Below are 111595 nucleotides of genomic sequence, written 5' to 3' on the forward strand. Positions count from 1 at the left end.
AGGTGAAGACTGCAGTTGGTCAGCGACCGGGCGAGTTCGGGTGCGTGCGCGGCAGGATCGTGCCGCGCGATCTGCCGATCGGCTTGCACGAGGGCGGCGTTGAGCCGTACCGCGAGGCGGGCGGTGATGCGGGAGGGGTACGGCAGGGCAGCGGTAGCGGTCTGGACTGCCTGGTAGGCGAGGGGGACTCCGTCCAGGGCGGCGGAGAAAGCGCCCAGAAGGCGTTCGCTGCCAGCGACACGGCCGGCGTTGTAGTGGCCGATGGCGGCGCGGGCCAGGACGATGATGATCTGCGCCTGTTGTCCGGGTGCGGCCGCGGTCAGAAGAGCGGGCAGGCTGAGTCGGTCGTCGGCGAGCACGCGCGAGGCGTGGTACTCGGCGATACGGTCGGGCTGGAGGGAACCCCAGAAGCGGTCGAGATCGGCCGGGTACAGCTTGGACAGCCAATGGACGACGCCTGCCGCTCTGTCGGCGGGCAGGCCGGGGACCGTCTCGATGACGGAGGCAGCCTCTTCCTCGCTGGCGGCTCCGCACAGCGCGGCGGCGGCGACCGCCGCGGCGAGGGCCCGGGTGGGCAGCTTCAGCTTGTAGGCGGGAGCGTCGGCACTGGTCTCCCAGAAGCGTTCTTCGTGGGATAACAGGATTTCTTCCGCCGGAGTTCCAGGGGCGCTGACGATGGGGCCCGGGCCCTGCTGCAGCAGAGTGACCAGGGCGGTCATGTGCAGCGTCAGCGCGTTGTCGTAACGGGGATGGTTCAGGTCGTCGGGCGGCTGAAGGGCTTCGGCGAGGGCCGCCCAGTCGTGTGCGGGAACGCTGGGCACATGGGGCAGCAGGCGCGCGAAGTCCTTCGCAGCCTGCGAGCACACGATCAAACGCCCCTGGTCGGGCTCATTGCGGAGGGTCAGCGGGGCGAGCGGAGCGACGAGAGCCGCGGTGAGCCGGGTGCGCACGGCAGGGGCGGCGTTGAGCGCGTCCGTACGCCACTCCCCATCCGAGCGGGCCAGCAACAGGACGCGCACACGGTGGCGGGAGCGGTGCAGCTGGGCGATCAGGCGCCGGACCAGACGGGGGCGGGTCTCGGCGTAGTCGACGACGACGAGCAGGGGCAGCGCCGTGGCGAGCGCGGAGAAGTCGGGTGACGCGTCGTGGTCGGTGAGCTCCGAACGCAGGTGCCCGGCAGCCCACCCCCGGCGGCTGAGAAGGGTGGTGAGACGGCGGGCCAGGCGGGTCTTGCCCTGACCGCCGGGCCCAGTCGTCACCCACACCGAGAGAGCGGCCGGCCCGGTCTCGCACCAGGCGCACAGGGCGGCGAGTTCGTCGTCGCGGCCGTGGAACGCGACGGCTTCGGCGTCCGCGCGCAGCAGCGCGGCCGGCGAGTTCAGGTCCCGGTCGGATGCGGCCGGGGCGAGCAAGGCGGCCGCTTCGACCAGCTCCAGGTCCGGTTCCCAGTCGGTGTGCTTGGTGATCCGGGCGCGGAAGTCGTCGTCGGCCAAGAGCTCGGCGGCGGGGGTGGCGGTCAAGCGCGCGCCGCCGTCGGCCTGCCGGTCCCGGCGTACGACTCCGCACAGCAAGTCCCCGGTCAAAGGGTCGTCGCTGAGAACGGCGGCCCCCGACATCCCCGACCAGCGGCTGCCCGCCCCGCCGACCGACGGCACGGTAGGGGCGATACTGAAGATCTCGTAGTGGCCGGCGAGGAGACCGGTACCCGGCACGATGTGCCCGGTCAACTGCTCGTCCAAGCGGCGCCCGTCCCGGGGGTCCTTCTGCATACGGGGAAAACCCACCAGCGTTACCGGGTACGGGCGCGTGCCGATCAGGCGGCCGAACCGCTGGGGCGGCCGAGTAAGCAGATCGGCAAGCGAGTCCGGCGTAGACCAACCGTGACCGTCGTCGACTTCGATCAGCGCGGCATCCACCGCCTCGTCCTTGCGCCGCCAGCGCACGGTCGCGGGAAACTCCCCCCATCCCGTGTCCGGACGGGACACCGTTACCGCCCCCTGGCCTGCGTCGGCCATGCCGTCAAGCACGTGAGCGGCTGTCAGCGCCAGGCGCGGCGCCACCAGATACCCTGAACCGAGCACCCGCTGATTCGTGTCGGACTTACGAACCCGGATCTGCACCCGGCGGTCGAACTCCACACGCCCCCCCACGCTCATCACTGCACATGCACCGACCCCGACCCCGGCCCCTGGCCGGGGGCTACTCGACGTCGCTGATCTCGATGTCGCCGCCGTCCGGCGCATGCGCCTTCAGCTGCACCGTCACCGTGTGGGTCGCCCGGTCCCCCGACTCCTTCTTGGCGCCCAGACTGACGACGCTGAACCGCAGCCCACCATCCGCCCCCTGGGTACGCGACAGCTCCATGCCCAACTCAAGCGTGATCTCCCCCAGCGTGAACAACAGCCCCTTGTCACCGCCCCCCGTACCACCAGGACTGGCAATCCGCTGCTGCGCCTCAGCGACCTGATCCCTCAACAGCGTGATCGCGTCCGCCAGATCCATCCACTCCTGCTCCCCACCACGAGCAGTGCCCATCGCCATCCCCCGTCCCGCCGCACGCTCCTGCCCCACGGCAGGAACACACCTGCTTACTTCTCCCCCCGCCCCCGGCTGAAACCCGCCACGACCGCGCCGCCCCGGCGCCTCTCAGGGCGACGCTCCCCCGCACTGGTGCCAGCAGTGGTGCGGGGCGGGTGGTTCCGCATCGGAAACGTGACATGCGTCACGAGGCTTGAATCGGCATGCGCCCTCCGCTCACACGTCGAGTCCCGCCGACATTTCGATATTTGTCCGTTTGGAATCGACATTCCCCTCAACTGCGGGAACGGAATCGGCCGTACCGGTGGGCTCGCCCCCCATCCGCCTGGTCACGGCTGTTTCTGAGAACCCCTCAGCCGGTGGCGGAAGTGACCGGATCGTGACCAAGCACGTTCACCGGCCCGTTTCAAGCCCGGTGCCGAAGGGCCGGGCCGCACGGGAAACGGGAACTTGCCAGGCCGTTCGCGGGCTTTTAAGAATGGCGGCTCCTCCGGCGACGCGCAGTTCCGGCGCCGGAAGCTTCGCGATCACCGAATGAGGTCACGCATGCAGAGGCATCGGAAGAAGAAGCAGTACCGGAAGATAGCCATCGCCGTCAGCGCGCTGGCGATCGTGGGCGTTCCGACCACCGCCATGGCCTGCTTCGGCTCGGACGACGACGGCCGCGCCCCGGCCGCGAGCCGGTCAGAAAGCCGCCCCTCGCCGTCCGCGCCCCCGGCTGCCCCCACCGCCCAGCCGCCGGTCGAGGCCCCGCTTCCCAGCGCGCCGCCGAGCAGCCCGGCCGAAGCCGCTCCGAGCACCCCCGCCGCGCCCACGCCCGCGCAGCCGGTCGTACAGGCCCCCCAGGCCCCCCAGACGCCGCAGCAGCCCGCCAAGCCGCCGGTGCCCACCAAGAAGCCGCAGGAGCCCGCGCCCGCGCCCGCGAAGACCACCGCCGCCCCGGCCACCGGCGCCGCCGCCGAGGTCCTCGCCCTCGTCAACCAGGAGCGCGCCGCGGCCGGTTGCCCGGCCGTGTCCCTGAACGCCAAGCTCACGCGGGCCGCGCAGGACCACAGCCAGGACATGGCCGCTCACAGCAACATGTCCCACACGGGCTCCGACGGCTCGGACCCGGGCCAGCGCATCACCCGCGCCGGATACGCGTGGAGCACCTACGGCGAGAACGTCGCCTACGGCTACAGCACCGCGCAGAAGGTCATGGAGGGCTGGATGAACAGCCCCGGCCACCGGCAGAACATCCTGAACTGCTCCTTCAAGGAGATCGGCATCGGCCTGGCGCAGCCGAACCACTACTGGACCCAGGCCTTCGGCGCGGCGCGCTGACACCACCGAAGGGGCCGGGGGCCGGTTGGAGCCGAAGGTTCGCCCTACGCGGCCCCGTAGAACAGCTCCTCCATGACGGCCCGCGCCCGGCGCGTCGTACGGCGGTAGTCCTCCAGCATCTCGCCGACCGTGCCGGGGGCGTAGCCGAGGTAGCGGCCCACCGCCGCCAGTTCGCGCGCCTCGGACGGGAAGGTGTCGCCGGCGCGGCCGCGGACCAGCATCACGGCGTTGCGCACCCGGGTGGCCAGCACCCAGGCCTCGTCCAGGATCTGCGCCTCCTCGGTCGGGATCAGCCCGGCCGCGTGGGCGGCGGCGAGGGCGCGGCGGGTGCGGGTGGTGCGCAGGCCCGGTTCGACCCAGGCGTGCCGCATCTGGATGAGCTGGACGGTCCACTCGACGTCGCTGAGCCCGCCGCGGCCGAGTTTGGTGTGCAGGGTCGGGTCGGCGCCCCGCGGCAGCCGCTCGGACTCCATCCGCGCCTTGAGCCGGCGGATCTCCCGTACGGCGTGCTCGCTCAGGCCCTCCATGGGGTAGCGCAGCGGGTCGATCAGCTCGATGAAGCGGCGGCCGATCTCCTCGTCCCCGGCGACCGGTTCGGCGCGCAGCAGGGCCTGGCTCTCCCAGGTCAGGGCCCAGCGCCGGTAGTAGGCGGCGTAGGAGGACAGGGTGCGCACCAGCGGGCCGGAGCGTCCTTCGGGGCGCAGGTCGGCGTCGATGAGCAGCGGCGGGTCGGCGGAGGGCAGCTGGAGCAGGCGGCGCATCTCGGAGATGACCGTCTGGGCGGCCTTCGCGGCCTCCTGCTCGGGCACGCCCTCGCGGGGCTCGTGGACGAAGAGCACATCGGCGTCGGAGCCGTAGCCCAGCTCGTGTCCGCCGAAGCGGCCCACGCCGATGACGGCGAAGCGGGTGGGCAGGGTGTCGCCCCAGTGGTCGTGTACGGCGGCGCGCAGGGCCCCGGCGATGGTGGCGGCGGTGAGGTCGGAGACGGCTGCGCCGACCCGGTCGACGAGGGCCCCGTGGTCCTCCTCGGCCGGGTTCTCCTCCGTACCGTACGAGCCGATGATGTCCGCCGCCGTGGTGCGGAACAGCTCGCGGCGGCGCACCCCGCGGGCGGCGGCGACGCCCGCTTCGGCGTTCGGGGCGCGGCCCACGGCGGCGAGGACCTCCTGTTCGAGGGCCTCGTGCGTACGGGGAGCCAGGCCTTCGGGGTCACCGAGCAGGGCCACCGCTTCGGGGGCGCGCATCAGCAGGTCGGGGGCGAGGCGCCCGGCGGACAGCACCCGGGCGAGGTTCTCGGCGGCGGCGCCCTCGTCGCGGAGCAGCCGCAGGTACCAGGGCGTCTTGCCCAGGGCGTCGGAGACCTTGCGGAAGTTCAGCAGGCCGGCGTCCGGGTCGGCGGAGTCGGCGAACCAGCCGAGCATCACCGGCAGCAGGGTGCGCTGGATGGCGGCCTTGCGGGTGACGCCGGAGGCGAGTGCTTCGAGGTGGCGCAGGGCGGCGGCCGGGTCGGCGTACCCGAGGGCTTCGAGGCGCTGGCCGGCGGCGCGCGGCGAGAGCCGGGTCTCGCCGGGGGTGAGCTGGGCCACGGCGTCGAGGAGCGGCCGGTAGAAGAGCTTCTCGTGGAGGCGGCGGACCACGGAGGCGTGCCGCCGCCAGGCCTTGTGGAGCTCGGCGACCGGTTCGGTGCGCAGCCCCAGGGAACGGCCCAGGCGGCGCAGGTCCTTCTCGTCCTCCGGGACGAGGTGGGTGCGGCGCAGCCGGTAGAGCTGGATGCGGTGCTCCATGGCGCGCAGGAAGCGGTACGCGTCGTGCAGCTGGGCGGCGTCGGCGCGGCCCACGTATCCGCCGGCGGCGAGGGCGTGCAGGGCGTCGAGGGTGGTGCCGGAGTGCAGGGTGGCGTCGCTGCGGCCGTGCACGAGCTGGAGCAGCTGCACGGCGAACTCGACGTCGCGCAGTCCGCCGGGGCCGAGTTTGAGCTCGCGGTCGATCTGGGAGGCGGGGATGTTGTCGACGACGCGGCGGCGCATCTTCTGGACGTCCGGGACGAAGTTCTCGCGCTCGGCGGCCTGCCAGACCAAGGGCGTTATGGCGTGGATGTAGTCGGCGCCGAGTTCGGGGTCGCCCGCGACGGCGCGGGCCTTGAGCAGGGCCTGGAACTCCCAGGTCTTGGCCCAGCGCTGGTAGTAGGCCAGGTGGGAGGAGAGGCTCCGGACGAGGGGGCCGTTGCGGCCCTCGGGGCGGAGGTTGGCGTCGACGGGCCAGATGGTCCCCTCGACGGTGGTCTCGGAGCAGATCCGCATGAGGTGGGAGGCCAGCCGGGTGGCGGCCTGGAGGGCCTTGCCCTCGTCGGCGCCGGAGCCGCCGTTGGTGTGCGGCGTGTCCCCGACGAAGATGACGTCCACGTCGGAGACGTAGTTCAGCTCGTTGCCGCCGCACTTGCCCATCGCGATGACGGCGAGGCGGCACTGCGCCGCGTCCTCGGGGGCGGCGGCGCTCGCGATGCGCAGGGCCGCCCGGAGGGTGGCGGTGGCGAGGTCGGCGAGCTCGGCGGCGGTCTGGGCGACGTCGATGGTGCCGCAGACGTCACGGGCGGCGATGGAGAGCAGGCAGCGGCGGTAGGCGATGCGCAGCGCGACGGGGTCGTGCGCGTCGGCCAGCCCGCGTTCGAAGTAGGGCAGGCCGGGGTGCAGGTCGGCGGCCTCGTACGTGACGAGCGCCTGCCAGTCGTGGGGGTGGCGGGCCAGGTGGTCGCCGAGGGCCTCGGAGGCGCCGAGGACCCCGAGCAGCCGGTCGCGGAGCGGCTTGGCGCTGACGAGGGTGCCGAGGAGTCCCCGGAGTTCCTCGGGCGGCTGCGCCTCGGCGAGGCGGACCAGGCCGAGGAGGGCGAGATCGGGATCGGCGGTCGCGCCGAGCGCGTCGATGAGCACCGGATCGGCGCGTACGGCGGCCAGCACGTCGGCGTCGAGCAGCCGGGCGGCGGCGGAGGGGTCGGTGAACCCGCTGCGCAGCAGCTGGGTGACGGTGCTGCTCCTGCGTCCCGGGACTGTCATCCCGCCGCCTCCCGCGGTTGTCCGGCGTACCTGGGGCGAGCCTATCCGGAGCGGGCGCTCACCTCGCGGCACGTACGGTCGCCGGCACCAGCACCTCCTGGCTGACCTCCGACGCGGAGCACGGACTGTGGGCCTTCAAGGTGCTCGACGGCCAGGTCGCCGTCTGGCACCGCGCGGGCCCGGTCGGCCGCTGGAGCGGGCCGGCCCTGCTGGACGGCACGGGCATGGACCCGGACATGTCCACGGTCACCCTGCGGGACGGCCGCATAGCCGCCTTCGGCTCCCGCACCTCCTTCGGCGCGAAGCCCGCGGACTACCGCCGTGAGGTCGTTCACACCCTCCAGAAGGCCCCGGGGTCGGAGGAGTTCGGACCGTGGCAGTCGCTGGGCACCCCGGAGAGCGCGGACGCGGACTGGACCTCCGACATCAGCGCGCCCGCCGTGTCGGTCGACGGCACCGGGCAACTGGCGGCGTACGTCCGCGACGGCGCGTACACCCTGCGCGGGCGGGTGCAGCGGGCGGACGGGACCTGGGGCCCGTGGGAGCGGTACGGGGGCGCCGACCTGCACGGCACCCCGGCCACCGCGACGGACGGGGCCGGGCGGCGCATGGTGTTCGCCACCACATCCAAGACGGTGACGGGCTGGGTGCAGCCGGGGCCGGGGGCGCCGCTGGGGGCGGCCACCGCCACCGGGCTGCCGGACACCACGATCCCGCTCACGGCTGACGGGCGCGAGGGCGGCGTACGGCTGTGGTTCCGCAAGCCGGGCTCGGGCAATGTCCGTACCGCCCTCATGACGGGTGAGGGCGGACTGAAGGTGAACCACCTCACAGACCTCGGCGGACTCCAGGGCTTCGGCTCGGTGACGGCGAGCGGGCACGTACTGGCGGGCCGCGCGGCGGGCGGGCAGCTGGGCTCCGAGGTCGGCCGGGGCCGGCCGTGGGAGCGGTCGGCGCTGATGTTCGTCGGCGCGCCCTCCTTCACGAAGACCGGGCGCAACATGGTCAGCCTGGCGGTGGTGGGGACTGGACGCACGGCTGTACGTGACCTCGACGACGGACAATCCGGACGCGCACCTGGCGCCGTGGCGGCCGGTGGGCCCGCGCAACGTGACGCCGTGAACGCGTGAGTTGACGCAGTCCCCGCCGTCTGGCCGCGTGGCCCCAGCACTGCCGCCGCCGCGTCTCCGCGGTGGCGCGCGTCACAGCGGTGGCGGAGTTCACAGCAGTGGTGTCGGTCACGACAGGGGCGGGTTGGCAGCCGCGGCGCGGGTCACGGGAGTGGCCGGAGTCACAGCGGTGGCGGACCGGCGTTAGTGGCGGGAATCACCGGCGCGGTGTTCAACTCACCGCTCCTACCTCGGTCGACGCGGACCACAGCGGTCCCCGCGCCTGTCGCAACCACCGCAAATTCGTACATCTGAGACATAAGACATAAGTAGCGCACCACACCTCAAAAGCCCGGCTCTCTCCGCCGGTTGACCCGAGGGGCGGACGGACTCCGTCCACATTTCGATCACATATCCTGATCAAATCCCGCACAAGGAACAATCACGTCCGGTCATTTCGGAAAGCAGGAGTCATCGGCGCCATCGGTGAACCAAGTTCCCCGATGTGGCCTCTCTCTGACTGCCCAGCGGTTTTCCGCCCGGAACGAACCCCCCAAGGCGTAGCCGATGACCCTGTCCCGCCGCCGCTTCGCGGCCCTGCTCACCGTGCTGACCGCCGGCGCCACCGGCGTGCTGGGCGTGGCCACCGGCCAGCAGACCGCGGCCGAGGCCACCCAGGTGAAGAGTCCGGCCGCCGTCCCCCCGAGCACCACGGCGGGGTCGGTCGTCCAGGTCGTCGCCCACCCCGACGACGACCTGTTCTTCATGAACCCGGACCTCAGCCGGTCGCTCAGCGCCGGCACCCGGGTCACCACCGCGTACCTCACCTCCGGCGAAGCCGACGGCCGCAACCAGGCCCGCGGCGGCGCCGCCACGGACCCGGAGCAGCCCGCGGACCGCGCCCACTACGCCGAGGCCCGGCAGAACGGCATACGCGCCGCCTACGCCCAGATGGCCACCGGCGACCGCACCAGCGCCTGGAGCCGTACGGTCATACCCACCGCGGGCGGCGGCCAGGCCGAGCTCGACGTCCTCCTCGCCCAGCCCCAGGTCAACCTCGTCTGGCTCCAGTTGCGGGAGGCCCGCAGTCCGCTGGGGGACAGCCCGGACAGCCTGCGCGGCCTGTGGAACGGGCGAATACCCGCGCTCCACGCCCAGCTGGCCTCCGGCACGCCGGTCAAGCAGCCGTACGCCTACACCAAGGACCAGGCGATAGCGGCGATAGCGGGCATCTTGGAGCGGTACAAGCCGACGACGATACGGATGCAGGACCCGACGCCGGGCCGGTACGACCACACCGGCAAGTACACCGACCACCAGGACCACATGTACGGGGCCCGCTTCGCGCAAGCGGCCACCGCGGCCTACGCCGCCCAGGCCGGGGACCGCCCGCACTTCTCGGTGCAGACCTACCTCGGCTACCACAACGGCACCCTCCCCCACGCGCTGGACCCGCAGACGGCCGAGACGAAGACCGGTTTCCTGCGGACGTACGCCTGGCAGGACCGCGAGGACCACTGCGCCAGCCCCTCCGGTTGCGGCGACCGCAAGGTCGCGGGCAACCCGACCGGCAACAACTGGGCGCAGTCCCTGCGCTACGCCCGTGGTGACCACAGCTCCTGGCTGGTCCAGGGCACGCCGGGCCGGCTCTGGGCGTTCGCCGCGCTGGACGGCCAGATGGCGTACTGGACCCGTACGGGCCCCCGGGCCGGCGCGGCCGGCGCGCCCACCACCGTCGCCGCCGCCAGCGCGGCCGGCGCGGGCGAGTGGACCGGGCCCGTCCTCCTCCCGGGCACCGGCATCGACCCGGGCGCCACCGCCGCGCGCCTCCCCGACGGCCGCGTCACCGTCCTCGCCACCCGTACCGTCTTCGGCGAGCTGCCCGAGCAGTACCGGCGCGAGGTCGTGTACGCCGTCCAGTCCGCGCCAGACGGCCCCTTCGGCCCGTGGCAGTCCCTCGGCACCCCCGAGGAGGGCGACGAGCAGGGCACCTCGGCGATCAGCGCGCCCTCGGCGGCCGTCGACGGCGAAGGCCGCCTGACCGTCTACCTCCGCGACTCCCGCCGCACCCTGCGCGCCCGCACCCAGCTGCCGGACGGCGGTTTCTCCCCCTGGCAGCGCCTGGGCGGCGAGGACCTGCAGAGCGACCCGGTGACGGCGGTGGACTACGCCGGGCGGCTCCACGTGTACGCCACCACCACGGGATCGGTGCTCGCCTGGATCCAGCCGGAGCCGGGCGCGCCCCTGGCCGGGCCTGCGCCGACCGGCCTGCCCGCCACGACGGTCCCCCTCTCGGCGGTCGCGGAGGGCGCGGGAGTGCGCCTCTACTTCCGCCGGCCCGACTCGGGAGTGGTGCGCACCGCCCTGGTCACGGCGGGCGCCGGCAAGCCGCAGGTCTCCAGCGTCTCGGAGGCGGGCGGCCGGGCCGGCTACGGCGCGGTCGGCGCCGCGGGCCGGCTGATCTCGGGCCGCGCGAACACCGGCGCCATCAGCACCACGGGGCTCGGCGGCCCTCCGGCGTGGACGGAGTCCCAGATGCTGTACGCGGGCGCTCCGGCGGCCGTCCTCGAACCGGCCGGCACGGCCACGACGGCGGTCCTCGGCCTGGACGCGCAGCTCCACATCACCACGGCCCCCGCCACCCCTCACACCACCCGCACCACCACCACCTGGCGCCGCGCCGTCCTGCGCCCCTGACGCGCCCCTGGCAGATCGAGGTCAGGCCGAAGTCAGGAGGTCCACGATCTCCTCGGCGCTCCACCGGCCGCTCGCCCCGGGGCACCCGGCGAGGTACTCGGCGACGGACCGCTCGTCCCAGGGGCCGGTCTCCAGCATTCCCGCCGCCAGGTACCGGACGTACGGGGCGGACGGCTTGACCCAGTCCACTTCGTACATCGTCCAGGGCGCGGTGAAGGTCAGTACGGGGATGCCCTCCAGCAGGCCGGGGCAGACGAGCGTCTCGTACCGGCCGGGCCCCACCTCGTCGCGGCCCTCCCGCAGGACGGTGGTGAGGTCCAGATCGCGGCCGGGAGCCCGGTACATCTCCTGCGCGGCGATGTCGGAGAACTGCCGCGCCGTCACCAGGTGCGCGCGCGCCCGGGTGCGCCCGCCTGCCGCGGGGTCGTAGAAGGCCCTCCCCCCGCTCCACACCGCGGACTCGGTGGCGAAGTACAGCCGCCCCCGCAGCTCGACCGCCACCGACCGCTCCGGCGCCCGGTGATCGCGGCATCCCGGATACGTCCGCGCCGCCCCGGGAGGAGTCCCCCCGGCGAGGTAGAAGGCGAGCCGGTCCAGGTGCATGTTCGAGCCGTAGGCCGCGTACCAGACCCGCCCGGCCGCACCCCCTTCGCCCCGGGCCTCTTCCACGGCGTGTACGACGTTCACAGCGCTCATGGCATCCGTCTACCCCGCCGGGAAGCAGAAGTGGCGAAAGAAGCTCGGCGGGAAAACGGGAAAACGGAGTATGCCGGGTGGCTGTTTTCCGCTCCCGTGGTGCGCCCGCCTCGGCTCGGCCCGAGGAGGCTGCGCGTGCGCAGGTCGAAACGTTTTTCCCTGCCACGCGCACCTTGACAGGTCCCGCTGATCTCGGCGTCGCCATCTGGCCACGTTCGCACTTTGCATATGAACCGACTTACTTTGGCGGTCTTGCCATCGCATCGGATCATGCGGGTAGCTGGGAGTGCGCCCGCTTCCTGGTCCGGGTCCCCGATGGATCCCGGACAGGACGGCTGGGAACCGGTTTCCGGTTCGCGGTCGGACAGGGAGGCGGCGTGACACCGGTAGTGAGGAGTGGCCATGAAGAAGGCTTACGAAGCGCCGACCCTGGTCCGGCTCGGGACGTTCCGCAAGAAGACCGGGCTCCTGCAGAGCTCCGGCAACGACCGGCTCATCCTGAGCAAGAACTGACGGCGAGAGTTCTCGACCCGACGTCATGACTGAACTGCACGAGAGTGCGGGGACGGGCCCCGGCGACGCGCACTTCGCGGTCTTCACCGACCGTGCGGACGCGGCCGCCGTGGCCCGCTCCTTCTCCCGCCCCGGAACACGGACCCTCGAATACCCCTCGGGCCGGCCCTGGCTGGTCGGACAGTGGGACGACCAGGAGATGGTCACCGCGCGCGCCGGCCCCGCCGCCCTCGCCGTCATCGGGTGCTGCCCGGTCGAAGCCTCAGAGCTGGGGCGGCGCGCCGCCCGGCTGCGCGACCTCGCGGAGCTCGACGCGCTGGCCCGGTCCCTGCCCGGCAGCTTCCACCTGGTGGCCGTGCTCGACGGGCGGCTCAGGGTCCAGGGAACCGGGTCCGGGTTGCGGCTGGTCTTCCACGCGGATGTCGGCGGCGTGCGGGTGGCCGCCACCAGCGCCGATGTACTCGCCTCCGCGCTGGGCGCCGAGCCCGACCGCGAGCAGCTGGCGGTCCGGCTGCTGTGGCCGGTTCCCCACCCGTTGTCCGAGAGGCCGCTGTGGCGGGAGGTTACGGCCGTCTCCCCGCAGGACGCGCTGATCGTCGCGGCGGACGGGCGCACCGTACGGCATGCGCGCTGGTGGAGCCCGCCGGAACCGGTCCGGCCGCTCGCCGAGGCGGCTCCCGCCGTCCGGGAAGCCCTCATCGAGGCCGTCGACGCCCGCACCCGGCAGGGGGGCGTGGTCAGTTGCGACCTGTCCGGCGGGCTGGACTCCACCTCCATCTGCTTCCTGGCCGACCGCTCGCCGGCGCGGGTGGTGGCCAGCACCTGGCCGGGGCGCGATCCCGCCGACACCGATCTGCACTGGGCCGAACGGGCCGCCGGGCACCTGCCGGACATCGACCATGTGATCTGGGACGCCGACGCCTCACCACTCGTCTACACCGGTCTGCTCGGCATCGACGACCTGCTGGACGAGCCGACCATCGGCGTCATGGACCGCTCCCGGGTCCTCCACCACCTGCCGGGCTTGGCGGAGCGGGGCAGCCGGCTGCATCTGACCGGCATCGGCGGCGACCACGTGGCCTGGTGTTCCGAGGCCTACTACCACCGTCTGGCGCGTACCCGCCCGCTGTTCGCCCTTGGCCGGCTGCGCGGATTCAGGGCCCTGTGGCAGTGGCCGCTCGGGGACACGGCACGCGCGCTGGCGGACTCCCGGCCGTACGGGAAGTGGCTGGCCGACTCGGAAACCCGCCTGCGCGGACCGCTGCCCCCCTCCGTCAGCACCAGTCTCGGCTGGGGCATGGCGCCGCGCCTGTTCGACTGGGTGACCCCCGACGCCGAGCGCATGGCCCGGCGGGCACTGCGCGAGGCCGCCGCGAGCGCCGTCCCGCTGCACCCGGACCGCGGCCTGCACGCCGACCTGGAACAGATCCGCTCCTGCACCCGCATCATCCGCCAGTGGGACCGGATGGCCGCCCGGGCCGGCGTACCGATGGCATCACCGTTCCTCGACGACCGTGTGATCGAGGCCTGCCTCGCGGTCCGCCCGAGCGAACGCGTGACGCCCTGGCAGTACAAACCGCTCCTGACCGCGGCCATGGCGGGCATCGTGCCGGAGGAATGCCTGCGCCGCACCAACAAGGCCGCGGCTTCCATGGACGCCGCCAACGGGCTGCGTGAACACCGGGCGGACCTGCTGGCGCTGTGGGAGGACTCGCGGCTGGAACAGCTGGGGCTGGTCGACGGCGACGCGCTGCGCCGGCTCGCCCAGCGCCCGGCCACCCCCGAACTGCGCGACGCCGTCCTGTACTCGACCATCGCCGCCGAAGTGTGGTTGCGCGGCCTCGCCCGCCCTTCGGCGGCCCCGGCCTCCACCACGTCCTAGAGCGCGAAGCACCGCCCCGGGCCACTCGCCCCCCTGGGCGTACGACGGAAAGGGATCCCATGGCACTACGGTTCGGCGCCGACGTCTCGACGGCGAAGACCGACTACGGCACCGTCCTCCTGGACGAGCGCGCCGGGGAGTACTGGGAGTTGAATCCCACCGCCGGGCTGGTGGTGGACACGTTGATGGCCGGCGGTGACGAGGCCGACGCGGTGGCCGCGCTCACCGGCGCATTCGACATCGACGTCACCCAGGCGCAGCAGGACGTCGAGGCACTCGTCCGGGAACTCCGCGCGTCGGGGCTGGCGCAATGACCACACCCAGCGCCCTGGAGCGGCCCGTCGGCGTCCCCTTCCCCCGGCGGCTGGCCGCCCGCCTCGTCCTCGTCCCGGCCGTCGCGCTCTCGCTGCTGCCGCCCCGCCGGCTGCGCACCGTACTCGGCGCCGTGTGCCGCGGCGCCGTACCGGCCACCCCCGCGCAGGCCAGGAACGCCCGGGACGCGATGTGCGCGGTGAGCCTGCGCTGCGCCGGGCCGAAGGGCTGCCTGCCCCGATCACTGGGCGCCGCGTTGCTGTGCAGGCTGGGGGGAAGCTGGCCGACCTGGTGCACGGGGGTGCGGGTGGTGCCGCCGTTCACGGCGCACGCCTGGATCGAGACGGAGGGCCACCTCGTGGGTGAGGACGTGCCCGACGACTACTTCACGCGGCTGATGACGGTCGCCCCCGTGAGCCGATCCAGCCGATGACCGGCGCCGGCGCGGGTGAGGCACAGCCGGCGGCGGAGGAGGACCGTTCCACCCGGGCCGCGGTCGCCACCATGTACCGGCTGACCACGGGGCACCGGGCCTCCGTCGCCGTCGCCACCGTCCTCACGCTGGCCGGCGCCGGGCTCGGCCTGGCCCAACCGCTCGTCGCCAAGCACGTCGTGGACGCGAGCGGACGCGGACAGGTGCTCTGGCCGCTGTTGCTGATGCTGGCCGTCCTGTTCCTCACCGAAGCGGCGACGGGCGCGGTGGGCCGGTTCGTCCTGGAGCGGATGGGCGAAGGCGTCGTACGAGGGCTGCGCCACAGCCTGGTGGCGCGGCTGCTGCGACTGGAGATGAGGGAGTACGACCGGCACCGCAGCGGTGACCTGATCTCCCGGGTGACCGCCGACACCACCCTGCTCCGGGAAGTGGTGTCCCAGGCACTGGTCGACCTCGTGACCGGGGCGCTCATCGCGGCAGGGGCGCTCGTCCTCATGGTGTGGATCGACCCGCTGCTGCTGCTCATGGTCGCCCTGACCGTGGCCACCGCCACCGTGGTCGTCGCCTCACTCCTCAAGGGCATCAGGGCCGCTTCCGAACGCATGCAGGCATCCGTGGGCGCGATCGCCGCCGACCTCGAACGGGCGCTCGGCGCCCTGCCGATGGTGCGGGTGCACCGCGCGGAGGACCGGGAGGCGCGGCGTATCGGGGAACGTGTGGAGGCGGCGTACGGCGCGGGCGTGCGGACCGCGAAGCTCGCCTCCGTGATGAGTCCGGCGGTCGAACTCGCCGTCCAGGGCTCCTTCCTGCTCGTCCTGGTCGTCGGCGGCCTGCGGGTGAACGGGCAGGCCAACACCCTCGGCGACCTGGTCGCGTTCCTGCTGTACGCCTCTTACCTGGTCCTGCCGCTGTCATCGGTCTTCCGCGCCGTCGGGCTGATCCAGCGGGGCATGGGCGCCTACCAACGCATCGAGCAGGCCCTGAACCTTCCCGCCGAGCCGTCGGAGGGGGACCTGCCGGACCCCGGGCGGGGCGAGGCCGTCGTGGGTACGGCGGTCGCGGGTACGGCGGTCGCGGGTACGGCGGTCGCCGCGCGGAAGGTGCCGCCGGGCGACCGGGACGGGAGCGACGACGCGCCGGCACTCGCCCTGCGTGACGTCCGCTTCGGCTACGGCCCGGACCGGCCGGTGCTGTGCGGCGTCTCCTTCACGGTGCCCCACCGCCGGCAGGTCGCCCTGGTGGGCCGGTCGGGGGCCGGCAAGAGCACCGTCTTCGCCCTGGTGGCGCGGTTCTACGAACCGGACCGAGGGGCTGTGCTGTTCGACGGCCGGCCGGCGAGCGGGCTGAGCCGAGAGGAATGCCGGGCCCGCATCGCCGTGGTCGACCAGAACACCCATGTGGTGCACGGCTCGCTGTGGGACAACATCACCTACGCCGCGCCCGACGCCACCGAGGCGGAAGTCCGGCGCGTGGTCGAACTGGCCCAGCTGGACCGCGTGGTCCAACGACTGCCCGGGGGGCTGTCCGGTCTGCTCGGTGAGCGCGGCGGCACCCTGTCGGCCGGGGAACGTCAGCGGGTCGCCCTGGCCCGCGCCCTGCTCGCCCGCCCCTCCATCCTGCTGCTCGACGAGCCGACCTCCCACCTCGACGCCATCAACGAGGCGGCGCTCACCGCGGTGATGAAGGCCGTCGCCCAGGAGTGCTCCGTACTGGTGATCGCACACCGGCTCTCCACGGTGCAGCACGCGGACCGGATCGTGGTCCTGGACAACGGCCGTACGGTCGCCTCCGGACGCCACGACGAACTGCTCGCCGCCAGCCCCACCTACCGGGCGCTGGCCGCCGGCCAGATGCTCCGCCCGGCCGACACCAAGGCCGCCCCCGCCCGGGCCCAGTGAGACGACTCCGGGCCGGCGGTCGTCGACCACCGGCCCGGGGTGTCCCAGGTGCTCCGAAAGGGCTGTGACCTGCCCTTACAGCACCGGCATCATCTTGCGGAGCTCGAAGGCGGTGACCTCCGAGCGGTACTCCTCCCACTCCTGCTTCTTGTTGCGGAGGAAGAAGTCGAAGACGTGCTCGCCGAGGGTCTCCGCGACCAGTTCGCTGCGTTCCATCAGGGCGATGGCCTCGCCGAGGTTCTGCGGGAGGGGTTCGATGCCCATCGCGCGGCGTTCGGAGTCGGAGAGGGCCCAGACGTCGTCGTCCGCGCCGGCCGGGAGTTCGTAGCCCTCCTCGATGCCCTTGAGGCCCGCCGCGAGGAGGACGGCGTAGGTCAGGTACGGGTTGGCGCCCGAGTCGATGGAGCGGACCTCGACGCGCGAGGAGCCCGTCTTGCCCGGCTTGTACATCGGGACGCGGATCAGGGCGGAGCGGTTGTTGTGGCCCCAGCAGATGTACGAGGGGGCCTCGCCGCCCATGCCCGCGGTGCGGGAGGAGCCGCCCCAGATGCGCTTGTAGGAGTTGACCCACTGGTTGGTGACCGCCGCCGTCTCCGCGGCGTGCTTCAGCAGGCCCGCGATGAAGGAGCGGCCGACCTTGGAGAGCTGGTATTCGGCGCCGGACTCGTAGAAGGCGTTGCGGTCGCCCTCGAAGAGGGAGAGGTGGGTGTGCATGCCCGAGCCCGGGTACTCCGAGAAGGGCTTGGGCATGAAGGTGGCCTGCACGCCCTGTTCCAGCGCGACCTGCTTCATGACCAGGCGGAAGGTCATGATGTTGTCGGCCGTGGACAGCGCGTCGGCGTAGCGCAGGTCGATCTCCTGCTGGCCCGGGGCGCCCTCGTGGTGGCTGAACTCGACCGAGATGCCCATGGATTCGAGCATGGTGATCGCCTGGCGGCGGAAGTCCATGCCGACGTTCTGCGGAGTGTGGTCGAAGTAGCCGGAGTTGTCGGCCGGGACCGGACGGGTGCCGTCCAGCGGCTTGTCCTTCAGCAGGAAGAACTCGATCTCCGGGTGGGTGTAGAAGGTGAAGCCCAGGTCGGAGGTCTTGGCCAGGATGCGCTTGAGGACGTAGCGCGGGTCGGCGAAGGAGGGGGAGCCGTCCGGCATCAGGATGTCGCAGAACATCCGGGCGGTCCCGGGGGCCTCCGCGCGCCACGGCAGTATCTGGAAGGTGCTCGGGTCCGGCTTGGCGATCATGTCGGACTCGTAGACCCGGGCGAAGCCCTCGATCGCGGAGCCGTCGAAGCCGATGCCCTCGTCGAAGGCCTGCTCCAGCTCCGCGGGGGCGACGGCGACGGACTTGAGGAAGCCGAGCACGTCGGTGAACCACAGGCGCACGAAGCGGATGTCGCGCTCCTCCAGCGTCCGGAGGACGAATTCCTGCTGCTTGTCCATACCTTCATCCTCGCAGTTCAGACGGCCTGTGCACCACCGACCCGGAAGCCGGGGGCACAGTCGGTCCGGCCCAGTATCGCCCGTGGTGGTTTCCGCCACATTACGCACCCGGGAAAGGTCGCGGCACCCCCGCACTGACCTCAGACCCGTCATGAGCATTACCATCTGCGGCCATGGGGGGCGGGGAGCACACGCAGCGCGGGCGGCGCGGACGCCGGGCGCTTCGGCGTGCCGTCCTCCCGGTCCTGCCGGTGCTCCCGGTGCTCCTGGTGCTCATGGGGGTACTGGCCGGGGCGCTGTTCCTCTGCGCGCGGCCCGGCGAGGCCCATGACTCCGCGCCCGTGCCGTGGCAGGCCGCGCGGGCCGCGCCGGGCGCGCAGGCCGTGCCGGGGGCGGAGGCCGTGCCGGGGGCCCAGGCCGCGCCGGGCGCGCAGGCCGTCTGCGTGTCCCCGTACGACGTGCCGGGCTGCTCGCCCCTCACGCACGTGACCCCGGCCCTGCTGCCCGTACCGGCGCCCGCCGTGGCCCGGGCGGGCGGCGGCGCGCCGCCGGCGGCCGTCGCGGCCGGCCCGGTGGGACGGATCCGGGAGCCCGCGCCGCTCGCTCGCGCCCCCGACCCCTATGCCCTGCGAGTGCTGCGGACCTGACGGGCCCGGTTTCGCGTCCCACCACCCCCCTCAGCAGAAGGAATCAGGGCACATGGCCAGCTGGAACGGCAACAACGCACACCACACGGACCCGCACTCCCGCCAGGCACGCATAGCCGAGATGCGGCGCGCCGACCGCGCGCGCGACCGGCGCAACAAGGCCATCGCCATCACGAGCGCGGCGGTCGTCGTCGTCGGCCTGGTCGGCTTCGGCGCGTGGGTGATGATCGACCAGCAGCAGGCGGAGCAGCGCAGGAAGGACGCCGCCGAGACGGCCCGCAAGAGCCCCGTCAGCGGCGAGCAGAGCTGGGACGCCAAGACCCTGGGCCGCAACCACGTCGAGACCCCGGTGAAGTACGAGATGAACCCGCCGGTCGGCGGCGACCACCACCCCCGCTGGATGAACTGCAACGGCGACGTCTACGAGAACCCGGTCCCCGAGGTGTACGCCGTGCACTCGCTGGAGCACGGCGCGGTGTGGGTAACGTACAACGAGAAGGCCGCCAAGGGCGATCTCGACAAGCTGGCCAAGACGGTGGGCAAGACCCCGTACACGCTGATGAGCCCGGTCAAGGAGCAGAGCGGCGCGATCATGCTCAGCGCGTGGGGCAAGCAGGTGACGGTGGAGAAGGCGGACGACCCGCGGGTGGCGCAGTTCTTCACCAAGTACGTGCAGGGCCCGCAGACCCCGGAGCCGGGCGCGGCCTGCACCGGCGGGCTGGCCGGCAAGTGAGCCGTCCCTCCCCCGGTCCCTCTCCCGATCCCTCCCGCAGTACCTCCCGTACGTACTGGGCGGCGGGCACGGCCGTCCTGGTGGCGCTGCTGTTCGCGGCGGCGGCCGTGGTCGCCGCCACGGTCGCCGCCGCGAACGGCGGGGCGGGCGCGCGGGACGCCGCGCCGGGGCCGCACTCCCCCGACGCCGGTTTCGCCCGCGACATGGCGGTCCACCACCAGCAGGCGGTGGAGATGTCCTTCATCGTGCGGGACCGCACCGGCGACGAGGCCGTCCGCACCCTCGCCTACGACATCGCCAACACCCAGGCCAACCAGCGGGGCATGCTGCTGGGCTGGCTGGACCTGTGGGGGCTGCCGAAGGTGGTGGCGGGCGAGCCGCCGATGTCCTGGATGGCCGCGCCGGACGGATCCGAAGCCGGAAGCGGGCACTCCGGGCACGACAGCGGGCACGGCGACAGCGCAGGCGCGCACTCCGGCCACGGCGCCGCCGAGCCCGGTGCGCTGATGCCCGGTATGGCCGCCAAGGCCGAGATCGCGCGGCTGGAGGCCGCCGAGGGGCGGGACGCGGAGGTGCTCTACCTCCAGCTGATGACGGACCACCACGAGGGCGGCGTCGCGATGGCCCGGGCCTGCGCGGAGCAGTGCCGGATCCCCGTCGAGCGGGACCTCGCCCGGGGCATGGCCGACGCTCAGCGGTCCGAGCTCGCCCTCATGGCGGACATGCTCCAGCGCCGCGGAGCAGCGCCGCGCGGCTGACGGTCTACGCGCGCGGCCGATCCGCGGCGGTACGCACCGCCCGGGCCACCTGGTCCGGGCGGTCCAGCATGACCAGGTGCCCGGAGGGCTCGGCGACCTCGAAGCGGGCGCCGAGCCGGTCGGCGAGATCCGCCTGGCGGCCGAGCCAGCGCAGCCCGGCGCGGCCCGCCGAGCCGTCGTGGCCGGCGAGGACGGTGGTGGGCGCGGCCAGCGGATGCGTCCGGCGCAGCTCCAGGATCTCGGCCGCCGTGTCCGGGTAGCGGGAGTTCTCCAGCAGGGCGCCGCGCCAGACCCGGCCGGTGCGGTAGCAGCGGCGTACGAGGTCCTCCGCGGCCGGGTCATGGCCGCCGGTGCGGGAGGCCCGTACGGTGGCGCGCCGGGCCGCGGGCCCCAGCGCGGCCGGCAGTCCGGCCGCGGTCACCGCCCGGCCGAGGGCGCGGGCGAGGCCGGTGCGCACGGCGGCGGGCAGGACCGTACGGGGATCCTCCTCGACGCTGCCGTCGACCAGGACCAGTGCGGCGGTGCGCCCCGGGTAGAGGCGGGCGAAGGCCTCGGCGTGGAAGCCGGCCAGGGAGTGCCCGACGACGGTGACCCGGCCGGCGCCGGGGAGGCCGAGCGCGTCCAGCACCGCGGCGATCCGGTGGGCCTCCCCGGCGGCGGTCGGCGGCGTGGTGGCCGGCCCGCTGAGGCCGTGGCCGGGGCGGTCGAAGCGGACCACGGTGCGGTGCGGTGCGAGCAGCTCCGCTACCGCGTCCCAGTCGAACCAGGCCATGGCGAGCCCGGCACTGAGCACGCACACGGGGCCCCGGCCCTCCACGACCACGTGCAGCGGCACCCCGTCGGGGCCGGGCGGGCGCAGGAACCGGCCGGGGCCCGTGCCCGTCATGTGCGGTGTTCTTTGTGGACCGAGTACGCGAGCAGGCCCAGCCAGAGGGCGACGAGCAGCACTTGCAGCCGCTGCCCGGCGCCGAGGGCCCACGTCCCGTGCCCGGCGGTGAACAGCGCTATGGCGGACAGCGTCCAGACGGTGGCGAGCAGTTCGAGCACGACGAGCGCGGGGCCGTAGCGGGCGAGCGGGGCGAACCAGCCGTAGCGGCGCGCGGCGTAGGTGAGGGCCACGATCCCGACGAGGGCGCCGGTCATGGCGAGGCTGCTGCTGACGGCATGGGCCTGATGGGTGGCGGGGACCAGACCGGCGGTCTCGCGGGAGGCGCAGACGGGGTCGACGGTCGGCGTGCAGCTGAGCGGCAGCCAGGCGTCGGCGGCGGTGGCCGCGCCGAAGAGCATGAGCCCGGACCAGCCCGCGACGGCCCACCGGCGGCGGGATTCGGCGTACCGGACCAGCCGGAGGAGGGCCACCAGGCTGCCGGCGAAGGCGAGTATCCCGGCGGTGAAGTCGGTGGCGCGGAAGAGGCCGCCGAGCGGCTGGTCCTGGGCGGCGAGTTCGCTGACGTACGTCTGGATGGGGTTGAGGCCCGTGGACAGGACGACTTCCAGCACCCAGGCGGTGTACGCGGCGGCGCCGAGCCCGATGAGGGCGGCGACCAGCCGGGCGGTCCGCAGCGAGAGACCTTTCGTGGATATCGTCTGACTTATCCCGGGCAGGTCCGGGGGTGTTACCTCGATGGGATACCTACCCCGGGTACGGTTCGCCTCATGACGCGTAGCGCCCGGCGAACCGCCCCGCGCCCTCGGCTGCGGCTGCTTGCCGCACTCCCGCCGGGTCTGGTGACCATGTACACGCTGAGACATTCCACTGAATCCCACGCCTTGGATGACGTACGGGAGCCCCTGCGCGTTGCCTCGGCCGCCGCGCCATCCGCGCATCGTGAGCCACACCACTCCCGCGGCGGCCTGGGACCGCCCGGAGCGGCAGGGGCTCCCGCCGGGTCCGGCGCACCGCGCCGGGCGCACTCACTGCGCTGATCCTCGGCGCCGGACCGGCCGGCTCCCGCGACACCGCGCCGCTCGGGGGCGAGGACCGCGCACCGGGCCGGTCGGGCCTGCCGGGCGCCCGGCGCCATGGCGGCCGGGTCCGGATTCTCAGGGACGCCCCCCGGCGAAATCCCTGGGGAAGCATGGCGGGGACATGGCAGTCTTGCGTGATCACGACACTGCGACATAAGGACGCCCCCGCCGGTATGAGCACCCCGCCGAACCCGCCCAGCACCCCGCAGGACCCGCCGCCGGAACCGGCCGGCACGCCGTCGCCGCCGCCGCCCGAGGCGGGTTCCATACCGGCGCCCGCACAGCCCTTGTCGCTGGAGAAGACCCCCGCCCCGGAACCGGCCGCCGACCCGGCCCCGGAGGCGACCCAGGAACCGGCCGCCGACCCGGCCCCCGAGGCGACCCCTGGGCCGAGCCCGGACCCGGCCGCCGAGCCGGCCCCCGGAGCGGTGGCCCCCACGCCCTTCGCGCCGCTCACCCCCGCTCCCCCGGCCTCCCCCTCGGCTCCGTACGCCACGGCCTCCCCCTCCGCCCCGCACGACTTCGCCCCCGGCGCACCGGGTGCCCACGGCGGCGCGCCCGGCGCCCCCGCCAACCCGTGGGCCCAGCCCGGCCCCGGCTTCCCGTACCCCGCCTACCCGCAGGCGCCCTCGAACGCCAACGGGCTGGCCGTCGCCGCCTTGGTCGTCGCCATCGCCGGCATCGTCATCGGGCTCACCCCCTTCCTCTTCTGGGCCGGTTTCCTCCTCGCCGCCACCGCCCTGGGCCTGGGCATCGGCGCCGTCGTGCGCTCCTCCCGGGGCGGCCCGCGCAAGGCGATGTCCATCGTCGGCACCGCCCTCGGCGTGCTCGGTATGGGCGCCTCGGTCGGCGGGTTCTTCCTCACCGGTTACGTGGTGGAGAAGGCCGCCGACCGCATGGTGGAGGAAGCCGACTGGGAGCAGGAGGACCTGGACCAGCACGGACCGGGCGCCGGGCCGACGCCGTCGCAGGCGCCGACGCCCTCCGAGGTCCCGGGCCTGACCAGTGCGCTGCCCTTCGGCGAGACCTTCACGTACGACAGCGGCATCAAGGTGACCCTCTCGGCGCCGAAGGCGTACAAGCCGTCGGGCCTGTACGCCCGCGAGAAGTACGACAACGCGATCCAGATCACGGTCACGATCACCAACGGCACGACCGCGCCGCACGAGGTGATCTACGCCATGCCCAACGTCCGCGACGACAAGGGCATGACCGCCGACAAGGTCTTCGACTCCGGCGGCGGCGTGCCGAAGATGATCACGGGCTCCATCCTGCCCGGCCAGTCCGCCAGCGGAGTCGTCGCCTTCGAGATCCCCGAGGGCACCAAGAACATCACGGCGGACATCTCCGCCGGCACCCTGCTCGAAGACGTGCAGTACGCCGGACCGGTCGGCTGACGGCGACGGAAACGGCCCGGGCCCAGACATCGCGTCAGAAAGACGATTAGACTGGGCCCGTGCCTCAACTTCGCCTCGCGCTGAATCAGATCGACTCGCACGTCGGCAACATCTCCGCCAACGCCGACGCGGTCGTCCACTGGACCCGGCACTCCGCCGAGCAGGGCGCCCATCTGGTGGCCTTCCCCGAGATGATGCTGACCGGGTACCCCGTCGAGGACCTCGCCCTGCGCGGTTCCTTCGTGGAGGCCTCCCGCACCGCCCTGCGCCGGCTCGCCGAGCGGCTGGCGGCCGAGGGCCTCGGGGAACTGCCGGTCGTCGTCGGTTACCTGGACCGCTCCGAGAAGGCCGCGCCCCGGCTGGGGCGGCCGGCCGGCTCCCCGGAGAACGCGGCCGCCGTACTGCACCGCGGGCAGGTCGTCCTGCGGTTCGCCAAGCACCACCTCCCCAACTACGGCGTGTTCGACGAGTTCCGGTACTTCGTGCCGGGCGACACCCAGCCGGTGATCCGGGTCCACGGGGTCGATGTCGCCCTGGCCATCTGCGAGGACCTCTGGCAGGAGGGGGGCCGCGTCCCGGCGACCCGCTCCGCCGGGGCCGGGCTGCTGATCTCGGTCAACGCCTCCCCGTACGAGCGCAACAAGGACGACCTGCGCCTCGAACTGGTCCGCAAGCGCGCCCAGGAGGCCGGCTGCACCCTCGCCTATCTGGCCATGACGGGCGGCCAGGACGAGCTGGTCTTCGACGGCGACTCGATCGTGGTGGACGCCGGCGGCGAGGTCATCGCCCGCGCCCCGCAGTTCTCCGAGGGCTGCGTCTTGGTCGACCTCGACCTGCCCGCGGCGCGTGCGGACGCCCCCGGGGGCGTCGTGGACGACGGCCTGCGCATCGACCGCGTGATCCTCTCCGAGGAGCCCGTGCCCGCCTACGATCCGGTGGTCACCGGGGGCTACGCCGAGCGCCTGGACGACGATGAGGAGGTCTACGACGCACTGGTCGTGGGCCTGCGCGCGTACGTCAGGAAGAACGCACTGCGCTCCGTCCTCATCGGCCTCTCCGGAGGCATCGACTCCGCCCTCGTCGCGGCGCTGGCCTGCGACGCGATCGGCGCTGAGAACGTCTACGGCGTCTCCATGCCCTCGAAGTACTCCTCGGACCACTCCAAGCGGGACGCGGCCGACCTGGCCGAGCGGACCGGCCTGAACTTCCGTACCGTGCCGATCGAGCCGATGTTCGACGCGTACACGGGCTCACTGGTCCTGACCGGCCTGGCCGAGGAGAACCTCCAGTCCCGGCTGCGCGGCACCCTGCTGATGGCCCTCTCCAACCAGGAGGGCCACATCGTGCTGGCGCCGGGCAACAAATCGGAGCTGGCCGTCGGCTACTCCACCCTCTACGGCGACTCCGCGGGCGCCTACGGCCCGATCAAGGACGTCTACAAGTCGGACGTCTTCCGGCTGGCCCGCTACCGCAACCGGGCCGCGACCGAGCGCGGGGAGACCCCGCCGATCCCGGAGAACTCGATCGTGAAACCGCCGAGCGCGGAGCTGCGCCCGGGCCAGGTGGACACGGACTCGCTGCCGGACTACCCGGTGCTCGACGCGATCCTGGCCCTGTACGTCGACCGCGACCAGGGCCTGGAGGCGATCGTCGCGGCCGGCTTCGATCCCGAGCTGGTCGCCAGGACCCTGCGGATGGTGGACACGGCGGAGTACAAGCGCCGCCAGTACCCGCCGGGCACGAAGATCTCCGCGAAGGGCTTCGGCAAGGACCGCCGCCTGCCCATCACCAACGGCTGGCGCGAGCAGGCGTAAGGGGTCGACCGAGCACACGCTCATGCGCCCGCCACCGGCAGCGCGAGCGCTCAGGGGTACAGTCGGCTCGCTGCTCCGCCCGCGCCGGACCGGGCACCGCGGCCTGACGTTTCCTCGTCGTATTCCGGCCAGGGAATGCCATGACCAGTACGCAGGAGCCGAGCGAGCTGCGCCCGCACGCCATCGAAGCACCGGGTGAACCCGCCGCCGAGGAGCGCGTCGCGCGAATACGGCGGCGTCTTGAGCGGCTGATCGGGATCGCCGCGACTGAGGGGAACGCGCTGACGGTCCTGCGCAACGGGGACGAGATCTTCGCCGCGATGCTGGCCGCGATCCGGTCCGCCGAGCACACGGTGGACATGATGACGTTCGTGTACTGGAAGGGCGACATCGCCCGCCAGTTCGCCCAGACCCTCGCGGGGCGGGCCCGCGCCGGGCTGCGGGTGCGGCTGTTGCTGGACGGGTTCGGCAGCCGGCTGATCGAGGCCGAGCAGCTGGAGGAGATGGAGCGGGCCGGGGTGCAGGTGGCGTGGTTCCGCAAGCCGCTGTACCTCTCGCCGCTGAAGCAGAACCACCGCTGCCACCGCAAGGTACTCGTCGTGGACGAGGAGTCCGCCTTCACCGGCGGGGTGGGGATCGCCGAGGAGTGGTGCGGCAACGCCCGCAACCCGCACGAGTGGCGCGACACCCACGTCGAGGTCCGCGGCCCCGCTGTGGACGGCATCGCCGCCGCCTTCGCGCAGAACTGGGCCGAGTGCCACGACGAACTCTTCGACGACCGGGACCGCTTCATCGAGCACCGGCCCCAGGGCGACGCCATCGTGCAGGTGGTGCGCGGCTCGGCCAGCTTCGGCTGGCAGGACATGCAGACCCTGATCCGCGTGATGCTGGAGTCGGCCGAGGAGCGCTTCCGCCTGGCCACCGCCTACTTCTCCCCCGACGCGTACTTCGTCGAGCTGCTGTGCGCCACCGCGCGGCGCGGCGTCGAGGTGGAGATCGTGCTGCCCGGGCCGCACACCGACAAGCGGGTCTGCCAGCTGGCCGGCCAGCACTACTACGAGGACCTCACCGCCTGCGGGGTGAAGATCTACCAGTACCAGCCGACGATGATGCACGCCAAGGTCATCACCGTCGACCGCGTCGCCGCTCTGATCGGCTCGACCAACTTCAACCGCCGCTCGCTCGACCACGACGAGGAGATCATGCTCGCCGTCCTGGACCGGGAGTTCACCGCGACACTGGACAAGCACTTCGACGATGACGTGGCCGCCAGTGAACTGATCCGGACGGGCAGATGGAAGAGGCGCTCCCTCGTCCAGCGGACCCGCGAAGTGGCCGTCCAGCCCATCCGCCGCTTCCTGTGACGCAGGTGGGTGTACGGCTCGGCTGGCGGTGACGCGCTCTACGGCTTGGCGGTGACCCGTGCCGCGACCGGCAGGTGGTCGCTGCCCGTGCGCGGGAGGGTCCAGGAGGCCTCCGGCTTCATCCCGCGCACCATGATCTGGTCGATCCGCGCCATCGGGAACTGGGCGGGCCAGCTGAAGCCGAAGCCGTCGCCCGCAGCGCCCTGCGTGGAGCGCATCTGGGAGGTGACCTCGGACAGCGCGCGGTCGTTCATGGTGCCGTTGAGGTCGCCGAGCAGCATGACCTTCTTCAGCGGTTCGGCGGCGAGCGCGGCGCCGAGGGCGTCCGCGCTGTTGTCGCGCTGGTTGGCGGTGAAGCCGGCGTTGAGCTTGACCCGGACGGAGGGCAGGTGGGCGACGTACACCCCGATGTCGCCCGCCGGAGTGGCCACGGTGGTGCGCATGGCGCGGGTCCAGCCCATCTTGATGTCCACGGGCCGGCTTGAGGTCAGCGGGTACTTGCTCCACACGCCGACCGTGCCTTCGACCGCGTGGTACTTGTACGTGCCCGCGAGGGCCTTCTCGTACACGGGGACGACGCTCCCCTTGAGCTCGGTCAGGGCCAGCACGTCCGCACCCGCCTTCGCCACCGACTCGGCGGTGCCGCGCGGATCGGCGTTGTCGGCGTCGACGTTGTGGGTGGCGACCGCGAGGTTGCCCCGGGAGCCGGACTTGTCGGTGACCAGGCCGCCGAAGATGTTGATCCAGACCGCGGCCGTCAGCAGTATCGCGATCAGCGCGGTCGCCGACCTGCGGTACACGGCGGCGGCCGTCAGCACCGGTACGGCCAGGCCCAGCCAGGGCAGGAAGGTCTCGGTGAGGCTGCCGAAGTTGCCCACATCGTTGGGCAGATCGGCGTGGAAGATCATGACCAGTGCGATCAGCGCGGCGATCGCGGCCAGCACGATCCCCCGCCACCAGATGCCCCGGTCACCGCGCAGTTCGGCCAGCCGGCGCCGGAAACCGGATTCGGAGGGCTCGGGCTCCGAGCCGCCGTTCCCCGTCTCCATCATGTACGCCTGTGCCATGCCACTGCCCTCACTGCCGTGCTCGCGCTCCGCTTCCGCCCCTTGACCCTAGGCGATGAGCGGAGCCTTCCGTGCCGTACGTCACGACACGTCACGACCGCCGGTCGCGGTCGTACGTCCGGGAGGACGAACGGGCGTACGCCCCGGGTTCCGGCTGTCACGAAACGCGCACATTGAGGACGGGCCCGCGCCCCACTTCCGCCCCGGGCCGCGAGGATGCCACCATGGTGGGTGAGTCCGGGGACACCGTGAGGGTGCCTCGAGATGACACAAGGAGCAGTTGCAATGACGCATGCCGTTTCGCCTGCCCGCGAACCCGCATCCGCGGCCTCCCCCACGCTGTACGGAGGCACCGGTACCCGGCGCATCACCGTCCGCGACCTCACCCTCGCCAAGGAACGCGGCGAGAAGTGGCCCATGCTCACCGCATACGACGCGATGACCGCGTCCGTCTTCGACGAGGCCGGCATCCCGGTGATGCTCGTCGGTGACTCGATGGGCAACTGCCACCTCGGATACGAGACCACCGTCCCCGTGACGATGGACGAGATGACCCTGCTGTCGGCCGCCGTGGTACGGGGCACCAGCCGGGCCCTGATCATCGGCGACCTGCCCTTCGGCTCGTACCAGGAAGGCCCCGTGCAGGCGCTGCGCAGCGCCACCCGCCTCGTCAAGGAGGCCGGTGTCGGTGCGGTGAAGCTGGAGGGCGGCGAGCGCTCGCTGCGGCAGACCGAGCTGATCGTGCAGGCCGGCATCCCGGTCATGTCGCACCTGGGCCTGACCCCGCAGTCCGTCAACGCGATGGGGTACCGGGTGCAGGGCCGCGGCGACGAGGCCGCGCACCAGCTGCTGCGCGATGCCAAGGCGGCGCAGGACGCGGGTGCCTTCGCGGTGGTGCTGGAGCTGGTGCCGGCCGAGCTGGCCGCCGAGGTCACGCGGTCCCTGCACATTCCGACGGTGGGCATCGGCGCGGGTGCGCAGTGCGACGCGCAAGTCCTGGTCTGGACCGACATGATGGGCCTGACGGGCGGAAAGCTGCCGCGGTTCGTGAAGCAGTACGCCGACCTGCGCAAGACCATGGGCGACGCGGCGAAGGCCTTCGCCGAGGACGTGGTCGGCGCGACGTTCCCGCAGGAGGAGCACTCCTTCCACTAGGTCCTGTCCGGGCGGCAGCGGCACCGGCAGCCCGCACCGGCAGCCTCCGCTGACACCTGACTGACAGTTCACCGACAGCCCGCCGGCATCCGTGCCGGCAGGCTGTCGGCTTGCCGTCGGCCTGCTGTCGGCCGCCTGTCGGTGCTTTGTCAGTGGCGGATGCTCCTATGGGGGGCATGACGCGAAACGACACGAAGCCCCTGCGCGGCCCGCACGCCGTGGAGGTCCGGGGGCTGGTCAAGCACTACGGCGAGACCAAAGCACTGGACGGTGTGGACCTGGACGTCCGCGAGGGGACCGTCCTCGGGGTCCTCGGGCCCAATGGCGCGGGCAAGACGACCCTCGTGCGGTGCCTGTCCACCCTGATCGTCCCGGACGCCGGGACGGCGACCGTCGCCGGTTACGACGTGGTCCGCCAGCCGCGGCAGCTGCGCCGCACGATAGGCCTGACCGGCCAGTACGCCTCGGTGGACGAGAAGCTCTCCGGCTGGGAGAACCTCTACATGATCGGCCGGCTGCTCGACCTGTCGCGCAAGGACGCCCGCTCGCGCGCCGACGAGCTCCTGGAGCGGTTCTCGCTCACCGAGGCCGCCAAGAAGGCCGCGATGCACTACTCCGGCGGTATGCGCCGCCGGCTCGACCTGGCCGCCTCCATGATCGGCCGCCCGGCCGTCCTCTACCTGGACGAACCGACCACCGGTCTGGACCCCCGCACGCGCAACGAGGTGTGGGAAGAGGTGAAGCGGATGGTCGCCGAAGGGGCCACCGTCCTGCTCACCACCCAGTACATGGAGGAGGCGGAACAGCTCGCCGACGAGCTGACGGTCATCGACCGCGGCAAGGTCATCGCCAACGGCAAGGTCGATGAGCTGAAGGCCCGCGTCGGCGGACGGACCCTGAGGATCCGCCCCGCCGCCGCGTCCGATCTGCCGGGCATGGCGCGCTCGCTGGCGGAGGCGGGGCTCGACGGCGTGGCCGGTTCCCAGACGCTGGCGGACGAGGGCGTGCTGCTGGTCCCGATCCTGAGCGACGAGCAGCTGACCGCCGTGGTCGGTCTGCTGGCCGCCCGCGGGTACGCCATCGCCGACCTGGGCACCTACCTGCCCAGCCTGGACGAGGTGTTCCTGTCCATCACGGGCCACAAGCCCGCCTCCGCCGAGGAGTCCGTTTCCGCCGAGCAGACCGAGGGGGTCGCGGCATGAGCACCGCAACCACGACGAAGCCCACCGATACCGCGGCCTCCCCGGCACCGCCGGACGCCTCGGCCGCTGCGCCCGGTGAGGGACGGATCGGCCTGCGGGGCAATCTGCGGCACATCGGCGCCCTGGTGCGCCGCAACGCCCTGCAGATCAAGCAGGACCCGGAGTCGATGTTCGACGTCCTGTTCATGCCGATCATCTTCACGCTGCTGTTCGTCTTCGTCTTCGGCGGCGCGATCTCCGGCAAGGGCAACCAGGCCGCCTACGTGAACTACGTCGTGCCGGGCCTCATGGTCATGATGGGCATGAACATCGCCATGGCGGTCGGCACCGGCGTCAACGACGACTTCAAGAAGGGCGTCATGGACCGCTTCCGGTCCATGCCCATCGCCCGGTCCTCGGTGCTCCTCGCGAAGATCGTGGTCGAGATCGGCCGGATGCTCGTCGCCATCACCATCCTGCTCTGCGTGGGCTTCCTGCTCGGGCTGTCGATCAAGACCTCGGTGCTGGACCTGTTCTTCGCCATCGGGCTGTCGGCCGTCTTCGGCGCCTCGCTGATGTGGATCTTCATCCTGCTCGGTCTGACCATGAAGACCGCGCAGGCTGTCCAGGGCATGGCGATGCTGGTCCTGATGCCGCTGCAGTTCGGCAGCTCGATCTTCGCCCCGCCGTCGACCATGCCCGGCTGGCTGCAGTCCTTCACGGACTACAACCCGCTGTCCAACCTCGCCGACGCCGCCCGCGGCCTGATCAACGGCGGTCCGGTCGGACACTCGGTGTGGATGACCCTGGGCTGGTCGCTGGCCATCACGGCGGTCACGATGCCGCTCGCGGTCCGCAAGTTCCGCCAGAAGACCTGATCCGGACCGGGTCCGCCGGGCCCGTTCCGCACGGGCCCGGGCCTGGCGCTGCGGTCCGGGCTCTGCGGTCCGGGCCCGGGGGACCTGGTCCCCGGCGGTCGGTTCAGATCAGGGCGGTGGCCTCCGCCAGCGCGAGGCCGCCGCCCGCGGCGTACGCGGCCTCGTACGCCGCGTCGCCGAGGGCGGCGCGCGCCAGCTTCTCGGCCCGGGCGCAGTCCTCGCGTTCCGTGGTCACGGGGAAGTGCCGGGGCGGCAGGTGGGCCCGGTAGGCGCCGAGCAGCCGGGCGCCGTCGTACTCGCGCCGCGCCCCGCCGAGCGAGACGAGGGAGACGGCCGCCGCCAGCAGGTACACGGCGGGCTGCTGCGGGGCGACCATCAGCGCGAGGGGATCCTGAGCGGTCGCCGCGGCCCGGCGCAGCAGCGCCCGCGCGTCCTCGTACCTGCCCTCCTGGTTGTCCAGCCACGCCATCGTGCCGAGCAGGAACCCGTCGAAGATGGCGAAGGCTCCGAAGGCGAACTCGTCGCGCATCGCCTGGAGTTCGGCGCGCGCCTCGGGGGTCCGGCCGGTGCGGCCCAGGATGACGGCCAGGAACATCCGGGCGGCGGGCAGCGCCTCGCTGCCGTACCTCTGCAGGGTGGACACGGTCTCCCGGAGGATCTCCTCGGCCTCCTCGATCTGGCCGTTCTCGGTGAGGGTCCCGGCCATCCGCACGCGCAGTACGGTCACCTGGCCCTTGGCGCCCAGCCGTTCGGCGTGCTCGATCGCCGCGCGGTAGTCCTCGGTGGCCGCCGCGTAACGACCGCGCCTCTCTCGTGCTTCCGCGCGGGCGGCGAGCGCCTCGGCGCAGCCCCAGTCGTCGCCGAGGGCCCGGAAGAGCGACAGGCTCTCCTCGGCGTCGCGGGAGGCGTCGCCCGCCCAGTCGGCACGGTTGGCCAGGATGTTGGCGCGCAGCTGGAGCGCCGAGGCGAGCTCCCAGCGGTAGCCCAGCGCGCGGGCGGTGGCGACGGTCTCGTCCGCGACGTGCTGGAGCAGTGCGGCATCTCCCGCGATCATGACGGCGTAGACCCAGAGGCCCGCGGGGGCCCGGCAGGTCTGCGGGAGCCCCGGCCGGTAGGCGGCGAGCACGCCGTCGATCTGGGCGCGGACCTCGGGGCTGTCCCAGTCGCCGCTGTTCTGGTCGCGGGCGGCCAGCCGGATCAGCTGGATGCCGCGCCAGGCCTCGGTGAGCAGCTCGCCGGTGTAGGGCGGGGGCGTGTCGATGATGCGCTCGTAGACGGGCTCGGCGGGGACGACGGGTGTCGCGGCGAAGGGGTCCGGGCCGAGCGCCGCGGCGGCCGCCGACCAGTGCCGGGACTCACTGCGCAGGTCGTGCATCTGCCAGTACCAGCCCAACGAGTGGACGAGGCACAGCACTTCGCCGGCGTCCCGGGCGGCGACGGCCCGGCGCAGGGCGGTACGGAGGTTCTCGTACTCGGTGGCGAACCGCTCGGTTGCCGCCCGCTGCCGGTGGCCGCGCAGCAGGGGTTCGGTGGTCCGGGCGAATTCGCGGTAGTGCACGAGGTGGCGGCGCTCGGTGGCCTCGCGGTCGCCGTCGGCCTCCGCGAGCCGCTCGGCGGCGTACTCGCCGACCGTCTCCAGGAGGCGGTAGCGCATGCCGGAGCCGTCAGCGGCGGGGGCGGCGACGACCAGGGACTTGTCCACGAGGGACCCGAGGATGTCGGCGCAGTCGGCGACGTCGAGTCCGCGCTCGTCCGCGCACACCGTCTCGGCGGCGGCGAGGTCACAGCCGCCGGCGAAGACGGAGAGGCGGCGCAGGACGGTGCGCTCGGGCTCGTCGAGGAGGTCCCAGGACCAGTCCACGACGGCGCGCAGGGTCTGCTGACGGGGCAGCACCGTACGGGCGCCGCTGGTCAGCAGGCGGAAGCGGTCGTCCAGCCGGGCGGCGATCTGGCGCGGGGTGAGGAGGCGCAGCCGGGCGGCGGCCAGCTCGATGGCGAGCGGCAGGCCGTCGAGGCGGCGGCAGATCTCCGCGGCGGCGGCCGGATCCTCGGCGACGGTGAATCCGGGCCGGGCGGCGGCGCCGCGGTCGCCCAGGAGCCGCAGCGCCACCGGGTCGGGCAGCGGTTCGACGGGCCGCAGGGACTCCCCCGGCACGCCGAGGGGCTCCCGGCTGGTCGCGAGGATCTGGACGCCGGGGCAGTGGGTCAGGATCCGCTCGGCGAGCTCGGCGGCCGCGCCGATGACGTGCTCGCAGTTGTCGAGCAGCAGCAGGAGCCGCCGCCGTGCGCAGTGTTCCGCGAGCCGGTCGAGGGGGGCGTCCCCGCCGCGGTCGGTCAGCGCCCGCATCTCCTCGGCGGAGGCGCCGCGCAGCTTGGTCTCCCGCGCGCCCAGCGCGACGAGCGCGGCTTCGGCGACATCGTCCGGGTCGTCCACGGGGGCGAGCTCGACGAACCACACCCCGTCGGGCCACGCGGCCCCGGCATGCGCCTCGGCGGCCTCCTGCGACAACCGCGTCTTGCCGGCCCCGCCGGGCCCGAGCAGGGTGACGAGCCGCGCCCGCGCGAGGTCGTCCCCGATGAGCCGGATGTCGTCCTCCCGCCCGACGAAGGTGGTGAGCCGGGCCCGCAGGTTCCCGAGCGCCGCGCCGCCGCCCTGGCCGGGCGGTACGCGGCCCCCCGGGCCGCTCGCGGCGGCGCCCGCCGGGGGCGGCGCCTGGGGCGAGGCGGGCTGAGGCGCGGCGGCGGCCGGGTGCGGGCGCCCGGTGGCGCCGGACGGCCGGGCGGGTGCGGGCGCGGGCGCCGGGGCGGCAGCGGGTTCCGGTACGGGGGCGGGTTCATGTACGGGGGCGGGGCCGGCGGCGGGCAGGCGTGCGGCCGGCCCGGGGTCGGCGGCCGGGGCGAGGAGCTGCGTGTGGAGGGCGCGCAGGGCCGGTCCCGGGTCCGTGCCCAGGCGGGCGGCCAGGTCCGGCGCACGCCTTCGTACGCGGCCAGCGCCTCCGCCGCCCGGCCCGCGTCGCGCAGCGCCCGGATGCGCAGGGCCTGCAACGGCTCGTCCAGCGGCAGCTGTGCGCACAGTGCGGTCAGCTCCGGCAGGGCGGCCTGCGCCCGGCCCAGCGCGAGGTCCGCGGTCAGCCGGCCCCGGCGCGCGTCGACCCGTACGGCCTCCCAGCGCGCGGCCCGCGCACTGCGGTCCGGCAGATCCGCCAGGGCGGGCCCGCGCCAGAGCGCGAGGGCCTCGTCGTACAGGGCGGTGGCCTCGGCCGCCTCCCCGGCGGCCAGCGCCGCGCCCCCGGCCCGCGCCAGCCGTTCGAAGCGGTACAGGTCGATGTCCTCGCGCTCGGCGGCGAGCAGGTAGCCGCCCTCGGCGGAGCGCACGGAGGCGTGCCCGAGGGCCCGCCGCAGCCTGGCCACGAGTGCCTGCAGGGCGCCCGGCGCGTCGGCCGGCGGGGCGCCGTCCCACACGTCGGCGACCAGCAGGTGCGCCGGGACCACCCGCCCCGGCCGCACCGCGAGCGCGGTCAGCAGCGCGCGCAGGCGCGCTCCGCCGACGGGGATCGGGCTCCCGTCGTCGCGAAGGGCCTGGGCCGTACCGAGGATCGCGTAACGCACCGGCCCATTGTCACCGGCCCCGGGCCCGGACCCGAACCGATTTCCGTACAGGCCCCGGGATAGGTTTCGCCGCATGGGTCATCAGGGCAGCCGCGGTGAGCGGCGGATCAGTTCCGTATTCCTCGGCATCGTCGCGATCATGGCGGTGACCGGCTGGGCCGTGTGGACGGACTACTCGACGAGCCTCGGGCTCGCCGTGTTCCTCTTCGTCACATCGGCCTGGATCGTGTCGCTCTGCCTGCACGAGTACGCGCATGCCCGTACGGCCCTGCACAGCGGCGACCTGTCGGTCGGCGCGAAGGGCTACCTGACGCTGAACCCGCTCAAGTACACGCACGCGCTGCTCAGCATCGTCCTGCCGGTGCTCTTCGTGATCCTGGGCGGGCTGGGCCTGCCCGGCGGCGCGGTGTACATCGAACGGGACCGGATCCGGAGCCGGTGGCAGCACAGCCTCATCTCGGCGGCGGGCCCGCTGACCAATGTGGCCTTCGCCGTCGTCTGCACTGCGCCGTTCTGGCTGGACGCCCTGGACGGGGTCCCGCGGCCGTTCCGTTTCGCGCTCGCCTTCCTGGCGCTGCTCCAGGTCTCGGCGGCGATCTTGAACTTCCTCCCGGTACCGGGCCTCGACGGCTACGGGGTCATCGAGCCCTGGCTCTCGCACCGGGTGCGAAGCGAGCTCGCGCCGCTGGCGCCGTTCGGGCTGATCGCCGTCTTCGCCCTGCTGTGGATCCCGGAGGTCAACGGGTTCTTCTTCGACGTGGTGCGCGGTCTGGTGTCCTCGCTGGGCGTGTCGGACCTGGAGACCTACTGCGGTCGCGAGCTCTACCGCTTCTGGCTGGACGCCGAGGGCATCTGCGCGCTCCCGGCGTCGTAGTCCGCTGCGCCGTAGGCCCGTGCGCCGTAGGTCCGTGCGTCGTGCCCGTGCGTCGTAGGTCCTTGTGGTCGGCGCCTGTGCGGCTTACGCGCGGCGCCCGGCCTCGCCGGCCTTGTCGGCCTTCGCCTTGCGCACGTAGTACCAGGCCATGTTGGACGTGACACCGGCCAGCAGGACCCACACGATCCCGAGGAAGCTGCCCTCCACGAAGGCGACGACGGCCGCGGCCACGGCGAGGGCGCAGACGACTACGGCGAAGACGGCAAGGCGGGGCATGGGAAGAGCTCCTCGGGAACACGGAAAGGGGTCGATCCCGTCCAGTGTCCCCCATGCCCCGCAATGCTCCCGTAAGGAAACGGCGCCGGGCGGCCGCGCGGCTCAGACGTCCGTGACGCGCAGGCCCGCGTGGGCCTTGTAACGGCGGTTGGCGGAGATCAGATTGGCGACGAGGGCCTCGACCTGGTGGGCGTTGCGGAGCCGGCCCGCGAAGACGCCGCGCATGCCCGGGATCCGCGCCGCCAGGGCCTGGACCACGTCCGTGTCCGCGCGGGCCTCTCCGAGGACCATGACGTCGGTGTCGATCTCGGCGATCGACTCGTCCTGGAGGAGGACCGCCGAGAGGTGGTGGAAGGCCGCCGTGACGCGGGAGTCCGGGAGCAGGGCGGCGGCCTGCTGCGCCGCGCTGCCCTCCTCGACCTGGAGGGCGTACGCGCCCTGCTTGTCGAAGCCCAGGGGGTTGACGCAGTCCACCACGAGCTTGCCCGCCAGGTCCTCGCGCAGCGTTTCGAGCGTCTTGGCGTGGCCCTCCCACGGCACCGCGACGATGACGATGTCGCTGCGGCGAGCGCATTCGGCGTTGTCCGCGCCCTCCACGCCCAGTCCCAGCTCGGCGGCGGCGGCGCGGGCCCGGTCGGCGGCGCGGGAGCCGATGATCACCTTCTGGCCGGCCCGGGCGAGCCGGTAGGCCAGCCCCCGGCCCTGGTCCCCGGTGCCGCCGAGGACGCCGACGACGAGGCCGGAGACGTCCGGGAGGTCCCACGGATCCTTGGCCGGCGCCTTGGCGGCCGGCGGCGTCTGCGTGCTGTCTGTGGAGGTCATGGGGCAGAGGGTAACTCCGGGCCCCGCGCAAGGGATCCGCCGGGGGGACGGGGACGCGACGGGGACGCGACGGGGACGCGGCTGTGGGCCCGTGCCCGGCGACCGGGCGGGTCAGGCCGACGGGAGCCGATCAGGCGCGCCCGTGGCGGTGCCCCCGGACGGGCGCAGGCCCGGGGAACCGCTCCCGTATGTCCCTTCCATGGTGCAGGATGCCGATATGGATGCCGTGAGGGTCGCGCTACTGCGCGAGGTACTCGCCGGTACGCACTGGCCGGATGCCACGCGCCGCTTCGCCGGCTCACTGCGGCGTTCCGTCGTACCGGCCGGCGGGAATCTGCTGCTGGTCGGGACCGAGCAGTACGAGCCGTGGCATCTCGCGGCGCATCTGGTGGACGAGGCCGCCTGGTCGGGTCTGCCGGAGCTGGCACCGACGCTGGTACGCCACCGCGTGCTGCCCGGGGAGCCGCCGCACCTGTCGGTGGGGCTGAGCCGGCTGGAGGCGGCCCGGCGGCAACACACGCTGCTGGTGGTGGCCCCGGAGCAGCCGGGCGAGGGGCTCCTGGAGCGGGTGCACGACGCCCGGCGGGCGGGGGCGACCGTACTGTCCCTGGACGGCGGGGACGCGGATCTGCGCATGCTGGCGCACGACGCGCTGTCGGTGGCCCCGGCGACCGCGGAACTGGATCTGGACACCGTGCAGCACCTGGTCAGCGCGGCGGCCGGGGAGAACGGCCTGCCGGTCCAGCGCGGTCCTCGCCGGTTCCGGGACCGGCTGGCGCGGCTGGCCGATCTGCTGGCCTCCCCGCCGCCGAGCCGCTGGTGAAGAGGGGCGGGCCAGCGGCGGACCGGGGCCGGGCCCTCACCGGGACCCGGGCCCAGAGGCTAGACCGTGGAGCCGGGGGCGCCCGGCGTGCCCTCGTCCTCCTCGCGGGACTTGTCGTTCCACTTGGGGTCGTTCTGCCATTCCAGGTTGCGCTCCTGCGCCGTCTCCATGGCGCGGTTGGCTTCCTCGCGGCTCCCGTACGGACCGAAGCGGTCCTTGGCCGGGCACTCGGGGCCCTCTTCGACCTTCTTGTGGACCAGGCAGTAGTACCACTCGCCCGGTTTGCCCACCTGGCGCTTCTTGAACAAGGCCATCGTCGTCGGGCTCCTCTCGATACGGCTCTCTGCCGCCATGCTGCCCCATCGCCGCTGGATACACTCGCTTGCATGTCCGGCCAGTCGCTGCTCGTACCAGGCGAGCTCTCCCCCGCCCGTTCCGTTCCCGGAAACATCCGCCGCCCCGAGTACGTGGGCAAGCCCGCGCCCACTCCGTACACCGGGCCGGAGGTGCAGTCGGCCGAGACCATCGAAGCCATGCGCATCGCCGGCCGCATCGCCGCCCGGGCGATGGAGGAGGCCGCCAAGCTGATCGCGCCGGGGGTGACCACCGATGAGCTGGACCGGGTCGCCCACGCCTACATGTGCGACCACGGCGCCTATCCGTCGACGCTGGGCTACCGGGGCTATCCGAAGTCGCTGTGCTCCTCGGTCAACGAGGTCATCTGCCACGGCATCCCCGATTCCACCGTCCTGCGCGACGGCGACATCGTGAACCTCGACGTGACCGCGTACATCGGCGGCGTCCACGGCGACAACAACGCCACCTACCTGTGCGGGGAGGTCGACGAGGAGTCGAAGCTCCTGGTGGAGCGCACCCGCGAGGCGCTGAACCGTGCCATCAAGGCCGTCAAGCCGGGCCGCCAGATCAACGTCATCGGCCGGGTCATCGAGTCGTACGCCAAGCGCTTCGGCTACGGCGTGGTCCGGGACTTCACCGGCCACGGGATCAACTCGTCCTTCCACTCCGGCCTGATCGTCCCGCACTACGACAGCCCGCACGCCACCACGGTCATGGAGCCCGGCATGACCTTCACCATCGAACCGATGCTCACGCTGGGCACCCACGAGTACGACATGTGGGAGGACGGCTGGACGGTCGTCACGAAGGACCGCAAGCGCACGGCGCAGTTCGAACACACGCTGGTGGTCACGGACACCGGCGCGGAGATCCTGACCCTGCCCTGACCGTCTTTTTACCGACAAGGCGTCGGGATCACATTGACTTAGGTATGCCTAAGCGGGAGGATCAAGTGTGGCGGCGATGCCGTCACGCCTGATTCCTCTTCTGGGAGGTTCGTCTTGGATGCCTTCTCCACGGTGATCCGCGTCGCGTCGCACGAGCAGCACACCGAGGCCGAGACTTCGACCTTCATGAGCGATCTGCTCGGTGGGCGGCTCGGCGTGGAAGCGTACGCGCGCTACACCGAGCAGCTGTGGTTCGTGTACCGGGCACTGGAGGAGGCGGCCGAGTCCCTCCAGGACGACCCGGTGGCCGGGCCTTTCATCCGGCCGGAGCTGATGCGCCTCACCGAGATCGAGCGCGACTTGGCGCACCTGCGGGGGCCGCACTGGCGCGAGACCGTGGTGGTGCTGCCCGCGACCGAGGCGTACGCCGCCCGTGTGGCCGAATGCGCCGCCGAGTGGCCCGGCGGATACGTCGCCCACCACTACACCCGCTACCTGGGCGACCTCTCGGGCGGCCAGATCATCCGGGACAAGGCCGAACGCACCTGGGGCTTCGAACGCAAGGGCGACGGCGTCCGCTTCTACGTCTTCGCCGACATCTCCAACCCGGCCGCCTTCAAGCGGACTTACCGGGAGCTGCTGGACGCGATCGCCGCGGACGACCTGGAGAAGCAGCGCATCATCGACGAGTGCAAGCGCGCCTTCGACTTCAACGGCGCGGTCTTCCGCGAGCTGGGTGAGGAGTTCCCGCTGAGCGCGTAGTTCCCTGCGCTCCACCGCCGACCGCCGACCGCCGACCGCGGACCGCCGACCGCGGAAATCAGGGCCTCGGGGCGAAGCGGACGCGGCCCCCGATGTCGACCGTCCCGTCCGGTCCGGGGGCGGTGAGGATCTGGGAGCCCGCGCCCTGGGTGATGTTCAGGGCGCGGTTGAGCTCGGCCGTCAGGAGGATCGCCGCCGAGCCGGTGGCCTCGTCCTCGGTGATCACCCCGTCGGGGCGGCGCGGAAAGCCGCGGGCCCGTACGCGGCCCGCGGCCTCGTCCTCCCAGGCCCAGGCGTACAGCCAGCCCTCGCCCGGCGGCGGGGCCGGCAGCGCGTCCACCTCGGCGGCGCTCGCATACTGCTCGGTGCGCTTGCCCTCGACCCACTCCGGGCGGGCGGTGATCCAGGTGAACTCCCCGTCGTCACGCGCCCATACGGAGCCGGCCGGAGGGCGGAGCTCCTCGATGTCCAGCAGCCAGGCGACCCCGACGAGCGGATGCCCGGCGAAGGACATCCGCGTACCGGGGGTGCGGATGTCCACGACTCCGCGCTCGGGGTCGTCCACGAACACCGTCTCGCTGTAACCGAGTTGGGCGGCCAGCGCCTGCCGGGACGCGTCGTCGGGGCAGGTCCGGCCGTCGCGGACGACACCGAGCAGGTTGCCGTACCGGCCGTCACCCGCGCAGAAGACCAGCAGCTCGTCCAGATCGTTCACGCTGGCATTGAAACACGGGTCAGTTGTGGGGCGTCCGGCGCCACGGGCTCGGCAGGGTGTTGTCAGAGGCTCGTCACGGGCTCGTCAGGGGATCCGTACGCCCTCACCACCGACCCGCACCCGCCGGTCCCCGGCCCGCAGTTCCACGGTCAGCACCCCCGGGCGGCCCATGTCCTCGCCCTGGTGGAGGGTGAGCACCGAGTCGGCCGGGACCAGCCCGAGCTCCCGGGCGTAGGCCCCGAAGGCGGCCGCGGCGGCTCCCGTGGCGGGGTCCTCGACGACCCCGCCGACCGGGAAGGGGTCGCGTACGTGGAATTCCGCCGGCCCCGCCCGGTACACCAGCTGCACCGTGGTGAGGTCCAGCCGGCGCATCAGCGCCTCCAGCCGGGGGAAGTCGTACGCGAGGTCCGCGAGCCGGGCCCGGCTGCCCGCGCCGAGCACCAGGTGCCGGGCTCCGGCGTAGGCGATCCGCGGCGGGAACGCCGGGTCGAGGTCGGCCCGGGGCCAGTCCAGCGCGGCCAGCGCCTCCGCGAGATCGTCCTCCGCGATCTCCGACACGGTGGGCTCGACGCTGGTCAGCACTGCCCGCAGGCTGCCCCGCTCGGAGCTGACCGTCACCGGCACGGTCCCCGCGCGGGTGGCGAAGACGAGCTCCCCCGGACCGATCCGCTCGCCGAGCGCCACGGCGGTGGCCACGGTGGCGTGCCCGCAGAAGGGGACCTCGGCCTTCGGGCTGAAGTACCGCACGGTGAAGGCCCGCCCCCGCTCCCCGCCCAGCCCCTCGGGCGGAGCGGTCAGGAAGGCCGTCTCGCTGTACCCCAGCCGGGCGGCGACGGCGAGCATCCGGCCCTCGTCCATCCCGGCCGCGTCGAGCACGACCCCGGCGGGATTGCCGCCGGCCGGGTCGTGGGAGAAGGCGGTGTAGCGCAGTACCTCGGTGCGGTCGTCGGCGCCGCCATCGGTGCCGTTGCCGGTATCGGTTCTGGTCATACCGTCATGATCGTCCGGGCCGCCGCGCCTGGCAATGAGGTGGCACCAAGGCCGACCGGCGTGCTCAGTCACGCGTGCGCAGTCACGCCGCGTGCTCAGCCGCGCCCGATGTACGGCATCGCCGTCGCCATGACGGTCGCGAACTGCACATTGGCCTCCAGCGGCAGTTCGGCCATGTGCAGCACGGTCCGCGCCACGTCGGCCGCGTCCATCACCGGCTCCACCGCCAGGCGGCCGTCGGCCTGGAGGATGCCCGTCTGCATCCGCTCGGTCATCTCGGTCGCGGCGTTTCCGATGTCGATCTGCCCGCAGGCGATCCGGTACGGCCGCCCGTCCAGCGACAGCGACTTCGTCAGGCCGGTCATCGCGTGCTTGGTCGCCGTGTAGGCCACCGAGTTCGGGCGCGGCACGTGCGCCGAGATGGAGCCGTTGTTGATGATCCGGCCGCCCTGCGGGGCCTGCCGCTTCATCTGCCGGAAGGCGGCCTGCGCGCAGAGGAAGGCACCGGTCAGGTTCACGTCCACGACCGAGCGCCAGGCCTCGTAGGTGATGTCCTCCAGCGGCACTCCGCTGGGTCCGAAGGTTCCCGCGTTGTTGAAGAGCAGGTCGAGGCGCCCGTACCGCTCCCGTGCTGCTTCGAACAGCGCAGTCACGTCGTCCGGATCCGTCACGTCGGTCCGTACGCACAGGACGTCCGCGTCGGCCCCGGCCGCCCTGGCGGTCTCCTCCAGCGGCTCCGTCCGGCGGCCGGCCACGGCCACGGCCCATCCGGCGCCCGCCAGGGTCAGGGCCACGGAGCGGCCGATCCCGGATCCGGCCCCGGTCACCACGGCGATCTTCTTCCCACTTTCGTTCATGGGGCCGCAGGGTACGTCACACCGGGCGCGCGGCCCCGGATGTTCCGACAGCTGAGAGCATGGGCCGGTCAGGGTGCACGAGGAAGACGAGAAGACTGGAGTTCCGCATGTCGGAGAGAGGCCCCGCGACGGCTCCCTCACACGGTTCGTCGCCCGACCCGTCGTCCGCGTCGTCACCCGAACCGTCACCCGCAGCGCCGCCGGCGTCGCCACCCGCACCGTCCTGTGACCCGGCGCCCCTGACGGCCGCACGCCGCACCGGCCTGCTCGTCACCTTCATACTCGGCGGGCTCACCGCCCTCCCCCCGCTGTCCATGGACATGTACCTGCCGGCCCTGCCGGCGGTCACCACCGCCTTGCACAGCCCGGCCGCGACCGTTCAGCTCACCCTCACCGCCTGCCTCGCCGGCATGGCGCTCGGCCAGCTCGTCATCGGCCCGATGAGTGACAAGTGGGGCCGCCGCAGGCCCCTGCTGATCGCCATGGCCCTGTACGTCCTCGCCACCGCCATCTGCGCCGTCGCCCCGACCACCGAACTGCTGATCGCCTTCCGGCTGCTCCAGGGTCTGGCCGGCGCGGGCGCGATCGTCATCGCCCGGGCCGTCGTGCGCGACCTGTACGAGGGCGTGGAGGTGGCCCGCTTCTTCTCCACCCTGATGCTCATCTCCGGGGCCGCCCCGATCATCGCCCCGCTCATCGGCGGCCAGGTGCTGCGCTTCGCCGACTGGCGCGGGGTCTTCGTCGTCCTCACCGGCGTCGGCATCCTGCTCACCTGCCTCGTCTGGCGCTTCCTCGACGAGACCCTGCCGCCCGGGCGGCGGCACACCGGTGGCATCGGCTCCACCCTGCGCACCATGCGCGGGCTGCTCGGCGACCGGGTCTTCGCCGGCTACACCCTGGCGGGCGGCTTCGCCTTCGCGGTGCTCTTCTCGTACATCTCCGCCTCCCCCTTCGTGGTGCAGGAGATCTACGGGGCTTCGCCCCAGGCCTTCAGCCTGCTCTTCGGCCTCAACGCCGTCGGCCTGATCATCGTCGGGCAGATCAACGGCAAGCTGCTGGTCGGCCGCGTCCGCCTGGACAAGGCCCTGGCCACCGGGCTCGGCGTCATCACGCTCGCCTCGGTGGCGCTGCTGCTGATGTCGACCGGGGTGTTCGGCAGGGTCGGGCTGTTCCCGATCGCCGCCGGGCTGTTCGTGCTGATGTCGGCGATGGGCCTGGTCCTGCCGAACACCAACGCGCAGGCGCTGATGCGCACCCCGCACGCGGCGGGATCGGCCTCCGCGCTGCTCGGCACCTCCTCCTTCCTGATCGGGGCGATCGCCTCGCCGCTGGTCGGGATCGCCGGCGAGGACACGGCGGTGCCGATGGCGGTGGTGCAGCTGGTCTGCTCGCTGCTGTCGGTGGGCTGCTTCCTCGGCATGTGCCGGCCGTGGCAGACCCGGGAGCCCGCGCCCGCGTAGGCATCCCCCGGCCCGGGGCTACGTCGCCGAGCGGCGGACCGGCCGGCCGCTGCGGCGGGGAGGTCGGCGGCGGGGAGGTCGGCGCCGGCGCCGTAAACTTTGCAGGTGAACGCCTCCCCCTCCGCCCCCACGACCTCCGAGACTCTCCGCAGCGCGCTCGGCGGGCTGCTCGACGGGCTGCCGCCCAAGCAGGCCACGGCCGCCGTCGAGCGGCTGATCGCCAGCTACCGGGGGCAGACCCCGACCGACGTGCCCGTGCTGCGGGACCGCTCGGACGTGGCCGCGTACGCCGCCTACCGGATGCCGGCCACCTTCGAAGCCGTACGGTCCGCCCTGGCCGGCCTCGCGGAGGCGGCCCCGGAGTGGGCGCCGGGCTCGCACGTGGACGTGGGCGGCGGTACGGGAGCCGCGACCTGGGCGGTGGACGCGACGTGGGACGGCCCGCGCCAGACGACGGTGCTGGACTGGGCGGAGCCCGCGCTGACCCTCGGCAAGGAGCTGGCCGCCGCCTCCGCCTCGGACGTGCTGCGCGCGGCCGAGTGGCGGCGGGCGGTCATCGGAACCGGGCTGACGCTTCCCGAGGCGGACCTGGTGACCGTCTCGTACGTCCTGGGCGAGCTGACTCCCCCGGCCCGGCAGGCGGTCGTCGCCGAGGCGGCGCGGGCGGGCCGCGCGGTGGTGCTGATCGAGCCGGGCACTCCGGAGGGGTACCTGCGCATCCGCGAGGCCCGCGACCAGCTGATCGCGGCGGGACTGCGGGTCGCGGCCCCGTGCCCGCACGACGGGACCTGTCCGATCGAGGTCGGCCAGGACTGGTGCCACTTCTCGGCGCGGGTCAGCCGTTCCTCGCTGCACCGGCAGGTCAAGGGCGGCTCCCTCGCGTACGAGGACGAGAAGTTCAGCTACGTCGCCGCCACCCGCTTCCCGGTACGCCCCGCCGCCGCCCGGATCACGCGCAGGCCCCAGATCCGCAAGGGGCTCGTCCTGCTGGACCTGTGCGGCCCGGAGGACGAGGGCCTGATGCGGGCCACCGTGGCGAAGCGCCACGGTGACCTCTACAAGGCGGCGCGGGACGCCGACTGGGGGCAGGAGTGGCCGCCGGCTCCGTAGTGCCGGGCCCGCCTAAACGCGCAGCTCCTGGGTGCAGCACTTCACGCTGCCGCCGCCCTTGAGCAGTTCCCCCAGGTCCATCGGGACCGGTTCGAAGCCCCGGTCCCGCAGCGGCGCGAACAGCCCGCTGGCCGCCTGCGGGAGCAGCACGTGCCGACCGTCCGAGACGGCGTTCAGCCCGAGGGCCGCCGCGTCCTCGCCGTCCGCGAGCAGGGCGTCCGGGAACAGGCGCCGCAGCACGGCCTGGCTGCCGGGCGAGAAGGCGGCCGGGTAGTACATGATCTCGTCGCCGTCGAGGACGCAGAGCGCCGTGTCCAGGTGGTAGTAGCGCGGGTCCACCAGGTCCAGGCCGATGACCGGGCGGCCGAAGAACTCCTGGGCCTCGTCGTGCGAGAGCGGACTGGATCGGAAGCCCCGGCCGGCCAGCAGGTAGCTGGCGGTGACGGCGAAGTCGCCCTCGCCCTCGTTGACGTGGGACGGTTCGTGAACGTCCTGGAAGCCGTGGGCGCGGAACCAGTCGAGGTGGATCTCGGCTTCCGCCGCGCGTTCCGGGTAGGCGAACCGGGCGCCGAGCACCCGGCCGTCCACGACGAGCGCGCCGTTCGCGGCGAAGACCATGTCGGGCAGCGCGGGATCCGGTACGAGGGTCTCGACGGTGTGGCCGAGGGAGCGGTAGCGGTCCCTGAGGTCTTCCCATTGGGCCAGTGCGAGGGGCAGGTCCACCGGTTTCGTGGGATCCATCCACGGGTTGATGGAGTAGGTGACCTTGAAGTGTGCGGGTGGGCACATCAGGTAGCGCCGGGGTGTGGCGTCTCTGCGCAAAGAAGGCTCCTCACGACTTACGACTCGGACGAGTGTGGAGAGAATCGTCTCTCCTCGGAGGGGGACAGCACAGTGAACTGATCGGGTGGTTTATGCGATCAACGGAAGACGAGACGTATCGGGTTGGTACGTTGGTGCCATGAGCATGAGCAGGAGTCCAGACGTGCGGCCCCCCGCCAAGGCACAGCCCCCAGCGGCCGCCGCGAAGGGCAGCGGCGCGAAGGGCAGCGGCGCGAAGGGGTCCGCCGGGAAGGGTCCGGACGCGGCCCGGCGCAGCGACCGCTCCCGGCGGGCCATCCTCGACGCCGCACTCGCCCTGGTCGGCGAGGTCGGCTACAACAAGCTGACCATCGAGGCCATCGCCGCACGCGCGGGTGTCGGCAAGCAGACGATCTACCGCTGGTGGCCGTCGAAGGCCGCCGTCCTCCTCGACGCCTCGCTGGCACTCGCCGGTGACGCGGAGACGGAGGCCGAGTGGACCGGCTTCCCGGACACCGGCGATCTCGCGGCCGACTTGAAGTACGTCCTGCGGGCGACGGTGGACGAGTTCAACGACGAGAAGTACGAGGCCCCCGCCCGCGCCCTGACGGCGGCCGGGGCGACCGACCCGGAACTGGGCGCCCGTTTCACGCAGCAGCTGCTGGAGCCGCAGCTGGCCCTGTACGAGGCGCGGTTGCGCTCGGCCCGGGAGGCCGGGCAGATCGCCGAGGACGCGGATCTCCGGCTGACGGTGGAGATGCTGCTCGGGCCGCTGACGTACCGCTGGCTGCTGCGGACGGCGCCGCTGACGCACGCGTATGCGGACGCGCTGGTCGACCGGGTACTGGGCGGGGTCGCCAGCGGGGGCGCGAGCGGGGGCGGCCGCGCGGACGGGGTGTGAAAGGTCACCGCCCGGCCGCCGACCGGAGGCCGACCCTCGGCAAACCGGGTAGTTGTGCACCGATTCTGGGGCTATGCGGTGGTTTGGTGTCACCCGCCCTCCGCCCCCCGGTTGAGGAGTCCGGTCACCCGGGGCGCAGGATGGTGGGAGCATGTGAGGGTCTGCCGGGGTTGTCGGTGAGGTGAGGGGATAGATGGGGTCTGAATCCGGCCGCGTCAAACGCGGCGAGCAGAGCAGGATTTCCCAGTGGCTGCGCCGGCGGCAGAAACCCACCGCCGAGGATCCCGGCCAAGAGCGCGAAGCGCTCCTCCTGGCCGTCGCCGCCGCAGGTCTGCCGCTCGCCCCCGCCGCCCATCCCGCCGGTTACCGGTGCTCGTGCGACCGGATCGGCTGTCCGACGCCCGCACGGCACCCCCTCTCCTTCGCCTGGCAGACCCAGTCGACCACCGACCGCGCACAGGTCGAGCGGTGGGCGCGCAACGAGCCGCAGGCCAACTTCATCACCGCCACCGGGATGGTCCACGACGTCCTGGACGTCCCGCTGGAAGCCGGAACTGGCGCCCTGGCCCGCCTGCTGGCCGCCGGGATCGACGTCGGCCCGGTCGCCGAGTCGGGCGGCACCGGCGAACAGGCCCGGATGCTCTTCTTCACGGCCACCCGCGGCACCCCCGAGGACGAGGACGAGTGGTGGCCGTGCGAGCTGGACTGCCACCCCGAGACGATGGACGAACACCCGGGCCTGCGCTGGCACTGCCGAGGCAGCTACGTCCTGGTCCCGCCGGCGGCCCTGCCCGGTGATCAGGCGGTGACGTGGCTGCGCGGCATGGAACACCCGCTGCCGGATCCCCTCACCCTGCTGGAGACCCTGACGGACGCCTGCGCCCAGTACGCGGGCTCCTCCGCCCAAACCCCAGCCGCGGTGGCCTGGCCCCTGGGCCGCCTCTAGCCTCCCGGCAAGGCGAGCGGCCAATCCAGCCCCGCCGAACCCAGCCCCGCCGGCGTTTGATGCGGACCACCCCAGCCCCGCCGGCGTTTGAGGCGCGCCCAATCCAGCCCCGCCGGCGTTTGAGGCGCGGGGTCCGGGGCGGAGCCCCGGTCTTTGAGCCCCGCCGACGCTGAGGCGCGCAAACCCAGCCCCGCCGGCGTTTGAGGCGCGGGGCCGGGGCCGAACAGACGGCACGGTCAGCCGCGGTGGTGGACCTGGGTCACGACCACGTCGAGGGACCACGCCTTGCCGGGCTTCGCCGGAGCCTCGGCCTCGACCACGTGCCCCAACCCCCTCAGCGCCTCCACCAGCTCCGCCGGATCCCCCGGCACGGCCCCGGCCAGCAGCAGGTCCCGTACCAGCCGCCCCTTCGTCGCCTTGTTGAAGTGGCTGACCACGGACCGCTTCTCGACCCCGTCCACCATCTGCGAGTGCAGCACCCGCACGGTCGCCGTCCGTCCCGCCGTCTCGCCCTTCGGCTTCCACGCGGACGCGTACGCCGACGAGCGCAGGTCCAGGACCAGCCCGTCACCCGCCGCCTCGGGCAGCACCCGCGCCATCGGCTCGCGCCAGTACGCGCCGAGCGCCCCCAGCCCCGGCAGCTTCACGCCCATCGAGCAGCGGTACGAGGGGATCCGGTCGGTGATCCGCACTGCGCCCCACAGACCGGAGAAGATCAGCAGCGCGTCCTCCGCCCGTGCCAGCGCCGCCGGGGGCAGATCGGCCAGCCCCAGGGCGTCGTACAGCACGCCGGTGTAGATGTCGCCCGCCGGGCGGGCCGGCGCCGAGAGGAGAGCCGCGTTCTTCGCGACATCGCCCCGCAGGCCCTCGCTCAGGCCCAGCACCTCGCGCGCCTTGAGCTCGTCGCCCGCGCACAGCTCGACCAGTTCCTCCAGCACCGCCGCCCGGGCCGGCGCCAGCCCGGGCAGCGACAGCGCCTCCGGCTTCAGGGGTGCGCCGGAGCCGCCGGCGGCCTTTCCTTCGGACGGCGGCAGCAGCACGAGCACGGTGGTTCTCCTTCAGTACGACACGGCGCGGGGGATGCGGCCCCCGAGCCAGGGTAGACGCCTCGAAGTGGTCCCCATCCCTCCGCGACGAGAGGCCCTAGGCTCAGCCCATGCCACGCCGTCCTATGCACATGACCGGCGCAGACGGGGCTGCCCTGCGGGCCGCGCTGCGCGACCTGCGGGCCAGGCTGGACGTGCCGCGGGAGTTCCCTGCCGAGGTGATCGCCGAGGCGGAGCGGGCGGCCCGGGCGCCGCGCCTTCCCGACGCCGACGCCACCGACATCCCCTTCTTCACCATCGACCCGCCGACCTCCGTCGACCTGGACCAGGCCATGCACCTGGCGAAACGGGACGGCGGCGGCTACCGCGTCCACTACGCCATCGCCGACGTCGCCGCCTTCGTCACCCCCGGCGGCCCACTGGACGCGGAGGCCCACCGCCGGGTCACCACCCTGTACTTCCCCGACGGGAAGGTCCCGCTGCATCCGGCCGTGCTCTCGGAGGGCGCGGGGAGTCTGCTGCCCGGCCAGACCTGCCCGGCGCTGCTGTGGCGGCTCGACCTGGACCCCGACGGCCGGGTCGAGTCCACGGAGGTCCGGCGGGCCCTCGTCCGCAGCCGGGCCCGGTTCGACTACGAGGGCGCCCAGCGGGCCATCGACACCGGAACGGCGGCGGAGTCCCTCGCCCTCCTCCGGGACATCGGCCGGCTCCGCGAGGCCCTGGAGCAGGAGCGCGGCGGCATCTCGCTGAACGTGCCCGAGCAGGAGATCGTCGCCCGCGACGGCACGTACGACCTGGCCTACCGCGCCCCCCTGCCGGCGGAGGGCTGGAACGCGCAGATCTCCCTGCTGACCGGCATGGCGGCGGCCGAGCTGATGCTCGCCGCCGGGACCGGCATCCTGCGCACCCTGCCGACCGCCCCCGACGGCGCGGTCGGCAAACTCCGGCGGACGGCGACGGCCCTGGGGAGCGACTGGCCGCACCACGTCCCGTACGCCGGACTCGTGCGCTCCCTCGACCCGCGCCACCCCGCCCACGCGGCCTTCCTCCAGGAGTGCACGGCCCTGCTGCGCGGCGCCGGTTACACCGCCTTCACCGGCGGCGAGAGCCCGGACCCGGCGATCCACGCCGCGGTGGCGGCCCCGTACGCCCACTGCACCGCGCCGCTGCGCCGCCTGGTCGACCGGTACACCGGCGAGCTGTGCCTGGCGGCGGTGGCCGGGGCGGAGCCGCCGGGGTGGGTGACCTCCGCGCTGGCCGCGCTCCCGGCGGAGATGGCGGCGGGCACCCGGGTGGCCAACACGGCCGAGCGCGAGTGCGTGGACCTGATCGAGGCCGCCGTGCTGCAGGACCGCGTCGGGGAGACCTTCGAGGCCACGGTGATCGACGTCAAGGACCGGGAGCCGCTGGTCGGGACGGTGCACCTGGCGGACCCGGCGGTGGTCGGCCGCGTCGAGTCCGCCGCTCGGGAGCTGCCGTTGGGCGAGCGCGTACGGGTCCGGCTGGCGCAGGCCGATCCCGGCACGGCGAAGATCCTCTTCGCCCTCGCCTGAGCACCGCGCCGTCAAGGTCAAACGCGGCCGTCCCCCCGGGTAACATGGCGACCACGGCAGACGAGTCGGCCGGGCGGCCGCGTCGGGATCTTCGGACCCCGCCGAGGAACGTCCGGGCTCCACAGAGCAGGGTGGTGGGTAACGCCCACCCGGGGTGACCCGCGGGACAGTGCCACAGAAAACAGACCGCCGGGGGCTTCGGCCCTCGGTAAGGGTGAAACGGTGGTGTAAGAGACCACCAGCGCCTGGGGTGACCCAGGCGGCTAGGTAAACCCCACCCGGAGCAAGGTCAAGAGGATCCGTTTTCGGACGGGTCTGCGCGGACGCTTGAGGGCTGCTCGCCCGAGTTCGCGGGTAGACCGCACGAGGCCGGTGGCAACACCGGTCCTAGATGGATGGCCGTCTCCCCGGCGACCGTGAGGTCACCGGGTGACAGAACCCGGCGTACAGGCCGGCTCGTCTGCCCCTCCCACTCCCGTTCGGGGTACCGCGCGAAGCGGGCCCGTCGCCGGGCCCGCCGCGCCGCTACCGCAGGTGCGAGGTGTCGTTCAGGAGGCGCAGCGAGGCGTTGCCGTCCGCGTAGTAGGCCACTTCCGAGAGCGAGGCGGCCGAGAGTTCCATGCGGAACAGCGACTCCGGCGGGGCGCCCAGGGCGAGGCGAACCAGGATCTTGACCGGGGTCACGTGCGTGACGAGCAGGGCCGTGCGGCCCGCGTGGGCGGCCAGGAGCCGGTCGCGGGTGGCCGAGATGCGGCGGGTGGCGGCCATGAAGCTCTCGCCGCCGCCGGTGGGTGCCGCCCTCGGGGAGTCCAGCCAGGCCTGGAGGTCGTCGGGGAAGCGTTCGCGCACCTCGGCGAAGGTCAGGCCCTCCCAGGCACCGAAGTCCACCTCGCGCAGGCCTTCTTCGACGGTCACGTCGAGGCCGAGGCGGTCGGCGACGGCCTGGGCGGTCTCGCGGCAGCGGCGCAGCGGGGAGCTGATGATCGTCTGGACGGTGCCGTGTGCGGCCAGCGCCTCGGCGACGGCCGACGCCTGGCGGCGGCCGACCGGGGACAGCTCGGGGTCGGTGCCGCCACTGCCGGAGAAACGCTTCTGCGGGGTGAGGGCCGTCTCGCCGTGCCGCAGCAGCACGAAGGTGGCGGGCGTCCCCATATCGGGCCCCCACCCCGGCCCGCTACCGCCCGCGGCGGTACCGCTCCGCGCGTTCCCGGCCAAGGCCGGGCCCGTGCTCGTCGGATCCTGCCCGCCGGCGCCGGTCCCCGCCGGAACGGTCGCGCTCGGCATGGTGGAGGCGGGGGCCGTCCCCGCCGAAGCCGTGCCCGCCAGGGCCTGACCGCCGGCGCCGGTCCCCGCCGGAGCGGTGCCGCTCGGCTCGGCCGGGGTGGTGCCCGCCGGGGCCTGACCCGTCGGCGCGGTGGCCGGCGTTGCCGCCCGCGGCGTGGCCGGGGCGGTGTCCGGGCGGAGGGCTTCCGGGGCCGGGAACAAGGCTGGCGGCTCGTCGGCCCGGGCGCTGCGGCCGGCGGCGAGGGCGGCTCGCACCGCCGCCGCTCCGGCCGCCGCGTCCCCCGGCGGACCCGCCGGGACGGCCACGGCGCGGGCGGCCCCGTGGTCCAGCGCGGCCGTGGAGTTCGCCGGCTCCCACGGCCGGCCGCGCCTGCCCGCGTCCATCGCCTCGTTGGCGAGCCGGTCCGCGTGCTTGTTCCGCTCGCGCGGGATCCACTCGTACGTCACCTGCGCGCGCGGCAGGATCGTGGCGGCCTCGGCCGCGAGCGGCTTCATGTCGGGGTGCTTGATCTTCCACCGCCCGGACATCTGCTCGACGACGAGCTTGGAGTCCATCCGGACCAGGACGACCGCGTCGGGGGCGAGTTCGCGGGCGGCCTTGAGCCCGGCGATCAGGCCCCGGTACTCCGCCACGTTGTTCGTCGCGACGCCGAGGTACTCCGCGCGTTCCGCCAGCGTCTCGCCCGTCACCGGGTCGAGGATGACCGCGCCGTAGCCGGCGGGCCCCGGGTTGCCCCGGGAGCCGCCGTCCGCCTCCACGACAAACCGCGGCATCAGATGCCCGAGTCGGCCGTACGGACCAGGATGCGGCCGCAGCTGTCGTGACGTACGACCTGGTTGCGCGGGGCGGCCTTGATCTCGTTCACGTCCGCCATGTCGAGCTCCAGCCGGCAGCCCTCGCAGCGGCGCTGGTAGAGGCGCGCGGCGCCGACGCCGCCCTGCTTGACGCGGATCTTCTCGTACAGCGCCATCAGGTCGGCCGGCATGGACGCGACGATGATCTCGCGGTCCTTGGTGATCTTGGCGACCTCGGCGTCGATCTCGGCGGTGGCCGCGTCGCGGCGTGCGATGGCGTCCGCCGCCTTGGCCTCCAGGCCGGAGACCCGCTCGGTCAGCTCGGCGACCCGCGCCTGCGCCGCCTCCAGGCGCTCCATGACCTCCAGGACCACGTCCTCCAGGTCTCCCTGGCGCTTGGCGAGGGAGACGACCTCGTTCTGCAAGTTCGCGAGGTCGCGGGCGGAGACGCCGACGCCGGAGTCCAGCCGCTGCTGGTCGCGGGCCGCGCGCTGGCGCACCAGGTCGACGTCCTGCTCGGCCTTGGTCTGCTCGCGGGCCGCGTCGCTCGCCTGGGTCTGCGCGGCGACGAGCAGGTCGCGCTGCTGCGTCAGATCCTTGGTCAGGGAGTCGACCTCGGCGTGCTCGGGCAGCGACTTGCGCTTGTGGGCGAGCTGAGACAGCCGGACGTCCAGGTCTTGGATGTCGAGAAGTCGGATCTGGTCGGCGGGCTCGGCGTTCAGTTGGGGGCTCCAGAGATAGAAGGGGGTGTCACGGACGGCGCGTGCGCCGTCCAAGGGTCGGTGACCGTGCGCGAGACGTGGGTACGCAGACCCCAGCCCCGGCGCTCGGAGATCGCGTCGAGCTGTGCGGCGGCCTGCTCGCACCAGGGCCACTCGGTCGCCCAGTGCGCGGCGTCGACGAGGGCGAGCGGGCTCTGCTCGCGGGCCTCGGAGACCGGGTGGTGGCGCAGGTCGGCGGTGAGGAAGGCGTCCACGCCGGCGGCCCTGACCTCGGCGAAGAGGCTGTCGCCGGAGCCGCCGCTGACGGCGACGGTGCGGATGAGCGCGTCGGGGTCGCCCGCCACGCGGATGCCCTGGGCGGTCTGCGGCAGCCGCGCCGCGGCGCGGCCGGCGAACTCGCGCAGGGTTTCGGGGTGGTCCAGTTCGCAGATCCGGCCGAGGCCGCGGCGGCCCGCCGGGTCGCTCGGGTCGGGCACGAGCGGGCCGGTGATCCGCAGGTCCAGGGCGCCGGCGAGGGCGTCGGACACCCCGGGGTCGGCGGTGTCGGCGTTGGTGTGGGCGACGTGCAGCGCGATGTCGTTCTTGATCAGCGTGTGCACGACGCGGCCCTTGGAGGTGCCGGCTTCGACGGTGGTGGTGCCGCGCAGGTAGAGCGGGTGGTGGGTGACGATCAGGTCGGCGCCCAGCCGCAGGGCCTCGTCGGCGATCTCCTGTACGGGGTCCACGGCGAACAGCACGCGGGAGACCTCGGCTTCGGGGTCGCCGCAGACGGTTCCGACGGCATCCCACTGCTCGGCCCGCGCGGGCGGCCAGAGAGCGTCCAGCTCGGCGATGACTTCAGAGAGACGGGGCACAGCCCAAGGCTACCGTCCAGGGCGACCGTCCCGGTCAGGACCGGCTTACGGGCGCCAGGGCGGCCCGGCGAGGGCTGCGGCGGCGTGGGCGGCCGGGGGCGGGGGCGGCCTGGTGAGGCACGCCGTCGTACTGCAACGGTCTTTGGTCTGACAGGTCGGCGGCTTCTGGTGGTGTGTGGCCGCGTCGTTTGTAGTGGCTGGTGCGGGCTTGGTGTCGTCGTTGGCGGCGCCAGGGGGACCTGTGCAAGACGTGGCTGAGGGGGCTGGTCGGGGGTGGGTGAGGCGGGTGCTCAGGCGTCGGAGTTCAGGGAGGGGGAGGGGGATGAGCTGGGAGGATCCGTTTCCGCTTTCCCGGTACCCGACTCGCGGGCCTTCAGGATGGAGAGGCAGGCGTGCGCGGCCAGGGCGAGGGTGATGGGGCGGTGCCATCCGGGGTAGCGGCGGACCTGGTAGTCGCCCAGGCCGCACTCCTGCTTCGCGCTCTGGAAGCATTCCTCGATCGCCCAGCGGCTGCCCGCGACGCGGACGAGTTCGTCGAGGGTGGTCTTGGCGGGGCAATAGGCGATGAAGTACGAGATCTGATCGGGCCGGCTGACGCTGCGGCGGGCGATCACCCAATGCCGGCGATCCTCGCGATGCCAGGGCCTGACCTCGACCCTCGACCCTCGACCCTCGACCCGTCGTAGACCCGCGGACCGTGGGCGCCGTTCCCGCAGGAACGACGTTTCCACTTCTGCCGGGCCAGCCCGTTGAACAGGTCGTGAACGGGGTGGTCCCTCGCCCAGCGGGAGACGACGGTGTCATGCCGGGTGGTCGCCATGACAGGGAAGACATCAGCCCTCTCCAGCTCGGTCCGCCAGCCCTTGGAGAAGCCGTAAGCGGCGTCCGCGGTCACCCACCGGAACGGAATGCTCTCCGCGATCACCCGGCGGACCATCGCCTTCGAGATCACTGCCTTCGTCTCGAAGGCGACCGTGTCCTCGATGCCCGCGGCCCGGCATCGTTCCCGGTCATCGGTCCATGACGTGGGGAGATACACGCGGCGGGCGATCAACGTGCGGCCGCGTGCACCGGCATAGGCGAGGAAGACACCGACCTGGCAGCTCTCCGTCCGGCCCGCTGTCCCCGAGTACTGCCGCTGGACCCCGGCGGAGCGGACGTCCTTCTTCAGGAACCCGGTGTCATCCATGATCAACACATCACCCGGGTCACCGAGATGTTCCACGACGTAGTCGCGGACGTCGTCGCGGACTTCATCAGCGTCCCAGTCGCACCGGTTCAGCAGCCGCTGCATGCGGTCGGTGCATGCGGTCGGTGCATGCGGTCGGGCGCCGCATGCCCTGCTTCCTCCGCGAGTGTCCCGCCGTGCTTCCGCCCCGGCGGAGCGATCCCTCAAACGCCGTTGCCGCCATGCGTAATGCCGCCGATCGGCACGTCGTCCTTCGGCTTCTTCGGCAGGGCACTGACCTGGTCGGGGAACTCGTTGGCCAGGCCCTGGTAGCTCTCGTCGGCCTCGGCTCCCACCTTCGGGCGGAGCCGGAAGTCGATCAGCGATCGCGGACCAGGTCGTCAGCGAAACGATGTGAGAACGTGGGTGAGTTGATCAGTCGTGAAGGAGAGCCGGATGAGCGGCCAGATGAAGCTTGCCGACGCCTACGACGCCGTGTATTCGGCGGCGTCGCGGATGATGTGGGTACAAGAGAACCGCCTGTGGCGCCTGGACAGCTTGGGGGGCGGCTGGCCAGAGGAGCGTCGGCAGGCGTGGCGGGAGCTGGAGGCGGCGCTGTGCGTCTCCGAGCAGGGACTTGCCCCGCGCGCGGGTGAACCTTCGGATCCGACACGTCATTTGGTCTCCCGGCGGGCCGCGGGCCCGGTAGACCGGCCGGTCACCTTTGCGGAGGCGGTCGCGGAGTGGAAGGCCCGGATGGCTGAGGACCCCGGTCCCTACGAGCCGCGGATGGAGCCGTATCCGGACGACTACCTGGTGCCGGGGCGGGCGGTGGTCGTCCCGGAGAACCACATGCTGGCGCTGACCGGCCCGCTCCGGGACTTGGCCTACCGGCTGGCGCCGGGGCGGCCTCCGGTGACGATCGCCGGGGACACGGCAGAGCTCAGCCGGATGGTGCACGAGGCCGCCGACGGACTGCGGGAGGCGCTGGGGGTGAATGTGCCCACTCGGCACCCAGCCGATGCGGTCACTGTGGCCCGAGTGTTCCACCGGCCGTCCGACGTGGACGATTTGCAGCTGCGGTACGAGGCACTGACCCGGGCGGCCTGGCACGCATCGGAGAACATGCCCACCCTGAAGGACATCCGGGAATCCGGGGACTTCTCGGTGCATCCTGATGCGTCGAACGCCGCTCGGGACCTTCAGGATCTTCTGGCCGGGAGGTCGGATGTGTTCTGGCGGGAGGACCACGAGCTGATCGACCCGCGCGTACACAAGGTCTCGGGGGTGGGTTGGCCCGAGGGCCGGCCGGTTCCCAAGTTGATCGCAGCCGAGGCCAACAGCTTCGGGCTGAGCGTGGCGGCGGGGTTGAAGCCAAGCGCTCCGCGCGCCGGCCAGCGCCGTTTCTATCGCGAGAAGGGAGAGCTGGAAAAAGTCGCCATCTCTGCCGTCCGAGCAGAAATCCTGGCGGAGATTCTGGACGAGTACGCCGCGAGGGTTCACCCGGGCGCGGAATCCGGCACCATGCACTTCTCCGCTTATGACCTGACGGAATTCATCACATCGGGAATCGGCCGCGAGTTGCGGGAAACCGTCGGCTTCTGACACGGGACACGTGATGGCTGAGGAATAGGGGGGACCGGTGTCAGAAGCGCGGTACAACATTCTCGTCGTGTCGGACAACAGCGGCAGAGGCGAGGGGGGTGTGGAGGTATTCAACCAGGAGCTGTCCGAGGCTCTCGCCCGCCGGCACAACGTCACGCTGTTCACGGCCAACCCTGACATGCCCCAGCATGAGGGCATCCAGAAGGTGGTGACGACACGCCCGCCCGTACTCGATCCCGGGCCGGGGGTGGAAGGCACACCGGAGGGAATGGAGCGGCGGGATTGGATCAAGCATCTCGCCGGCCAGGAACCGAGGCAGTACGGGCTGGAGGATCCGGCAAGCCGGCCGTACGACATCATCGTCGCGCACTCGCGTTTCTCCGGACCGGCCGCTGCCGAGCTGCGCGACAACTGGTATCGAGATGCGCGCGTCGTGCACTTCCTGCACACGAGCCCCGAACGACTCCCCTTTGTGAAGGGGTTCGCGCGCGAGAAGGCCGAATACAAGGCGGCCAGGGACTCATCGATCGAACGTGCCGCAATGGGGCGTGTGGACGTCGTGGCCGGAGTCGGTCCACTTCTGTCCGAAGTGAGCAGGGAGCTCTCCGCGCAGGGCGTGAACGTTCCGCATTCCCACGAGGTCATCCCGGGCACCAGGGTCCACGATCCGGTGCAGCACGATCCTGCGCCGGAGAGGCTGAACCTCTTGGTCATGGGGCGGGTCGATGACCCCCTCAAGGGCGTGGCGGACGCCGCGAAGGCAGTGAGGGCGCTGAACAGAGCCGGCACCTCCGTCCATCTCACCGTCCGTGGTGTCCCCGCGGAACGGATGCAGGCGGAGCTGGAGAATCTCGAGGAGCTCACCGGTGGAAACGTCACCGTCAAGCCCCGTACGAGCAGCGTGGACGAGCTCAACGAGGACATCAGAGGCTCTCACGCGGTGATCATGCCCTCGAAGCACGAGGGTTTCGGCATGGTGGCCCCCGAGGGGCTGGCTCACGGTGTTCCCGTACTGGTCAATGAGGAGAGCGGCGCCGCTCAGTTCCTCCAGGATCCCGGTCGGGTTCCGCCGGAGATCGGCGGACCGTGCGTGGTGGCCGAGCCGACCGACGGCACCAGCCGTGCAGAGGCCTGGGCAAAGGCGATCCGTCAACTGAGCCAGGACCTCCCGCAGCGCCAGGCCGGCGCGCTGCACCTGCGGGAGACCCTGCAGGAGTACACCTGGGACCACGCTGCGGGCGCCACGGTCGAGGCGGCGATGAGCCAGACGCCGTTGCCGCGGCGGGACCCCAGGTCACTGCTCACGGCGCAGGAACGGGACGCGGCCCGCACGGTCCAAGGGCCGAACGGGCAGTTGCTCAGACCCGAGGCGCCGGAACGGACGCAACAGACGCCGGAGCAACCGGTGCCCGAGATCGGTGCGCAGCGGGACGCGCCGGGGCAGGACATTCCGGCGCCCGAAAAACCGGTGCCGGCGTGGCAGGCGGGCTTCACGCAGAGCCAGTCCGGGGCCGGGGGCCCCCGCGCTACCGCCCGTCCGGAGAGCTCGGCGCCAGTCTGGCAGGCGGGCTTCACCCAGAACCAGCCCGAGGCCGGGAACTCCCGCGCTACCGCCCGTCCGGAGAGCTCGGCGCCAGTCTGGCAGGCGGGCTTCACCCAGAACCAGCCCGGCGCCGGGAGTCGGCCCGGTACCGCTTCCCCGGGGCGCAGTGCGGGAGAGAGCGATCCGGGACGGTCCGGGACCGGGCACCAGCCGCCACCCAATCTGCCGGGTCCCCGTGGCGGCGGAATCGAAGTATGACGTGACGGCCGGGGCGGACATGCCGGTTAATGACTTCCGTCCGCGGGGGTGAGGCGGGGGCGTGGAGGGTCAGGCCGGTGCCCGCCGTGAAGCTGTCGAGGGTGTCGGGCCGGTACTGGAGGCGCTTGAACCGGTTGCGGACGAGGGCTTCGAGCGGTCGAGGGCCAGGCTTCGTTTGACGTGCGCCCACACGCCTCGACCGGGTTCGGGCGGTAGTGCGGGGTGAGGAGCGCGTCCGGCTCCTCGAAGTCGAACACGTCTTTCGCCGTGTCGAACTTCGCGGCGACCTGGGGCGTCGCACAGCACAATCGTCCCGCCCACCAGGGACGAACCGCTGCGCGGCCACCCTTATGTGTGAAGCGGGCTGGGACGTGTTGTCCGGCAGGAAGTGCGAAAACTAGCTTCCTCACCGGAGGTGACGCACGGATGACTGTCTGTGCCATCGAAACGACGACGACGGCCCCGTTCACCATCGCCGCGGACGGGTCGTATGCCGCCCGGCTCGCCGGTGACGGTGACGCGCTCTACCCGGAGCGGTGGACCCTGTCCGGCCCGGAGCCGTACGCGGTGCCCCTGCCGCTCGCGCAGCCGGAGGAAGCCGAAAGCGAGGTGTCGCCGCTGGCCGACGGGCGGGTGCTGATCCACCGGCGGGTGGCGGAGCGGCACGCCTTCGCGCTGCTGTATCCGACGGGCGCCGCGGCGGGGCCCCGCACGGGTGAGCTCCAGCTGGGCGCGATCGCGTCCGCCGAGGGCGTACGGGTCCTCCTGCTGCCTCCCGCTCCAGACGGACGCAGCGCCTTCGCCCTGGCCGCGGCGGACAGCGTGACCACGCTCTGGCAGGTCGCCGGGAGCACCGGCGGCCCGCGCCCGGTGGCCCGTATCCCGGGCCGGTGCTCCGGTGGCGTCTGGCTGGACCGGACGGGCCGGCTGCTGTCCCTGGACCGCGAGCTGGACGGCATCACCAAGGCCGTCGCCGTGGACCTGAGCCGCGGCGGTGAGGTGTCGCCGCTGCTCCAGATCACGGAGCGGAGCGACGACCGGCTCCTGCTGGCCGATCCGGACAGCGGGCTGCTGCTGATCGGCTCCGACGCGCCGGGCGCGCCGCGCCTCGGCTGGGGGGTGCTGGGCAGCTCCCGGCCGGTCCGCTTCCCGGAGTGCCTGCGGGAGGCGGGCCGGGGCGGAGCCGTGGCCGTGCCCTTCGCCGTCCAGCCGGGCCAGGCGCTGATGCCGGAGACCTGCGGGGTCGCGCTGCGGCTGCCGGAGGGCGGCATCGGCCTGTGGCGCCCCGCCGACCGGCACGTCTTCCGGTTCGGCGCCCCGCTCGGCTGGCTCGGCGGTGCGGGGCTGTGGAGCGCCGAGGGGCGGCTGCGCCTCCCGTACGCGACCCCCGAAGTGCCGTGCGGGGTCCTCGGGCTGGCCTTGCCGGCGGTGCCGGCGCCGACGGTCCGCCTGGACCCGCAGCCGGTCTGCCCGGCCCCCGCACCGGTGGCCGCGCCGCGCCCGGTGCCGTTGCAGCAGGCTCCGCTGCGGTGACACCGGGGACGGGGGCACGGGGCAGCCCCCGCCGGCCCGTCGGCCCATGACCGGAAGCCCGTCAGCCCGTCAGCCGTGCCGCAGGCCCAGGACCTCCACCGCGGCGAAGGTCTCCTGCGCCGGGCGGGAGTCGTAGTGCGCGGTCAGGGCCTCCTCCAGCTCCTCGTAGGTGAAGGCCTCCTTGCCGGTGTCGAACTTCGCCGCGACCCTGGGGCGTTCCATCACGGCCACCATCCCGCCGTGCACGACGAACAGCTGTCCGTTGACCTTGGCCGCGGCGGGCGAGGCCAGATAGCCGACGAGCGGCGAGACGTGTTCGGGGGCGAGGGGGTCCAGCTCGCCCTCCTGGGGGACCTGGAAGCCGGCGAACACGTCCTCGGTCATCCGGGTGCGGGCCCGCGGGCAGATGGCGTTGGCCGTCACCCCGTATTTCGCCAGGGCCAGGGCGGTCGAGGTCGTCAGTCCGACGATGCCGCCCTTGGCCGCCGCGTAGTTCGGCTGGCCCGCGGAACCGCCGAGGAAGGCCTCGGAGGAAGTGTTGACGATCCGCCCGTAGACCGGGCCGCCCGCCGCCTTCGACCGCTCCCGCCAGTGGACGGAAGCGAAATGAGTGGTGTTGAAGTGCCCCTTGAGATGGACCCGGATGACCGAGTCCCACTCGGTCTCCGACATCGAGAAGATCATCCGGTCACGCAGGATGCCCGCGTTGTTGACCAGTACGTCGAGCTTGCCGAAGCTGTTCACCGCCAGCTCGACCAGCTCCCGCGCCTGTTCGAAGTCGGCCACGTCGCCCAGGTGCGCCACCGCCTGCCCGCCCTCGGCGCGGATCTCCGCGGCCACCTCCTCCGCCGGGGTGGCCGATGCCTCCCCCGAGCCGTCCCGGCCGCTCTGCCCGAAGTCGTTGACCACCACGCTCGCGCCGAGCCGTGCCAGTTCGAGCGCCTCGGCCCGGCCCAGGCCACGGCCGGCGCCCGTGACGATGGCGGAGAGTCCCTGAAGTGGGGTCGACATCTGCGTCCATTCCTCTCAGAGTTCGATGCAGGTGCGCAGGGCCGTACCCGTGCGCATCTGGTCGAGGGCGTCGTTGATCTCGGCGAGCCGCACCCGGTGCGTGATCAGGCCCGCCAGGTCCACCCGCCCGGCCCGCCACAGGGCGATGGTGCGCTCGTAGGACCGGAGCACGTCCCCGCCCCCGTACATCGACGGCAGGATCCGCTTCTCGTCGAAGAACAGCGAGAACATGTCGATCTGGAAGTGGTCGTCCATGGCGCCCGCGCCGACCACGCACACGGTGCCGCCGCGCCGGGTCATCCGGTAGGCGCTCTGCGCGGTGGCGGACTTGCCGACCACTTCGAAGACGTAGTCGAAGCCCTCGCCGCCGGTGATCCGGTTCTTGGCGTCCTCGAAGGCTTCCGGTGCGACCGCCTCACTGGCCCCGAAACGCAGCGCGGCCTCGCGCCGTGGCTCCACCGGGTCGACGGCGACGATCTGCGCCGCGCCCTGGACCTTGGCGCCCTGGATGACGGATATGCCGACGCCGCCGCAGCCGATGACGGCGACCGAGGACCCGGCCTCCACCCTGGCCGTGTTGACGGCCGCGCCGAGGCCGGTGGTGACCCCGCAGCCGATGAGCGCGGCGATGTCGAAGGGCACGTCGTCGGGGATCGGGACCGCGCACGCGGCGTCGACCACGACCTCCTCGGCGAAGGTGCCGGTCCCCGCGAAGCCGAAGACGTCACCGCCCGCGCGGCGGAAGTTGGGGGTGCCCGCGTTCGCGAGGCTCGCGAGGCACAGGTGGCCCTGGCCGCGCTTGCAGGCGGGACAGTGGCCGCAGGGCGGCAGCCAGCAGACGAGGACCCGGTCGCCCTGCCGGTGGGTGGTGACCCCGTCGCCGATGTCGGCGATCACTCCGGAGCCCTCGTGGCCGGGGACGAAGGGGGCGGGCTGCGGCAGGATGCCGCTCATCGCGGACAGGTCGGAGTGGCACAGGCCGGTGGCCTTGATGCGGATCCTCACCTTGCCGGGGCCGAGGCCCACGGCCTCCATGTCCTCCACGACCTCCAGCTTGTCCTGGCCGATCTCGCTCTGCAGTGCTGCGCGCACGGTGCGGCTCCTTCTACAGGTCTGAACGGGGCTAGGCGTGTTCGACGGTGGTGTCGGCGAGGACCGGCGCGTCGTCCCGTTCGACGGCGGTCACCGACACCAGGACGCGGCCGGGCTCCTGCCACATCCGGATGCGCAGCGTCTCGCCCGGGAAGACGATCCCGGCGAAGCGCGTGCGGTAGGCGCGGACCCGGGAGACGTCCCCGCCGAGGGCCGTGTCCACGACGGCTTTGAGCGTCATCCCGTACGAGCACAGGCCGTGCAGGATCGGCCGGTCGAAGCCGGCCAGCTTGGCGAACTCGGGGTCGGCGTGGAGGGGGTTCCAGTCTCCCGAGAGGCGGTAGAGCAGCGCCTGTTCCTCGCGGATCGGCCGCTCCTCGGTGCGGTCGGGGGCCCGCTGCGGGAGCTGCGCGGTGGCGGAGGGGCCGCGTTCGCCGCCGAAACCGCCCTCGCCCCGTACGAAGATCTGCGCGTCGCTGGTCCACAGCGGCCCGTCCGCGTCCGCGACCTCGGAGCGCAGCACGATCACGGCCGCCTTCCCCTTGTCGTAGACGGCGGCGACCTTGGAGCGGGCGGTGGCGCGGCCCGTGACGGGGATGGGCCGGTGCAGCTCGATGGACTGGCCGCCGTGCAGGACGGCGGCGAGGTCGACCTCGATGCCGGGGGCGGCGAGGCCGCCCATCATGGCCATGCCGGCGCCCGCGACGGTCGCGAAGCTGGGCAGGACGTGGAGCCTGGACTCCAGGAGGTAGCGCAGCTCGTCGGGGTCGGTGGCGGGGGTACCCGCGCCGACGCCGAGGTGGTAGAGCTGGATGTCCTTGTGGTCCCAGGCGATGTCCCCCTGGCGGGGGGCTGCGGCGAGGGCCTTGGCGGCATCGATCGGCATGAGGATGCTGCTCCTTGTTCCGTGGAAGACCTCGGTGCGGCCGTCCGCACCGTCGGTCGCACCGAGGTCGTATGCGGGACCGGCTCCGCGAGGCGTTCTGGAACCATTCCAGAACGGTTCCGGAACGGGTGCCAGAGCGGGCTCCAGAGCGGGTTCTAGAACGGGTTCTAGGAACCGGTGAGGGCATGTATAGCCCACGGCCCTCCACTTGGGAAGACCGCTGACTCTACGTCAGATCCGGTCGGGCCAGGCGCGTACCGTGCCGAATGCCGGGCCGGGGTCTACCGTTTCCCCGTGGACGAAATGCCCGTGTACCACCGCCCGGCCCGGTCCCTGCGGGTCCTGCTGGTCCCGCCCGATCCGGCGCTGGCCCTGCGGCTCGGCCTCCAGCCGGACATCGAGGTGGTGGCATCGCCCCTGTTCAGGCCGGCGGTGGCGCTGGTCGAGGAGGTCCCCTCGGTGGCGGAGGTACTGGCGGACGATCCGGAGTGCCGGGTGCTGGTCATGACCGGGTCGGCGCACCCGGGCCTGCTGGCGGCGGCCCTCGCGGCGGGCGCGGCGGGGCTGGTCCTGCGGGACGGCCCGATCGATGATCTGGCCGACTCCCTGCGCCGCGCCTCCCGGGGGGAAACGGTGATCGACCCCGCGCTGTCCCGCTGACCGCTGCCCGGGGCTCCGGGGGGCCTCGGCGGCGGGCCGTTACCGGCGCAGCAGCGTGACGACCGCCGCGCCGCCCAGGCCGATGTTGTGGGCCAGCCCGACCCGCACGCCGGCCACCTGCCGGGCGCCCGCCTCGCCCCGCAGCTGCCAGACCAGCTCGGCGGCCTGCGCCAGCCCCGTCGCTCCCAGCGGATGCCCCTTGGAGATGAGCCCGCCGGAGGGGTTCACCACCCACCGGCCCCCGTACGTCGTCGCCCCGCTCTCCACCAGCTTCCCGGAGGCGCCGTCCCCGCACATGCCGAGGGCCTCGTACGTGAGCAGTTCGTTGACGGAGAAGCAGTCGTGCAGCTCGACCACGTCCACGTCCTCGATGCCGAGCCCCGACGCCTCGTACGCCTTCCGCGCGGCCACCGCCGTCATCGGCTTGCCGACCACGTCGATGCAGGAGCCGGAGGCGAAGGACGCCTCCGTGTCCGTGGCCATCGCCTGGCCCACGATCTCCACCGCCTTCCCGTGGAGCCCGTGGCGCACCAGGAACCGCTCCGACACCACCAGGGCGGCCGCCGCCCCGTCGGAGGTCGGGGAGCACTGGAGCTTGGTCAGCGGGGCGTGGATGGTCTTGGCCGCGAGAATCTCCTCCACCGTGTACACGTCCCTGAACTGCGCGTTCGGATTGTTCGCCGAGTGGCGGTGGTTCTTGGCGCCGACCGCCGCCAGCTGCTCGGGCGTGGTCCCGTACCGCTCCATGTGCTCCCGCGCCGCGTTCCCGAAGATCTGCGCGGTGGGCGGGGACACCGCGAAACCGTGCCCGGCGGCCATGACCCCGTAGTGCCGGGCCACCGGCGAGGTCGCGAAGTCGGCGCCGCCGTCCGCCCCGCCGCCCAGCGCGCCCTTCTTCATCTTCTCGAAGCCGAGCGCCAGCACGCAGTCGCTGATCCCGCCCTCCACGAACTGCCGCGCCAGCATCAGCGCCGTCGAGCCGGTGGCGCAGTTGTTGTTGACGTTGTAGACGGGGACCCCGCTCAGCCCCAGTTCGTACGCGGCGCGCTGGCCGGCCGTGGAGGCCTGGAAGCAGTAGCCCACCGGCACCTGCTCGACCTGCCGGTAGTCCACCCCGGCGTCCGCCAGCGCCGCGCTCCCGGCCTCCTTCGCCATGTCCCAGTACTGCCAGTCCCGCGACTGCGGCTTCTCGAACCTCGTCATGCCGACGCCCACGACGTACGACTTCATGGCCTGTGGCTCCTAATCCCTGGGAAGGCCGAGGATCCGCTCGGCGACGACATTGAGCTGGACCTGCGTGGTGCCCCCGGCGATGGTCAGGCAGCGGGACATGAGCATCCCGTGTACGGCCCGCTCCCCCGCCCCCTCCCGGACCGCGCCCGCCGGGCCCAGCAGTTCGAGGGCGAGCTCGGCGACGCGCTGCTGGTGCGGTGTCTGGACGAGTTTGCGTACGGAGGCGCCCGCGCCCGGCTCCAGCCCGGACACCTGCTGGAGCGTGGTCCGCAGTCCGATGCAGGCCAGGGCGTGCGCCTCGGCGGCCAGTGCGCCGATCCGGACGCGCTGGACGTCGTCCAGTGCGGCCGAGCGCGCGAGGAGCGATTCCAGGCCGGTGTCGAAGGAGAGCTGGTCGGCCATGTGGACGCGCTCGTTGCCGAGCGTGTTGCGGGCCACCTTCCAGCCGCCGTCCGCCGCGCCGACCAGCGCGTCCGCCGGGAGCCGCACGTCATCGAGGTACACCTCGTTGAAGAGGGCCTCGCCGGTGATCTCCCGCAGCGGGCGGACCTCGATGCCGGGGGTGTTCCTCATGTCGACCACGAAGTAGCCGAGGCCCTGGTGCTTGGGCGCCTCGGGGTCGGTGCGGGCCAGCAGGATGCCGTAGTCGGCGCTGTGCGCGGAACTCGTCCACACCTTCTGTCCGTTGACCCTCCAGCCGCCGTCCCCGGTCGGCTCGGCCCTGGTCCGCAGCGAGGCCAGGTCGGAGCCCGCGCCCGGTTCCGAGAAGAGCTGGCACCAGGTCAGCTCGCCGCGCAGGGTGGGCAGGAGGTAGGCGGCGCGCTGCGCGGGGGTCCCGTAGGCGAGCAGGGAGGGCACGACCCAGGTGGCGATCCCGAGGTCGGCGATCTTGACTCCGGCCTCCCGCAGCTCCTGCTGGACGACGAGTTGCTCGACGGGCCCGGCGCCGAGCCCGTAGGGGGGCGGGAGGTGGGGGGCGGCGTAGCCGGTGGGGGCGAGGACCCGCCGGGCCTCTGCGGGGCCGAGGCCGCGCGCGGCCTCGATGGCGCGGCGCGCCTTCGCCCGGTACGACTCGGCCCCCGCCGGGAGCTCCAGGCGCAGTTCCCGCCGCGCACCGCCCGCCGCGAGCCGCACGGCCCGCAGGCGGTGTCCGTCACCCGGTCCGAGCAGCTGGCGGGCGACGAGCGCCCGCCGCAGGTAGAGGTGGGCGTCGTGCTCCCAGGTGAAGCCGATGCCGCCGAGGATCTGGATGCAGTCCTTGGCGCAGGAGTAGGCGGCGTCGAGCGCGGTCCCGGCGGCGAGGGCCGCGACCAGGGAGCGCACGTCGGCGGGCTCGTCCATCGCCTGCGCCGCGTCCCAGGCCAGCGCCCGGGCCTGTTCGAGGCGCACCAGCATGTCGGCGCACAGGTGCTTGACCGCCTGGAACCGCCCGATGGGCCGGCCGAACTGCTCGCGCACCTTGGCGTATTCGGCCGCCGTGTGCAGCGCCCAGGCGGCGGTGCCGCAGGCGTCGGCGGCGAACAGGGAGCATGCCGCGTCCCGCACGACGGCGGCGTCCACGTCCAGCAGCCGGTCTGCGGCGACGGCGATACCGCGCGCCCGCACCTCGGCGGTGGGCCGGGTCGGGTCGGCGCTCGCGTGCGTACGGATCTCCAGCGCGGCGGCGTCCACGGCGAACCAGCGGACGCCGTCCGGCGCCTCGGCGGCGAGCAGGACGAGATCGGCCTCGCCTGCGCCGAGCACGGGGGGCGCGAGGCCGTCGAGCAGGTACCCGCCGCCCTCGGCGGGGACGGCGCTCAGGGTGCCGGCGCCCAGCGCGACCGCGCCGACGCGCCCGTCGAGCGGGGCGGCTCTCGCCCGGCCGAGCAGCACGGAGGCCAGCGCACTCGGCAGGTACGCCCCGGGCAGCGCCCCCCGGGCGGCTTCCTCCACGACGACGGCGAGGTCGAGGAGGGTGCCGCCGTCCAGGTGCGGTTCCCGCAGCCCGGAGGCGCCGAGCGCGTCCCAGTAGGCGGGGCGGGTCCCGATCTGCGGCGGGCTGTCGAGCCGCTTGCGCACCTCCTCGGGCGGCGCGGCACGCGCCACCCAGCCCCGTACGGCTTCGGCCAACTCCCGCTGCTCGTGCGTGATTCCGATGCCCATGCGCGGCAGATTAGAACACGTTGCATTCTGACGGAAGGTCAGATGAAAGGTTGAATGAAAGGTCGGATGCGGGTCGGATCACGACCTGATCGCGGGCTTGGCGCGGACGTGCATGCGCTCCCCCTGCCTCCCGAAGAGGCTGAGGAGCTCGACGGGCCGCCCGTCCGCGCTGCTGAACCAGTGGGGCAGCCGGGTGTCGAACTCGGCCGCCTCGCCGGGCCCGAGGACCACATCGTGCTCGGCGAGGACGAGGCGCAGCCGGCCGTCCAGCACGTACAGCCACTCGTAGCCCTCATGTGTACGGGGCTCCGGCTCCCCCCGGTCCGAGATGATCATTTTGTACGCCTGGAGGGGCCCCTGACTGCGGGTCAGAGCGACGAACGTACCGCCGCTCGCCAGGGTCCCGGGTTTCAGCCGCACTCGCGGGTCCCCCACCTCGGGGGCTCCGACCAGGTCGTCCAGGGGCACCCCGTACGCACCGGCGAGTGGCAGCAGCAGCTCCAGGCTGGGACGGCGCTTCCCGCACTCCAGCCGGGAGAGGGTGCTCTTGGAGATGCCGGTCGCCTCGGAGAGTGCGGCCAAGGTGAGGCCGCGCCGGGCGCGCAGCCTTGCGAGCCGGGGCCCGACCTCATCGAGGACCGCGCGGTGGGGAGCTGGCGCCGGCGCTGGTGTGTCCATGCGGCCATTCCACTCCGCCGTCCCGGAAACGGCAACAAGAGTTGCCGCTACAGCCCGGCCGGTTCCACGCTCCGGGCATGAGCCCACACAGTGATTCCGGACCGGTCAGCGCAGCACAGGACGAGGCGGAAGCGGCCTCAACTGCGGGAAGGACGCCGGCTGCGGTCCGGTGGGCGCTCACCGGCCTGTCGCTGTCCATGCTGCTGTCCTCGCTCGGCACGAGCATCGCCAACGTCGCCCTGCCGACCCTGGCGCAGGCCTTCAACGCCTCCTTCCAGCACGTCCAGTGGATCGTCCTCGCCTATCTCCTCGCCCTCACCACCGCGATCGTCAGCGCCGGACGGCTCGGGGACCTCGTCGGCCGCCGGCGGCTGCTCCTGGCCGGGATCTCCCTGTTCACGGCGGCCTCGGTCCTGTGCGCCGTCGCGCCCACGCTGGGGCTGCTGATCGCCGCCCGGGCGGCGCAGGGCCTCGGAGCGGCCCTCATGATGGCCCTCACCATGGCGCTCGTCGGCGAGACGGTTCCCCGGGCGAGGACCGGCAGCGCCATGGGGCTGCTCGGAACGATGTCCGCGATCGGCACGGCGCTCGGTCCGTCGCTGGGCGGCGTACTCATATCCGGCCTGGGCTGGCGGGCGATCTTCCTCGTCAGCGCACCACTGGGCATCCTCACTCTTCTTCTCGCACACCGCCACCTGCCCGCCGACCGGCGGGAGCCCAGGACCGCCCGACCGGGCTTCGACCACGTCGGCACGCTGCTGCTGGCCCTGACGCTGGCGGCCTACGCCCTGGCCATGACCCTGGGGCACGGAAGTCTCGGTGCGTTCAACATCATCCTGCTGCTGGCCGCCGCCCTCGGAGCGGGCCTCTTCGTACGGACCGAGGCGAGAGCGGCCTCACCCCTGATCCGATTGACGCTGTTCCGCGAGCCCGCGCTCAGCGCGAGCCTCGCCACGAGCACGCTCGTCTCGACAGTGATCATGACCACGCTGGTGGTCGGGCCGTTCTACCTCTCCCGCGCGCTCGGGCTCGGTGAGGCCCTCGTCGGACTCGTCCTGTCGGTCGGTCCGCTGGTCGCCGCGCTGACCGGTGTGCCGGCGGGTCGCGTCGCGGACCGTTTCGGCGCCCGGCGCATGACGGTCGCCGGGCTCCTCGGGATGGCTGCCGGCTCCTTCACCCTGGCCATGACCCCGGCGACGCTCGGCGTGGCCGGATACGTCGTCCCTCTCGTCGTCATCACCGGCGGCTACGCGGTGTTCCAGACGGCCAACAACACCGCCGTCATGACGGATGTCCGCCCGGATCAGCGCGGCGTCATCTCGGGGATGCTCAACCTGTCGCGCAACCTCGGCCTCATCACCGGCGCCTCCGTGATGGGCGCGGTGTTCGCCCTCGGGTCGGCGACGACCGACGTGACGACGGCGGACCCCGGGGCCGCCGCCACCGGCATGCGGATCACGTTCGCGGTCGCGGGGGCCCTGGTCCTGGTCGGACTCGCCGTCACGGCGTCGGGTTCTACAAAGCGCTGACGAAGGCGGCGAAGGCGGCGGGAGAGAGGGTGAAGGCGGGACCATCGGGATTCTTGGAATCCCGCACGGCCACCCGACAGGGCTGAGCGGCGACCTCGACGCAGTCGCCGCCGCTGGTCCCGCTGTACGAGGCCTTGTTCCAGGCGGCGGCACCGAGCGGCGCGCACTCGACGCAATCACCGCCGGTGTTGCCGCTGAACGACGACTTACGCCAGGCGGCGGCACCGAGGGGGGCGCACTCGACGCACTCACCCCCCGTGTCGCCGCTGTACGAGGACTTACGCCACCGCGCGCCCGTAAGCTCCAGGATGGTGTCCATAGCGTTCCTCCATTACGCGGGCGATCAGTGCCGCCGATTTCTCCACAGAGAGCGCGGCGGCCTGCAAATGATCGTAACGGAGATAACCCTCCCTGAGAGCTTGCGGATTAGCCGTCATGTGCCCTTGGACGAAGTCCTCGGTATAGACAACGTCCGGGTCGTCGTCGAACCTCAGGACAGTGAAGGAACCCATCAGCCCCGCATGGGCGCCCGCCTCGAAGGGCAGGATTTGCACCTTCACCCACTCCCTCCTCCGTAGAGCCAACAAGTGAGCAAGTTGGTTCCGCATGACGCCCGGCCCGCCGATCTCCTGGTGGAGGACAGCCTCGCTCAGCACCACCCACATCAGTGGCGGGTTCTGGCGGTCCAGGATGCGCTGCCGATCCATACGGGCGGCGACCTTCGCGTCGAGGTTGTCCTCGTTCCGCACGCCCAGCACGGCCCGCGCGTACTCCTCCGTCTGCAACAGCCCGTACACCAGTTGCGCCTGGAAGGTGGAGACATACGCCGCCCGCGCCTCCATCTCCGCGAAGGCCTGGAACCACGTCGGCAGTTGGCTGCGCAGCACCAGTCCCACCAGCCGGGAGAACACCCCATCGGTCCCGAGGGCCGCGTCCACCCGTTCCGAGAAGTCGCGGGTCGGCACCTTCCTCGCCGTCTCGACCTGGCCGATCAGCGAGCCCGTACAGAAGACGATGTCTCCGAGCGATCCTTGCTTCAGCCTCGCCTCCTCTCTGAGGCGACGCAGTTCGGCACCGTAGTAGTCCAGCGGCGAGGCGCTGGGATCGAGTTCGCGGATGTTGACCACGAGGCGGTCACCCCCAAGTTCACGCCGGGCGGCGTTCGTTTCGGTCTGTTGCCCAGCGTAATCAGGACACTCCACTCTGGTGACATGAATCACGTAACTGCCCTCTGCCCAGCGGGAATCAGCAGCAGCTACCGCATGGGCTTCACTGTCGGTGAACACTCGGCCCGGCACATGCGGCGCATCCTGCGGTTGTTCCTCGGCCGGTGGGAGATGGCGGAGCTGACGGACGCCGCCGAGCTCGCGCTGACCGAGCTCGTCGCCAATGTCGTACGGCACGTGCCCGGCCGGGGCTGCGCGGTTCTCATCTTGCGGCGGCCGGAAGGGCTACGGGTGGAGGTCACGGACAGCTGCTCGCACCCCGTGCGGCTCGTACAGGGAGGCGACGACCTCAGCGAGGGCGGGCGCGGCCTGCTCCTGGTCGAGGCGGTGACCGACCGCTGGGGCACCCTGCCGCTCCCGGCGGGCAAAACCATCTGGTTCGAATGCGACACCCCCCACTCCAGCTCCAGCGGCACAATCAGCCCCGCCGGCGTTTGAGGCGCGGGGGCCCGGGGGCGGAGCCCCCGCAACGGCGCCGCACCCGAACCCCCGAGGCAACCCTGCACGGAACCGGCACCCGAACCACCGAGCAACCCCGCAGGGGGACCCGCTCCGGCCCGCTACTCAGCGGTACGGCAGCATGGGCGGGCCGCACCACCGCATCCCGCCCCACCCCGGAGGAACCATGGCCACGCCCAAGCCGGAGACCCTCGCCGCCTTCGAGGCGGCCAAGGGGTTCATGCCCGTAGGCGAGGGCCTGGCCCTCTACGCGGCCGCCACCGCCGCCGCCGCCGGGCTCGGGCTGCCGCTGCTGGAGGTCGGCACGTACTGCGGGCGCTCCACGATCCTGCTGGCCGACGCCGCCCGCGAGGCGGGGGTGTCCGCCATCACCGTCGACCACCACCGCGGCAGCGAGGAGCAGCAGCCCGGCTGGGAGTACCACGACCCGGCGGTCGTGGACCCGGAGATCGGCCTGATGGACACCCTGCCCACCTTCCGCCGCACCCTGCACCGGGCCGGCCTCGAAGACCACGTGATCGCGATCGTCGGCCGCTCTCCCCGGGTCGCCGCGGCCTGGGGCGGCCCGCTCGGTCTGGTCTTCATCGACGGCGGGCACACCGACGAGCACGCCACCGGCGATTACGAGGGCTGGGTCCCGCACCTGGCGCAGGGCGGGACGCTCGTCATCCACGACGTGTTCCCGGATCCGGCCGACGGCGGCCAGGCCCCGTACCGGATCTACCTGCGGGCCCTCGCCTCCGGCGCCTTCGAGGAGGTGTCGGTCACCGAGTCCCTGCGCGTGCTGCGCCGGACCGGGCCCGGCATCTGACCCGGGCGGGGCCCCACCCGATTGCCGCGTCAACCGGACATATAAGCGCACCGCGCCCCCGGATGGCCCAGGGTCCGTCGACCCGGCGGGACCCCGGTCTAGCATCGCGGCGTGCGCTACGACGACGACAGCCCCCCGCCGCCCGAGTACGGTTCCCCGGCCACGCCGGACCGGCCGTGGTTCACGCGCCGCTCCGCCCTCGTGGTCTCGGCCGCCGCGCTCGCTCCGACCTGCCTGGCCGGCTGGGTCCTGGCCCAGGTTCTGACCGGGGCCGGGCCGGGCCGGGAGCAGATGCCGCGCCAGACGCCCGTGCCCGCCTCGCACTCCGCCTTCCCGTCCGCCCTCCCGTCCGGCTTCCGGGACGCGAAGCCGAACGCCTGGTCGAGCGGAAGCCCGAGCCCGACCGGGAGCCCGAGCCGGAACCCCGCCACGGGCTCGCTCGCCGGCCGGACGGTCGTCATCGACCCCGGCCACAACACCGGCAATTTCCACCACGCCACCGAAATCAACAAGAAGGTGGACATCGGCACGGGCCGCAAGGAGTGCGACACCACCGGCACCACCACCAACGCCGGTTATCTGGAAGCCGAGTTCACCCTCGACGTGTCGCAACGCCTGCGCGCCGTCCTGGAGGCCCGCGGTGTGAAGGTCCTGCTGACTCACCAGGCGGACCGCCCGTGGGGCCCCTGCATCGACGAGCGCGCTCGCATCGGCAACGAGGCGGCCGCCGACGCCGTCGTCTCCGTCCACGCCGACGGGGTGTCAGCGGGCAGTCGCGGCTTCCACGTCATCCTCCCGGCCAAGGTCAGCGGTGGTGGCGCCGATACCTCGGCGATCGTCGGACCTTCCCGGCTGCTCGGCGAGCGGATCGCCGGAAACTTCGCCCGAACGACCGGATCGGCGCCCGCCAACTACCTCGGCAGCGGTACCGGTCTGGTGGTCCGCGACGACCTCGGCGGACTGAACCTGTCAACCCGGCCCAAGGTCTTCATCGAATGCGGCAACATGCGTGACGCCAAGGACGCGGCGCAGCTGACGAGTCCGGAGTGGCGGCAGAAGGCGGCCCAGGGCATCGCGGACGGCATCGTCGGCTTCCTCGGGGGGTAGTTCCTCCGGGAGTCCCGCCGGGACAGCTCGCCGCCCCGATCCTCTCGGCCGCGGGAGAACTCCGTACCATGGTCCCGCCCGCCCCGCTCCAGGCCTGATCTGCGACCGCGGCACCACGAGACGACCGAGAAGGACACCTAAGACGTGAACATCCGCTCCCTCACACGAGGTGACGGCGTGGTGATCGGAGCAGCGGTGCTGCTGTTCATCGCCTCGTTCCTCGATTTCTACTCCGCCACCGGTGGCGACCTCCCGAGCGCCTGGGACACCGACGCCTACCGCCTGGTCCTTCCCAGCGTCTTCCTCATCGGCTTCATCGCCGCGGGCCTGCTCATCGCCGCCCGCTTCCTGCCCGAGACCCGCAAGGTCCTCGGCATGCCGCTGTCGGCGTGGGGCACCGTGCTCGCCGTCTCGGCCGCCTGGTCCGCGCTGTGGTCGCTGATCACCTGCCCGAGCAGCGTCGACCTGGGCGCCGGCGCCATCATCGCCTTCCTCGCGACCCTGCTCCTGGCCGGCGTCGCCGTGGCCGGGGCGAAGATCCCGGCGCTCGCCGGGGCGCTGGTACCGGAGCCGAAGCCGGCGGCCATCCCGCCGTACGGCGGCCAGCAGCAGCCGGGCGCCGGATACGGCTACCCGGGCGGCCAGCAGCCGCAGCCGTACGGGGCCACCCCCCAGCCGGCCCCGCCGTACGGCGGCACCCCGCAGGCGGGTCCGGGTGCGCAGGACGCCGCCCAGCCGGCCCCGGCCCCGGCCCCGGCGGCCGACTTCACCCCGTTCTGGTTCGCGGTCCCGGTGGCCCGCCCCCTCTTCGCCGAGGACGGCTCCCCCACCCCGATCGCCGAACTGGCGCCGGGCACCTGGTACCTGGCCGTCGAGCAGCGCGATCCGGCCACCCTGGTCGCGCAGACCCAGGACGGCCGCCGCGGCATCCTGAACGACACCTCGGGCATCCAGCGCGGCTGACCCCCGCGGGCCGCGTACGGGGTCCGAGCAGCTCCTCCTTCACTTCGCCCCACCGGCTGTGCCGGTGGGGCGAAGTGCTGTCCGGGAGGCCGGGGAGGTCTGCCCTTCTCCGGTGGGGGTGGCTGCCCTACAGTTAGCTGACGCATCGTCAGGTAGGCTGCCGGCCGCGCGGAGGGACCGTACATGCGCCTGGGACTCGCACTCGGCTACTGGGGCCGCGGCCCCGATCCGGCCCATCTGCGCCTCGCCACCGAGGCCGAGAGCCTGGGCTACGACTCGGTGTGGACCGCCGAGGCCTGGGGGTCCGACGCCTTCACCCCGCTGACCTGGATCGCCGCACACACCTCGCGGATCCGCCTTGGCACGGCCATCGCGCAGATGGCCGCCCGCACCCCCACCGCCACCGCCATGCACGCCCTCACCCTGGACCACCTGTCCGGCGGCCGGATGATGCTGGGCCTGGGCCTTTCCGGCCCGCAGGTCGTCGAAGGCTGGTACGGGCGCCCCTTCCCCTCCAGCCCGCTCACCGCGACCCGCGAATACGTCGACGTCATCCGCCAGGTGCTGCGCCGCGAGGGCCCGGTCGCGCTGGACGGCCGCTTCCACAGCCACCCGTACCGTGGCGAGGACGGCGCCGGCACCGGCAAGGCGCTGCGCCCCATCACCCACCCGCTCCGCGCGGACCTGCCCCTGCTCCTGGGCGCCGAAGGCCCCAAGAACATCGCCCAGACGACGCGGATCGCCGACGGCTGGCTCCCGCTCTACTGGTCACCGGCCCGCACCGACGTGTACCGGGCATCGCTGACCGGCCTCCCCGAGGGCTTCATGATCGCGCCGATGGCCCGCGCCCAGGTCTGCGACGACGTCGCCGAGGGGCTCCTGCCCGTCAAGGCGATGCTCGGCTTCTACATCGGCGGCATGGGACACGCGACCCGCAATTTCCACGCCGACCTCATGGCCCGCATGGGTTACGAGGCCGAGGCCCGCCGCATCCAGGAGCTGTTCCTCGCCGGCCGCAAGGAGGAGGCGGTCCTCGCCGTCCCGGAGGCCTTCGCCGACGAGATCTCACTGATCGGACCGCGCGAACGGATCGCCGAACGCCTGGAGCTGTGGCGCGCGGGCCCGGTCACCGACCTGCTCATCACAGCCCCGGACCCGCACACGCTCCGGGTCCTGGCGGAACTGAACGGCTAGACCGTGTCCGGTCCGGGGTCCTCTGGCGCCGGGGACTGGGGGACGGCCGACAGGAGCTCGCGCAGGTCCAGGGGCATGACGGCGATCTCGATGCTGCCACCGCCCTCGTACGTGCAAGTGACGATCCGCGAGCCGGGGTTGATGGACATCCCCTCCCGTACGGAGGGTGCCCGCAGGGCGGTGGCGCGGCCGCCGGGCAGCGCCACGGTCTCGCCGCGGCCGGGGACCCACCGGGCCGCGCCCTGGTCGACGTACACCCGGCCCGTCCGCCAGCGGCCCGCACCGGCCGGATGCCGCGCCATGCACGGGATGCCGGGCACGGGCCCGCCGGCCACCCGGCGCAGGTGCTTGCGCCGCAGCAGCCAGCCGGCCCCGGCCGCCCCGAGGGCGACCACCACGAATTCGATCACGGACCCCATTGAAGCAGGCAGCGGGACCGCGCCACTTGGGGCCAACCGTTCGGGTTTACGGTGCGCTTATATGGCAAGACGCATCGCATGTCCCCACTCACGCGTGCCCGCACCCGAAGTACCAGTCAGGCAGGGCGAGCCGTCGCCCTCATAGCGGACCTCGCCGCCCTGATCATCGTCCTGTGGATCGTGCTGTACCTGCTGGACGCCAACCAGGGCAACGGCCTGGTCCAGTTCATCCACGACGTCGCCACCTGGCTTGCCGGGTGGTCCCATGACCTGTTCACCTTCAGCCGCGAATGGATCCAGGTGGTCGTCGGCTACGGCCTGGCGGCCGTGGTGTACCTGATCCTCGGCCATCTGATCGCCGGTTGGCTGTACCGGCGCTGACCGGCCGAGTCCGCCCGCAGGGGCGGGATCGCACTGCATGCGATCCCGCCCCTGCGGTACGGGCCGGGCTCGGGTCGGGCCCGTATCCCGGGGCGGCGGCGGCCTACGGACAGCAGTCGGGCTCCAGCCCGCCCGGCAGCGCCGACCCGCCGAAGACCGACGTCGTCGCCTCGTCCCCGCCCAGCACGGCGACCGCGAGCAGCAGCGAGGCCGCCGTCCACGTGGTCTGCTCCACCGGCCACACCGCCTGGTCCTGGAACACGTAACCCGTCCAGTACATGCCGTTGTCGGCGCGCAGGTGGGTGATCGAGCGCAGGATGTCCAGCGCCCGGTCCGACTCGCCCATCGCCCAGAGCGCGATCGCGAGCTCGCATGACTCGCCCCCCGTCACCCACGGATTGGGCAGGACGCAGCGCACGCCGAGGTCCGGCACCACGAACTCGTCCCAGCGTTCCTCGATGCGGGCCGTCGCCTCGGCGCCGGTCACCGCGCCGCCGAGCACGGGGTAGTACCAGTCCATCGAGTAGCGGTTCTTGTCGAGGAACCGCTCGGGGTGCCGGCGGATGGCGTGCCGCAGCGCGCCCACCGCGAGTTCCCAGTCGGGCTGCGGTTCCTCGCGGTGCTCGGCGATGGCCAGGGCGCAGCGCAGCGCCTGGTGGATGGAGGAGGACCCGGTCAGCAGCGCGTCGGTGACCGGCGTGCCGTCGGGCTCCCGCTTCCAGCCGATCTCGCCGCCCGGCTGCTGGAGCGCGAGCACGCACTCGACGGCCGCGAAGACGGCGGGCCACATGCGGTCGAGGAAGGCGTCGTCGCCGGTGGACAGGTAGTGGTGCCAGACGCCGACGGCTATGTACGCGGTGAAGTTGGTCTCGCGGCTGGCATCCTGCGGCTCGGCGGTGTCCACGCCGTCCGCCCGGTCGGCGTAGGCCGCGTACCAGGAGCCGTCGCGGTTCTGGTGCCGGGCCAGCCAGGCGTACGCGCGCTCGGCGGCCTCGTGCTCGCCGGCCACGTCCAGCGCCATCGCGGCCTCGGTGTGGTCCCAGGGGTCCAGGTGGTGCCCGCGGAACCACGGGATGGCGCCGTCCGCCCGCTGCGCGGCCAGGATCCCGGCCACCGTCGCGGCTGCCTCCTCGGCGGTCAGTACGCCGTTCAGGACCAGGTGCTCGGTGCGCTCCGGCGAGCTCACTGGGCGGCGCCGGCGGGGAGGTGCGGCTTGGTCGCGTACGCCACGAAGCTCTTGCCGATGACCGGGTTGAGCAGCTGCTCCGCGAGGCGGGTGGCCACCGGCTTCTTCATGATGTCCCAGACCAGGAGCTTGTGGTACGCCTTGACCGGCAGCGCCTTGTCGTTGTCGACGCCGAAGGCGCACTTGAGCCACCAGTAGGGGGAGTGCAGGCCGTGCGCGTGGTGCGTGCCGTAGGGCTTGAGGCCGGCCTGCCGCATCTTGCCGAGCAGTTCGTCCGCCTTGTAGATGCGGATGTGGCCGCCCTCGACCTCGTGGTAGGCGTCGCTCAGCGCCCAGCAGATCTTCTCGGGGCCGTAGCGCGGCACGGTGACGGCGATGCGTCCGCCGGGCTTGAGCACGCGCACCATCTCGGCGAGGACGCCCTTGTCGTCGGGGATGTGCTCCATCACCTCGGAGATGATGACGACGTCGAAGGACTCGTCGGGGAAGGGCAGGGCGAGCGCGTCGCCCTCCATGGCGGTGGCGGTGGCTCCGGCCGGGGCCTCACCGGCCTCCTTCATGGCGGCGAACCACTTGGCGACCTCGCGGATCTCCTCGCCGTTGCGGTCGACGGCGACCACCTGAGCGCCTCTCCGGTAGCACTCGAAGGCGTGCCGGCCTGCGCCGCAGCCCAGATCGAGCACGCGGTCGCCTGCGGCGAGCGGGAACCGGGAGAAATCGACGGTCAGCACGGGGGCCTGCCTTCGCGGTCGCGGGGGTGGTGAGCGGGGAGCGGAATCGGGAGCGGTATCGGGAGCGGTAGCGGGGGAAAGGTCACCGCGTACGGCGGGTACGGGCGGCCTGCTCGACGGCGGCCCGGTAGTGCACGACGGTGCCCTCGGCGGCCTTGGCCCAGGTGAACCGGGACAGCACCCGGTCGCGCCCGGCAGCGCCGAGCCGGGCGCGCAGCTGCGGATCCCCCAGCAGCCTGGACAGCGCGGCGGCCAGGGCGCCCGCGTCACCCGGCGGCACCGCGAGGCAGGTCTCGCCGTCGGGTCCGGTGACCTCGGGGATGGCGCCGCCGGTGGTGGCGACGAGCGGAGTGCCGGTGGCCATGGCCTCGGCCGCCGGGAGCGAGAAGCCCTCGTAGAGGGAGGGGACGCAGGCCACTTGGGCACTGCGGACCAGGTCGACCAGCTCGGCGTCGGTGATGCCCTTGACGAAGCGGACGGCGTCCTGGAGCGCGTACTTCTCGATCGCGCGCGCGACCGGCCCGCGCTCGGCGCGCTTGCCGACGACGACGAGGTGGGCGTCGGGCTGCTCGGTGCGGAGCTTCGCCAGCGCCTCGACCAGGTGCACGAGCCCCTTGAGCGGCACGTCGGCGCTGGAGGTCGTGACGATGCGGCCCGGGACTTCGGCGACGGAGCCGTCGGGCGACCACAGGTCGGTGTCGGCGCCGATGTGCACGACGTGGATGCGCTCGTCGCGCACACCCAGGTGCTGGGCGATCTCCTGCTGGGAGGACCCGGAGACGGTGAGCACGGACGGCAGCCGGCGGGCGACGCGCCCCTGCATGCGGGTGAAGGCGTACCAGCGCCGTACGGAGGCCCGCTTCTTGCGGTCCTTGGCGGCGGCGAGGTCCAGCTGCCGGTCCACGGTGATCGGGTGGTGGATCGTGGTGACGAGCGGCGCGCCGAGGTCGCCCAGGAGGCCGTAACCGAGCGTCTGGTTGTCGTGGATGACGTCGAACTCGCCGGCGCGGGCGGCCAGGTGGCGTCGGGCGCGCAGCGAGAAGGTCAGCGGCTCGGGGAATCCGCCGGTCCACATGGTGGCGACTTCGAGCGCGTCGATCCAGTCCCGGAACTCCTCGCGCTTCGGGGTGCGGAAGGGATCGGGGTGCCGGTACAGGTCGAGGCTCGGCAGCTCGGTGAGCGAAGCGCCCGTGTCGAGCACCGGGTAGGGCTGCGCGCCGATCACTTCGACGGAGTGCCCGAGGCGGACGAGCTCGCGCGAGAGGTGGCGGACGTAGACGCCCTGGCCGCCGCAGAACGGGTTCCCCTTATAGGTGAGGAGCGCGATGCGCAGCGGGCGGTCGCCGCCGGTGGCGGAACCCGCGAAAGGGCTCGTCACCATGGCCTCAGCGGTCACTCTCGGCCCCCTTCTCCCTGCACTTTCGCCGGAGCGTAACCGCTCGCATAATGTAGAACAAGTTTCAGACTTGATCCGTCGAAGAGCATTGAATCTACCGGCCGGAAACCACACCGTAAGAGGCGGAGCAGGTGATTCGCGCCACGGCTCCAGCGCCTGCCATGCTGGCCCCGGCCGGGGCCGAGCAGGGCCCGGCGGGACCCGCGCAACGCCCAGGCAGCGACACACCGCGACTCACTGCGACCACTGCGACCACTGCGACCCACCGCGACCCACCGCGACCCACCGCGACACGGAACGATACGGAACGACGCCGAACGCCATGGAACGGGACACATGACAGCGGAAGCCAAAGCCGTCAGCATGCCGGCGTCCCCGCCCCTGACGGAGCGCCAGGAGGCGCGCCGCCGCCGGATCCTGCACGCCAGCGCCCAGTTGGCCAGCCGGGGCGGCTTCGACGCCGTCCAGATGCGCGAGGTCGCGGAGTCGTCCAGCGTGGCGCTCGGCACCCTCTACCGGTACTTCCCGTCCAAGGTGCACCTGCTCGTCGCCACCATGCAGGACCAGCTCCAGCACCTGCACACCACCCTGCGCAAACGCCCCCCGGCCGGCGAGGACCCGGCGGCGCGGGTCGCGGAAACCCTGATGCGGGCCTTCCGCGCCCTCCAGCGGGAACCGCACCTGGCCGACGCGATGGTCAGGGCGCTGACCTTCGCGGACCGCAGCGTGAGCCCCGAGGTGGACACGGTGTCCCGGCTGACGACGGCGATCATCCTGGACGCGATGGGCCTGGACGCCCCGCCGACGGCCGAGCAGCTCTCGGCGGTGCGGGTGATCGAGCACACCTGGCACTCGGCCCTGATCACGTGGCTGTCGGGCCGCGCCTCGATCGCCCAGGTCAAGATCGACATCGAAACGGTCTGCCGCCTGATCGACCTGACCACCCCGGAAACGGCCTGATCCCACCGCCCTACCGGAGAAGTCCGACCCGAGATGTCCGACCCGGAGAAGTCCGACCCGGAGAAGTCCGACCCGGAGGACCAGTCCCCGGGGGACTAGCCCTCCCGGGGGCCTGGTCCTCCCAAGAACTAGTCCTCCGGGGGGAAGACCGCCTCGCCGGTGCCGGGCAGGGTGAGCGTGATCGCCTCCACCGGGCAGCCCTCCGCGGCCGTCAGGAGTGGTTCGTTCGCGTCCGTCGTCGCCTCGCGGGGGTGCGACTGGCGGGCGGAGTCGAGGGTGAAGAGCTCCGGGGCGTGGTGGACGCACATGCCCGAGCCGATGCAGACCGCGCGGTCCACCTCGACCTGCCAGCGGTCGCCCATCAGGCACCCGCCCGGCCGTCGCCCGGTACGTACCCGGCGGGCAGGTGGATCATCTTGTGTTCGAGGTACTCGCTCAGCCCCTCGGGCCCGAACTCCCGCCCCAGGCCGCTGTCCTTGTAGCCGCCGAAGGGCCCCAGCATGTCCAGGCTGAAGGTGTTCACGTTGAAGGTGCCGGTCCGTATCCGGCGGGCGAAGTCGATGCCGTGCTCGACGTCGGCGGTCCACACGCTGCCGCTCAGCCCGAAGTCGGAGTCGTTGGCGATGCGCGCCGCCTCCGCCTCGTCCCCGTACGGGATCAGGCACACCACCGGGCCGAAGATCTCCTCGCGGGCGATGCGCATCGCGTTGTCGACGTCGCCGAAGAGGGTGGGCTCGACGTACCAGCCCCGTTCCAGCCCGGCCGGGCGGCCGCCGCCGGCCAGGACCTTCGCGCCTTCCTCCTGGCCGATGCGGATGTAGTCCAGCGACCGCTGCCGCTGACGCCGCGCCACCAGCGGCCCGAGCTGCGTCGCCGGGTCCAGCGGGTCGCCGACGACCAGCGCCCCCGCCGCGGCGGCCAGGGCCTCGGCGACCTCCTCGTACCGGCTGCGCGGCGCGAGGACGCGGGTCTGCGCCACGCACGCCTGGCCGTTGTTCATCCACGCCGCGGGGACGATGCCGGTGAGGGCGGATTCCAGGTCGGCGTCCGGGAGGACGACCGCCGCCGACTTGCCGCCGAGTTCCAGGGTGACCCGGGTGAGGTTGCGCGCGGCGACCTCCATGACGCGCTTGCCCGCGGCGACCGAGCCGGTGAAGGCGACCTTGTCGATGCCGGGGTGGCCGACCAGGTACTCGCTGACCTCGCGGTCGGCGGGCAGGATCGACAGCACGCCCGGCGGCAGTCCGGCCTCCCGCGTGATGTCGGCCAGGATGTACGAGTCGAGAGGGGATTCGGGGGACGGCTTGAGGATCACCGTCGACCCGGACAGCAGCGCGGGCGCGAGTTTGGCGGCCGCCACGAACTGCGGGACGTTCCACGGGATGACGGCCGCGACGACCCCCACCGGCTCCCGCCGCACCAGGATCGGCCCGAGGACGCCCTGGCGGTGCTCCTCGTACGGGAAGTCGCGCGCGACGGTGATCGCCGCGTCGTAGACCATCATCGGGCCGAGCGCCTGGGCGAGGATGCTCCAGGAGTACGGGGAGCCGTTCTGGGAGCTGATCGAGCGGGCGATCTCCTCGTGCCGCAGGACGATGGCGTCCTTGATCCGCGATACGACGGCGATCCGCTCGTCCAGGCTCATCCGGGGCCACGGCCCCTCGTCGAAGGCCTTGCGCGCCACCTCGACGGCCCGGTCGACATCGGCCTCGCAGGCGTGCGGGACGCTGCCGATGACCTGCTCGGTGTGGGGGGAGACGACCTGGATCGTGTCGGTGCCCAGCGGATCGGTCCACTCTCCGCCGATGAGCAGTTGTCCGTGTTCCACGAGCTCCGTCATGGCTGATGCCTCCTGCGGCTTGGCGTTGCAGAACTGATACCAGTTCTAGTTCGAGGAGTCCACGGGCAGGACGAAGCCGGAGCGGCATCCGACGACTGGTCAGGGCGGCGCGTATATGGTCGACTTGGGCGACCACTGGAACAGGTTCTCGTTGAGCCGGTGAACGAGGAACGACGAACGACGAACGAGGAACGACGAACGGCGAACGAGGAACGTAGAACGAACAAGGACCCCACCGACCGAGGAAGAGGGGGCTCTCATGTCAGAGGACTCGGCCCGCGCGACACCGCCCGCGACACCGCCCGGGAGGGCGTCGGCGGTTCCGGACGTCACCGACCACGGCGCCGGCGTGTGGGGCATCAAGGTGCCCATCCCGGACAACCCGCTCGGACACACCCTCGTCCACGTCCTCGACACCGACCGCGGCCCCGTCCTCATCGACACCGGCTGGGACGACCCCGCCTCCTGGGACACCCTCGTCGCCGGTCTCGCCGTGCTCGGCATCGCGGCCTGCGCCGTCCACGGCGTGGTCCTCACCCACCACCACCCCGACCACCACGGCCTGTCGGGCCGGGTCCGGGAGGCGTCCGGCGCCTGGATCGCCATGCACGCCGCCGACACCGAGATCGTCGTACGGACCCGCCGGGCCGAACCGGGGCTCTGGCTGGAGTACATGAGCGAGAAGCTCACCGCCGCCGGAGCCCCCGAGGAGCACGTCGCCCCCCTGCGCGCCGCCCGCGCGAGCGGCCGCGCGAGCACGCTGCCGGGCCTGCGGGCCGCCATCCCCGACCGGGAGATCGTCCCCGGCGACCTGCTGCCCCTCGCGGGCCGCCGCCTGCGCGCCATCTGGACCCCCGGCCACACCCCCGGGCACGTCTGCCTGCACCTGGAGGAACGGCATCCGGCGAACCTGCCCGGCCACGGCCGCCTCTTCTCCGGGGACCACCTGCTGCCCGGGATCTCCCCGCACATCGGCCTCTACGAGGACCCCGAGGACACCCTCGTCACCGATCCCCTCGGCGACTACCTCGACTCCCTCGAACGCATCGGCCGCCTCCGGCCGGCCGAGGTGCTCCCGGCCCACCAGCACGCCTTCACCGACGCCCCCGGGCGCGTACGGGAACTCCTCGACCACCACGAGCAGCGGCTGACGGGCCTGTGGGAGCTGCTGGCCGAGCCGCTGACCCCGTGGGGGCTGGCGGAGCGGATGGAGTGGAACCGGCCCTGGGCGCTGATCCCGTACGGCTCCCGCAACATCGCCGTCTCGGAGGCGGAGGCGCATCTGCGGCGGCTGGTGAAACAGGGGCGCGCGGAGGCCGTCCCCGGCAGCGAGCCGGTCACCTACCGCGTGCTGTAGGGCGCACCGGACCGGCCCCGGCGTTCCGGCCTCCCCTGCCTGCCGTCCGTCAGGCGCGCGGCCCGGCGCGGCACGGCACGCCCTCCCGCACGCGCACACCCGACACCGGCGAGCCTCTGGGTCCGCCCCGGTGTAAGGACCACTCCCGGCCGGCGCCCCCGGGCACGCGCCGTACGGGCCGGTACAGTGTGCCCGTCGTCCACACTTCCGTACGGGGGGAAGCCGGTGCGAATCCGGCGCTGACCCGCAACCGTGACCCGCCCGGCACCGCCCGGGCGGGGAGCCGGATTGCCCCGTACCGGAGGTGCGCGGCTCGCGCCGCCGGTCCCCCGGCGGCCGGCACCGTCGAGGTAAACGGAGCCGGAGCCCGGTGCCTGTGCGTGCCTGCCTCCAGCTCCCCAGCACGAGAGGCACCCGCCCCATGAACGTCCGCCGCAGCGCCGCCGCGCTCGCCGCCTCCGCCGTGCTCTGCGTGGCCGCCGCCCCCGCAGCCCTCGCCGAAACCGCGCCGCCTTCCCCGACGCCGGTCATCCCGTCCGGGCTGTACGGCAAGAAGGACCCGACGTACGACGGTGTGTGGCGCCAGTCCTTCGCGCTGCTCGCCCAGCGCACGGTCGGCGTCCGGCCCGCCCCGCAGGCCGTCGACTGGCTCGTCGGCCAGCAGTGCGCCAACGGCGCCTTCGCCTCCTTCCGCGCCGACACCGCGAAGGCGTGCGACGCCGCCACGATGCTCGACTCGAACGCCACCGCGGCGGCCGTGCAGGCGCTGAAGGCGCTGGGAGGCCAGGACACGGCCGTGAAGAAGAGCGTGGACTGGCTGAAGTCCGTACAGAACGAGGACGGCGGCTGGAGCTTCGTCCCCGGCTCCCCGACCGAGTCGAGCTCCACCGCCCTGGTGATCAGCGCGCTGAGCGTGGCGGGTGAGAAGCCGTCCGAGGTGAAGTCGAAGGCCGGCAAGTCGGGCTACGACGCGCTGCTCCCCTTCCAGCTGGGCTGCGACGCCGAGCCGGCGGCCGACCGGGGCGCCTTCGCGTACGAGATCAAGGACGGCAAGCGCGTCGCCAACCCGGACGCGACGGCCGCCGCGACCCTCGCCGCCCTGGGCAGGGGCGCCGTCGTCAGCCCGGCCGCCACGGACACCCCGGCCGCGGCGCTGGACTGCCCGGCCGGCCCGCAGGACGTCGCGGGCGCGGCGCGGGGCTCCGCCGGCTACCTGGCCGAGGCGCTGAAGAAGGACGGCCACTTCACCGTGGCGACCCCCGGCTCCGACCAGGTCACCCCGGACTACGGCAACACCGCCGACGCGGTGATCGCCCTGGCCGCGGGCGGCCACAAGCAGGCCGCGGCGGGCGCCCTGGAGTGGCTGAAGGGCAACACGGCGCAGTGGGCGCAGGGCAGCCCCGCGGCCCTGGGCACGCTGATCCTGGCCGCGCACGCCACCGGCACCGACCCGAAGTCCTTCGGCTCCACCGATCTGGTGTCCGCGCTCAACGCGACGGGCCCGGCCCCGCAGGCCGCCGAGGGCGGTACGAGCGCGACCGAGGCCGCAGCCGAGGCCGACGCCAAGGGCGACGACGGCTCGGGCGGCCAGAACATCTGGTGGATGATCGGCGCGGGCGCCGCGGCCGGGATCGGCATCGGCATCCTCCTGAGCGGCCGCCGGAAGAAGAACCAGCTCTGATGCGCCGCCGTCTGCCCGTACTGGCCCTCGCGGCCGGGATCGTCCTCGCCCTGCTGGCCGCCGGCCCGGCGCTGGCGGCCGGTTACCGCTACTGGCTGTTCTGGGACGGCGCGGACGGCCGCTGGACGTACGCCACCCAGGGCCCTTCGCAGGCCCGTCCCGCCGACGGCAGCGTCCAGGGCTTCCGCTTCGCGGTGAGCAAGGACGCGGCCGACGCGGCGGCGCGGACCGCCGAGCCACGGGCCGCCGCCGACTTCGAGGCCGTCTGCGGGACCACCGCCCCGGCCGAAGGCAGGAAGCGGGTGGCGCTGGTCATCGACTTCGGCCTGCCCGCGGACGCCCCGGCCGGCGAGACGCCGCCGCAGGAGGCCCCGCGCACCGCTTGCGCGCAGGTGGCGCCGGAGGCCACGACGGCGGAGGCGCTGGCGGCGGTCGCCAAGCCGCTGCGCTACGACAGCACGGCGCTGCTGTGCGCGATCTCGGGCTACCCGAAGCAGGGCTGCGGCGACCAGGTCGCGGACACCGACACCCGGCCTACGGCCGCGCCGTCGTCCGCGCCGTCCCCGGCCGCCGGGGACGGCGGGCCCTCGGCCGGCCTGCTCGCGGGCATCGCGGCGGTGCTCGCCCTGGGCGCGGCCGCCGTCTGGCAGTCCCGCCGCCGCACCCGATGACGCATCCCACCGCCGCCGACCCCCCACCGCCCGACCGGCCCGCTGGCCCGGCCACGCCTCGGGACGGCGCGGACGGGAACCCGTCCGCCGCCCCCGCCTCGGACGGCAACCCCGCCGCGCCGACCGGTCGCGCGCCCGGAACCCCGTACGCCCGCCCCGCCGACGGCCCATTGGGGCGGCGCAACCCCGCCGCGCCGACGACCCCCGCGCGCGGGACCCCGTACGCCGCCCCCGCCTCGGACGGCAACCCGGCAGCCCCCACCGACCGCGCCCACCGGACCCCGTACTCCGCCGCACCCCTCGCGAACGGCGGGCGCACCGGTCGCGCGTACGCACGCCCCCGCATCCTGCGGACGCCGCCGCACGCGACCCGTGGCAACGCCCTGCACGCGGGAGCGTGGTGGCTCTGGGCGCTCGGGCTTGCCACCGCCGCTTCCCGGACCACCAACCCGCTCCTCCTCGGCCTGGTGGTCGGCGTGGCCGGATACGTCGTCGCGGCCCGCCGCACGAACGCCCCCTGGGCCCGCTCCTACGGCGCCTTCGTCAAGCTAGGCCTCGCCGTCATCGGGCTGCGCCTGGTCTTCTCCGTGGTCCTCGGCTCCCCCATCCCCGGCTCGCACGTCCTGTTCACCCTCCCCGAGGTCCCGCTGCCCGCCTGGGCGCAGGGCATCCGCTTCGGCGGCAGGGTCACCGCCGAGCAGCTGGTCTTCGCCTTCTACGACGGCGCCAAGCTGGCCACCCTCCTCATCTGCGTCGGCGCCGCGAACGCCCTCGCCAATCCGGCCCGGCTGCTGAAGTCCCTCCCGGCCGCGCTCTATGAGGCGGGCGTCGCCGTCGTCGTCGCCATGACCTTCGCGCCGAACATGGTCGCGGACGTGGTGCGCCTGCGGACCGCCCGCCGCCTGCGGGGGCGCCCCACCGGCGGGGTGAAGACGATCCTCCAGATCGGCCTGCCGGTGCTCGAAGGCGCGCTGGAACGTTCCATCGCCGTGGCCGCCTCGATGGACGCGCGCGGCTACGGCCGGACCGCGCGCGTCCCGCCCGCCGTCCGCCACACCACCAACGTCCTCACCCTCGGCGGTCTGCTCGGCATGTGCGCCGGCACGTACGGGCTGCTCGCCGCGCAGGGAGCGGCGTACGGGGTTCCGGTACTGGGCATCGGCCTCGTGCTCGCCCTCGCCGGCCTGCGGCTGGGAGGCCGCCGGTCGGTGCGGACGCGGTACCGGCCCGACCGCTGGGGTGCGCGCGCCTGGCTGGTGTCGGGGTCCGGCGCGGCCGTCGCCGCCCTGCTGATCCACGCCGGCGCCCTCGACCCGGACGCCCTGCGGCCGGGCGTGGTGCCGCTGGTCACCCCCACGCTGCCGCTCTGGCCGGCGGCGGCGGTCCTCATCGGTCTGCTTCCGGCCTTCGTGGCACCCGTACCGCCCAAGGAGGCGTCGCAGTGATCCGCTTCGAGCAGGTGTCGGTCACCTACGAGGGCGCCGCCGGACCTTCGCTGCAAGGCGTCGACCTGATGATCCCCGAAGGGGAACTGACGCTCCTCGTCGGCCCGTCGGGCGTCGGCAAGTCCACCCTGCTGGGGGCCGTCTCGGGGCTCGTGCCGCACTTCACCGGCGGCACGCTGCGGGGACGGGTGACGGTTGCGGGCCGGGACACGCGTACGCACCGGCCGCGCGAGCTGGCGGACGTGGTGGGCACGGTCGGCCAGGATCCACTGGCGCACTTCGTGACGGACGTGGTCGAGGACGAACTCGCCTACGGCATGGAATCCCTCGGCCTGGCCCCGTCCGTGATGCGCCGCCGCGTGGAGGAGACCCTCGACCTCCTCGGTCTGAACGAGCTGCGCGACCGCCCCATCGCCACCCTCTCGGGCGGGCAGCAGCAGCGGGTCGCGATCGGCTCGGTCCTGACCCCGCACCCCAAGGTGCTGGTGCTGGACGAACCCACCTCGGCGCTGGACCCGGCGGCGGCCGAGGAGGTCCTGGCGGTCCTCCAGCGCCTCGTCCACGACCTCGGCACGACGGTGCTCATGGCGGAACACCGGCTGGAACGGGTCGTGCAGTACGCCGACCAGGTGCTGCTCCTGCCGTATCCGGGCGGGGCGCCCGTGCTCGGTGCCCCGGCCGAGGTCATGGCCGTCTCCCCGGTGCACCCGCCGGTGGTCTCCCTGGGGCGCCTGGTCGGCTGGTCGCCGCTCCCCCTGTCGATCCGCGACGCCCGCCGCCTGTCCACCCCCCTCCACACCCGCCTCTCCGAGACCCCGGCCCCCGATTCCCCCTGCCCGCACCCCGCCTCGGCTTCCCTGGGCTCCGCCCCGGCCCCCACCTCGCCGGACTCCCCCCACCCGGGCCCCGCCCCGGACCGCCCGTCCGAGCCCGCCTCCCCGCACCCGGGCCTCGCCTCGCCGGACTCCCGCTACCCGGCCTCCACTGCGGACCGCCCGTCCGAGCCCGCCCTGAGCGCCGCTTCCCAGGGCTCCGCCCCGGACCCCGCGCCTCAAACGCCGGCGGGGCTGGAAATGCCGCTCCGCGGCATCCACCAGCCAGCGGCGACACGTCCCACCAACCCAGCCCGGCCAGCGCTTGAGGCGCACCCCCCAGCCCCGCCAGCGTTTGAGGCGCACCCTCCAGCCCGGCCGGCGTTTGAGGCGCGGGGGGCCGGGGGCGGAGTCCCCGGGCTGTTGGGGCGCCTGCTCCGCCGGAGCCGCCCCGCCCCCGCCCCCGGCACGGGCACCGGCACCGGCACCGGCACCGGCACCGGCGGGGCACCGGCCCAGGTCCGCAACCTCCACGTCCACCGCGGCCGCACCGAGGTGCTGACCGGAATCACCCTCACCGTCGCACCCGGCGAAACCGTCGCCCTCATGGGCCGCAACGGCGCCGGCAAGTCCACCCTCCTGTCCGCCCTCGTCGGTACGGTCACCCCCACCACCGGCGAGGTGACCGTCGGCGGCCGCACCCCGCACCGCACCGCGCCGCCCGACATGGTCCGCCGCGTCGGGCTCGTCCCGCAGGAACCGCGCGACCTGCTCTACGCCGACACCGTCGCCGCCGAGTGCGCCGCCGCCGACTCCGACGCCGGCCAGCCGCCCGGCACCTGCCGGGAACTCGTCTCCGCCCTGCTCCCCGACGTTCCGGACGACACCCATCCCCGCGACCTGTCCGAGGGCCAGCGCCTGGCCCTCGCGCTCGCCCTGGTCCTCACCGGCCGTCCCGCGCTGCTCCTCCTCGACGAGCCCACCCGCGGCCTGGACTACGCCGCCAAGGCCCGCCTCGTCGGCATCCTGCGGGATCTCGCCGCGCAGGGGCACTCCATCGTCCTCGCCACGCACGACGTGGAGCTCGCCGCCGAGCTGGCCCACCGCGTGGTGATCCTCGCAGGCGGCGAGATCGTGGCGGACGGCCCGACCGCCGAGGTCGTCGTCTCCTCCCCCGCCTTCGCGCCGCAGGTGGCGAAGATCCTGGCGCCGGGCCACTGGCTCACCGTGAGCCAGGTCGCCCGTGCCCTGAGGCCGGCCCCGTGAGCCCCGCAGCCAACCGCTCAGCGGGCCACCAGCCGCGCCGCCGGGCCGACCGCCCCGTACGGATCGGCCCCCGGGCCGCGGCCGCCCTGGTCCTGGTCACCCTCATCGGTATCGCGGCCTTCGGCTGGCCGCTGCTCGCCGACCGCCAGTCCGGCCTCGCCCACTCCCAGGACGCCCCCTGGCTCTTCGCCGCGCTGCTGCCCCTGCTGGTCGCCGTGGTCGTCGCGACGATCGCCGACAACGGCATGGAGGCCAAGGCGGTGGCGATGCTGGGCGTGCTCGCCGCCGTGGGGGCCGCGCTCAGACCGCTGGGCGCCGGTACGGCCGGCCTGGAGCCCATGTTCTTCCTGATGGTGCTCAGCGGCCGGGTCCTCGGCCCCGGCTTCGGCTTCGTGCTGGGCTCGGTGACGATGTTCGCGTCCGCCCTGCTGACCGGCGGGGTCGGGCCGTGGATGCCGTTCCAGATGCTGGCGATGGGCTGGTTCGCGCTCGGCGCCGGTCTGCTGCCCGGGCCGGGGCGGATCCGGGGCCGGGCGGAGCTGCTGATGCTGGCGGCGTACGGCTTCGTGGGCTCGTTCGCGTACGGCACGATCATGAACCTGCAGGGCTGGGTCATCTTGCAGGGCATGGGGCAGGGCGTCTCCTTCCACCCCGGGGAGCCGGTGTCCGCGAATCTGGCCCGGTTCCTCGCCTACTGCCTGGCGACCTCTCTGGGCTGGGACCTGGGCCGGGCGGCGCTGACCGTGGTCACCACCCTGGCCCTGGGCTCGACGCTGCTGAAGGCCCTGCGGCGGGCTACTCGCAAAGCTGCCTTCGACGCGCCCGTTTCCTTCGATTCGGGGGCGGTGAGCGGGGGCGACCCCGCCCTCGAAAGGGGTATGAACGGTGACGGAACGTGACATTCGGGCCCGTCCCCGGTGACCCGCCCCACAGGACCCACGTCACATACGAAGCGGGATCGTAGCCCCCAAACGTCCCATATACACCCTTTCGCGCCCGGTCCCACCTGGACAGATACCGGTCACCCCCCGGCCGGGCCCCCGCACCCCCACTCCGAAGAGCCCTAGTAAGTGGGCTCGTTGCCAAGGCGCCCGGGCGTCTGTAGAACTGGATGAGTCGCAAGGCGGCAGGGGTACTTCACCCGCCGCCGACGAACCCCTCTCCTCCGCGTGAGTGGCTCACGCATGTCTTCGGCATGCCCGCGACCGCCCTTGCCCCCTTCGGAAGGTCAATCCGTGTCCAACGCCGTCATCCGCCGCATCGCCGCCTCCAAGAAGACCGTCGTCGGTTCCGTGCTCGCCGCGACCGTCGCCGGTTCCATGCTCGCCGCGGTCCCCGCTCAGGCGGCCCCGACCAGCGCGAAGGCGATCGCGCAGCAGATGATCAAGGACCCGGCGCAGTTCGCCGCGTTCAACAAGATCATTTCTCATGAGAGTGGCTGGGACCACACCGCCACGAACCCCTCCTCGGGTGCGTACGGCCTGGTCCAGGCCCTGCCGGCCTCGAAGATGGCCTCGGCGGGCTCGGACTGGAAGACCAACCCGGCCACCCAGATCAAGTGGGGCCTGAACTACATGAACGAGCGCTACGGCAGCCCGGTCGGCGCCTGGAACTTCTGGCAGGCCAACCACTGGTACTAAGCCACCAGCGGCAGCACAGCACACACAGACGCCCGGCTGGAGTTTCCAGCCGGGCGTCTGTCGTGCGCGAGCGGCAACAGGGAACCTCGTTGCGTGCTCCTACTCCCCCTCGACGCGGGGGCCGGCTTGCCAGCGCATCAGGTTCTGGAACAGCTCGCCCTGCTCGATCGCGTCGTCCAGGGCGTTGTGCGTGTGGGGGCGCGAGGACAGCAGACGGCTGGGCATGGACCGCTTCGTCGCCTCGCTGATCGGCACGGCCGCCTTGGCGGCGTACAGCGTCTTGAGGTCCATGCAGCGGGAATGCCCGAACGGCGAGCCGGCGTCGGCGAACCGCATGAAGTACCAGTACATCCACATCCAGTCGTAACCCAAGGGGTAGGCGACGAATACGGGAGTGGCGGCCAGCTCCTCCGCCACGGCGACGATCCACGCGGCCGCGGCGTTCATGGCCTCGGCGGGATCCTGGCCTTCTCGCACCAGCCGCTCGCGGTCCAGCCCGCTGACCGCCTGCGCCTCCGGGTCGTAGGCGTCGCTGATCGGCCTGAGTTCGGCGTAGAACGTTCGCTCTGCGGGGTCCGAGGCCTGGAACGCGATCCCGTCATGGACCCCCGCGACCGCCAGACCGAAGCTCGACATGGAGAACGGCCCGGGCACCGGACCGTCGGCCTCCACGTCAGCCGAGACATAGAACTCAGATTTCGCCATCGTCTTTTTCTCCGTGTGCGAGCTCCACGAGTGGACCGGGGCGGCGATTGTTTCCCGGGCTCTGTGTTCCCGCCGCGAGAGCATTCTTTCAGGCTGGACTGCGCCCCCTCACTGCCCTTCACGGTGGGACCTCCTGCGGTCAGCGGGGCCTCCGGTCCCGCGGGTCACAGGCGCTGGATGATCGTGCCGGTCGCGAGGGCGCCTCCCGCGCACATGGTGATCAGGGCGCATTCCTTGTCGCGGCGTTCGAGCTCGTGCAGGGCGGTGGTGATCAGCCGGGCGCCGGTGGCGCCCACGGGGTGGCCCAGCGCGATGCCTCCGCCGTTGACGTTGACCTTCTCCAGGTCCTGGTCGAAGACCTGGGCCCAGCTGAGGACGACCGAGGCGAAGGCCTCGTTGATCTCGACCAGGTCGATGTCCTGGAGGGACATCCCGGCCTTGCCGAGGACGGCCCGCGTCGCGTCGACGGGCCCGTCCAGGTGGTAGTGCGGGTCGGCGCCGACCAGGGTCTGGGCGATGATCCGGGCGCGCGGCTTGAGCTTGAGGGCGCGGGCCATCTTGCGGGAGGCCCACATCACGGCGGCGGCCCCGTCGGAGATCTGCGAGGAGTTCCCGGCCGTGTGCACGGCGGTCGGCATGACCGGCTTGAGCCGGGCGAGCGCCTCCATGCTGGTGTCGCGCAGTCCCTCGTCCCGGTCGACGAGCCTCCACATGCCCTGCCCCGCGGCCTGCTCCTCCTCGGTCGTCGGCACCTGGACGGCGAAGGTCTCCCGCTTGAAACGCTCCTCGGCCCACGCGGCCGCGGCCCGCTCCTGGGACAGCAGGCCGAGCCGGTCGACGTCCTCACGGCCCAGGCCCCGGCGGCGGGCTATCCGCTCGGCGGCCTCGAACTGGTTGGGGAGGTCGACGTTCCACTCGTCCGGGAAGGGCTTTCCGGGGCCGTGCTTGGAGCCCGAGCCCAGCGGCACGCGGCTCATGGCCTCCACTCCGCAGGCGATGCCGATGTCCATGACGCCGCCGGAGATCATGTTGGCGACCATGTGGTTGGCCTGCTGCGAGCTGCCGCACTGGCAGTCCACGGTCGTCGCGGCCGTCTCGTACGGGAGCCCCATGGCGAGCCACGCGTTGCGGGCGGGGTTCATCGACTGCTCGCCGGCGTGGGTGACGGTGCCGCCGACGATCTGCTCGACGCAGTCGGGCTGGATTCCGGTACGGGCGAGGAGCTCGCGGTAGGTCTCGCCGAGCAGGTAGGCGGGATGGAGGTTGGCGAGCGCGCCCCCGCGCTTGCCGATGGGGGTGCGTACGGCTTCGACGATGACGGGTTCCGCGGCCATGAGCTCGTCCTCTCCTGCACTGTGCCGGCGCCGGCGGGCCGTCCCGGCAGCCCCGCCTGGACTAGTACGCGTTCTAGTTCTCCTCGCAGTCTTATGACCTCGACCCCTGCCACGCAAGGGTCTTGCACGCGGCCTGCACGGATTCCACACGCAACAGTTGACGCGTCGACCCTTGTCTCTTCTAGAACTCGTTACTACCTTCAAGCCACGTTCTGATGGGCCGTCAGACCTTGGAGTTGCCGATGTCCTGCCCCGCGCTGCCCGAAGGCTTCGACGCCACCGACCCCGACCTCCTCCAAGACCGGGTCCCGCTGCCGGAGTTCGCGCGGCTGCGGCAGACCGCACCGGTGTGGTGGTGCCGGCAGCGGCGGGGCGTCACCGGCTTCGATGACGAGGGCTACTGGGTCGTGACCCGGCACGCGGACGTCAAGTACGTGTCCACGCATCCGGAGTTGTACTCCTCGACCACCAACACGGCGATCATCCGCTTCAACGAGCACATCCAGCGCGAACAGATCGATGCCCAGCGGCTGATCATGCTGAACATGGATCCGCCCGAGCACACGCGCGTACGCCAGATCGTGCAGCGCGGTTTCACGCCCCGCGCCATCCGCGGCCTGGAGGAGACGCTGCGCAACCGGGCGCGGAAGATCGTCGAAGAGGCCTCGGCGACCGCTGGCGGCGGGGAGGGGGACGGGGCGGCCGGGGACGGTAGTTTCGACTTCGTCACGCGGGTGGCGTGCGAGCTCCCGCTCCAGGCCATCGCGGAGCTGATCGGCGTACCGCAGAAGGACCGCGCCAAGATCTTCGACTGGTCGAACAAGATGATCGCCTACGACGACCCGGAGTACGCGATCACCGAGGAAGTCGGCGCCGAGGCGGCGATGGAGCTCATCGGCTACGCGATGAACCTTTCCGCCGAGCGCAAGCAGTGCCCGGCGAAGGACATCGTCACGCAGCTGGTGGCGGCGGAGGGCGAGGGCAACCTGGGCTCCGACGAGTTCGGCTTCTTCGTGCTGCTGCTGGCCGTCGCGGGGAACGAGACCACGCGCAACGCCATCAGCCACGGCATGCACGCCTTCCTCACCCACCCCGACCAGTGGGAGCTGTACAAGGCGACCCGGCCGGCCACGGCCGCGGAGGAGATCGTGCGCTGGGCCACGCCGGTGGTGTCCTTCCAGCGCACCGCCACCCAGGACACCGAGCTGGGCGGGCAGAAGATCAAGGCGGGCGACCGGGTGGGACTGTTCTACTCCTCGGCCAACCACGACCCCGAGGTCTTCCGGAATCCGGAGGCCTTCGACATCACCCGCGACCCGAATCCGCACCTGGGCTTCGGCGGCGGCGGTCCGCACTTCTGCCTCGGCAAGTCCCTGGCCATCATGGAGATCGACCTGATCTTCAACGCGCTGGCCGACGCCCTGCCGGACCTGCGGCTGACCGGCGAGGATCCGCGCCGGCTGCGCGCGGCCTGGCTCAACGGGATCAAAGAGCTCCGGGTCAGCCACGGCTGACCCGTGACCCAGGGCGGCAGGGGCCGCTCCCTCCCACGCCCCCGGCCCCTGCCGTCCGCTGGCCGCGGTGGCCCGTGCGGGGCACGCGGGGCGCCGTAGGCCGGGAGAAGCCGCGGACGGCCCGGCGGATCGGCGGATCGGCGTTGGGACCAGCCGCCGGATCTACGTCCCCGTCCCGGCAGTCGCCTTGACCCCCGCCGCGACCTCCGCCTCGGCCCCCGCGTCCCCACTCGCCCCGGCGACGCCGCCCGTCCGCTGTGCGGGCAGCTTCAGCTGGAGGCCGCGCGGCCCGGACAGCACGTAGACCAGCCCGAAACCAGCGGTGACGACCACCGCGCCGCCCACCGCGTCCAGCACCCAGTGATTGGCGGTGGCGACGATCGCGCACACCGTGATCAGCGGGTGCAGTACTCCGAGCAGCTTCTGCCAGCCCTTCGGCGCGAGGACGACGATCACGATCCCGCACCACAGCGACCAGCCGAAGTGCAGCGAGGGCATCGCCGCGTACTGGTTGGAGATCGCGGTCATCGCCCCGTACGAGGGGTTGGCGAGGTCCTGCGGCCCGTGCACGGTGTCGATGAAGCCTAGACCGGGCATCAGACGCGGCGGTGCGAGCGGGTAGAGCCAGAAGCCTATGAGCGCGAGGACGGTGGCCAGGCCCAGCGAGGCGCGGGCCCAGCGGTAGTCGCCGGGCCGGCGCCAGTACAGTACGGCCAGGATCGTCAGCGGGACCACGAAGTGGAAGGAGGTGTAGTAGAAGTTGAAGAAGGCTTCCAGCCAAGGGGTGTCGACCACGGCCATGTTCACGGCGTGTTCGATGTCGATGCCCAGCGCGCGCTCGATGCCGAGGATCTGGTCGGCGTTGCCTTCGGCGAGGCCGCGACTGGTGGGCGCGGCGGCCCGGATGTGCGAGTAGAGCGAGTATCCGACCCGGATCAGCAGCAGTTCCAGGAGCAGGTTGGGGCGCGACAGTACGCGCCGCCAGAAGGGCAGCAGCGGCACCCGCGACCAGCGCGCGGCCGCCGGGCGCCCGTAGGCGGTCGGGACGGGCTCGCGCCAGTACGGGGAGGAGCGCGGCAGGAACGGTACGGCGCAGGCCGCTGCCAGCGCGGCCAGCAGCAGCACGTTGTCGCGTACGGGGGCCAGCGCGGCCAGGTTCGGCAGCAGTACGGCGCTCGGCAGGGTCATCGCGAGGACCACGGCCACGGGCCACACGGGCCGGTCGGCGGCCCTCTTGCCCACCTTGCCGGCGACCGCGAGGAGCACCCACAGCAGCTGGTGGCGCCAGCCGGCCGGGGACACGGCGATCGCCACGCAGCCGGTGACGGCCACGGCGAGCAGCAGTTGGCCGTCCTGGGCGTAGCGGGCGGCGCGGCGCAGGCCGATCCAGGTGATCGCGGCGGCGAGCACGAGGTAGAGCAGGATCTCGGCGGGGCCGCTGAGGCCCAGGCGCAGCAGCGCACCGTGCACGGACTGGTTGGCGAGGCCGTCGGGGGCGCCGCCGAGGCCCGTGCCGGCCAGGTGCTGGGCCCAGTACGTCCAGGAGTCGCGCGGCATGGCCGCCCAGGACAGGGCGGTGACGCCGGCGAACACCACGGCGGCTGACCGGGCGGCGGGTCGGCGCCCGGTCAGCCACAGCAGCGGGGCGAAGAGCAGCAGTGCGGGCTGGAGCGCGGCGGCGAGGCCGATGAGGGATCCGGCGGGCCGGTCACCGGGCACCCGGAAGAGCGCCACGAGCACCAACAGCACCGGCAGGACGGCGGTCTGACCCGGGGAGGCGGCTTCGCGCACGGGCAGCGAGACCATCATCAGGACGACCAGCACAGGCGCGGCCAGCAGGGCCGTGCGTCGCGGCACGGGGTCTGGCAGGGCGCGGGCGGCGACCAGCCCGATGGCGGCGACGAACAGCAGCGTCACACAGGTCCAGGCCACCTCCAGCGAGGGGGCGGCGAAGCCGGTCAGTGGTTTCAGGACCAGCCCGGCGAAGGGCGTCCCGGTGAACTGGCCGGCGTCGTAGAGGGAGCCGGGCAGGCCGGCGGGCAGGTGCAGCCCGCTGAGCCACTCGCCCGGTGGCACGCGCAGAGCGGCGGCGGCCTGCCTGACGGCCAGCGCGCCGGCCAGCGCCCACAGGAGCAGGCGAGCCGCCCCGAGTCTGCCGCTGCCGTCTATGACCCCGGCATGTCCGTTCGCACCGCTGTGCTCCGCCGCGTTCGCCACGCCTCGCAGGCCTCCCGCCCAGTTGACCGCAAGCCCGACGTCGCCCGGCTGCCGCGCCTCATGCCCTGTTCCTTTACCGGGACGACGATATCCCGCGTGCGATACCTAGGATGGCCCGCATGAGCATCGTGAAGATCAACGCACTGTCCGTGCCCGCCGAGCAGCGGGAGATCCTGGAGCAGCGCTTCGCCTCGCGGGCGGGGGCCGTGGAGGGTTCGGACGGGTTTGAGTGGTTCGAGCTGCTGCGCCCGGTCGAGGGCACCGACCAGTACCTCGTGTACACGAGGTGGCGTTCCGAGGAGGACTTCCAGGCGTGGATGGAGGGACCGATGAAGGCGGCCCACCAGGGCGGGGGCGGCGGCGACCGTCCGAAGCCCGCGGCGACCGGCTCGTCGGTGTGGTCGTTCGAGGTCGTACAGCAGGCGGCACCGAAGAAGCCCTGAGGCGATGGCCCCCTGAGCGCGGCGGGCCCGGGGCGAACCGCCCGGACCTGCCGCCCTCAGGCGGGCACGCGAATCGGCGCCGTCCCCGCCGGAGCACACCGCACCCACGTGACCAGCCCCTCGCTCCTGACGCTCGCCGGCTGCGCCGGGACCTCCGGAGCGCGGGATCAACGCAGAAGGCACGTGATCAGCGCCTCCCCTGCCGCCTGCGCGGAAGCGCCGGATCCACGCTGGGTCCTCGTGCTCGCCAGAGCGGCCGGATCTGCCGGATCTGCCGGATCAACGCAGATCCCTTGCCCCCTTTCTTTTCTTTCTCTGACGCCAGTTGGGCCCGCCCGGCTCAACCCGACCGAGCCGATCCCGGCCCAACTGGCCGCAGGCCAGCCGGGCCTGTGCCCGTACCGCCCCGGAGCGCCGAACCCCTGGCGCGCTCGCCGCATGCGCCGGATCGGCGCTTGATCAGGCGAATAGCCGGATCCGCGCCAGCCCGCCCGTGTTCGCCAGAGCTGCCGGATCTCGTCGGACCAGCCGAATCCGCCTGATCTGCTGATCAACCCAGGACCTTGCGCCGCTGCGTTTCCCTGACGCCCGTTGGGCCCGCCCGGCTCAACCCGGCCGAGCCGATCCCGGCGCAACTGGCCGGAGGCCAGCTGGGGCCGTGCCCGCGCCGTCTAACCGCCGCCCGGGGCTCCGCTTCCATCCGGCCGCACCGCCGGGCGCAACCTGCGCCGCAGGCCACCCCGGCCCAGCCGAGGGCGGCGTCGGCCGTGGTCACCGGCCCCCGCTCCGACAGGCCGCCCCCACTGGCCCCAGAGACGGCGCTCAAGCCCAGAAGGCGTCGATCTCGTCAATGTCCGCGGTGCACTGGTCGATATCGGTGATCTTGTGGCCGATGATGGTGATGAAGAGCCCTTCGCGGATCTCGATGCCACGGTCACCCCGGTCACCGCGCGACGTATGGACCGACATCACATGGCCGCGGCCGTCCGCGAGGACGGTCTCCAGGTGGACCTGGAAGGTGCCGTTCGTCTCCTCCGCGAGGCGTCGGTAGAGGCCGAGGACGGCTTCCCGCCCCTTGTGGTGCCCGGATACCGGGCTGCTGCCGGGCACGTGGTGGATGACGTCGGCCGTCATCATCGTGCTCAGCGTCTCCATGTCTCCCTTGCCGAAGGCTTCGTAGGCGCGGCGGATCAGGGCACAGTCCGGATGCTCCGACATGACGGTTCAACCCTCCGTGTGCGCGATTTGTCCTTTTCATATCATCAGCCCGCCATTGTGGATATTCCACGCGGGAGATGCGCCGCGAACTCCACAATGACGTCATGAACAGCAACGTGATCACCACCACCTCCACCCCTCCGACGACGGCCGGACCGGCCCGATGGGCCCTGGCACCCGAGCCCTTCACCAGCGCGGACGCCACCGCCCTGCGCCGCGCGTACTACGCGGAGGTAGCCGGCCGGTACTGGAAGCGCACGGTCAGTAAGGCGGAGATCGACCAGGGCCTGCTGGACTTCCCCGACGACGGGCTGGTGCCGCCGACCGGCGAGTTCGTGGTCGGGCGACTCGACGGCGTACCCATGGCGTGCGGCGGCATACGCCTGCTCGACCCCCTCACCGCCGAGCTCACCAAGGTGTACGTCGACCCGCGCGCCCGAGGTACCGGCGGCGGGCCGGCCCTGCTCGAAGCCTTGGAGGAGGCGGGCCGTGCGCTGGGCGCCGAGCGGGTCCGCCTGGACACCCGGTCGGATCTCGTGGAGGCCCGGATGCTGTATGCGCGCCAGGGGTATGCGGAGATACCCGCCTACAACTCCGGCCCCTACGCCCAGCACTGGTTCGAGAAGCGACTTGTCTGAGGCCTAAAGCAGAGCAGAGGGGTCCGAGCCGTCAGAGCCGTCAGAGCCGTCACGCGATGAGGGCCTGGACCTGCGCCTGCTGGCCGGGTGGAGGACCTCGCTTCAGGACGCCGCTTGCACGACGGCGCTTTAGGACGGCGCCTGAGGTCGGCGCTTGAGGGCGTAGCCCAGCGCTGGGGTCCTTGAGGGGAGCCTGGGCGGCCTCAGTGCGCGGTGCGTCCTCCCGAGTGTCGGGGCGGGGAGTGGTCCCAGCGCGGCGGGGCGTCATAGGGCTCCTCGGCGTCGGATCCGCACAGCTCCGCGTTGAGCTGGGCCACGAGCTCTACCAGGTCGGTCGGGCGGTCCGGCCCCCACCAGTCCCCGAGCAGTTCGGCGAGGGACTCCTGCCGGGCCGCGGCGAGCTTCACGGCGACCTCCCGCCCCTTGTCGGTCAGGACCAGCGCCAGCCCCTCGCGGACGGCGAGCCCGCGTTCCTCGACCTGGCGGGCGGCCTCCGTGATGGCCCTCAGCGGTACGACGGTGCGTTCGGCGAGCACCGCCGGCTCGGCGGAGCCGTACTTGTTGATCCGCAGCAGCAGCCAGCTGGCGGCGGGCAGCAGGTCGTAGCCGGCCTTCTCGGTGATCTTCTCGTACACCCGGCGCCGCCCCTCGCGGCTGCCGAGGACCGACAGCGCGCGGGCGACCTCTTCGCGTGAGGAACGGTGGACGGGATTGGCGGCGTAGGTCTCGGACGCATCGGGTGCGGTGACCGAGCCGCGGAGCTTGTCCTCCTTGAGGAACCAGGCGATCAGGAAGGCGAGGAGGACGACGGGCATGGCGTAGAGGAAGACGTCCGTGATGGCGGTGGCGTAGGCGTCGAGCACGCGGGGGCGCAGCTCGGCGGGAAGAGTGCCGATGGCCCGCGGGTCGGCCTCCAGCTGGGCGATGCCCGCGCCCGGCGGCAGCGGGACTCCCGCGAGGGCGGTGGCCAGCTTGTCGTCGAGCCGGTTGGTGAAGACCGTACCGAAGATCGCGACGCCGAAGGAGGCGCCGATGGAGCGGAAGAAGGTGGCACCGGAGGTGGCGACGCCCAGGTCGGCGTAGGAGACCGCGTTCTGGACCACCAGGACGAGTACCTGCATGACCAGACCGAGGCCCGCACCGAAGACGAAGAAGTAAGCGCTCATCTCCCAGGTGGAACTGGTGCGGTGCAGCTGGTGCAGGAGCAGCAGGCCGAGAGCCGTGACGGCGGTGCCGACGACCGGGAAGACCTTCCACCGGCCGGTGCGGCTGACGATCTGGCCGGAGGCCGTGGAAGAGATCAGCATGCCGGCCACCATCGGCAGCATGTGGACTCCGGACATCGTCGGCGAGACGCCCTGGACGACCTGGAGGAAGGTCGGCAGGTAGACCATCGCCCCGAACATCGAGAAACCGACGATGAAGCTGATCACCGAGCAGAGGGTGAAGGTCCGGACCCGGAACAGTTTGAGCGGCAGGACCGGCTCGGCGGCCTTCCCCTCCACGAAGACGAAAGCGAGGAGCAGTACGGCGCCGAGGACGGCGAGCCCGATGATCCGGCCCGAGCCCCAGCCCCAGGTGCCGCCCAGGGAGGCCACGAGCACCAGGCAGGTGGCGACGGAGGCGATGAGGAAGGTGCCCAGGTAGTCGATGGTGTGCTTCGAGGAGCGCACCGGGATGTGCAGGGCTGCGGCGATGACGACGAGCGCGAGGAGACCGATGGGGATGTTGATGTAGAAGACCCAGCGCCAGGACAGGTGGTCCACGAAGAGTCCGCCCAGCAGCGGGCCCAGCACGCTCGTCGCGCCGAAGACGGCGCCGAAGAGGCCCTGGTACTTGCCCCGTTCCCGGGGCGGGACGATGTCGCCGACGATAGCCATCGACAGCACCATCAGTCCGCCGCCGCCCAGGCCCTGGAGGGCGCGGAAGCCGATGAGCTGGGGCATGTCCTGGGCGAGCCCGCAGAGGGCCGAGCCGATGAGGAAGAGGACGATGGCGAACTGGAAGAGCTTCTTGCGCCCGTACTGGTCTCCGAGCTTGCCCCACAGGGGGGTGGCCGCAGTGGCGGCGAGCATGTAGGCGGTGACGACCCAGGACAGGTGCGCCATGCCGCCGAGGTCGCTGACGATGGTCGGCAGGGCGGTCGAGACGATGGTCTGGTCGAGTGCGGAGATCAGCAGGCCCAGCAGCAGGGCGCCGATGGAAACGAGTACCTCGCGGGAGGTGTGTTCACCGGTGGGGCCTGACTTGCGCGGGCCGGGGCCGGGGCCCTGGGCCTCCGTGGTCACATCCTGAGCCATCGACTCCTCCTCAGGCCGGATCAACATCTCCATCCTGAGCGGTGTGTCCGGATATGGCCTCCCGGGTGGGTTGGGAGGGGCCCGGCGGGTCTGCATAATCGCAGGCAATGCCCAGGGAGGGTTCCAGTGACCGGTGAGCAGTGTTCAGTGTGCGGCGCCGTCGGCGCCGGGTGTGAGTGCGCGCCGGGTGCGCGTTTCGAGCCCTTGCGCGTCCGCCCGTACGTGACGTTGTCCGACCCCGGTAACGCGGTCGGCCCGGCCGCTCCGCCCCCGGTGCCGGGCCTGACCTCCCCGGGCCCCGTCGCGGCTCCCGGCCAGGTTCCGGGCCACGGTCCTGCGGCTGCGGCTGCGACGGACGAGGGCACTCCGCCGTACGGCATATCCGTACCGCCGGTCCAGCCGTGGCCGGACGTCCCGGCGCACGGGGCGGGGCCGGACCAGACGGCCCAGCTACCGGCGTTCGCCCCGCAGGCCGCGGGCGGGGCCGCATGGACGCACGGAACGCACGAAACGAACATCGGAGGGGGAGGGGGCGGGGGTGGGGGCCCCGAGAAGCGGAACGGCAAGCAGACCGCCCGCCGGTGGCCGCTGCCGCTCTTGGCCGGTGCCGCCGCGGTAGTCGTCCTCGGCGGGACCGCCGTGGCGCTGTGGATGCTCCCGAGTTCCGCCGACACGGACGCCACCCTGTTGAACGCGAAACCGCCGACGGAGTCCATCGGCGGCGTGGCTCCGGCAGGGCCGTCGCAGAGCGCGTCCGCCACGGCGAGCCCGTCCCCCTCGGCCTCGGCCTCGGCTTCTCCCTCGCCCAGCGCATCCCCGTCGGCTTCGGCCTCCGCGTCTTCGACGCCGTCCGCCTCGCCGAGCGCGTCCCGCTCGTCGGCGCCGCCCTCCCCCAGCGCGAGGCCGAGTACGAGCCCCAGCTCCAGCCCGGCGCCGACGCAGCCGCCGACCCTGCGGCTCGGGGACACGGGCCCGGAGGTGGAGAAACTGCAGCGGCTGCTTGCCGCCCGGGGCCTGTACCAGGGCAGGTTCCACGGAAAGTTCGACTGGAGGGTGGAGGAGGCGGTGTCGACGTTCCAGTACAACAGCGGCATCGACTCGGAGGAGTGGGGCGTCTACGGACCGGTGACCCGCAAGGCCCTGGAGGGATAGGCCACACCCCCCGTGGTGGCGCGGACGACCCCGGTTTTGTATCGTGTAGAAACAAAGTGGTTCCGCCTTCACTCCCTGACCGGTGGGCGGAACCACTTGTTCTCTTTTCCCGCCCGTCTGGAGCCCCGCCGATGCCGGCCAGCACCACCACCGCCACCACCGCACCCGTCGTCCTCACCGCCAAGGCCCTCCTGCTGGACATGGACGGCACCCTCGTCAACTCCGACGCGGTGGTCGAGCGCTGCTGGCGCGACTGGGCGGTGTCCCACGGGCTGGATCCGCAGGAGGCTCTCAAGGTGGTCCACGGCCGCCAGGGCTACGCCACCATGGCCGTGCTCCTGCCGGACCGCCCCATGGAGGTGAACCACGCGGAGAACGCGGTGATGCTCGCCCGCGAGACCGCCGACACCGAGGGCGTGGTCGCGGTCGCGGGCGCCCCGGAGTTCATGGCGGCCATCGACGGCCTGCCCCACGCCCTGGTCACCTCCGCCGACGCGGTTCTGGCCGCGGTGCGGATGGACGCCGCTTGTCTGCGAATGCCCGAGGTACGGGTCACGGCGGAGTCCGTCCAGGCCAGCAAGCCGCATCCGGAGGGGTTCCTCAAGGGCGCCGCCGCGCTGGGCGTGGACCCCGCCGACTGCATCGTCTTCGAGGACTCGGCCGCCGGTATCGCCGCCGGTCAGGCGGCCGGCATGCGGGTGATCGGCGTGGGCCCCCGCGCCGCCGCCCACGCCCCCACGGCGTACGTCCCGGACCTGACGGTCCTGCGCGTCACCACCGACACCGACGGCTCGATCCGCCTCACGATCCAGCCCACCGCCTGAGAGCCCCCACGACTCCGCCGCCCCGGCCTGACAGCCGTACGCGTCACGGCGCACGCGCACGGGTCGCCCGACGCCGGACGGGGCACCTGCTCAGGCCAGTGGGTGACTCCGATCGCCGGTCTTCTCGCGGAGCGCGGCTGCCAGCCGGTCGCGGGCCTCGGTCTGGGCGGCGATCCGTTCGTTGAGGACCGCCAGCCGGTAAAGCGCGACCCGCAGGCCCTTCGGGGAGGGCGGTGCGGCGGTCACATCGCCGTCCAGGCACGGCAGGAACACGCGCACGTCGCCCAGGGTGAGCCCGGCGGCCAGCGGGTAACGGGTAACGGATGTTGCGGACCCGCACCGGAACCCGCTCGTCATGGACGCGGTAGCCCCGGACCCACTCTCGGTACCGGCGCGCGCCCTGCCCGGCCCTTCCGGTACTGCCGTCCGCCGGTGCGGTCAGCCCGTGATCGCCTCGTACAGCGAGAAGGCGGCCAGTGCCGCCATCACCGCGGCCGCGATCTTCGTGATCAGGCGCAGCGGCACGTACTTCATCAGGGTGCGTCCGCCCAGGATGCCGATGGCCGCGACCGACCACAGGGCCAGTACCGCGCCGATGCCGACGGAGACGGGGTCCTCGTACCGGGCGGCGAGGTTGGCGGTCATGATCTGGGTGAGGTCGCCGAACTCGGCGACCAGGATCAGCATGAAGCCGGCCCCGGAGACCTTCCAGAAGGACTGGTCGGCGGGCGCCTTGACCTCTTCGCCGCCGTCGTCCTTCTTCAGGAGCAGCATGGCCGCGCCCGCGAGGAAGAGGATGCCGACGACGGCCTGGACGAGCCGGTGCGGGAGCAGGGTCAGTACGCTGCCGGCGGCGATGGCGAGTGCGACGTGCACGGCGAAGGCGGCGGCGACGCCGGCGAAGACGTATGAGGCGCGATAGCGGGTGCCGAGCATCAGGCCGGCAAGGGCGGTCTTGTCGGGGAGTTCGGCGAGGAAGACGACGCCGAAGGCGATCGCCGTGACGCTGAAGCTGAACACGGGGTGAAACCTCGATCGGTCGGGCAGGACGCCAGCGGTACCGAGAGACCTGAGGTGTGTCAGGGGTCGCTTCGGCTCGGCGGCGTCCTGGCTTGCGTGTGCGCGCACAAAACGCGCCTACGCGTGAACAGGACACTGCGGCCGAAGGTCTCGCTGGCCGACCGCTGTCCGCGGCCTGCCTCCGGGCGCCGGCTGGTGTGACCCAGCAGTATGTCGACGGTCCGGCGAAGAGCTACTCCCCTTCTGCTCCGTACAGAATACGCGAGGCCCGCGGAGGCCCGAAATAGGCCCTTGGTCCCGGCTGGTCCGGGACGAATGCGACGCACGCGGCAGCCGACCGGGGCCCGCCCGACCCCTCTCCCTTCGGAATCCCAACTTCCGCTTAATCAAGGCCCCTTGCGGGGCTTGATGTGACGTGCTCATGTCGCCACGCTGTCACCTGGCGCCCATCCCCGCGAAACCTGGCGCCGACACCATGGCCGACGGCCCGCCGGGGCCGCACGGCCACATCCCCCCGCATCAAGGGAGCCACTCATGGCACTCACGGCGTTCATATCCACCGTCTACGCGCGTCGAATCGGCGTGCTCGCGTCAGCCGCAGCACTCGCCTCGCTCACCTCCCTCGTCAGCGCCCCGGCCGCTCAGGCCGCACCGCCGGCTCCGATCAGTGCCGCGGCCGCCCGCTCCTACCTGGCGACGGTCACACCGAGGGCGGAAGGCAGCAGCAGCGGCTACAGCCGCGACCTGTTCCCGCACTGGAGCACCGTCTCCGGCACGTGCAACACCCGCGAGAGCGTCCTCAAGCGGGACGGAGTGAACGTCGTCCAGGACTCCTCCTGCGCCGCGGTCAGCGGAAGCTGGTACTCGGAGTACGACGGGGCCACCTGGACGGCCGCCTCAGACCTGGACATCGACCACGTCGTCGCCCTCGCCGAGGCCTGGCGCTCCGGCGCCAACTCCTGGACCACCTCCAAGCGCCAGCAGTTCGCCAACGACCTGTCCCGCCCACAGCTCATCGCGGTCACCGACGACGTCAACCAGGCCAAGAGCGACCTCGATCCCGCCGAGTGGATGCCGTCGCGGACCGCCTACCGCTGCACCTACGCCCGGATGTGGGTCCACGTGAAGCAGTACTGGGGCCTGAGCATGGACTCCAGCGAGAAGACGGCCCTGGTGAACGTCCTGAACGGATGCTGAACGGATGCTGACCGGCTGCTGACCGGCTACTTGTCCGTCGATCTTTCCCCCGCCAGGGGGAGGCGCGGCTCCCCCGCCCCGTCGTACCGTGATCAAAGGGGCTACGAGGAGGGGGAGTCGCATGGCCGGATTGCGTCTGGGGCCACTGCTGCGCTACGTCGATTGGGACACGGGCGGTTCGGCCACCATATGGGTGGAGGCGGACCGGCCGTGCACCGCCGAGGTGCGGTGCGCCGACGGGGCGGGCGGCAGCGTGCGCACCTTCCAGATCGCCGGGCACCACTACGCGCTCGTGCCGGTGACCGGACTGACTCCGGGCGCGACGACGGCGTATGAGGTGCTGCTCGACGGCGTGCGGGTCTGGCCGCTGCTCGACAGCGGTTTCCCGCCGAGCACGATCAGCACACCCGCCGTGAAGGGCGCCGGCCGCCCCGGTCCCGACCTGCGCCTCACCTTCGGCTCCTGCCGTCAGGCGGCGCCGGTCGCCGGCCGGCGCGGGCCGCACGGCCCGGACGCGCTCGACACCCTCGCGGCGCGGCTCGCCGCCGAGCCGGAGGCGGTGCGTCCGGACGTCCTGCTGCTGCTCGGCGACCAGGTGTACGCGGACGCGCTGTCCCGGGAGACCCGGCAGTGGCTCGCCGCCCGGCGGGATCTGCGGGACCCTCCGGGGGCCCAGGTCGCGGACTACGAGGAGTACACCCGGCTCTATTACGAGTCCTGGCTGGATCCGGAGATCCGCTGGCTGCTGTCCACCGTGTCGAGCCTGCACATATTCGACGATCACGACGTCATCGACGACTGGAACACGAGCGCGGCGTGGCTGGCGGAGATGCGGGCGACGCCGTGGTGGCAGGAGCGCGTCCTGAGCGGGCTGATGTCCTACTGGGTGTACCAGCACCTGGGCAATCTCTCGCCCGCGGAGCTGGAGGCCGACGCGGTGTACGGGGCGGTCCGGGACACCCCGGACGGTACGGACGCGCTGCGCGCCTTCGCGGCCACGGCCGATGCCGATCCGTGCACCGTGCGCTGGAGCTACCGGCGCGACTTCGGCCGGGCGCGGCTGCTCATGGTGGACACCCGGGCGGCGCGGGTGCTGGCCGAGGACGGGCGGGCGATGCTCGACCCGGCGGAGCAGGAGTGGCTGAGGGAGAACGCGCTGGCGGGGCACGGGGGTTACGACCACCTGCTGATCGGGTCCTCGCTGCCGTGGCTGATGCCACCGCTGATCCACGACGCCGAGACGTGGAATGCGGCGATGTGCCGCGGAGAGAGGGGGCCGCGCTGGGCGCGCATCGGGGAGAATGTGCGCCGCCGCAGCGATCTGGAGCACTGGGCGGCGTTCCCGGCCTCCTTCGCCGCGCTCACTGACCTGATCGAGGAGGTGGGGACGGGGCCGCGGGCACCGGCGACGGTCTCCGTGCTCTCCGGGGACGTGCACCATGCGTATGTGGCCGAGCCTCGAATACCGAGTACGGCGCGGCTGTTCCAGCTGACGTGTTCGCCGGTGCACAACTCCATCCACACCGCGGTGAAGCTCGGTTTCCGGCTGGGCTGGTCACGGACGGGGCGGTGGCTGGGGCGCGGCTTCTCCCGGCACGGGCGGACGGGGCGGCCACCGCTCAGCTGGCGGCGTACGGGTGGGCCGTGGTTCGGGAACCAGCTGATGACGCTGACGCTGGCGGGCCGGACCGCCCGGCTGCGGCTGGACCAGGCGCGCAAGGAACGCAAGCGCGCGGCCCGGTTGGTGACCGTGCTGGACCGTGACCTCACCGGAGCGGAGTGACGTGCCGCGGCGTGGGTGACGCGGCGAAGCGCCGCGGTGGTGCGGCCAAGCGGTGCGGTGGTGCGGGGCCGAGGTGTGGCGCGGTGGTGGGAGGCGGCATGGCCGGGCGGCGCGGTGGTGGCAGGCGGCATGGCCGGGCGGCGCGGTGGGATGGCGCGGCACGGGGCGGACCTGATGCCTCGGGCTGGGCGGGGCAAGGGACCTGACACACCGTGGCCGGGGCGCGGCCCCGCGTGTCCGCGGTACGAACGCCGGGCGTACGCTGTATGGCTGTCAGCCGCTCCTGCCGCTCCCCGCGACGTCGCGGCGCTTCATGCCGCAGCACGTCAACCGGACTGGGGAGTCCCGCCTTGTTTGAGACTCTGGGGGCGCTGACCACGAGCCCATGGATCTACGCCGTGGTTGCGCTGTCCGTCGTGCTCGACGTCTTCCTGCCGGTGCTTCCGAGTGGGGTTCTCGTGATCACCGCTGCGGCGGCCGCGGCGGCCGCCGGGGCGGCCGGACCGGTGCCGGTTCCCGCCCAGGTGCCTGACATCCTGGCCCTGCTGGTGATCGCCACGACCGCTTCGGTGCTGGGTGACATGGCCGCGTACCGGCTGGCCCGGCGCGGTGGGGCCCGGCTGGACCGGGCCATCGCCCGGTCCCGTCGGCTGACGCGCGCCCAGGAACGCCTGGGCACCGCGCTGGCGCGCGGCGGTGGCGCCCTGGTGGTGATCGCCCGCTTCGCTCCGGCGGGCCGCTCGGTGGTGTCCCTGGGCGCGGGCAAGACGCACCGCAAGGTGACGGAGTTCCTGCCCTGGTCGGTGCTGGCGGGCATGGCCTGGGCCGGTTACAGCGTGGCCCTGGGCTATTTCGGCACCCAATGGCTCGGCACCCAGTGGCTCGGCACCGCCCTCTCCCTCGTCGCCCTCTTCGCCGCGGGCGCCCTGGCCGCCTACCTCATCCGCCGCCCCACCCCGGCAACGGCGGCCCCGGCCGCGTAACTGGCGGCGTAACCAGCGGCGTAACCGGCGGGCCCCCAGCCGGAGCAACGTGTCACCCGTTCACCCGGCCCCGATCGCCGCGGCCGCACCGGGCTCCTACCGTCACCACATGGTGCGCAACCGAATCCGCGTCACATCCGTGGCACGGCCGCGCCGTTTCGAGGAGCCCGAGGAGTCTCTCCATGCCGCACGCCATGCCGCACGCCGAGCCGCACGCCATGCAGCGCCGCCTCCTGACCGCCGCCGCCGCGACCCTGATCATCGCCGCCGCCACTCCCGCGACCCTCGCCTACGCCGGGCCCTCCGCCACCGTCTCCCCCAGCACCGTCGCCCCCGGCGGCCGAGTCAGCCTCAACGTCGTGGGCTGCGGCACCAAGACCGGCAGGGCCTCGTCCAGCGCCTTCGGTGACGTACGCCTGACTCCGGGCGATCTGGAGGCCACCAACCTCTTCGGCGCCGCCACCGTCTTGCGCAACGCCACCCCGGGCACCCACCGCGTCACCTTCGAGTGCGGCGGCCCCGGCGGCCAGCGCGTCACCGTCTCCCTGAACGTCACCCCGGGCGGCGCGCGCGGCGGTACGGGTGGCAGCGTCGGTTCGATGAACACCGGTCAGATCGCGGTAGGCGGCACCCTCGTCGCGGCCTCGCTCGGCGCCGGGGTGTGGCTGCTGCGCCGCCGCTCCGCCTGACGACTGGCGACCGCCGATCCGGCGAGCCGTCCGGCGGTCATGCGGCGGGCTCGGCCTGCCCCCGTACGCGCACTCCGTCGAGCAGCATCCGGGTGGCCTCGGCGACGGAGTCCACGGCCGCCTCGAACACCTCGCGGTTGTGCGCGGCGGGCACGCGGAACCCGGAGACCTTCCGTACGTACTGCAGGGCCGCGGCGCGGATCTCCTCCTCCGTGGCCTTCTCGGGGATGGCGGGCGGGCGCAGGGTCTTAATGGAACGGCACATACTCCTACTATCGCGCTACCCGGGCAGCTCGGCCCCGGACAGTTTCATGATCAGCCCGGCCTGGAGCCGGGCCCGCAGCACCGGGTCCCCGACCTCGTCCAGCAGCCGGATGGCCTGCTGCGTCGTCTCGGCGGCCCGCCGGTCGTCGCGCAGTGAGGCGGTCTGGTCGGCCATGTGCTTGAGCGCGATGTCGGCCCGCCGGTGGAACAGCTGCCCGACCAGGGCCACGACCAGTCCCACCGAACAGGTGACGACCCCCAGATACAGGTCTCCGCTGCTCTCGGCCTTCCATACGGCGAGCCCCACGCCGAAGAGGAGGATGGCCGCCCCGAGGCCGGCGAATATCTGGCTGGTCGCGAAACTGCTCCGCGCCTGGGTCAGCCCGTAGGCGTAGTACTCCACGAGGAGCGGCGTGAATTCGTCCCGCCGGTCGAGCTGTTCCGCCGTCGGCCGGATGCCGCCGACGTCCGCGTACTTCGGATCCGACGAGTGCGCCGCGGGCGCCGCGGACTTCGCAGGCTCAGCGACCTGCGCGAGCAGCCGCGCCCGCGCCTCGGCCCGTCTCCGCTCGAACGCGGCCCCGGCAGCCCGTTCCATCACCACCACAGCCGCGACCAGCACCGCGACCACCCCACCCGACAGGAGCCACTCGCCCATGCACCCGACGATCCCACGCCGATCGTCGCCGCGGACCTCGCGGACCGAATCCAGAGCGGGGAAGACCTGAAAGATCCCCGCATGAGCGAGTTGTCCGCGCGGCCGGGCGAGGGACGAGCCTCGCGCCCGCAAGAAGAAGCGGAAGAGGAAGTCCAACCACGGCGCCAACAACCCCTGGGCCGACCCCAGCGACCCACGCGGAAGACCCCCCGCCATGATCGGCGGGGGGTCTTCGTGCTGGTGGGCGTGGACGGTTTCGAACCGCCGACATCTGCTTTGTAAGAGCAGCGCTCTACCCCTGAGCTACACACCCGTGGATGAGTGGACAGCCTACATGGGGGGCACACCCCCCGCGCAAACCCGTTCCGGTGGGGGAGAATGGACCGGGGCATGGCGGACGCGGTACGGGAGAGGCATTGTGACAACGGCATCCCGGCGTTGGTTCGGTGGGCGGGACGAGAGTCGGCGGGCGGATGCGCAGGCGGCGAAGGATGCCGCCGCCGCGGCGTTCTACGAGTTGGACACCGCGCAAAGGGATCTGCGGATCTCGGTCGAGACCATCGCCGCGGCGGACGGATCGCCCGCCGCGCGGCAGGTGGGGGCGGGCTTCACCGCGCTGGGGCAGCGGATCGATCAGGTCAGCCACGTGTACATCGAGGCGGTCGACGCGCACGATCTGGACCGCCCCGAGCTGGACGCGTCGGTCGCCGCGCGGGCCGCCCAGCAGCTGACCCGGGCACGGGACGAGCTCGTACGGGTCAAGGGGGAGCTGGACCGCTTCGCGCAGGGGCTGCAGCCGTTGCTGGACAAGGCCGAGACCCAGCTCGCACGGGTGGCCCCGGCGCGGGAGCGGGCCAAGGCCGCGCTACTGGCGGCGAGTGACGCGTTGGACGCCGTACGGGCCGACGGGATGCGGGCCGATGACCTGGCCGCCCGGCTGGCGGCCCTGGGGCCGGAGCTGACCAAGCTGAACCAGGGGGCCGGGCTGCACGGAGTCCAGGCGACCGTGCAGCGCGCGGACCGGATTCTGCGGGACGCCGAGGCCATACGGGTGGAGGCGGTCCGGCTGCCGGAGCGGGCCGCGGAGATCGACCGGCGGCTGGTGAGCCTGCGGACGCGGGCGCAGGCGCTGCGCAACCGGGCGGACCGGGTGGATCCGGTCCTCAGTGAGCTGCGCCGGCGTTTCCGGGCGGCGTGCTGGCAGGACCTCCAGCAGGTTCCTGACCAGGCCGTACGGGGGATCGCGCAGGCCGAGGAGAGGCTACGGGAGGCTGCCCGGGCACGCGAGGAGCAGCGCTGGGCCGATGTGGGGACCCTGATCGAGGGGGTACGGGCTGCGCTGGACGCCACCGACGAGGCGGTGTCGGCGGCGCAGGACCGGCTGACGCGGCTGGATGCGGTGGCGCGGAATCCGCGGGCGGAGGCGGACCGGACGCGGTTCGCGATCCGGGACGCGCAGCGGCTGGCGATGGCCGGCCGCAGTGTGCCGGATCCGCGGCATGCGCGGCCGCTGGACGAGGCGGTCGCGCGCATGGACCGCGCGTTGGCCGGGCTGGAGGCGCGCCACCCGGACTACTGGGCGTTCCTCCAGGAGATGGCGGGCGTCCGGGCGGCGGTGAACCGGGTGGTGACCGATATCCGCGAACAGCTCGGGCACGGCTGACTCGGCTGGGGCCCCGATCGCTCGGTTCCGCCACGGCCGCCTCCGCCCCGGTACGGCACTCCGCTCGGCCCCGGCTCACTCTGCTCCGGCACCGCCCCCTCCCCTCCGGCACGCTCATTCCGCCCCGGCACCGGCCGACTCCGCTCAGGCCCGGCTCACTCGGCGCGGGCGCAACCGACTGCACTCCCTCGAATCCGGCAGCGCTCGCTCCGCTCGGCCGCGGTGACTTGTCCCGGTTCACGGCGGCGCGTACGGGGGGCCCGCCCGCCGACCGCAGACAAGGAGCCCGGGGCAAGGTCCCGCAGGCGCACCGAGCAGGAGGAGCGCCCGCCGGGGCAGCGCCCGCAGGAGGCGCCCCGGTAGGAGGGCTGCGCGGGTGGTGTCACCCGGCCGGGGATGTGCCCGGCCGATTCGGCGGCTTAGCCTGTGCGCATGCCTCGTTATGAATTCCGCTGCCGGATCTGCGACGACACCTTTGAGATCAGCCGGCCCATGGCCGAGTCCTCCGCGCCCGCGGACTGCCCCTCGGGGCACGCCGACACCGTCAAGCTCTTGTCCGCCGTCGCCGTGGGCGGCACCAGCAGCGCGCCCGCGCCGGCCATGCGAGCCGGCGGCGGGGGCGGGGGCTGCTGCGGTGGAGGCGGCTGCGGCTAGAAGGCGGCCGCCCAGCAGCTCCCGCGGCCAAGGCCCCCGGCGCCAGCCAGCCAGCCAGTCGGCCGGCCAAACAGGAATGAGCGGACGGCCGTAGGCCGACGCCGTGCCATGGGCGGGCGCCCGGCCCACGGCCGGAAACCATGGGGCCGATCACCCCACCGC

Annotated in this window: 98 protein-coding genes, 1 tRNA gene, 1 other RNA gene, 4 pseudogenes and 1 riboswitch (1 of these 105 only partly in view); of the genes and pseudogenes, 57 read left to right on the forward strand and 47 right to left on the reverse strand. The window is 72.7% G+C overall.

The genetic code is table 11. The features are described 5' to 3' along the window. Window positions 1–1769 carry the 5' portion of a tetratricopeptide repeat protein gene (locus ACWDX7_RS06925; protein WP_451749783.1) on the reverse strand. It extends 1738 nt beyond the left edge of the window, so only the first 1769 of its 3507 coding nucleotides appear in the window; the start codon lies at window positions 1767–1769; its stop codon lies beyond the left edge, outside the window. 430 nt (window positions 1770–2199) lie between these two features. Beyond that, window positions 2200–2502 (reverse strand): trypco2 family protein, encoded by a 303-nt coding sequence (locus ACWDX7_RS06930; protein ID WP_451491165.1) that lies wholly within the window; start codon window positions 2500–2502, stop codon window positions 2200–2202. Window positions 2503–3084: 582 nt separating this feature from the next. Here ACWDX7_RS06930 and ACWDX7_RS06935 point away from each other — a divergent pair. After that, complete coding sequence (locus ACWDX7_RS06935; RefSeq protein ID WP_451491164.1) at window positions 3085–3861, forward strand: CAP domain-containing protein; 777 nt, start codon at window positions 3085–3087, stop codon at window positions 3859–3861. 44 nt (window positions 3862–3905) lie between these two features. Here ACWDX7_RS06935 and ACWDX7_RS06940 read toward each other — a convergent pair whose 3' ends face one another. Continuing rightward, on the reverse strand, window positions 3906–6911 hold the full coding sequence (locus ACWDX7_RS06940; protein ID WP_451491163.1) for a bifunctional [glutamine synthetase] adenylyltransferase/[glutamine synthetase]-adenylyl-L-tyrosine phosphorylase: 3006 nt from the start codon (window positions 6909–6911) through the stop codon (window positions 3906–3908). A 17-nt stretch (window positions 6912–6928) separates the two neighbouring features. Between ACWDX7_RS06940 and ACWDX7_RS06945 the strand changes: the two genes are divergently transcribed. Beyond that, complete coding sequence (locus ACWDX7_RS06945) at window positions 6929–8041, forward strand: hypothetical protein (RefSeq protein WP_451491162.1); 1113 nt, start codon at window positions 6929–6931, stop codon at window positions 8039–8041. 546 nt (window positions 8042–8587) lie between these two features. Further along, window positions 8588–10717 carry a PIG-L family deacetylase gene (locus tag ACWDX7_RS06950; RefSeq protein WP_451491161.1) on the forward strand — a complete coding sequence of 710 codons (2130 nt, stop codon included), beginning with the start codon at window positions 8588–8590 and terminating at the stop codon, window positions 10715–10717. 21 nt (window positions 10718–10738) lie between these two features. Here ACWDX7_RS06950 and ACWDX7_RS06955 read toward each other — a convergent pair whose 3' ends face one another. Further along, window positions 10739–11413, reverse strand: coding sequence for a histone deacetylase (locus ACWDX7_RS06955; RefSeq protein ID WP_451491160.1), 675 nt, complete (start codon window positions 11411–11413; stop codon window positions 10739–10741). Between the two features lie 402 nt (window positions 11414–11815). Between ACWDX7_RS06955 and ACWDX7_RS06960 the strand changes: the two genes are divergently transcribed. The 5 genes from ACWDX7_RS06960 to ACWDX7_RS06980 are packed head-to-tail and all read left to right on the forward strand — an operon-like array spanning window position 11816 to window position 16451. Further along, window positions 11816–11926 (forward strand): keywimysin-related RiPP, encoded by a 111-nt coding sequence (locus ACWDX7_RS06960; protein ID WP_107050258.1) that lies wholly within the window; start codon window positions 11816–11818, stop codon window positions 11924–11926. Window positions 11927–11951: 25 nt separating this feature from the next. Then, window positions 11952–13808 carry a lasso peptide isopeptide bond-forming cyclase gene (locus tag ACWDX7_RS06965; RefSeq protein ID WP_451491159.1) on the forward strand — a complete coding sequence of 619 codons (1857 nt, stop codon included), beginning with the start codon at window positions 11952–11954 and terminating at the stop codon, window positions 13806–13808. Between the two features lie 59 nt (window positions 13809–13867). Continuing rightward, window positions 13868–14122, forward strand: coding sequence for a lasso peptide biosynthesis PqqD family chaperone (locus ACWDX7_RS06970; protein WP_451491158.1), 255 nt, complete (start codon window positions 13868–13870; stop codon window positions 14120–14122). After that, window positions 14119–14553 carry a lasso peptide biosynthesis B2 protein gene (locus tag ACWDX7_RS06975; RefSeq protein ID WP_451491157.1) on the forward strand — a complete coding sequence of 145 codons (435 nt, stop codon included), beginning with the start codon at window positions 14119–14121 and terminating at the stop codon, window positions 14551–14553. Before ACWDX7_RS06970 ends, ACWDX7_RS06975 begins: the two co-directional genes overlap by 4 nt. Further along, a complete protein-coding gene (locus tag ACWDX7_RS06980) occupies window positions 14550–16451 on the forward strand; it encodes an ABC transporter ATP-binding protein (protein WP_451491156.1) in 1902 nt (633 codons plus the stop codon). Before ACWDX7_RS06975 ends, ACWDX7_RS06980 begins: the two co-directional genes overlap by 4 nt. A gap of 75 nt (window positions 16452–16526) precedes the next feature. Here ACWDX7_RS06980 and glnA read toward each other — a convergent pair whose 3' ends face one another. Then, entirely contained in the window at window positions 16527–17888 is a 1362-nt protein-coding gene (gene glnA, locus ACWDX7_RS06985) for a type I glutamate--ammonia ligase (protein ID WP_451491155.1), read from the reverse strand. Between the two features lie 173 nt (window positions 17889–18061). Between glnA and ACWDX7_RS06990 the strand changes: the two genes are divergently transcribed. The 3 genes from ACWDX7_RS06990 to ACWDX7_RS07000 are packed head-to-tail and all read left to right on the forward strand — an operon-like array spanning window position 18062 to window position 20026. After that, the gene (locus ACWDX7_RS06990; RefSeq protein ID WP_451491154.1) at window positions 18062–18535 is read left to right on the forward strand and encodes a hypothetical protein; all 474 of its coding nucleotides are present in this window, start codon (window positions 18062–18064) and stop codon (window positions 18533–18535) included. 52 nt (window positions 18536–18587) lie between these two features. Next, the gene (locus tag ACWDX7_RS06995) at window positions 18588–19268 is read left to right on the forward strand and encodes a DUF3105 domain-containing protein (protein ID WP_451491153.1); all 681 of its coding nucleotides are present in this window, start codon (window positions 18588–18590) and stop codon (window positions 19266–19268) included. Beyond that, the gene (locus tag ACWDX7_RS07000; protein ID WP_451491152.1) at window positions 19265–20026 is read left to right on the forward strand and encodes a DUF305 domain-containing protein; all 762 of its coding nucleotides are present in this window, start codon (window positions 19265–19267) and stop codon (window positions 20024–20026) included. The genes ACWDX7_RS06995 and ACWDX7_RS07000 overlap by 4 nt, the downstream gene beginning before the upstream one ends. A gap of 4 nt (window positions 20027–20030) precedes the next feature. Here ACWDX7_RS07000 and ACWDX7_RS07005 read toward each other — a convergent pair whose 3' ends face one another. Both ACWDX7_RS07005 and ACWDX7_RS07010 read right to left on the reverse strand, forming a co-directional pair. Further along, a complete protein-coding gene (locus ACWDX7_RS07005) occupies window positions 20031–20912 on the reverse strand; it encodes an alpha/beta fold hydrolase (RefSeq protein ID WP_451491151.1) in 882 nt (293 codons plus the stop codon). Then, a complete protein-coding gene (locus tag ACWDX7_RS07010) occupies window positions 20909–21526 on the reverse strand; it encodes a DUF998 domain-containing protein (RefSeq protein WP_451491150.1) in 618 nt (205 codons plus the stop codon). Before ACWDX7_RS07010 ends, ACWDX7_RS07005 begins: the two co-directional genes overlap by 4 nt. Before the next feature lie 641 nt (window positions 21527–22167). Here ACWDX7_RS07010 and ACWDX7_RS07015 point away from each other — a divergent pair. From ACWDX7_RS07015 to ACWDX7_RS07025, 3 genes are all read left to right on the forward strand, one after another. Beyond that, the gene (locus tag ACWDX7_RS07015) at window positions 22168–23391 is read left to right on the forward strand and encodes a DUF4352 domain-containing protein (protein WP_451491149.1); all 1224 of its coding nucleotides are present in this window, start codon (window positions 22168–22170) and stop codon (window positions 23389–23391) included. A gap of 59 nt (window positions 23392–23450) precedes the next feature. Further along, window positions 23451–25205: an NAD+ synthase gene (locus ACWDX7_RS07020; protein ID WP_451491148.1), complete on the forward strand. Its 1755-nt coding sequence runs from the start codon at window positions 23451–23453 to the stop codon at window positions 25203–25205. 140 nt (window positions 25206–25345) lie between these two features. Beyond that, window positions 25346–26569 carry a phospholipase D-like domain-containing protein gene (locus ACWDX7_RS07025; protein ID WP_451491147.1) on the forward strand — a complete coding sequence of 408 codons (1224 nt, stop codon included), beginning with the start codon at window positions 25346–25348 and terminating at the stop codon, window positions 26567–26569. Between the two features lie 38 nt (window positions 26570–26607). Here the strand turns inward: ACWDX7_RS07025 and ACWDX7_RS07030 are convergent, their stop codons facing one another. Continuing rightward, a complete protein-coding gene (locus ACWDX7_RS07030; RefSeq protein WP_451491146.1) occupies window positions 26608–27636 on the reverse strand; it encodes an endonuclease/exonuclease/phosphatase family protein in 1029 nt (342 codons plus the stop codon). A gap of 285 nt (window positions 27637–27921) precedes the next feature. Between ACWDX7_RS07030 and panB the strand changes: the two genes are divergently transcribed. From panB to ACWDX7_RS07045, 3 genes are all read left to right on the forward strand, one after another. After that, window positions 27922–28791 carry a 3-methyl-2-oxobutanoate hydroxymethyltransferase gene (gene panB, locus ACWDX7_RS07035; protein WP_451491145.1) on the forward strand — a complete coding sequence of 290 codons (870 nt, stop codon included), beginning with the start codon at window positions 27922–27924 and terminating at the stop codon, window positions 28789–28791. A 167-nt stretch (window positions 28792–28958) separates the two neighbouring features. Then, window positions 28959–29993: an ATP-binding cassette domain-containing protein gene (locus ACWDX7_RS07040; protein WP_451491144.1), complete on the forward strand. Its 1035-nt coding sequence runs from the start codon at window positions 28959–28961 to the stop codon at window positions 29991–29993. Beyond that, window positions 29990–30850, forward strand: a complete 861-nt coding sequence (locus tag ACWDX7_RS07045; RefSeq protein ID WP_451491143.1) for an ABC transporter permease — start codon at window positions 29990–29992, stop codon at window positions 30848–30850. The genes ACWDX7_RS07040 and ACWDX7_RS07045 overlap by 4 nt, the downstream gene beginning before the upstream one ends. A gap of 103 nt (window positions 30851–30953) precedes the next feature. Here the strand turns inward: ACWDX7_RS07045 and ACWDX7_RS07050 are convergent. After that, window positions 30954–34459 (reverse strand): annotated as a pseudogene (locus ACWDX7_RS07050) (AfsR/SARP family transcriptional regulator). Window positions 34460–34532: 73 nt separating this feature from the next. Between ACWDX7_RS07050 and ACWDX7_RS07055 the strand changes: the two are divergent. Continuing rightward, entirely contained in the window at window positions 34533–35333 is an 801-nt protein-coding gene (locus tag ACWDX7_RS07055; protein WP_451491142.1) for a site-2 protease family protein, read from the forward strand. Between the two features lie 84 nt (window positions 35334–35417). On the opposite strand, the gene ACWDX7_RS07060 is transcribed toward ACWDX7_RS07055, so the two are convergent. Together ACWDX7_RS07060 and npdG are read right to left on the reverse strand one after the other, a co-directional pair. Then, window positions 35418–35609 (reverse strand): hypothetical protein, encoded by a 192-nt coding sequence (locus ACWDX7_RS07060; protein WP_451491141.1) that lies wholly within the window; start codon window positions 35607–35609, stop codon window positions 35418–35420. 102 nt (window positions 35610–35711) lie between these two features. Further along, a complete protein-coding gene (npdG, locus tag ACWDX7_RS07065; RefSeq protein ID WP_451491140.1) occupies window positions 35712–36431 on the reverse strand; it encodes an NADPH-dependent F420 reductase in 720 nt (239 codons plus the stop codon). Between the two features lie 217 nt (window positions 36432–36648). Between npdG and ACWDX7_RS07070 the strand changes: the two genes are divergently transcribed. After that, entirely contained in the window at window positions 36649–37254 is a 606-nt protein-coding gene (locus tag ACWDX7_RS07070; protein ID WP_451491139.1) for a hypothetical protein, read from the forward strand. Between the two features lie 59 nt (window positions 37255–37313). Here the strand turns inward: ACWDX7_RS07070 and ACWDX7_RS07075 are convergent, their stop codons facing one another. Further along, window positions 37314–37568, reverse strand: a complete 255-nt coding sequence (locus ACWDX7_RS07075) for a hypothetical protein (protein WP_451491138.1) — start codon at window positions 37566–37568, stop codon at window positions 37314–37316. A gap of 72 nt (window positions 37569–37640) precedes the next feature. Between ACWDX7_RS07075 and map the strand changes: the two genes are divergently transcribed. Together map and ACWDX7_RS07085 are read left to right on the forward strand one after the other, a co-directional pair. Continuing rightward, window positions 37641–38498 carry a type I methionyl aminopeptidase gene (gene map / locus ACWDX7_RS07080; RefSeq protein WP_451491137.1) on the forward strand — a complete coding sequence of 286 codons (858 nt, stop codon included), beginning with the start codon at window positions 37641–37643 and terminating at the stop codon, window positions 38496–38498. A 114-nt stretch (window positions 38499–38612) separates the two neighbouring features. Further along, on the forward strand, window positions 38613–39260 hold the full coding sequence (locus tag ACWDX7_RS07085; RefSeq protein ID WP_451491136.1) for a biliverdin-producing heme oxygenase: 648 nt from the start codon (window positions 38613–38615) through the stop codon (window positions 39258–39260). 58 nt (window positions 39261–39318) lie between these two features. On the opposite strand, the gene ACWDX7_RS07090 is transcribed toward ACWDX7_RS07085, so the two are convergent. From ACWDX7_RS07090 to ACWDX7_RS07100, 3 genes are all read right to left on the reverse strand, one after another. Then, the gene (locus tag ACWDX7_RS07090) at window positions 39319–39975 is read right to left on the reverse strand and encodes a PhzF family phenazine biosynthesis protein (protein ID WP_451491135.1); all 657 of its coding nucleotides are present in this window, start codon (window positions 39973–39975) and stop codon (window positions 39319–39321) included. Between the two features lie 84 nt (window positions 39976–40059). Next, the gene (locus ACWDX7_RS07095; RefSeq protein WP_451491134.1) at window positions 40060–40965 is read right to left on the reverse strand and encodes a PhzF family phenazine biosynthesis protein; all 906 of its coding nucleotides are present in this window, start codon (window positions 40963–40965) and stop codon (window positions 40060–40062) included. Window positions 40966–41060: 95 nt separating this feature from the next. Next, complete coding sequence (locus tag ACWDX7_RS07100) at window positions 41061–41822, reverse strand: SDR family oxidoreductase (protein ID WP_451491133.1); 762 nt, start codon at window positions 41820–41822, stop codon at window positions 41061–41063. Between the two features lie 107 nt (window positions 41823–41929). Here ACWDX7_RS07100 and ACWDX7_RS07105 point away from each other — a divergent pair, with 107 nt between their 5' ends. Together ACWDX7_RS07105 and ACWDX7_RS07110 are read left to right on the forward strand one after the other, a co-directional pair. Continuing rightward, window positions 41930–43282 (forward strand): multidrug effflux MFS transporter, encoded by a 1353-nt coding sequence (locus tag ACWDX7_RS07105; protein WP_451491132.1) that lies wholly within the window; start codon window positions 41930–41932, stop codon window positions 43280–43282. A 105-nt stretch (window positions 43283–43387) separates the two neighbouring features. Continuing rightward, a complete protein-coding gene (locus ACWDX7_RS07110) occupies window positions 43388–44392 on the forward strand; it encodes a small ribosomal subunit Rsm22 family protein (RefSeq protein ID WP_451491131.1) in 1005 nt (334 codons plus the stop codon). Between the two features lie 12 nt (window positions 44393–44404). Here the strand turns inward: ACWDX7_RS07110 and ddaH are convergent, their stop codons facing one another. Next, window positions 44405–45214, reverse strand: a complete 810-nt coding sequence (gene ddaH, locus ACWDX7_RS07115; RefSeq protein ID WP_451491130.1) for a dimethylargininase — start codon at window positions 45212–45214, stop codon at window positions 44405–44407. A 139-nt stretch (window positions 45215–45353) separates the two neighbouring features. On the opposite strand from ddaH, the gene ACWDX7_RS07120 reads away from it, so the two are divergent. Both ACWDX7_RS07120 and ACWDX7_RS07125 read left to right on the forward strand, forming a co-directional pair. After that, on the forward strand, window positions 45354–46094 hold the full coding sequence (locus ACWDX7_RS07120; RefSeq protein ID WP_451491129.1) for a TetR/AcrR family transcriptional regulator: 741 nt from the start codon (window positions 45354–45356) through the stop codon (window positions 46092–46094). Between the two features lie 193 nt (window positions 46095–46287). Further along, entirely contained in the window at window positions 46288–47040 is a 753-nt protein-coding gene (locus ACWDX7_RS07125) for a bifunctional DNA primase/polymerase (RefSeq protein ID WP_451491128.1), read from the forward strand. 236 nt (window positions 47041–47276) lie between these two features. Here the strand turns inward: ACWDX7_RS07125 and yaaA are convergent, their stop codons facing one another. Continuing rightward, entirely contained in the window at window positions 47277–48086 is an 810-nt protein-coding gene (gene yaaA, locus ACWDX7_RS07130) for a peroxide stress protein YaaA (RefSeq protein WP_451491127.1), read from the reverse strand. Window positions 48087–48196: 110 nt separating this feature from the next. Between yaaA and ACWDX7_RS07135 the strand changes: the two genes are divergently transcribed. Both ACWDX7_RS07135 and rnpB read left to right on the forward strand, forming a co-directional pair. Next, on the forward strand, window positions 48197–49639 hold the full coding sequence (locus tag ACWDX7_RS07135) for an RNB domain-containing ribonuclease (RefSeq protein WP_451491126.1): 1443 nt from the start codon (window positions 48197–48199) through the stop codon (window positions 49637–49639). 61 nt (window positions 49640–49700) lie between these two features. Then, window positions 49701–50102: RNase P RNA component class A (gene rnpB / locus ACWDX7_RS07140), an RNA gene on the forward strand. Between the two features lie 62 nt (window positions 50103–50164). Here rnpB and ACWDX7_RS07145 read toward each other — a convergent pair. The 5 genes and pseudogenes from ACWDX7_RS07145 to ACWDX7_RS07165 all read right to left on the reverse strand — a co-directional run bounded on the left by ACWDX7_RS07145 (window position 50165) and on the right by ACWDX7_RS07165 (window position 54818). Continuing rightward, window positions 50165–51697, reverse strand: coding sequence for a bifunctional RNase H/acid phosphatase (locus tag ACWDX7_RS07145; RefSeq protein ID WP_451491125.1), 1533 nt, complete (start codon window positions 51695–51697; stop codon window positions 50165–50167). Beyond that, window positions 51697–52440, reverse strand: coding sequence for a zinc ribbon domain-containing protein (locus ACWDX7_RS07150; protein ID WP_451491202.1), 744 nt, complete (start codon window positions 52438–52440; stop codon window positions 51697–51699). Before ACWDX7_RS07150 ends, ACWDX7_RS07145 begins: the two co-directional genes overlap by 1 nt. Beyond that, complete coding sequence (locus ACWDX7_RS07155; protein WP_451491124.1) at window positions 52437–53294, reverse strand: Nif3-like dinuclear metal center hexameric protein; 858 nt, start codon at window positions 53292–53294, stop codon at window positions 52437–52439. The genes ACWDX7_RS07150 and ACWDX7_RS07155 overlap by 4 nt, the downstream gene beginning before the upstream one ends. Window positions 53295–53584: 290 nt before the next feature. Further along, window positions 53585–54683: pseudogene (locus ACWDX7_RS07160) on the reverse strand (IS701 family transposase); the annotation flags it as partial. 3 nt (window positions 54684–54686) lie between these two features. After that, complete coding sequence (locus ACWDX7_RS07165) at window positions 54687–54818, reverse strand: hypothetical protein (protein ID WP_451491123.1); 132 nt, start codon at window positions 54816–54818, stop codon at window positions 54687–54689. Between the two features lie 100 nt (window positions 54819–54918). On the opposite strand from ACWDX7_RS07165, the gene ACWDX7_RS07170 reads away from it, so the two are divergent. Further along, a complete protein-coding gene (locus ACWDX7_RS07170; protein ID WP_451491122.1) occupies window positions 54919–56067 on the forward strand; it encodes a hypothetical protein in 1149 nt (382 codons plus the stop codon). A 67-nt stretch (window positions 56068–56134) separates the two neighbouring features. Next, window positions 56135–57868, forward strand: a complete 1734-nt coding sequence (locus ACWDX7_RS07175; RefSeq protein ID WP_451491121.1) for a glycosyltransferase — start codon at window positions 56135–56137, stop codon at window positions 57866–57868. Between the two features lie 46 nt (window positions 57869–57914). Here ACWDX7_RS07175 and ACWDX7_RS07180 read toward each other — a convergent pair. After that, window positions 57915–58090 (reverse strand): annotated as a pseudogene (locus ACWDX7_RS07180) (IS630 family transposase); the annotation flags it as partial. A 204-nt stretch (window positions 58091–58294) separates the two neighbouring features. On the opposite strand from ACWDX7_RS07180, the gene ACWDX7_RS07185 reads away from it, so the two are divergent. Then, entirely contained in the window at window positions 58295–59401 is a 1107-nt protein-coding gene (locus ACWDX7_RS07185) for a hypothetical protein (protein WP_451491120.1), read from the forward strand. Window positions 59402–59470: 69 nt separating this feature from the next. Here ACWDX7_RS07185 and ACWDX7_RS07190 read toward each other — a convergent pair whose 3' ends face one another. From ACWDX7_RS07190 to ACWDX7_RS07200, 3 genes are read right to left on the reverse strand one after another with little or no spacing between them, the layout of a single operon-like run. Beyond that, window positions 59471–60412, reverse strand: coding sequence for a 3-oxoacyl-ACP reductase (locus ACWDX7_RS07190; protein ID WP_451491119.1), 942 nt, complete (start codon window positions 60410–60412; stop codon window positions 59471–59473). A 15-nt stretch (window positions 60413–60427) separates the two neighbouring features. Next, window positions 60428–61504 carry a Zn-dependent alcohol dehydrogenase gene (locus ACWDX7_RS07195; protein ID WP_451491118.1) on the reverse strand — a complete coding sequence of 359 codons (1077 nt, stop codon included), beginning with the start codon at window positions 61502–61504 and terminating at the stop codon, window positions 60428–60430. Between the two features lie 31 nt (window positions 61505–61535). Continuing rightward, complete coding sequence (locus tag ACWDX7_RS07200; RefSeq protein WP_451491117.1) at window positions 61536–62390, reverse strand: MaoC/PaaZ C-terminal domain-containing protein; 855 nt, start codon at window positions 62388–62390, stop codon at window positions 61536–61538. 303 nt (window positions 62391–62693) lie between these two features. Between ACWDX7_RS07200 and ACWDX7_RS07205 the strand changes: the two genes are divergently transcribed. Continuing rightward, window positions 62694–63050, forward strand: coding sequence for a DNA-binding response regulator (locus ACWDX7_RS07205; RefSeq protein ID WP_451491201.1), 357 nt, complete (start codon window positions 62694–62696; stop codon window positions 63048–63050). Between the two features lie 39 nt (window positions 63051–63089). On the opposite strand, the gene ACWDX7_RS07210 is transcribed toward ACWDX7_RS07205, so the two are convergent. The 3 genes from ACWDX7_RS07210 to ACWDX7_RS07220 form a co-directional block, all read right to left on the reverse strand. Next, the gene (locus tag ACWDX7_RS07210) at window positions 63090–64280 is read right to left on the reverse strand and encodes a lipid-transfer protein (protein WP_451491116.1); all 1191 of its coding nucleotides are present in this window, start codon (window positions 64278–64280) and stop codon (window positions 63090–63092) included. Between the two features lie 12 nt (window positions 64281–64292). Beyond that, window positions 64293–66425, reverse strand: a complete 2133-nt coding sequence (locus ACWDX7_RS07215; protein ID WP_451491115.1) for an acyl-CoA dehydrogenase — start codon at window positions 66423–66425, stop codon at window positions 64293–64295. Between the two features lie 78 nt (window positions 66426–66503). Then, on the reverse strand, window positions 66504–67103 hold the full coding sequence (locus ACWDX7_RS07220; RefSeq protein ID WP_451491114.1) for a helix-turn-helix domain-containing protein: 600 nt from the start codon (window positions 67101–67103) through the stop codon (window positions 66504–66506). Window positions 67104–67180: 77 nt separating this feature from the next. Here ACWDX7_RS07220 and ACWDX7_RS07225 point away from each other — a divergent pair, with 77 nt between their 5' ends. After that, entirely contained in the window at window positions 67181–68632 is a 1452-nt protein-coding gene (locus tag ACWDX7_RS07225; RefSeq protein ID WP_451491113.1) for an MFS transporter, read from the forward strand. On the opposite strand, the gene ACWDX7_RS07230 is transcribed toward ACWDX7_RS07225, so the two are convergent. Together ACWDX7_RS07230 and ACWDX7_RS07235 are read right to left on the reverse strand one after the other, a co-directional pair. Beyond that, window positions 68619–68951 carry a DUF397 domain-containing protein gene (locus ACWDX7_RS07230; protein ID WP_451491112.1) on the reverse strand — a complete coding sequence of 111 codons (333 nt, stop codon included), beginning with the start codon at window positions 68949–68951 and terminating at the stop codon, window positions 68619–68621. The two genes, ACWDX7_RS07225 and ACWDX7_RS07230, sit on opposite strands and share 14 nt — an antisense overlap. Continuing rightward, a complete protein-coding gene (locus ACWDX7_RS07235) occupies window positions 68911–69759 on the reverse strand; it encodes a helix-turn-helix domain-containing protein (RefSeq protein WP_451491111.1) in 849 nt (282 codons plus the stop codon). The genes ACWDX7_RS07230 and ACWDX7_RS07235 overlap by 41 nt, the downstream gene beginning before the upstream one ends. Window positions 69760–69843: 84 nt before the next feature. On the opposite strand from ACWDX7_RS07235, the gene ACWDX7_RS07240 reads away from it, so the two are divergent. From ACWDX7_RS07240 to ACWDX7_RS07260, 5 genes are all read left to right on the forward strand, one after another. Next, window positions 69844–70296: an ATP-binding protein gene (locus ACWDX7_RS07240; RefSeq protein ID WP_451491110.1), complete on the forward strand. Its 453-nt coding sequence runs from the start codon at window positions 69844–69846 to the stop codon at window positions 70294–70296. A gap of 187 nt (window positions 70297–70483) precedes the next feature. Continuing rightward, the gene (locus ACWDX7_RS07245; protein WP_451491109.1) at window positions 70484–71128 is read left to right on the forward strand and encodes a class I SAM-dependent methyltransferase; all 645 of its coding nucleotides are present in this window, start codon (window positions 70484–70486) and stop codon (window positions 71126–71128) included. 111 nt (window positions 71129–71239) lie between these two features. After that, window positions 71240–72235 carry an N-acetylmuramoyl-L-alanine amidase gene (locus tag ACWDX7_RS07250; protein WP_451491108.1) on the forward strand — a complete coding sequence of 332 codons (996 nt, stop codon included), beginning with the start codon at window positions 71240–71242 and terminating at the stop codon, window positions 72233–72235. 144 nt (window positions 72236–72379) lie between these two features. Next, window positions 72380–73198 carry a DUF5336 domain-containing protein gene (locus ACWDX7_RS07255; RefSeq protein ID WP_451491107.1) on the forward strand — a complete coding sequence of 273 codons (819 nt, stop codon included), beginning with the start codon at window positions 72380–72382 and terminating at the stop codon, window positions 73196–73198. A 183-nt stretch (window positions 73199–73381) separates the two neighbouring features. Continuing rightward, complete coding sequence (locus ACWDX7_RS07260; protein ID WP_451491106.1) at window positions 73382–74392, forward strand: LLM class F420-dependent oxidoreductase; 1011 nt, start codon at window positions 73382–73384, stop codon at window positions 74390–74392. Here the strand turns inward: ACWDX7_RS07260 and ACWDX7_RS07265 are convergent. Further along, window positions 74389–74802, reverse strand: a complete 414-nt coding sequence (locus ACWDX7_RS07265) for a hypothetical protein (protein ID WP_451491105.1) — start codon at window positions 74800–74802, stop codon at window positions 74389–74391. The two genes, ACWDX7_RS07260 and ACWDX7_RS07265, sit on opposite strands and share 4 nt — an antisense overlap. A gap of 87 nt (window positions 74803–74889) precedes the next feature. On the opposite strand from ACWDX7_RS07265, the gene ACWDX7_RS07270 reads away from it, so the two are divergent. Next, on the forward strand, window positions 74890–75192 hold the full coding sequence (locus tag ACWDX7_RS07270) for a hypothetical protein (RefSeq protein ID WP_451491104.1): 303 nt from the start codon (window positions 74890–74892) through the stop codon (window positions 75190–75192). A 103-nt stretch (window positions 75193–75295) separates the two neighbouring features. On the opposite strand, the gene ACWDX7_RS07275 is transcribed toward ACWDX7_RS07270, so the two are convergent. From ACWDX7_RS07275 to ACWDX7_RS07285, 3 genes are all read right to left on the reverse strand, one after another. Further along, window positions 75296–76378, reverse strand: coding sequence for a prenyltransferase (locus ACWDX7_RS07275; protein WP_451491103.1), 1083 nt, complete (start codon window positions 76376–76378; stop codon window positions 75296–75298). Next, entirely contained in the window at window positions 76375–77109 is a 735-nt protein-coding gene (locus ACWDX7_RS07280) for a class I SAM-dependent methyltransferase (protein WP_451491102.1), read from the reverse strand. The genes ACWDX7_RS07275 and ACWDX7_RS07280 overlap by 4 nt, the downstream gene beginning before the upstream one ends. Window positions 77110–77191: 82 nt before the next feature. Beyond that, the gene (locus ACWDX7_RS07285) at window positions 77192–78505 is read right to left on the reverse strand and encodes a glycosyltransferase family 4 protein (protein WP_451491101.1); all 1314 of its coding nucleotides are present in this window, start codon (window positions 78503–78505) and stop codon (window positions 77192–77194) included. A 336-nt stretch (window positions 78506–78841) separates the two neighbouring features. Between ACWDX7_RS07285 and ACWDX7_RS07290 the strand changes: the two genes are divergently transcribed. After that, complete coding sequence (locus tag ACWDX7_RS07290; protein ID WP_451491100.1) at window positions 78842–79465, forward strand: TetR family transcriptional regulator; 624 nt, start codon at window positions 78842–78844, stop codon at window positions 79463–79465. Between the two features lie 128 nt (window positions 79466–79593). On the opposite strand, the gene ACWDX7_RS07295 is transcribed toward ACWDX7_RS07290, so the two are convergent. Beyond that, window positions 79594–79827 (reverse strand): ferredoxin, encoded by a 234-nt coding sequence (locus tag ACWDX7_RS07295; RefSeq protein WP_451491099.1) that lies wholly within the window; start codon window positions 79825–79827, stop codon window positions 79594–79596. Beyond that, window positions 79827–81305, reverse strand: coding sequence for an aldehyde dehydrogenase (locus ACWDX7_RS07300; RefSeq protein ID WP_451491098.1), 1479 nt, complete (start codon window positions 81303–81305; stop codon window positions 79827–79829). Before ACWDX7_RS07300 ends, ACWDX7_RS07295 begins: the two co-directional genes overlap by 1 nt. Before the next feature lie 259 nt (window positions 81306–81564). Here ACWDX7_RS07300 and ACWDX7_RS07305 point away from each other — a divergent pair, with 259 nt between their 5' ends. The 7 genes from ACWDX7_RS07305 (at window position 81565) to ACWDX7_RS07335 (ending at window position 90177) form a co-directional block, all read left to right on the forward strand. Beyond that, entirely contained in the window at window positions 81565–82662 is a 1098-nt protein-coding gene (locus tag ACWDX7_RS07305; protein ID WP_451491097.1) for an MBL fold metallo-hydrolase, read from the forward strand. A gap of 217 nt (window positions 82663–82879) precedes the next feature. Then, window positions 82880–82947, forward strand: a riboswitch (cobalamin riboswitch). 136 nt (window positions 82948–83083) lie between these two features. Beyond that, entirely contained in the window at window positions 83084–84343 is a 1260-nt protein-coding gene (locus ACWDX7_RS07310) for a prenyltransferase/squalene oxidase repeat-containing protein (protein ID WP_451491096.1), read from the forward strand. Next, window positions 84343–85014, forward strand: coding sequence for an SCO2322 family protein (locus tag ACWDX7_RS07315; protein WP_451491095.1), 672 nt, complete (start codon window positions 84343–84345; stop codon window positions 85012–85014). Before ACWDX7_RS07310 ends, ACWDX7_RS07315 begins: the two co-directional genes overlap by 1 nt. After that, complete coding sequence (locus ACWDX7_RS07320) at window positions 85011–86459, forward strand: energy-coupling factor transporter transmembrane protein EcfT (RefSeq protein WP_451491094.1); 1449 nt, start codon at window positions 85011–85013, stop codon at window positions 86457–86459. The genes ACWDX7_RS07315 and ACWDX7_RS07320 overlap by 4 nt, the downstream gene beginning before the upstream one ends. Then, complete coding sequence (locus ACWDX7_RS07325) at window positions 86456–88537, forward strand: ATP-binding cassette domain-containing protein (protein ID WP_451491093.1); 2082 nt, start codon at window positions 86456–86458, stop codon at window positions 88535–88537. Before ACWDX7_RS07320 ends, ACWDX7_RS07325 begins: the two co-directional genes overlap by 4 nt. Then, the gene (locus ACWDX7_RS07330) at window positions 88534–89436 is read left to right on the forward strand and encodes an ECF transporter S component (protein WP_451491092.1); all 903 of its coding nucleotides are present in this window, start codon (window positions 88534–88536) and stop codon (window positions 89434–89436) included. Before ACWDX7_RS07325 ends, ACWDX7_RS07330 begins: the two co-directional genes overlap by 4 nt. 336 nt (window positions 89437–89772) lie before the next feature. Continuing rightward, window positions 89773–90177: an aggregation-promoting factor C-terminal-like domain-containing protein gene (locus ACWDX7_RS07335; RefSeq protein WP_451491091.1), complete on the forward strand. Its 405-nt coding sequence runs from the start codon at window positions 89773–89775 to the stop codon at window positions 90175–90177. Window positions 90178–90276: 99 nt separating this feature from the next. On the opposite strand, the gene ACWDX7_RS07340 is transcribed toward ACWDX7_RS07335, so the two are convergent. After that, a complete protein-coding gene (locus ACWDX7_RS07340) occupies window positions 90277–90882 on the reverse strand; it encodes an exonuclease (protein ID WP_451491090.1) in 606 nt (201 codons plus the stop codon). Window positions 90883–91046: 164 nt separating this feature from the next. Next, on the reverse strand, window positions 91047–92216 hold the full coding sequence (locus ACWDX7_RS07345; protein ID WP_451491089.1) for a steroid 3-ketoacyl-CoA thiolase: 1170 nt from the start codon (window positions 92214–92216) through the stop codon (window positions 91047–91049). Between the two features lie 242 nt (window positions 92217–92458). Here ACWDX7_RS07345 and ACWDX7_RS07350 point away from each other — a divergent pair, with 242 nt between their 5' ends. Beyond that, window positions 92459–93730, forward strand: coding sequence for a cytochrome P450 (locus ACWDX7_RS07350; protein WP_451491088.1), 1272 nt, complete (start codon window positions 92459–92461; stop codon window positions 93728–93730). 162 nt (window positions 93731–93892) lie between these two features. On the opposite strand, the gene ACWDX7_RS07355 is transcribed toward ACWDX7_RS07350, so the two are convergent. Continuing rightward, complete coding sequence (locus tag ACWDX7_RS07355; RefSeq protein WP_451491087.1) at window positions 93893–95947, reverse strand: bifunctional glycosyltransferase 87/phosphatase PAP2 family protein; 2055 nt, start codon at window positions 95945–95947, stop codon at window positions 93893–93895. A gap of 119 nt (window positions 95948–96066) precedes the next feature. Here ACWDX7_RS07355 and ACWDX7_RS07360 point away from each other — a divergent pair, with 119 nt between their 5' ends. Continuing rightward, entirely contained in the window at window positions 96067–96390 is a 324-nt protein-coding gene (locus ACWDX7_RS07360; RefSeq protein ID WP_451491086.1) for an antibiotic biosynthesis monooxygenase family protein, read from the forward strand. An 822-nt stretch (window positions 96391–97212) separates the two neighbouring features. Here ACWDX7_RS07360 and ACWDX7_RS07365 read toward each other — a convergent pair. Beyond that, window positions 97213–97608 (reverse strand): nuclear transport factor 2 family protein, encoded by a 396-nt coding sequence (locus ACWDX7_RS07365; protein WP_451491085.1) that lies wholly within the window; start codon window positions 97606–97608, stop codon window positions 97213–97215. A 104-nt stretch (window positions 97609–97712) separates the two neighbouring features. Between ACWDX7_RS07365 and ACWDX7_RS07370 the strand changes: the two genes are divergently transcribed. Then, window positions 97713–98246: a GNAT family N-acetyltransferase gene (locus ACWDX7_RS07370; protein ID WP_451491084.1), complete on the forward strand. Its 534-nt coding sequence runs from the start codon at window positions 97713–97715 to the stop codon at window positions 98244–98246. Between the two features lie 203 nt (window positions 98247–98449). Here the strand turns inward: ACWDX7_RS07370 and ACWDX7_RS07375 are convergent, their stop codons facing one another. Continuing rightward, window positions 98450–100546: an MFS transporter gene (locus ACWDX7_RS07375; RefSeq protein ID WP_451491083.1), complete on the reverse strand. Its 2097-nt coding sequence runs from the start codon at window positions 100544–100546 to the stop codon at window positions 98450–98452. 978 nt (window positions 100547–101524) lie between these two features. Between ACWDX7_RS07375 and ACWDX7_RS07380 the strand changes: the two genes are divergently transcribed. Next, complete coding sequence (locus ACWDX7_RS07380) at window positions 101525–101698, forward strand: peptidoglycan-binding domain-containing protein (protein ID WP_451491082.1); 174 nt, start codon at window positions 101525–101527, stop codon at window positions 101696–101698. 131 nt (window positions 101699–101829) lie between these two features. Continuing rightward, complete coding sequence (locus ACWDX7_RS07385) at window positions 101830–102522, forward strand: HAD-IA family hydrolase (protein ID WP_451491081.1); 693 nt, start codon at window positions 101830–101832, stop codon at window positions 102520–102522. Window positions 102523–102612: 90 nt separating this feature from the next. Here the strand turns inward: ACWDX7_RS07385 and ACWDX7_RS07390 are convergent. Together ACWDX7_RS07390 and ACWDX7_RS07395 are read right to left on the reverse strand one after the other, a co-directional pair. After that, a pseudogene (locus ACWDX7_RS07390) lies at window positions 102613–102964 on the reverse strand (MerR family transcriptional regulator). Further along, window positions 102961–103542: a TMEM165/GDT1 family protein gene (locus ACWDX7_RS07395; RefSeq protein ID WP_451491080.1), complete on the reverse strand. Its 582-nt coding sequence runs from the start codon at window positions 103540–103542 to the stop codon at window positions 102961–102963. The pseudogene ACWDX7_RS07390 and the gene ACWDX7_RS07395 overlap by 4 nt, the downstream one beginning before the upstream one ends. Before the next feature lie 534 nt (window positions 103543–104076). Between ACWDX7_RS07395 and ACWDX7_RS07400 the strand changes: the two genes are divergently transcribed. From ACWDX7_RS07400 to ACWDX7_RS07415, 4 genes are all read left to right on the forward strand, one after another. Next, entirely contained in the window at window positions 104077–104739 is a 663-nt protein-coding gene (locus ACWDX7_RS07400) for an HNH endonuclease family protein (protein WP_451491079.1), read from the forward strand. Window positions 104740–104860: 121 nt separating this feature from the next. Continuing rightward, on the forward strand, window positions 104861–106522 hold the full coding sequence (locus tag ACWDX7_RS07405) for an alkaline phosphatase D family protein (RefSeq protein WP_451491078.1): 1662 nt from the start codon (window positions 104861–104863) through the stop codon (window positions 106520–106522). Window positions 106523–106872: 350 nt separating this feature from the next. Next, a complete protein-coding gene (locus ACWDX7_RS07410; protein ID WP_451491077.1) occupies window positions 106873–107505 on the forward strand; it encodes a DedA family protein in 633 nt (210 codons plus the stop codon). A 182-nt stretch (window positions 107506–107687) separates the two neighbouring features. Next, the gene (locus ACWDX7_RS07415) at window positions 107688–108194 is read left to right on the forward strand and encodes a hypothetical protein (RefSeq protein WP_451491076.1); all 507 of its coding nucleotides are present in this window, start codon (window positions 107688–107690) and stop codon (window positions 108192–108194) included. A gap of 37 nt (window positions 108195–108231) precedes the next feature. On the opposite strand, the gene ACWDX7_RS07420 is transcribed toward ACWDX7_RS07415, so the two are convergent. The 3 genes from ACWDX7_RS07420 to ACWDX7_RS07430 form a co-directional block, all read right to left on the reverse strand. Continuing rightward, the gene (locus ACWDX7_RS07420; RefSeq protein ID WP_451491075.1) at window positions 108232–108459 is read right to left on the reverse strand and encodes a DUF2277 domain-containing protein; all 228 of its coding nucleotides are present in this window, start codon (window positions 108457–108459) and stop codon (window positions 108232–108234) included. A 15-nt stretch (window positions 108460–108474) separates the two neighbouring features. Continuing rightward, window positions 108475–109116 (reverse strand): TRADD-N-associated membrane domain-containing protein, encoded by a 642-nt coding sequence (locus ACWDX7_RS07425; RefSeq protein ID WP_451491074.1) that lies wholly within the window; start codon window positions 109114–109116, stop codon window positions 108475–108477. Between the two features lie 238 nt (window positions 109117–109354). Continuing rightward, window positions 109355–109429: transfer RNA gene (locus ACWDX7_RS07430), tRNA-Val, on the reverse strand. Window positions 109430–109534: 105 nt separating this feature from the next. Between ACWDX7_RS07430 and ACWDX7_RS07435 the strand changes: the two genes are divergently transcribed. Both ACWDX7_RS07435 and ACWDX7_RS07440 read left to right on the forward strand, forming a co-directional pair. After that, window positions 109535–110779, forward strand: a complete 1245-nt coding sequence (locus ACWDX7_RS07435) for a hypothetical protein (RefSeq protein ID WP_451491073.1) — start codon at window positions 109535–109537, stop codon at window positions 110777–110779. A gap of 432 nt (window positions 110780–111211) precedes the next feature. Continuing rightward, window positions 111212–111433 carry an FmdB family zinc ribbon protein gene (locus ACWDX7_RS07440; RefSeq protein ID WP_451491072.1) on the forward strand — a complete coding sequence of 74 codons (222 nt, stop codon included), beginning with the start codon at window positions 111212–111214 and terminating at the stop codon, window positions 111431–111433. Window positions 111434–111595 lie beyond the last annotated feature (162 nt).

It is taken from the genome of Streptomyces sp. NPDC003034 (assembly GCF_053591375.1).

Coding starts and splice junctions, on each gene's coding strand:
- ACWDX7_RS06930 (WP_451491165.1), bottom strand. CDS start 2,502: ATGGATCTGGCGGACGCGATCACGCTGTTGAGGGATCAGGTCGCTGAG.
- ACWDX7_RS06935 (WP_451491164.1), top strand. CDS start 3,085: ATGCAGAGGCATCGGAAGAAGAAGCAGTACCGGAAGATAGCCATCGCC.
- ACWDX7_RS06940 (WP_451491163.1), bottom strand. CDS start 6,911: ATGACAGTCCCGGGACGCAGGAGCAGCACCGTCACCCAGCTGCTGCGC.
- ACWDX7_RS06950 (WP_451491161.1), top strand. CDS start 8,588: ATGACCCTGTCCCGCCGCCGCTTCGCGGCCCTGCTCACCGTGCTGACC.
- ACWDX7_RS06955 (WP_451491160.1), bottom strand. CDS start 11,413: ATGAGCGCTGTGAACGTCGTACACGCCGTGGAAGAGGCCCGGGGCGAA.
- ACWDX7_RS06960 (WP_107050258.1), top strand. CDS start 11,816: ATGAAGAAGGCTTACGAAGCGCCGACCCTGGTCCGGCTCGGGACGTTC.
- ACWDX7_RS06965 (WP_451491159.1), top strand. CDS start 11,952: ATGACTGAACTGCACGAGAGTGCGGGGACGGGCCCCGGCGACGCGCAC.
- ACWDX7_RS06970 (WP_451491158.1), top strand. CDS start 13,868: ATGGCACTACGGTTCGGCGCCGACGTCTCGACGGCGAAGACCGACTAC.
- ACWDX7_RS06975 (WP_451491157.1), top strand. CDS start 14,119: ATGACCACACCCAGCGCCCTGGAGCGGCCCGTCGGCGTCCCCTTCCCC.
- ACWDX7_RS06980 (WP_451491156.1), top strand. CDS start 14,550: ATGACCGGCGCCGGCGCGGGTGAGGCACAGCCGGCGGCGGAGGAGGAC.
- glnA (WP_451491155.1), bottom strand. CDS start 17,888: ATGGACAAGCAGCAGGAATTCGTCCTCCGGACGCTGGAGGAGCGCGAC.
- ACWDX7_RS06990 (WP_451491154.1), top strand. CDS start 18,062: ATGGGGGGCGGGGAGCACACGCAGCGCGGGCGGCGCGGACGCCGGGCG.
- ACWDX7_RS06995 (WP_451491153.1), top strand. CDS start 18,588: ATGGCCAGCTGGAACGGCAACAACGCACACCACACGGACCCGCACTCC.
- ACWDX7_RS07005 (WP_451491151.1), bottom strand. CDS start 20,912: ATGACGGGCACGGGCCCCGGCCGGTTCCTGCGCCCGCCCGGCCCCGAC.
- ACWDX7_RS07015 (WP_451491149.1), top strand. CDS start 22,168: ATGAGCACCCCGCCGAACCCGCCCAGCACCCCGCAGGACCCGCCGCCG.
- ACWDX7_RS07025 (WP_451491147.1), top strand. CDS start 25,346: ATGACCAGTACGCAGGAGCCGAGCGAGCTGCGCCCGCACGCCATCGAA.
- ACWDX7_RS07030 (WP_451491146.1), bottom strand. CDS start 27,636: ATGGCACAGGCGTACATGATGGAGACGGGGAACGGCGGCTCGGAGCCC.
- panB (WP_451491145.1), top strand. CDS start 27,922: ATGACGCATGCCGTTTCGCCTGCCCGCGAACCCGCATCCGCGGCCTCC.
- ACWDX7_RS07040 (WP_451491144.1), top strand. CDS start 28,959: ATGGGGGGCATGACGCGAAACGACACGAAGCCCCTGCGCGGCCCGCAC.
- ACWDX7_RS07045 (WP_451491143.1), top strand. CDS start 29,990: ATGAGCACCGCAACCACGACGAAGCCCACCGATACCGCGGCCTCCCCG.
- ACWDX7_RS07055 (WP_451491142.1), top strand. CDS start 34,533: ATGGGTCATCAGGGCAGCCGCGGTGAGCGGCGGATCAGTTCCGTATTC.
- ACWDX7_RS07060 (WP_451491141.1), bottom strand. CDS start 35,609: ATGCCCCGCCTTGCCGTCTTCGCCGTAGTCGTCTGCGCCCTCGCCGTG.
- npdG (WP_451491140.1), bottom strand. CDS start 36,431: ATGACCTCCACAGACAGCACGCAGACGCCGCCGGCCGCCAAGGCGCCG.
- ACWDX7_RS07070 (WP_451491139.1), top strand. CDS start 36,649: ATGGATGCCGTGAGGGTCGCGCTACTGCGCGAGGTACTCGCCGGTACG.
- ACWDX7_RS07075 (WP_451491138.1), bottom strand. CDS start 37,568: ATGGCCTTGTTCAAGAAGCGCCAGGTGGGCAAACCGGGCGAGTGGTAC.
- map (WP_451491137.1), top strand. CDS start 37,641: ATGTCCGGCCAGTCGCTGCTCGTACCAGGCGAGCTCTCCCCCGCCCGT.
- ACWDX7_RS07095 (WP_451491134.1), bottom strand. CDS start 40,965: ATGACCAGAACCGATACCGGCAACGGCACCGATGGCGGCGCCGACGAC.
- ACWDX7_RS07100 (WP_451491133.1), bottom strand. CDS start 41,822: ATGAACGAAAGTGGGAAGAAGATCGCCGTGGTGACCGGGGCCGGATCC.
- ACWDX7_RS07105 (WP_451491132.1), top strand. CDS start 41,930: ATGTCGGAGAGAGGCCCCGCGACGGCTCCCTCACACGGTTCGTCGCCC.
- ACWDX7_RS07120 (WP_451491129.1), top strand. CDS start 45,354: ATGAGCATGAGCAGGAGTCCAGACGTGCGGCCCCCCGCCAAGGCACAG.
- ACWDX7_RS07125 (WP_451491128.1), top strand. CDS start 46,288: ATGGGGTCTGAATCCGGCCGCGTCAAACGCGGCGAGCAGAGCAGGATT.
- ACWDX7_RS07135 (WP_451491126.1), top strand. CDS start 48,197: ATGCCACGCCGTCCTATGCACATGACCGGCGCAGACGGGGCTGCCCTG.
- ACWDX7_RS07145 (WP_451491125.1), bottom strand. CDS start 51,697: ATGCCGCGGTTTGTCGTGGAGGCGGACGGCGGCTCCCGGGGCAACCCG.
- ACWDX7_RS07170 (WP_451491122.1), top strand. CDS start 54,919: ATGAGCGGCCAGATGAAGCTTGCCGACGCCTACGACGCCGTGTATTCG.
- ACWDX7_RS07185 (WP_451491120.1), top strand. CDS start 58,295: ATGACTGTCTGTGCCATCGAAACGACGACGACGGCCCCGTTCACCATC.
- ACWDX7_RS07190 (WP_451491119.1), bottom strand. CDS start 60,412: ATGTCGACCCCACTTCAGGGACTCTCCGCCATCGTCACGGGCGCCGGC.
- ACWDX7_RS07200 (WP_451491117.1), bottom strand. CDS start 62,390: ATGCCGATCGATGCCGCCAAGGCCCTCGCCGCAGCCCCCCGCCAGGGG.
- ACWDX7_RS07205 (WP_451491201.1), top strand. CDS start 62,694: ATGCCCGTGTACCACCGCCCGGCCCGGTCCCTGCGGGTCCTGCTGGTC.
- ACWDX7_RS07210 (WP_451491116.1), bottom strand. CDS start 64,280: ATGAAGTCGTACGTCGTGGGCGTCGGCATGACGAGGTTCGAGAAGCCG.
- ACWDX7_RS07215 (WP_451491115.1), bottom strand. CDS start 66,425: ATGGGCATCGGAATCACGCACGAGCAGCGGGAGTTGGCCGAAGCCGTA.
- ACWDX7_RS07220 (WP_451491114.1), bottom strand. CDS start 67,103: ATGGACACACCAGCGCCGGCGCCAGCTCCCCACCGCGCGGTCCTCGAT.
- ACWDX7_RS07225 (WP_451491113.1), top strand. CDS start 67,181: ATGAGCCCACACAGTGATTCCGGACCGGTCAGCGCAGCACAGGACGAG.
- ACWDX7_RS07230 (WP_451491112.1), bottom strand. CDS start 68,951: ATGGACACCATCCTGGAGCTTACGGGCGCGCGGTGGCGTAAGTCCTCG.
- ACWDX7_RS07240 (WP_451491110.1), top strand. CDS start 69,844: ATGAATCACGTAACTGCCCTCTGCCCAGCGGGAATCAGCAGCAGCTAC.
- ACWDX7_RS07245 (WP_451491109.1), top strand. CDS start 70,484: ATGGCCACGCCCAAGCCGGAGACCCTCGCCGCCTTCGAGGCGGCCAAG.
- ACWDX7_RS07260 (WP_451491106.1), top strand. CDS start 73,382: ATGCGCCTGGGACTCGCACTCGGCTACTGGGGCCGCGGCCCCGATCCG.
- ACWDX7_RS07270 (WP_451491104.1), top strand. CDS start 74,890: ATGTCCCCACTCACGCGTGCCCGCACCCGAAGTACCAGTCAGGCAGGG.
- ACWDX7_RS07290 (WP_451491100.1), top strand. CDS start 78,842: ATGACAGCGGAAGCCAAAGCCGTCAGCATGCCGGCGTCCCCGCCCCTG.
- ACWDX7_RS07295 (WP_451491099.1), bottom strand. CDS start 79,827: ATGGGCGACCGCTGGCAGGTCGAGGTGGACCGCGCGGTCTGCATCGGC.
- ACWDX7_RS07300 (WP_451491098.1), bottom strand. CDS start 81,305: ATGACGGAGCTCGTGGAACACGGACAACTGCTCATCGGCGGAGAGTGG.
- ACWDX7_RS07305 (WP_451491097.1), top strand. CDS start 81,565: ATGTCAGAGGACTCGGCCCGCGCGACACCGCCCGCGACACCGCCCGGG.
- ACWDX7_RS07310 (WP_451491096.1), top strand. CDS start 83,084: ATGAACGTCCGCCGCAGCGCCGCCGCGCTCGCCGCCTCCGCCGTGCTC.
- ACWDX7_RS07315 (WP_451491095.1), top strand. CDS start 84,343: ATGCGCCGCCGTCTGCCCGTACTGGCCCTCGCGGCCGGGATCGTCCTC.
- ACWDX7_RS07320 (WP_451491094.1), top strand. CDS start 85,011: ATGACGCATCCCACCGCCGCCGACCCCCCACCGCCCGACCGGCCCGCT.
- ACWDX7_RS07340 (WP_451491090.1), bottom strand. CDS start 90,882: ATGGCGAAATCTGAGTTCTATGTCTCGGCTGACGTGGAGGCCGACGGT.
- ACWDX7_RS07345 (WP_451491089.1), bottom strand. CDS start 92,216: ATGGCCGCGGAACCCGTCATCGTCGAAGCCGTACGCACCCCCATCGGC.
- ACWDX7_RS07350 (WP_451491088.1), top strand. CDS start 92,459: ATGTCCTGCCCCGCGCTGCCCGAAGGCTTCGACGCCACCGACCCCGAC.
- ACWDX7_RS07360 (WP_451491086.1), top strand. CDS start 96,067: ATGAGCATCGTGAAGATCAACGCACTGTCCGTGCCCGCCGAGCAGCGG.
- ACWDX7_RS07365 (WP_451491085.1), bottom strand. CDS start 97,608: ATGTCGGAGCATCCGGACTGTGCCCTGATCCGCCGCGCCTACGAAGCC.
- ACWDX7_RS07370 (WP_451491084.1), top strand. CDS start 97,713: ATGAACAGCAACGTGATCACCACCACCTCCACCCCTCCGACGACGGCC.
- ACWDX7_RS07375 (WP_451491083.1), bottom strand. CDS start 100,546: ATGGCTCAGGATGTGACCACGGAGGCCCAGGGCCCCGGCCCCGGCCCG.
- ACWDX7_RS07385 (WP_451491081.1), top strand. CDS start 101,830: ATGCCGGCCAGCACCACCACCGCCACCACCGCACCCGTCGTCCTCACC.
- ACWDX7_RS07400 (WP_451491079.1), top strand. CDS start 104,077: ATGGCACTCACGGCGTTCATATCCACCGTCTACGCGCGTCGAATCGGC.
- ACWDX7_RS07405 (WP_451491078.1), top strand. CDS start 104,861: ATGGCCGGATTGCGTCTGGGGCCACTGCTGCGCTACGTCGATTGGGAC.
- ACWDX7_RS07415 (WP_451491076.1), top strand. CDS start 107,688: ATGCCGCACGCCATGCCGCACGCCGAGCCGCACGCCATGCAGCGCCGC.
- ACWDX7_RS07420 (WP_451491075.1), bottom strand. CDS start 108,459: ATGTGCCGTTCCATTAAGACCCTGCGCCCGCCCGCCATCCCCGAGAAG.
- ACWDX7_RS07425 (WP_451491074.1), bottom strand. CDS start 109,116: ATGGGCGAGTGGCTCCTGTCGGGTGGGGTGGTCGCGGTGCTGGTCGCG.
- ACWDX7_RS07440 (WP_451491072.1), top strand. CDS start 111,212: ATGCCTCGTTATGAATTCCGCTGCCGGATCTGCGACGACACCTTTGAG.